Below are 115,343 nucleotides of genomic sequence, written 5' to 3'. Positions count from 1 at the left end.
TGAACCCAGCTCGCGTACCGCTTTAATGGGCGAACAGCCCAACCCTTGGGACCGACTACAGCCCCAGGATGCGATGAGCCGACATCGAGGTGCCAAACCTCCCCGTCGATGTGGACTCTTGGGGGAGATAAGCCTGTTATCCCCGGGGTAGCTTTTATCCGTTGAGCGATGGCCCTTCCATGCGGAACCACCGGATCACTAAGCCCGACTTTCGTCCCTGCTCGACTTGTAGGTCTCGCAGTCAAGCTCCCTTGTGCCTTTACACTCTGCGAATGATTTCCAACCATTCTGAGGGAACCTTTGGGCGCCTCCGTTACCTTTTAGGAGGCGACCGCCCCAGTCAAACTGCCCACCTGACACTGTCTCCCCGCCCGATAAGGGCGGCGGGTTAGAAGGTCAATACAGCCAGGGTAGTATCCCACCGATGCCTCCACCGAAGCTGGCGCTCCGGTTTCCAAGGCTCCTACCTATCCTGTACAAGCTGTACCAACATTCAATATCAGGCTGCAGTAAAGCTCCACGGGGTCTTTCCGTCCTGTCGCGGGTAACCTGCATCTTCACAGGTACTATAATTTCACCGAGTCTCTCGTTGAGACAGTGCCCAGATCGTTGCGCCTTTCGTGCGGGTCGGAACTTACCCGACAAGGAATTTCGCTACCTTAGGACCGTTATAGTTACGGCCGCCGTTTACTGGGGCTTCAATTCGCACCTTCGCTTACGCTAAGCGCTCCTCTTAACCTTCCAGCACCGGGCAGGCGTCAGCCCCTATACTTCGCCTTACGGCTTCGCAGAGACCTGTGTTTTTGCTAAACAGTCGCCTGGGCCTATTCACTGCGGCTCTCTCGGGCTTGCACCCTAACAGAGCACCCCTTCTCCCGAAGTTACGGGGTCATTTTGCCGAGTTCCTTAACGAGAGTTCTCTCGATCACCTTAGGATTCTCTCCTCGCCTACCTGTGTCGGTTTGCGGTACGGGCACCTCTCACCTCGCTAGAGGCTTTTCTTGGCAGTGTGGAATCAGGAACTTCGCTACTATATTTCGCTCGCCATCACAGCTCAGCCTTATGGGAAACGGATTTGCCTATTTCCCAGCCTAACTGCTTGGACGCGGATATCCAATACCGCGCTTACCCTATCCTCCTGCGTCCCCCCATTGCTCAAATGGTGAGGAGGTGGTACAGGAATATCAACCTGTTGTCCATCGCCTACGCCTTTCGGCCTCGGCTTAGGTCCCGACTAACCCTGAGCGGACGAGCCTTCCTCAGGAAACCTTAGGCATTCGGTGGAGGGGATTCTCACCCCTCTTTCGCTACTCATACCGGCATTCTCACTTCTAAGCGCTCCACCAGTCCTTCCGGTCTGGCTTCACAGCCCTTAGAACGCTCTCCTACCACTGTTCGAAGAACAGTCCGCAGCTTCGGTGATACGTTTAGCCCCGGTACATTTTCGGCGCAGAGTCACTCGACCAGTGAGCTATTACGCACTCTTTAAATGGTGGCTGCTTCTAAGCCAACATCCTGGTTGTCTAAGCAACTCCACATCCTTTTCCACTTAACGTATACTTTGGGACCTTAGCTGGCGGTCTGGGCTGTTTCCCTTTCGACTACGGATCTTATCACTCGCAGTCTGACTCCCAAGGATAAGTCATTGGCATTCGGAGTTTGACTGAATTCGGTAACCCGGTAGGGGCCCCTAGTCCAATCAGTGCTCTACCTCCAAGACTCTTACCTTGAGGCTAGCCCTAAAGCTATTTCGGAGAGAACCAGCTATCTCCAGGTTCGATTGGCATTTCACCCCTACCCACACCTCATCCCCGCACTTTTCAACGTGCGTGGGTTCGGGCCTCCATTCAGTGTTACCTGAACTTCACCCTGGACATGGGTAGATCACCTGGTTTCGGGTCTACGACCACGTACTCATGCGCCCTATTCAGACTCGCTTTCGCTGCGGCTCCGCATCTTCTGCTTAACCTTGCACGGGATCGTAACTCGCCGGTTCATTCTACAAAAGGCACGCCATCACCCGTTAACGGGCTCTGACTACTTGTAGGCACACGGTTTCAGGATCTCTTTCACTCCCCTTCCGGGGTGCTTTTCACCTTTCCCTCACGGTACTGGTTCACTATCGGTCACTAGGGAGTATTTAGCCTTGGGAGATGGTCCTCCCGGATTCCGACGGAATTTCACGTGTTCCGCCGTACTCAGGATCCACTCAGGAGAGAACGAAGTTTTGACTACAGGGCTGTTACCTCCTATGGCGGGCCTTTCCAGACCTCTTCATCTACCTCGTTCTTTTGTAACTCCGTACAGAGTGTCCTACAACCCCAAGAGGCAAGCCTCTTGGTTTGGGCTAATCCCGTTTCGCTCGCCGCTACTCAGGGAATCGCATTTGCTTTCTCTTCCTCCGGGTACTTAGATGTTTCAGTTCCCCGGGTCTGCCTTCTCATATCCTATGAATTCAGATATGGATACCACTCCATTACGAGTGGTGGGTTTCCCCATTCGGAAATCTCCGGATCAAAGCTTGCTTACAGCTCCCCGAAGCATATCGGTGTTCGTCCCGTCCTTCATCGGCTCCTAGTGCCAAGGCATCCACCGTGCGCCCTTTCTAACTTAACCGTTAAAAAGAATCACTATGTGATATCTTGTATTACTAATTGAATGTGATGTCTACTGTTATCTAGTTTTCAAAGAACACGTTTCGAAGGAATGATCCTTCAAAACTAAACAAGACAGGGAACGTTCTGTTTATAAGACCCAAGGTCTTATATTCCGTATAATATCCTTAGAAAGGAGGTGATCCAGCCGCACCTTCCGATACGGCTACCTTGTTACGACTTCACCCCAATCATCTGTCCCACCTTCGGCGGCTGGCTCCTAAAAGGTTACCTCACCGACTTCGGGTGTTACAAACTCTCGTGGTGTGACGGGCGGTGTGTACAAGGCCCGGGAACGTATTCACCGCGGCATGCTGATCCGCGATTACTAGCGATTCCAGCTTCACGCAGTCGAGTTGCAGACTGCGATCCGAACTGAGAACAGATTTGTGGGATTGGCTTAACCTCGCGGTTTCGCTGCCCTTTGTTCTGTCCATTGTAGCACGTGTGTAGCCCAGGTCATAAGGGGCATGATGATTTGACGTCATCCCCACCTTCCTCCGGTTTGTCACCGGCAGTCACCTTAGAGTGCCCAACTGAATGCTGGCAACTAAGATCAAGGGTTGCGCTCGTTGCGGGACTTAACCCAACATCTCACGACACGAGCTGACGACAACCATGCACCACCTGTCACTCTGCCCCCGAAGGGGACGTCCTATCTCTAGGATTGTCAGAGGATGTCAAGACCTGGTAAGGTTCTTCGCGTTGCTTCGAATTAAACCACATGCTCCACCGCTTGTGCGGGCCCCCGTCAATTCCTTTGAGTTTCAGTCTTGCGACCGTACTCCCCAGGCGGAGTGCTTAATGCGTTAGCTGCAGCACTAAGGGGCGGAAACCCCCTAACACTTAGCACTCATCGTTTACGGCGTGGACTACCAGGGTATCTAATCCTGTTCGCTCCCCACGCTTTCGCTCCTCAGCGTCAGTTACAGACCAGAGAGTCGCCTTCGCCACTGGTGTTCCTCCACATCTCTACGCATTTCACCGCTACACGTGGAATTCCACTCTCCTCTTCTGCACTCAAGTTCCCCAGTTTCCAATGACCCTCCCCGGTTGAGCCGGGGGCTTTCACATCAGACTTAAGAAACCGCCTGCGAGCCCTTTACGCCCAATAATTCCGGACAACGCTTGCCACCTACGTATTACCGCGGCTGCTGGCACGTAGTTAGCCGTGGCTTTCTGGTTAGGTACCGTCAAGGTACCGCCCTATTCGAACGGTACTTGTTCTTCCCTAACAACAGAGCTTTACGATCCGAAAACCTTCATCACTCACGCGGCGTTGCTCCGTCAGACTTTCGTCCATTGCGGAAGATTCCCTACTGCTGCCTCCCGTAGGAGTCTGGGCCGTGTCTCAGTCCCAGTGTGGCCGATCACCCTCTCAGGTCGGCTACGCATCGTTGCCTTGGTGAGCCATTACCTCACCAACTAGCTAATGCGCCGCGGGTCCATCTGTAAGTGGTAGCCGAAGCCACCTTTTATGTTTGAACCATGCGGTTCAAACAACCATCCGGTATTAGCCCCGGTTTCCCGGAGTTATCCCAGTCTTACAGGCAGGTTACCCACGTGTTACTCACCCGTCCGCCGCTAACATCAGGGAGCAAGCTCCCATCTGTCCGCTCGACTTGCATGTATTAGGCACGCCGCCAGCGTTCGTCCTGAGCCAGGATCAAACTCTCCGATAAATGGATCACAGGTTAAGTTCACCGCATCCTGCGGCGACACCTGTGTGACCTGCGTCGTGCAGGCCCTAGTTTGACTGACTACGCACATCGCTGTGCGATTTTTTAAAAATTGAATTAACAGGTACGTTTTGTCTTGTTTAGTTTTCAAAGATCATTTTCACTTCTTATTGAAGCGACTTTATCAATATAACATTTTGACTTTCTTTTGTCAAATGTTTTTTTGATTTATTTCCCCGCCGCTGTGAGCTTGTTTTCTCAGAAGCGCATCAGCGACGTTTAATAATATAACACGGTCAAGAATCAGAGTCAACATCTTTTTTAAAAGAATATCCTCGGTGATAGACAGCCTGTCCTTTCGTTTCTATTTGACAGACGTTGATAAGTCCCTTTTCTGTCAAGTAATCAAGCATAACCCCAAGATCTTGGGTGAAGTGTTTTAGGTCATGATGTTGAAGAAGCTCACCGAATTGCCAAATGTCTTTTTCTTTCATTACTTCGAAAAGATGCGCCGAACCGATCTCGGCTTTGGAATGGATGAGAAAATCATTTGCTAAGAATAATAATTCAAGTCTTTTTTCCAGGCTCTCATGACTTTCAATCAGCTCGGAATATAATTTGTACACTTGCGGCTCCATCTGGCGCACTTGGCTCCACACCGTGGTTTCAGGATGGAATCCTCTGTCGATTACTTCAATACGTGCTAAATGATGCAGCGCATGAACAACGGCGTTGTAGGCATCTAAAAATTGCTTGGCTTCAAAAAAAGCTTTTCCTTCAACATACCTTCTGATTAATTTGCCGTATTCGAGTCCGATCTTCAGTTTACGTTCGGCAAACGGAAATGTATTCAGCCTGTCAATCAGCTCAGCAATGTATTCATTACGGTCAAACAAAACTCTGCCATTTACAATCCAATCTATGATTCTTCTATTTGTTCCGAGCAAAATCCATTCTTGAATCTGAGAATCTGTTACCACATGCAAAGAAGCTGTTTGATGATCAAATTCATAATGCTTTATAAAAACTGGCTCATCAGCATCCTTTACAATCACCAGCAAAGCTGCATCAAAGTTATCTGTTAAGGAAGATGTTTTGTTTCTTCTCTCAATCATAATGACAGCCAATGTATTGGGGTGACTTGCTCTTTCTTGGTAAATTGGACGGAGAAGATTTTCCATCACTATTCCTCCAATGCAATTGTTCAAATTTTTTTATTCTCTATTTGATTCAATTCTATGGTTAAAACGAAATTCCTTTTTTCTAAACACATTGAACTATTATAAACAATTTCACAGTAACTCTCCATATATAAATTCCAGTTCAACCGAAAACATGAAGAAAATCCCATCGGGTTTGTGCTATAGTTAAATCAGAGGGGGATGGACATGGCGAAATACTCCAGCAAAATTAATAAAATCAGAACATTTGCGTTAAGTTTGGTTTTCGTTGGGTTTATCATTATGTACATCGGGATCTTTTTTAAAGAGTCAGTTTTGCTATCTAGTTTGTTTATGATACTTGGACTTTTATCCATTGGTCTCAGCACGGTTGTTTACTTTTGGATCGGAATGCTTTCGACCAAAGCGGTTCGCGTCATTTGTCCGGGCTGTGAAAAAGAGACAAAGGTTTTAGGAAGAGTCGATATGTGCATGCATTGCCGAGAGCCGCTGACTTTAGATAAGGGATTAGAAGGAAAAGAATTTGATGAGTCTTATAATAAAAAGAAAATGTCGAAATAAAATAAGCTGACCGTTTCGTGCGGTCAGCTTATTTTTAATGATTTTCTTTTTTCGAACACTCTTGGCAGACGCCGTAAATTTCTAAACGGTGGTGGCTTACCTTGAAGCCCGTGACGTGGGCAGCGAGCTGCTCCACTTCATCAAGGCCCGGGTAGTGGAAGTCCACAATTTTACCGCAGTTTTCGCAAATCGCGTGATAGTGATCAGATGTCACAAAATCGAATCTGCTGGAAGCATCACCGTATGTGAGCTCTTTTACCAAACCTGATTCTCGGAACACACGCAAATTGTTATATACCGTCGCTACGCTCATGTTAGGAAATTTCCCTTCCAGAGCTTTATATATATCGTCCGCTGTTGGATGAGCCATAGAGTTAACGAGATATTCCAGAATCGCATGACGTTGAGGAGTAATGCGAACTCCGGTTTCCTTCAACGTTTCTAAGGCTTCTTTTAGTTCATGTGCAGCCATCCGTCATGCACCTCTCTTCTAAAAAAAATTCTTACATTGTAATGTTTATAATTAGTGTAACTCTTTCTACGATAATTTGTCAATTGATATCAGGGTAAAAGTAAGCATAGGCTCATAGAGATTTACTTTTCCGACATATCTTTGAGGGTTTGAAGCGCTTCGGCTACATGGTCCTTTACTTTTACTTTTCTCCATTCTTTAATGAGCCGGCCTTCTTTATCAATTAAAAAAGTGGAACGCTCGATTCCCATATACTCTTTTCCGAAGTTTTTCTTCAGCTTCCACACATCAAATGCTTCCGCCAGCTTATGCTCGTCATCAACAAGAAGCAGAAATGGAAGGTTATGCTTCTCTTTAAATTTTCCGTGTTTTTCCTGGCTGTCCGGGCTGACGCCGATAATGACGGCATCCAGTTCGGCGAAGCTTTCGTGACTGTCCCGAAAATCGCATGCTTCAGTTGTACATCCCGGTGTCATGTCTTTTGGATAAAAATAAAGCACGATGTACTTTCCTTTATAATCCGATAATTTTACTGTTTCCCCATGATCGCCTTTTAACTCAAGATCAGGCGCTTTTTGTCCGATTTCTATAGTCATTACGTTACCTCCGGATGTTTTTTTATTAAGCGTATCCAATTCTTGTCCAGATTACAACCATCTCAGCTGAATCTGAAGCCCGAAGCCATTGTTCTTGTTCGGAAGCATGCTACAATAGAAAGGACGCATGGAGATATAGGAGGTTTTTATTCTTGCATACAAAATCAATTGAACTTCACAATGAGGCATTACAGCACATTGTCGGCGGTGTAAACAGCCCGTCTAGATCATATAAAGCAGTCGGCGGCGGTTCTCCTGTTGCAATGGAGAAAGCAAGCGGCGCTTATTTTTGGGATGTGGACGGCAACAAATACATCGATTATTTAGCGGCGTACGGTCCGATTATTACAGGACATGCCCACCCGCATATTACAGAAGCGATTAAAAAAGCGGCAGAGAACGGTGTATTGTATGGAACACCAACGAAACACGAGGTTACATTTGCAAAAATGCTCAAAGAAGCCATTCCCGCTATGGACAAAGTAAGATTCGTCAATTCGGGTACAGAAGCCGTTATGACGACCATCCGCGTGGCTCGCGCATATACAGGCCGGACAAAAATCATTAAATTTGCGGGCTGCTATCACGGGCATTCGGACCTTGTGCTTGTCGCCGCAGGCTCCGGCCCGTCTACTCTCGGCACACCAGACTCAGCCGGTGTACCGAAAAGCATTGCAAACGAAGTGATCACAGTACCATTTAATGATATCGATAGCTATAAAGCGGCTCTTGATAAATGGGGCAGTGAAATCGCGGCGGTTCTCGTTGAACCGATTGTCGGCAACTTCGGTATCGTCGAGCCGAAAGAGGGCTTCTTAGAAAAAGTAAATGAATTGACACATAATGCAGGCGCTCTCGTTATTTACGATGAAGTCATTACGGCTTTCCGCTTTATGTATGGCGGCGCGCAGGATCTCTTACAGGTGAAACCAGATTTAACAGCACTCGGGAAAATTATCGGCGGCGGACTTCCGATTGGCGCCTATGGCGGCAAACAAGAAATCATGGAGCAGGTAGCTCCGCTAGGGCCTGCTTATCAGGCAGGAACAATGGCAGGGAACCCCGCTTCCATCCTATCAGGCATCGCTTGTCTGGAAGTGCTCAAAGAAAAAGGCGTGTATGAAAAGCTTGATCACCTTGGCGCTATGCTTGAGGAAGGTATTTTGAAGCACGCAGAAACACACGGCATCACCATTACGGTCAACCGGTTAAAAGGTGCGCTCACGGTATACTTCTCTGATGAGAAAGTGGAAAATTACGAGCAGGCTGAACGGAGTGACGGAGAAACATTCGCTACGTTTTTCAAGCTGATGCTGGAACGCGGAATTAATTTAGCACCTTCTAAATATGAAGCTTGGTTTATTACCACAGCACATACAGAGCAGGATATTAAAGACACGCTTGCAGCGGTCGAGGATGCTTTTAAACATCTTAAAAACTAGAATCAGATACCTTGAACAGGAGCTTTGGGCTCCTGTTTTTTTATGGATTCAAACAGTGTGTAAGATTTTGGTCTTTTTCTAGAAAAATAGCTTGAATATTTGTATCGATCCCTGTATATTACTTAATTGTTTAGCAAATAAACTAACCGGGAATTTTAAGGATTAGCCCCTTTGCTATGTCACACAATTTACTATAGAAAGGAATGCACGCACAAACCAATGAAACTTGGTGCCCGCATTTTCAAAACCGGGATTGCGATTACACTTGCTCTTTATTTGGCTTCGTGGATCGGGCTTCCCGCGCCGATTTTCGCTGGGATTGCAGCGATATTTGCGATCCAGCCGTCGATTTACCGCTCTTTTCTCATTATTATTGATCAGGTTCAGGCAAATATTATCGGAGCTGTGATTGCCACAGTGTTCGGCCTTATTTTTGGACCCAGCCCGATTATGATCGGGTTAACAGCAGTTATTGTTATTACAATCATGCTGAAACTTAAAATTGAACATACAATTTCGATTGCTCTTGTAACAGTTATTGCGATATTAGAATCCGCCGGTGACGACTTTTTAATGTTCGCGCTGATCAGAACAAGCACAGTCATCTTAGGGGTGCTTTCTTCCTTTATCGTCAACCTTGTGTTTTTGCCTCCTAAGTACGAAACAAAGCTGATTCATAATACCGTCGAAAACACCGAAGAAATTATGAAGTGGATCAGATTGTCCATGCGGCAGTCGACAGAGCATTCGATTTTGAAAGAGGATATTGAAAAACTGAAAGAAAAAATGATCAAGCTTGATCAGACATATCTTCTATATAAAGAAGAAAGAAGTTACTTTAAGAAAACGACTTATGTGAAATCAAGAAAGCTTGTCCTGTTCAGACAGGCCATTATTACTGCAAATCGGGCGCTTGATACATTGAAGAAGCTGCATCGTCTGGAAAACGAGATCTATCATATGCCGGAAGAGTTTCAGGAAACATTGACTGAAGAACTTGATTACCTGCTTTACTGGCACGAACGGATTTTGATGAGGTTTGTCGGAAAAATCAAGCCGCATGATGACGCAGATGAAGAAGGCATTCGATATAAGCAGCTTTTAACAAAGTCATTTTTAAAAAATCAGCAGAATACGGATGATGAGCTTATTGATTACAACATGCTCAATATTATGGCAAGCGCCGTTGAATATCGCGAGCAGCTTGAACATTTGGAAACACTTATCACAAGCTTTCAAACGTATCATCCGAAAGACTGCGAAATAGAAACAGAAGAGTAACCCGGTTAAACAGCCGGGTTTTTTTATATACAAAAAAATCTTATATCCTTCGTTAAAAGGATATAAGATTGATGTTTTAGTTCAAATTTTGAATGGTAAATAAGTGCTTGTACTGGCTCTCATAGTCCATGAGTTCATTATGGGTTCCGATTTCAATGATTGTGCCGTTTTCCATGACAACAATCTTATCCGCATGGGTGATTGTCGATAAACGGTGGGCGACAACAAAAGTTGTTCTATCCTTCGCCAGTTTGTCCATCGCTTCTTGAATGTAATGCTCACTTTCCAAATCCAGAGCTGATGTAGCTTCATCTAAAATGAGGAGCGGCGGATTTTTCAGGAATACCCGCGCAATTGAGATCCGCTGCTTTTGTCCGCCTGAAAGCTTAACGCCACGTTCTCCCACCCGGGTCTCATATCCTTCTGGAAAACTCATGATAAATTCATGGGCATTTGCAGCTTTGGCGGCTTCGATTATCTCTTCAAGTGTGGCATCAGGCTTGCCGATCGCGATATTTTCCCGAATCGTTTCACTAAATAAAAAGGTATCCTGAAGCACCATACCAACCTGGTTGCGAAGGCTTCTTGCTTCATAATCGCGAATATCCGTCCCATCAATCAGCAGTCTGCCGCTTGTTACATCATAAAATCTTGGGATCAGGCTGACGAGCGTTGATTTTCCTCCTCCGCTCATGCCGACGAGAGCTACAGTTTCTCCTCTATTTACTTTTAAGGATACATCATGAAGAATATTTTCTTTGTCCTTCTCATATTGAAACGAAACGTTTTGAAACTCCACTCCTCCGCGAATCTGATCGGCCTTTATCGCATTTGGTTTGTCAGTGAGTTCATAGGGCTCGTCAATAAATTCAAACACCCTGTCCATTGATGCGATTGACTGTGTCAATGTTGTAGAGGAATTGATCAGCCTTCTAACAGGGTTGTACATTCTGTCAATATATCCGACAAACGCGACCATTGTTCCGACTGTCAGCGGTCCATTAATGACAAAATACCCGGCGCACGCTATGACGATGAGCGGCGCCAAATCTGTAATGGTATTAACGACCGCAAAGGTTTTGGCGTTCCAATTCGTGTGGCGGATGGCTTTATCTAAGAAATGCCCGTTTTTCTCATTAAATTGAGCCTGTTCATGATCTTCTATCGCAAAGCTTCTGATGACAGGCATGCCTTGAATGCGTTCGTGCAAATGCCCCTGCACTTGAGCAAGAGCCTGTGAGCGCTCCCTTGTCAGCTTTCGTAAACGGCCGTAAAAATACTTCACTGATATTCCGTATAATGGGAATAATACGATAGAGATCAGCGTTAATTTAACGTCCAGTGTGAGCATGATCGAGATTACAATCAAAATCGTCAGCATATCGAGCCATATATTCATCAGCCCTGTGATAACGAAATCCTTTGTTTGTTCTACATCATTAATCACTCGGGAAATGACTTCTCCTGTTCTTGTATTCGCGTAAAAACGCAGGCTCAGTTTTTGTATATGGTCAAACAGCTTAGCTCTTATGTCATAAAGCACCTTGCTGGCAGTCCACTGGGCAAAATATTGCCGGTAATATTCAACAGGCGGGCGCAAAATTAAAAATAAGGCGAACATGATCGCCATAATCGTGAACAATGACGTTGTTTTGTCACTAGCCGTGCCGCCTCCTTGAATAATGTCGTCAACTACGTACTTCAGAAGCAATGGGAGAGCAAGCGGAATGGAGAATTTTACGATCCCGATTAACACTGTAACGAAAATTTGCTTCTTATAAGGTTTGACGAATTGCATGTAGCGTTTCATAACCCCCACGTTGATTCCCCCTCTCTCTTTATCATGATGTGTGTGAGCCCATGTGAAAAACCTGTTGTACCCCGCAACAGGTTTTTACGTAACCATTATTTTGTGTAGCGCAAATACCGTTCATACCACATATCGACAAACTCGGGCGCAAACGGTCCCTGACGCTGGTGAATCCAATGGAGCAGCGTATTTAAGTAGTCTCTTAAAATACTGTCGATTTCTTTTGGATAATTCATGGCTTTCCGATGATCATCATATTCGTCTTCATCGAGAATATTGTAGGTCATGTCAGGAAAAACCTTAACATCTAAGTCATAATCAATATATTTAATTGCTTCGCCATCATAGGCAAACGGAGAACTGATGTTGCAATAATAATGAACCCCGTCTTCCCTCAGCATCCCGATGACATTAAACCATTGTCTTGCGTGAAAATAACAGATTGCGGGCTCTCTGGTTATCCATGTCCGGCCGTCTGATTCGGTTACCATCGTCCGGTCATTGGCTCCGATGACACACATTTCTGTACTTTTTAAGATTGTTGTCTCATTCCAAATTCTATGAATCAGCCCGTTGTGCTTATAGCTGTGAATTTGAATGGTTTCTCCTTCCTTGGGATAGCCCATATTTCTCCCCTACTTTCTATAAAGCCCTACAGTTAGTATGTCCAAATTTGCTTACCGACAACGTCTTTTACCTATTATAACGTTACAAATTGAAAAATGAAAATAAAAGAGCCATTCCGGCCGGGGAATGGCACATTCCTGCACTACACAAAGGAAGACGGCTTTTCTGAGCTGCGATATGAACGAATGACCTGCTCTGTCTGCTTTTGAAACATATCCTGTATATCGGCAAGGTGTTTCCGTTTTACCGCAATTTCAGCCTGAATCCCACGCAGCCTTGCATCCCTTTCCAAATGCCGGAGTTCCGCCTCAATTTGTTTGCAGCGGTCGAGCTCTGATTGGAGATCGAGAAGCTTATCCATCGTTTTCATCTGTTCACTTACCAGCTTTTCAAATTCCGTCATCGGTTCCTCCTTCAGCCTGATGAAAGTATAAACATTTCCTCCTTTAATCATTTCGATCTCCATAAAGCAAACCCTTTGACTCATTCTGTAGACCTTCCACAAGTTTTGTCGTTTTTCAAACAGAAAAAAGCACTTCCACCCGAAGATGAAGTGCTTTTTTCTGTTTCAGTGATTAGCTGTTTTGTTGTTTGTTTTGTTCAGCAGATTGGTTTTGCTGTCTTACCTGCTGTACGTCAGTTTCACTAGCGAATTCAGTGCCGAATTGACCTTGTTGGCCAGCTGATTGCTGGTTTTGTTTTCTGACTTGCTGAGCGTTTGTTTCGCTAGCAAATTCAGTGCCGAATTGACCTTGACCAGCAGCTGATTGTTGGTTTTGTTTTCTAACTTGTTGAGCGTTTGTTTTGCTGAAGTTATTTGAGTTAGCCATTGTTATCACCTCCACGGTCATTAGAATGTGCAGGTGATCGTATAGCTATTCCTCTTTTTTAAAAATTTTTAAACCAGCAGTGAACGTCCGCCGTCAACGATAATTGTCTGTCCGCGGATCATGTCAGCCTTGGAAGACACTAGAAACTCAACAGTATCAACCATGTCTTTAATTTCGACCATGCGTCCCGCCGGCGTGTTTTGGCGCGCATCCTCAAGCAGATCTTCTCTATTCGGGAAGTGTTTCAGCGCATCTGTGTCGATCGCTCCGCCTGAAACAGCATTGACGATAATTTGTTTTGGTGAAAGCTCAACGGCAAGATAACGGGTTAAAGCCTCTAACGCTGCTTTTGATACACCGACCGTGGTGTAGTTTTCAAGATAGCGGATAGAGCCTAATGAACTAATGCTGACAATATGCCCGCCACCGTTCTTCTCCATTAGCTTGGCAGCTTCCTGAGCGCAGAAAAGCAATGCTTTCGCATTAATGTTCATCGTCCAGTCCCAGTGTGTTTCTTCTAATTCCATGACAGGTCTTAGTACTCCAGATGCGGCATTATTGACAAAAACATCAAGTCTGCCGAACGTTTCATCAATTTGCTGAAACATTTCTTTGATTTTTGCAGGCTGTCCTACGTTTGCTTTTACGACAAGCACTTTAACGCCAAGCTTTTCGATTTCTTCCGCTGTTTCTAATGCTGCTTTTTTGCTGCGTGCATAGTTAATGACGATGTTATAGCCGTTCTCAGCAAGTCTGATCGCGGCCGCTTTTCCGACACCGCGGCTGCTACCTGTTACGAGTGCACATTTATTTTGTTCCATTTTTCCTCATCTCCTTGTAGCGTATAGTTCTTTTATTTCCACAAACAATAATGGCAAGAACTTTAAAGGGGGTCTTCTGTTATGTATGTCGGACGTGATATGAGCGAATTGAACATGGTTTCCAAAAAAGATTGGAAGAACAGTGAACTCGCTTATTTTCATCATGCCTTTCAGCAAATTATGCCTTATTTGAACGAAGAAGGCCAATCAAAATACCGGGAATTAACGCAAGAAATTGAAGCGCGCGGCGGAATGAAGCGCAATGAAGCGGACTACAGCCACGGCACGCGCGTATCTTACGATTAAGAATGGTTTACGGAGCAGCCGAGATGGCGGCTGCTTCTACTGCCATCTTCCAGATTTTTTGATGTGACACCGGGAACGCAAATTGTTCGAGCTCTTCTTTCGTTACTTTTTTCAGCTCGCTGGTATCCGACACTTGTTTTACTTTACCGAAAAACACTGAAATATTCCATACCAGGTGGGTGAAAACATGCTCGACTACACCTTGCAGATCACTGATATCAGCTTGTATGCCATATTCGTTTTCTAAGAAAGCAATGAGCTGTTCACGCTCAGTTTTGATCCCTTTTTGTGTTTCAAGATTAGGGAATTCCCACAGGTTGGCGAGCAAACCTTTAGACGGCCGTTTGTGGATATACACTTGTCCGTCTTCATCAGTCAGTACGATCGCAGCCATGGTTTTGATCCCGGGCTTTTTCTTTTTGCTTTTTACCGGAAGCTCCCGTTCAGTGCCTTCTTCAAATGCTGAGCAATGCTGCTGAACCGGGCATAGCAGGCATGAGGGTGATTTTGGCGTACAGATCAAGGCTCCAAGCTCCATCAAGCCCTGATTAAATTCAGATGGTTTTTCTTTGGAAATAAAAGCTCGTATGGCGTCTTCAAAGATCGTTCTTGTTTTTGGTTTGGCAATATCATCCCAAATAGAAAGAATTCTGGACATGACACGCATCACATTTCCGTCAACCGCGGGAATGGGTTTATTGTAGGCAATGCTGAGCACCGCTCCCTTTGTATAAGGGCCGACGCCTTTTAACCCGCCAAAATCTTTCTCGTCTGGAGGGACAATGCCGCCGTATTCCTGTTTCACTTCTTTTACCGCGCTTTGCAGGTTTCTGACTCGCGAATAATAGCCGAGCCCTTCCCATGCTTTCAGCACCTTTTCTTCATCAGCATCAGCGAGCGCTTCCACTGTCGGGAATTGTTCTACAAACCGGAGAAAGTAAGGAATCACTGTCTCTACTCTCGTTTGCTGCAGCATCACTTCAGATACCCACACCTTATATGGATCTTGGTCCTCTCTCCACGGCAAAACGCGCTGCTCTCGTTCAAACCATGAGATTAAATCATCGCGAAATTGCTGTATGTCTTTTTGTTTTAATTTGTCTTCAAGTACGTTCATATGTGTTTCTCCCCAGTCTTTCGCGCCCCGCTTTTCTTTAGACTGTTTTTTGTTGTACACTAAGGGCACAGTACGATAATATGTTACATTAAATAGTAATAAAGAAAAAGCGGAAACATATGAGAACGATTGAATCAGTTTAAAAATTGGGTATATGAAAATGGGGAATTTCTTACAAAGTGAATGTGCAGGATCATCCTGCAAGGAGGTCACCTATGGATACGGGCACACATGTCGTTATGGGCATCGCACTGGGCGGTATTGCGACGCTTGATCCTGTTGTCGGATCAGATCCGGCAATGGCTCACGCTGTTATGATCGCAACGCTTGCGGGCTCTCAGGCTCCGGATATTGATACTGTGTTAAAGCTTAAAAACAATGCTGTTTATATAAGGAATCACAGAGGATTTACCCATTCAATTCCCGCCGTTTTGTTTTGGTCTGTCATCATCCCGGCGATTCTGTATTTATTTTATCCTCAGGCCGATTTTCTGCACCTGTGGCTGTGGACACTGCTGGCAGTCGTTCTGCATGTCTTTGTTGATATATTCAACGCCTATGGAACACAAGCCATTCGTCCGTTTTCGAAAAAATGGGTTGCGCTCGGGCTGATTAATACGTTTGATCCGTTTATTTTTATCAGCCATCTGGCAGCTATCGCGATTTGGTATGCAGGCGGGAGTCCCGGCATCACGTTTCTCAGCTTATATATCATATTGGCAGGCTACTACTTGGTGCGCCTGATCATGCAGCTGAGAATTAAACGGAAGCTTCATGAGATGATTCATGATGAGATCGAAAGCATTATTATTTCTCCAACGATGAAATTCAGGCAATGGCGAATCGCAGTGACGACAGCACATGCTTTCTATGTAGGAAGAAGCATGGAAGGACATGTCGTGATTCTGGATACATTTAATCGGGTGCCTGTTCCTGAAACCGATGTAATGCATGCGGCAAAGCAGGATGATAACATCGCGGCGTTTCTGTCCTTTTCTCCGGTTTACCGGTGGGAAGTGGATACGTTTAAAGATCATTATGAGGTGAGATTTATCGACCTGCGTTATCGGAGCAAAGGCCATTATCCGTTTGTCGCAATTGTTCACATCGGCCATGATCTCACGATTCGTTCGTCCTATACAGGATGGATATTCAGCGAAGAAAAACTTCAGAAAAAATTAAAGCTCGGCTCTATATAGAGCCGGGCTTTTTACGTCTTATATAAAAAACAGCAAGCAGCAGACTGACGATAGATATGATCGCCGATATTTTGAAGTATGGCGGATAGTAAGTCAGCTCAATGTGATTGTCTCCCTTTTGCGCCTTGAAGCCTATAAAAGCATAATCCGCTTTTTCGATCTTCTGTGTTTTTCCGTTGATCTTCAGCTCCCAGCCTTTTTCATATGGGATGGGAAGCATGATGTACTGGTCTTTTGACAAATGATAGGCAAAGGTCAGTCGATTTTTGTTCCAATTCAGTTTGTCTGCTTTCTCTGTTTTATTTTGCATTACAGCGTTTTTCAGCGTTTTGTAATTTTCTTCATAGAGCGCTATGTTTCTCAGCTCATAGGTTCCTTTCGGAAGATTGATTGAGATATGGCCTGATTTAGGCACTCTTACCGTTATATTATTTACTCCGGTTTTATATATCGATTTGTTCGATTTCCTTGTTGTGACATAATCATTTACCTTTAACGTAAATCCTTTGTCTTTTGCTTTGCTTTTCAAATAAAAGCTGACATAGTAGTCTCCCGGAGCGGATGATGGCTGTTTCGGGGTGATGATCAGCTCTCCTCCGTTTTCTCCAGTTACGGTTAGCAGCCCGTTTTGATACTGGGCTTGTTTTGCGGTGATGTCCGACTTGGTGATCAAATTGGACGGTTTTGGTGTCTGCTCCGTTTTCCCTGATGGATCTTTTAATATAATTCCTTTCAGCATCGCCTGTTCTTTCGCAAGAGCGGGCAATCGGTCCAGCTCACTTTCGCTGTATACGGCATCGGCTGTTTTGACGAATGGAAGCATGTACTGATTCTCATAAACTGCATAATGCTCTGTTTCTAAATGCTTTTTGAAGCCGTACGGGACGCTGGCTTCGTTTGTTTTTTCGGTCATATAATATTTGCCGTAAAGCAGGCTGTATAAATTCGCCCTGTCTCCCAATGACGCGTAACGGCTGACGCTTTCCCTGCCCATATCGATGCTTAAATCATTCCAATAGAAGGCCAGCAGATCTTTGTTTAAAATGCTGGAATACGCGCTGAAGCCATTAAACCCGTAAATGATTGGCGTATTATTGCGGACCCCGTTCATCCAGTCGATTCTCATGAGCGGATCATCGTCTTCCTTCTGTAAACGTCTGATGAGCTCAGATGATTCCCGCCCTCTGTATTCCTCACTTGTAAGATATTCTTTTGTCACACTATCCAAATCGCCGCCTTCTGAGAGCGCGTATTTTTGATAGGAGTTGGCGACAAACAGCGAAGAAAGAATGATTATACCGTACACAGCCATTTTTGCCCGTTTTTTCGCAAAAGCTGCAGCAAACAAGGCTGCGATTGTCATGAGTAAGAGCAATAGAATACTTTCATTCGCAGGCTTCCATATATCGAGCTTATACCTTTGAATATGATACAAGTAAAGAAGCAGGACGACAGCTGCGGCCGGGAGCAGTTCTTTCCGTTTCAATTCAGACAGCTGTGACAAACCAGCCGCAGCTGCTCCCGCAATGGTAAAGGCCAGAACATATTCAAACCGGTTTTGCGGGGCGGAAAAGCCGTTAAAGACGCTTGCCGCATACGGACTGAAATGAAAAAGGATAAACAGCAGGCTCAATCCGGCAAAGAGACGAAACACACGGTTTTTGTAAAAAGAAATAATAAACAAAAACAGCAGAAAAGCGGCCGGCACAATGATGATCCGGCTCGAAAATAAGATATTATCATCGAAATTGAGCCACTCTATTTTCTGGCTGTATGGAGGGCGCAGGTTGTTTAAAAAACCGTATACTACGGGCACAAACGCCGCCGCACTGATGCCAAAAGAAATGAAGCCTGAAACCAGAAATAATCTGATTTGAATCCATCTTTTCTCTTCATGTGGTTCCAAACGGATCAGCCATCTGAACAGCACATAGATTCCGATGAATATAAGGTTTATGTATGCAAAGTAAAAATTATTGATTAACGTCAGCGAACACGCAACGATAAACCACGCCGGACGCCGCTCTCTAATAATTTTTTCTGCGCCGAAAACAAGCAGCGGAAGCCAAACCATTGTATCGGTGAAAAATTCCCAATACGCTTCGTGACGGAAATAAATAATTGAGACGCCGTATAACACGGCTCCCGTGAACGATGCCGCCCTGTGCTTAAGAAGATAATGAAAAACAGAAGCGGACGTAAAGATGATCAAGCTCAATTTGAAAATACTGATAAAAACAGCTGACTCAGCCCAAAAAAGCGTATCCGCTTCTCCGATCAGCTGGACGGCTTGAAGCAGCCAAACAGCGGCGGACACAGCAAGAAAAAGAAAAGACGCAGAAAAATAATAGCCGAGCTGACTGAATGTGCCGCCGCCAAGTCCGAATGAATAATTGTAGAAAAAATTCCCGTGTGTATATTGGTCAAATAATAATTTTTTAAATACGATCATTTGCGCAAGCCCGTCACCCGGACCTGTCATATACCTGCCTTCCGCCCATTCTTTCACAAAAAAAGCGTGTGCCAGAACGGACACCAGCAAACTGGCCGCATAGATCATGATATGTTTTCTTTTCATATAAATTCTCCAGTCTTGCTTTTAAGATAATAGACACGCAAAAAAAGCACTGCCAATGGCGCTTGGTATTTTCAGTGCATTTTTGTCAGACGCCGCATGCTTTTTAATTCGTTCGTTTCAGGCAGGTCTTTGTTCGGGATATTCGCTTCTTTGATCAAATAATGCGGGCGTTTTTTTGTTTCATAATAGATTCGGCCGATATATTCGCCTATAATTCCGAGGCTTAACAGCTGTACTCCGCCGAGAAATAACACTGCTGAGATAATGGTGAAATACCCAGGCACAGAAATACCGTTAGTCAGAATTTTAACGAATGTGGCAATGATATAAATGATGGAAAGCAGCAGGATGAAAATGCCTGTATAAAAACATAATCTCAGCGGCTTATGATTAAATGAAACGACGCCGTCCATTCCGTAGTTAAACAGACTGCTGAACGACCATTTGGAGGTGCCGTTTTTTCGTTCGACATTTTCATAAAATACAATTTTCTGATCAAAGCCAATCCAGCAAAAAAGGCCTTTTGAGAAGCGGTTTCCTTCGCTCAGCTTCAAAAGTGCATTCACAGCTTGGCGGCTTAACAATCTGAAGTCACCGACACCGTCACGCAAATCGACTTCCACCGCTTTATTAATGAACTTGTAATACATAGATGATAAGAGTGAGCGGACAAAGCTGTCCCCTTTTCTGTTCCTTTGGGCAATGACTTGGTCATACCCTTCTTCGTAGCCTTTGATAAATTCCTTCAGCAAATATGTCGGATGCTGCAGATCGGCATCCATGACAATAACCGCCTCGCCCTGAACATGCTCAAAGCCCGCCAAAATTGCGGCTTCTTTTCCAAAGTTTCGAGAAAAAGATATATATTTTACCCGGCTGCACGTCGCTGCCAAGTCTTTGATCTGCTGAAGCGTGTCATCAACACTTCCGTCGTTTATGAAGAATATTTCATAGTCATAATGAATGTTTTTAAATTCCTTTTTTAAAGATTCATGAATGAGTTTAACATTATACCCTTCATTGTAAGACGGGATAATAATCGAGATTAATCCTTGCTTCATTAAGGCACCTTCTTTTTATTATTCTTTTTAAGTATTGCCTTAGGGGAGTTTTACACAAATCTTCAGTAAGGCTATTCCTTTTTTTAAAGTCGTTTAAACCTGTTTTTTGTTACAATTTTATGGTGACATTCATGATTTTTAATGTTATTTTGTCATGTTTAAAACAGACTATGAAAAAAAACACACAGAAAAAGTCTGCCATTATGACAGACGGATGGAGAGAAATTTTAGCTTATTGGTTCTTAAGATATTCCAAAATCAGCTGATTGACGATGGCTGGCTTTTCGTGGTTAATCCAATGGGAAGCTTCATCAACAAAGATGAGATGTCCATTCGGGCAATGCCTTTCCGTCTCTTTCGCAAGCTTTCTGCTCAAAAAGCGGTCTTCCATTCCCCAGATCATTCGGTAAGGTACTGTTTCGTAAGAGGGTTTCTCTGCCAAGCTTCCTTTTCTGAGGGCTCTGTACCAGTTCAGCATAGCTGTCAGCGCGCCCGGCTGTTTCCACGCTTCTTTGTACCTGCTGACATCCTCGGATGTAAAAAGCGCGGGACGGTCGGATAATCCAATCGCTTTGTCTAATGTTTCATAATCATTTTCCCTTAGTGATGCCTCCGGTATATCGGGGAGCTGGAAGTATGCGATATACGAGCTTTTCAGCCATTGCGGCGGATAAAGCGGCGTTACGGTTTTCATGACGTGCGGGTGCGGAATATTGATCGCGATCAGTTTTTCAAGATATTCCGGGCGTGTGGAAGCCAAATGCCATGCAACAGCCCCTCCCCAGTCATGCCCGATGACAATTGCTTTTTCATCAGTGAATTGCGTAATAAGCCCGATGATATCATCTCTTAATGTATCAATCCGATACGAATCAATTCCTTCCGGTTTGTCACTGAGATTGTAGCCCCGCTGATCAGGAGCAATGACCCGGTAACCCGCATCAACAAGCGGTTTGATTTGATTTTTCCAGCCGTACCAAAACTCAGGAAATCCATGGAGCAGGACAATTAACGGGCCATCTTCCCGTCCTGCGGCTGCAACGTGAAGCGTGATTCCGTTCGTATTGACAAACTGGCATTTAACTCCGTCCACTTCTATCTCCTCCTTGACTGTGCGTCATGATTTTCAGCCTTTTCTCCGTCAGCATAAATGTTATGACACAGGCGGCAATCAGCAGGATAAGCTGAAGAATAATCAAGTTTGATCCCAGCAGCAAACCCATTCCCGCAATCACCAAGCCTGACAGGATCATTAATGATGCACTGTAACGGTTCGCTTCATTCCATAATCTTTGATCTAACATTGAGCGTCTCGTTCTGTACCCGTACACACTGTTGATCGATTTGGGAGGAAACAGTTTGATCAGTATGCCCGCAATGATCATAAGCCCTCCGCCGACTAAACCCGTCATATCATCATCTCCTTTCTCATTGTTACGTGCAGAAAGAAGAAATGTTTCATGCATAGGCAAAAAGACAAGCCTCGGCCTGCCTTTTTATCGCATTTGTAAATCCTTTGTGTGAATATAGCCTTTAACTCCGCCATAATCCACGAACGCCCAAGTGAAGTCAAATCCGCCGTTTTCACTGAATCCCCACCCAAGTATTGTCACCTCTGTTCCAGATGAGAGCTGTTTAGCTTTTCCATTTTCGGGCGTCGGTGCATAGAAGGCTGTCTGTTTCGTTGTTTTCGCTTGGCTTGCGGTTTTCATTAAAAAGTGAGTTGAAATATATGCTTTCTTTCCTTTGAAATGAATTTGAGCCCAATCGGCATTTACGAACCTATCGACTTTTACCTTTTGTTCTGATGATACAGTGCCGAGAATATCACCTTCATGATTTGGCTCAGTCCGGACATTCAGTTTTCCTGCTTTTATGATGTAAGTATCGGATGATGGCATGCTGACAGATATGTCGTGAAGGGGCGCAGCTTTTGCTGCGGGAGCGGAATGAAGTGCTGTCAAACCCAGTCCTGCGGCAGCTGTTAAAGCGAGCATTACTTGTTTCTTTTTCATATAAAGCTCCTCCTCGCATTTTGACAAGATATAAGTGGTATTCCCTGATTGACAGGCTGGTGAAACATGTTTTGTTTATGATTTCTTCCTGTTAAGGTAATTTTAAGAAAATGAAAAAACCTGCCGGTCGTTAACGGCAGGTTTTAATGCAAAAGGCCTCTGCTTTGATTTAAGTAATCATTCACGTCGTTACGGGAGCTTTGAAAAAGGTGGAGCTGGCCGCCATAGTTTTCAATCCATTGTGTGACGATTTTTTCAGTCATTTTTTCACCTTGATAGGCGTGTCCGGCTTTTGCGTAGGTTGCTTCGAAATCGCTCCATAACAATTCCACCCACGTTTTTGCCTGTATATAGCTGATCATCTCGTTCTTTTCCAGAAGCAGATTAGTCAGTTTCTCAATGTACATATTCATGTGTGCAGTCTCCTTTCTTCAGGAAAAAAATAACGCTTTATTACGTGGTGTTCTCCATATACTAACCTTACGTCTTCATCTGAAAAGACGCAACTTTTTGATCTCGAACCTAGGGGGATATGACATGGTCCGAAATAAAGAAAAAGGATTTCCTTACGAAAACGAAAACAAATTTCAGGGTGAACCGAGAGCAAAGGACGACTATGCTTCTAAGCGTGCTGACGGATCTATCAATCAGCATCCTCAAGAAAGAATGAGAGCCTCAGGCAAACGGTAAAGAAGAACAGCTGCATACACTGCAGCTGTTTTTACCCTTTATTGACTTGATATTCGTAGACGCTCTTCTTTTCTGATAAGTGTGCGAAGGTAGAAAGCACAAGTCCGCATGCGGTCATAAGCGCACCTCCTGCAAACAGCCAGGAATAAGAGCCTGTTCCGTTTAAAATCATTCCGCCGATCCATGCACCAAGGGCATTGGCAAGGTTAAATGCTGATACGCTGACAGCTGCGGCAATGGTTGTGCCGCCCTCAGATGAGGAAATGACCTTTGTTTGCAGAAGAGGCGGCGTGCCGAATGCGCATGCCCCGAATAGGAACGTTGCCACAATGGCTGCAGCCGGGTAAATGGCGATGTAAGGAAATACAGCCAGAACACCGATTAAACCGATCATTACGCCGATCATCGTCCGAGTCAGCAAAGGCAGCGGTACCTTTCCAGCAAAGAAATTCCCGGCAACGCCTCCCAATCCATACGCAAAGAGAGCACCTGTAATGCCAACCGTGCTGAATCCGGCTGAATGCCTTAAAATGGGTTCGATAAAGGTGTAGGCGATAAAGACACCGGAATAGCCTAAAATGGTAATCGCGAAGGAAAACAGCACTTGTTTGTGTTTAAAAACACCCCACTCATTCATAAGCATTGGGATCACTTTTGGTTTTCTGTTCGGCACGGCAGCCATAAGGCCTAAAAATCCGATGACACCAAGTGCCGTAATGATGGAAAACACCGCTCTCCAATTCAGGACATCTCCGAGATAAGAGCCGAATGGAACACCAAGCATTAGAGCCACTGTCAGTCCGCCGTTCATTGAAGCAGCAGCTGCAGCACGCTTTTCCGGCGGAACCATTTCACTTGCGAATACCATGGCAATCGCGAAGAAAGCGCCGTGAATGGACGCAGATAAAATTCTTGAAATGGCCAATACCGCAAAATTCGGCGCCAGTGCGCTCATCAGGTTGGAAAGGATAAATATCGCCATCAGCCCAAGAAGCACAGGCTTTCTCGGAAGCTTGACGGAAATGATGGTGACGAGCGGCCCTGTCAAACAAACGCTTGCCGCATAAGCCGTGACAAGAAGCCCTGCGGATGAAACCTGTATATGAAAGTCATTGGCAATCGACGTCAAAATACCCATCACCGCGTATTCTGTATAGCCGATTGAAAATGTACAAATCATAAGAACAAATATAATAAATTTTACAGATGGGTTTTTGATACTCAACGTCATCGCCTCCTTTGATTTTAAAAAACAACGAGTTTCATCTTAAAAGATTTTTCAAGTGAATTCAATGATTTTTTCTTTAAGAATTCGTGTAAATGTGCTGCAAACAAAAAGAGGCTGATCATCAGCCTCCTGTTACGCTTTATTCTTTTTCTTGCAATACTGAGATTGGCAGCGCTTCCTCTTGCTGAGGGGAAGAGGTCCTGTATCCCCATGCGAAAACGCCATTTAAATAACTGATGGTAAACTCGTCCTCAGTGTTTTCCACACGATATGTTTCTCCCGGTGAGTAATCTTCCGGGTTCAGCAAATATGCTTTTGCCATCGTAATTTTCCGTTCGAGCACTGCCAGTTCGTTTATGATTCCATGCTGTTCGGCTTTTCTTGCTTTTTCAGAAAGTAATGCGATTTCGGTATTGAGTTCATGCGGTGTCATTTGACTGTATCGTTTCTCCATTTCAGTACTCCTCTTCCTGCAGTAATTGCTCGATTAAATCGAGTGAGAATCCTTTGCGGAATAAAAATTGTTTGACCTTCATGGCGCTTTCATATGAGCCGTCATAGCGGTATTTTCTAAACGCTTTTTCCGCGTGAAGGCGCAGCGCTTCTTTCTCTGTGTCTTCATCATTTTCATATTCAATCTGATCCATCGCCGCGCTGATAACATCAAATGAGAAGCCCTTGCGCTGAAGCTGCAGCTGGGCGCGCTGTTTGAGTTCTTTCGTCGAAAGCTTTTTATCTTTTTTGAGAAGCTTTTCAACATGCTTGACCGCTTCTCTTGTCTGATCTTCAAAGGAAAAGGAACTTAGCGCCTCCTTAATTGTATCGTCATCAATTCCCTTCGCTCTTAGCTCTCTGAACAAAACATCAGGGCCTTTTCCGTTTGTTTTTTTGTGAGTGCTGACATAGGCTGCGGCAAATTCCTGGTCGTTTAAGTACTTGTAATCGTTAAGCCTATGGATGACTTCCGCAATGACGGGGGGCGAGGTTTCTTTTTTCTTTAAGTGGTCCTCGACCTCTTTCGTCGACCGCATTCGATAGGATAAAAAGTCAAGCGCACGGTTGAAGCCTTTCTTCACTTCATCGCCGTATTGAATCTCAATGATGTCAAGATCATCGAGTTCTTTTCCCTTCTTGAGCTCAAATTTCACGAGCACATCCGCGTCCACGCTGAAGGCGTATTTATCATCCAGAAAAATATTGAAGCGTTCCGTATTCTTTTTTTGCGTTGATATTTTTGTAATAAACGGCATCTTAATCTCCCTTCTCAGGCCTGAAACGCGTTTTCTTTTATTAAAATGAGGTAAAGTATATTTATTAGAACGATGAGGAGAGATGTTCATGAATATCGCAATGACGGGCGGAACCGGTTTTCTCGGCCAGCATCTGACAGGCGTTCTTACCCGCCAGGGACACCATGTTTATATTTTATCAAGAAACGCACGGGAAACTGAACAAAAAAATATGACATATGTCCAATGGCTGACGGAAGGAGCCGCCCCGGAGCAGGAACTTCCTCATATTGATGTCTGGATAAACCTTGCGGGAAAATCGATTTTTGGCCGCTGGACAAATAAAACAAAGCAGCACATTCTCTCCAGCCGTATCAATGCGACGCGTGAAGTGCAGCGGCTTATTCAGAAACAGAAGGAGAAGCCGAACACATTGATCCAAGCCAGTGCCGTGGGTATTTACGGCACTAGTCTTGAGAAAACCTTCACAGAGGATTCTGCAACGTCAGATGAGGATTTTCTCAGCCATACTGCACACCTGTGGGAAAAGGAAGGACAGCATATTGAGGCGATGGGCATCAGGACGGTTTATGCGAGATTTGGCGTGATGCTTGGAGAAAAAGGCGCTCTCCCGCTCATGATTCTCCCCTATAAGTTTCTGGCCGGCGGAACGATCGGAACGGGAAGGCAGTGGCTGTCATGGATTCATGTCGAGGATGCGGCCCAGATGATCCGATATGCGGTGGAAAACGTCGGCATCTCAGGCCCAATGAATGTCACCGCGCCCAATCCTGTGGACATGAAGCAATTCGGAAAAACGATTGCACGGGTGAAGCACCGCCCGCACTGGCTCCCCGTCCCGGAATTCTTTTTATCAAAAGCATTGGGTGAAATGAGTCTTTTGATTGTGAAAGGACAGCGCGCTCTTCCGAAAAAAGCGATAACCTCTGGATTTCGTTTTACATATTCGGATCTTGAATTTGCACTCTCACAGCTGATAGCGGACCGAAAGACTGTATAAAAACAGCAGGAAGCGTCAACCTTAAGAATAACATGGTTGAAGGAGGTCCTTTTTATGGAAAAAAAGAGGGAGAAGCACCAGCAAGGCGCCAACCTGAAAAAAATGCAGGAAGTTCTTTATTCAGGCGAATTTAAAAAAGCGGAAAAAGCTGCTAAGCGGAAGTAGGAATACATAGCCCCTTAAAACCAAATACTATATTTGTTTGATATCACTTTTTAGGGGGAATTTGATATGGGCAGAAATCATATCCACAAAAACCGTGATAAAAACAAACAAAAGCTTCCACAAGTTCCCGATGCCTTAAAAAGGGAAACTGACGGCGTTTACGAAGAATATTCAACCGAGCTTGCTGATGCAGATGACCGCGAAGCGCAAGAGCGTGCGAAAGCAGCCGACAACAGAGCGAAAAAGAAATCTCGTTAATGAAAAACCCCTTGTCTCCGTTTGAGACAAGGGGTTTTTTACATTTCAGTGAATCGGTCGCGGATCGGTGTGCGTTTTTTCACTTCCGGCGCCTCGTCAGGATAACCTGTTTGTATGATGGCGGCGAAACGCTCATTATCCTGTAAACCAAAGGCCTGATGGACTTCTTTGTCATAAAGGATTTTTCCGCTTTTCCAAACCATGCCGATTCCTTTTTCCCAAGCGAGAAGCTGAAGATTTTGAATCAACGAGCTTGTTGCCGCAAAATCGTCGTCCCGCGCTCTTTCGTTTTCATCTTCCTGAAACACGACGAGGAGAAATCCCGGAACGCGCCCAAGTGTGTTTTTGAAATTTTGAAGCTTTTCCTCTGTCATATCCGGCTTGGATTTCTTAGAGAACGCTGCAAATGTATTAATGAGGTTCGCTTTACCTGTCTCACTGGAAACGTAAATAAATCTCCATGGCTCTGTCACTCTGTGATTTGGCGCATATTTTGCCGTTTCAAGCATGTCAAGAATGACTGCTGAAGGTACTGGCTCTTGTTTAAACTTTCGAATCGATCTTCTGCTGCGTATGATGTCCCGCAGTACTGAATGCTGATGTATTTGTTCGGTTTGAGGCATACCGTCTCACCTTCCTATGCAATTGAAAATGATTATCATTTCATAATGATAACGGAAAGTGCATCTTTTTGTAAACCATCATCCGTATTAGATTTTAAGAATACGGGTTTCTGAGTAAACGGCTGTTCCTGTCATGTTCACTTTCACATGGCCGCCGGCTTCGTTCATTTCGATCTCCACTTTTCCGTCTTTTCCAATTTCCTGCCCTTGTTCAATGATAAATTTATGCTGCTCGGCATTGCCATAATGTTTCATATAAGCCCCCATCACGCCGGATGCTGTGCCGGTCACGGGGTCTTCAATCGTTCCCGAATACGGGGATGAAAAGTGGCGCCCGTGCAGGTCGCTGTCGGGATGGACGGTTTCAAAGGTAAACGGATGGACTGAAGCTTTTGGCAGATCAACTAACACTTCCGGAAATTGTTTGTTATCTGGCACCATTTTTTTGGAAGCCTCCAATGATTTAAGCGGAACGATGGCTGTCCATATGCCAGTGCTGCCAAACACAATCGGAAGGTCTTCATGAAAATCTTCATCGGTGATACCCAGTGCGTCCGCAAGTTTTTTCCGATCGCCTGTAAATGGTTTGAATTGCGGAGAGGCCTGTTCAAGCGTGATATGAATGCGGCCATCTTTTTCAGAAATCTTCACAGGCAGGATACCCGCTTTCGTTTGGATGCTGTACGTTTTACCGCTCTCCAGCATTCCTTTCTCACATAATGCGTAAAGAGAAGCAACTGTCGCATGACCGCACAAATTCATTTCGTGTCCAGGGGTAAAGTAACGGAGTTCAAGATCGGCCGACTCGCTTTTTCGGATAAAGGAGGTTTCTGAATACCCGGCACGTTCAGCTATGATCTGCATCTCGTCTTCCGTATAATCGTCTCCCTGCAAAACGACGCCTGCGGGGTTTCCTTTGCCGGGACTGCTTGTAAATGCTTCATATTTTAATACCTCTGCTTCTTTCATTCATCTGCCGCCCTTTCTTTATCAATGTCTCTGTCAGTATAGCAAAAATAATTACGAATCTTCAGTCATTATCAAAAAAACCCATTTTCTTTTTTAAGAAAATGGGTGTAACGATCAAGAATTTCTTGTTTTATAGAGCAAATAAATAAAATAAGGTGCGCCGATAGCCGCTGTAAAGACGCCGGCCGGCACTTCCACCGGAGCAAATAAGGTTCTGCCGACGATATCAGCTGTTAAAACGAGCAGAGCTCCAATAAGTGCCGACGCTGGGAGCAGCGCGCCATAAGATGAGCCGACAAGCCGTCTTGCAATATGGGGCGCCATCAGCCCGACAAAACCGATTGTGCCGGCAACTGAAACTGCACAACCAGTAAGAGCCGTACTCAAAAGGAGCAAGAAAAAACGATTTCGCTGCACAGCGCTTCCTGCACCCGCCGCAATATCTTCACCCAGCACCTGTATATTCATATTTTTTAGCGCGACAAAACAAATGAATAAGAGAATGACAGATAAGATAATAGCTATTTTTACATGCTGCCAGTTTGACCCATAAACTGACCCAGTGATATATACATTGGCTTGTGATGCCCGGTAAATCGGGCCTTTGATCATCAACAGGGTAGTCATCGCCTGCGCCGACATTGAAAATCCGATTCCGATAAGCACCAGCCGAAATGTGGAGGCGCCATTTTTGTATGCCAGTAAATAGACGATGAGCCCGACAGCCGATGCGCCGATAAATGCGGCTGCTGGAAGCCATGACAGACTGATCGTAAGTGAACTGCTGCGGTCTGAGAAGAACATCATTAAAAGCACGACCGCTACCGCCGCTCCTCCTGTTATTCCGATAATATCCGGAGATGCGAGAGGGTTTCTGACGAGCCCCTGCAATATCGCGCCTGCCGCTGCCAAGCAGACACCGGCGCATAAAGCCGTCAAAATTCTTGGCATGCGGAACGACATGATCATCAGTTCATCCAGCTTGGAACCTGCACCAAAGAATGTTTTTGCTACATCCCAGGGAGGAATAAACCTTTGTCCAAGACCAGCGCTTATGATGAGTACAGCAGCTGTTAACCCCAGTAAAACCAAAAAGACGATCCACGCTTTCTTTTCAGCCGCAGTAACGCCAAAACGAAGTTTCATAGCTTCGCCCCCCTTCTTGCGATGTACACAAACACAGGCATTCCGATGATGGCGGTCATGACCCCGACAGGAACTTCCTGAGGCATAATGATATATCGCGCACCGATATCCGCGCAAACAAGCAAAATGGCACCCAAAACAGCGGAAAATGGCAGAACCCAGCGATAATCATTACCAACGACAAAGCGGGCAAAATGCGGAATAATGATGCCGATAAAAGAAATCGGCCCGGCAATGGCGACAGCGGACCCTGCAAGCATGACAACACAAAGCGCCATCACAAATTTCAGCAGGCCTGTTTTTTGGCCGAGTCCTTTTGCCACATCTTCTCCCATAACGAGGAGATTAATTTTTTGGCCGAGAAAGAAGCAGATTACCAGCGCTGCCGCTGCATATGGAAACATCGTCATCAACAGATCCAGACTCCGGCCCTGCACAGAGCCAGTCAGCCAAAAAAGCACCTGGGCAAGCTCGAGTTCGTTGACAGACAGCAAGCCCTGTGTCAGAGAAGAAAACATGGCTGCCATGGCAGCTCCCGCCAGCGTCAGTTTAATTGGCGTCAGCCCTTCCCTCCCAAGCGAGCCTGCTGCATAGACGATCGCGGCGGTAAATGCTGCCCCCAGAAACGAGCTCCATACTAATGCCTGAGGTGACTGAATATGCAGAAAAAACGATCCGGCAACAATAAAAAAACCTGCACCGGCGTTAATTCCGAAAATCCCCGGTGACGCAAGCGGATTTTTTGTGAGCGCCTGCATGAGAGCGCCCGCGGCTGCCAGCGAGGCGCCGACGACTGTCGCAACCAAAGCGCGCGGAAGCCTGACATCCTTGATGATGACATGCTCATTTGTTCCGTTGAAGGAAGTAAACGCCTGATAGACCTGTCTCCATGACGTACCTGTATAGCCGTACACGACGCTTGCGCAGACAGCCGCCAGTAAAATGAAAATCAGACATACTAACACAATCCATTTTGAAGATGCCTTTTTGCAGATCATGATCTAATTCTCCTAGTTATTTACTATGTAATGTTTGTTTTTGAGAATAATCCTCAATTAGGGATTGACACTCTTAACACTGCTTATTATGATCTAAATGATAATGAATTTCAATATTGGGAGGAAAAAGATGAAAAAGCATATCAGCATGCTATTCGTATTTTTAATGGCCGTTATAGTACTTTCTGCCTGTAATAGTTCAGAAAGTTCAAGTAACAGCGAGGGGTCAAGCAGCAAAACAAGAACGGTCAAACATGCAATGGGGACATCAGACAACATTCCCGCCAATCCAAAACGGATTGTTGTTTTAACTAATGAAGGAACAGAGGCGCTCTTAGCGCTTGGCATTAAGCCGGTCGGAGCCGTAAAGTCATGGAAGGGCGACCCGTGGTATGACTATCTGAAAGATGACATGAAAGGTGTTAAAAACGTCGGTCTTGAAACGGAACCGAATGTGGAAGCCATCGCAGAATTAAAGCCTGATTTGATTATTGGAAACAAAGTGCGCCAGGAAAAAATTTATGATCAGTTAAATGCGATTGCGCCGACTGTTTTTGCTGAATCTTTGGCCGGGAACTGGAAGGATAACCTGACTCTATACGCCAACGCGGTGAATAAGGCGGACAAAGGCAAGGAAGTCATTGCCGATTTTGATAAACGTGTTTCTGATTTAAAAAACAAGCTGGGCGACCAGACAAACAAAACCGTTTCAGTCGTACGCTTTTTATCCGGTGAATCAAGAATCTATTATACCGATTCATTCTCAGGGATTATTTTAGACCAGCTTGGCTTCAAACGCCCTGAAAAACAAGTAGAACTGTTCAAGAAACAAAAGGACCAATTTACGTTCTCAACCGACAGTAAAGAATCTATTCCTGATATGGATGCTGATGTGCTGTTTTATTTCACTTATAAAGCCGATAATGCAAAAGAAAATGAAAAATGGGCCAATCAGTGGACAAGCAGTTCACTATGGAAAAACCTGAAGGCCGTGAAGTCAGGTAATGCACATGAAGTCGATGACGTCGTATGGACAACCGCAGGCGGAATTAAAGCCGCAAACTACCTGCTTGATGATATTGAAACCTACTTCTTAAAAACGAAATAAAAAAAGACTCCGTCTTATTAGACGGAGTCTTTTTTGCTTTTGCCAATCAGACGTGTAACGAGGAACATGGTGACAGAAAGAGATCTGTTTTTCCGATACGCTAAGTATTTCCCTCGCCACTCCGGTTTATATTTTTCTTTAAAGGCTCTTAGGCCGCTGAAACTGTACATGTATCTGACATTATTAAAAATGACAGCGGCAAACCTTTCGGACCAGAAGGATGTAAAGGCAGTGCCGACATTGGCCAAGGGTGCCATCCCCATATTAAATGACGTGCAGCCCTCTTCCTTTGCCCATAAAAACATACGGATAAACAATGCGTCCATAATGCCATTTGGAGCGTCGCCGCGATAGCGCATCAGATCGACCGATATCTCTCCTTCCTGGTACATCGGCATGACATTTGCGAATGCAACGATCTCTCCTTCTGCATTTTTCATATAGGCGATCGGCGCTTTCTGTAAATAGGAAGGATCAAAAAATCCGAGCGAGAATCCCTTCTCTTTTTTCGAGCCGAGCCATTCGTCTGAGATTTGCTTCAGCTCCTCCAAAAACGCATCAGAAAATGGGGGATGATCCACATGGAAAGTATACTCCTCCCGCTCAAAGCGGTTATTGATTGCCCGAAGGCCGGCTTTTTTCTTCCCAGTCAAGGTAAATGTATTTAAATCTACATATGCTTCCTCGCCCAATTTAAAGAAGTTGTAGCCAAAATCGTGATACAGCGCCATGTCCTCTCGTTCAATTTGATAGAACAAAACACTGAATCCCTTCTGATGCGCTTCGTTTAGAAATTCTTCCAGCACGAGCGGGAATGATTCTCTTTGGCCAGATGGATCGCCAAGCACGACCAGCCTTCTGGCGATTTTCCCAAATAGAAGCAGTGCATTCCCATCGCTGGAAAAATAAAACCGCTTATCTCCAAGAAAACCGAGATGGCTCAGCGCGTTGCCGCCTTTTTCATTAAGAAACGCAGCAAGACGCTCAGGGTCAGCTTGCTCTCCGATCGGTTTCGTTCTCTTATGATAGACCACTGTAAATATCAAGAAGAACAGCGGCACAATGATGATCGCCATGATGGTTGCATGTGTAATATGCGAGGTGCTGTGGACGAAATATTCGTGACGCAGCACCTTCTTCATCCGGTCCCAAATAAAGCCCGCGATCAGATTGTAGTTAAAGAGTGCCACAGTAAACAGCGCCACAGCGAATATCAATTGTCCCAGTGTATAGGATGCCTGTTCGCGGACAAATTGTTTTTTCAATAGCACAAGCAATACGATAATCATCGGCAGTACGAATATCGCGCTGATGTTAAGCCCTTTTAAAAAGCTGAACACAAAGCCGCCGACAAGCGCTGTAATGGCCATCGTGTAGGAACGTTTTGTCCGTTTATAAAGCTCGATCGGCAATATTAGCAGAATGAGTGCTGAGCTTAAGGACAGGCCGTTGAACAGCAAAAGCGCCGGGCGCGGAATGTGCGGTATAACCGTCAGCCTGTCAATCGGCAAGGAAACTGAGGCCAAGACAATCAGACCTGCTACGAACACAATAAGGGAAAGCGAGCCTTGCAAAATTCTCACTAATACCGCACGCTGAACAACAAGCAGAACGTTTGTCGTCTCAATTGCCGGTGCGATGCGCGGGTTCGTTTCGAGCCGCTTCATTGTATTTTCCGTCAGGTCGCCTGCGGCAAAGAACAGTCCCAAGATAAATGGGATAAATGAATAGGCGAGCCTGTACAACACAATAGAAGTAACGATGGCCTCTTGATGATAGCCAAGCTGCTCCATCCCCAGCAAAAATAAAAGGTCAAACGAGCCGAAGCCGCCCGGCACGAGGCTGATCATTCCTCCGATCGCCGCAATGACGAACACCCCGAACACATACCTGATATCTGCATGAATGCCCATAGCGAACAAAGCAAAATAGATGACGGTCCCGGCCATGAGCCATTCAACAACTGAAGCTCCAATATATGCGAAAATCGGATTTTTCACTTTATCCGCATTCTCTTCGTCCCCAGCTTTGCGGTCTTTTATTTTGGACACCGCCAAAGACAGCGGCAATATCAGCGCAAAACCGATAACGACCGCCCATAGCCAAGGCTTTTCATGAATCACTTCATCCACTGGCAGCACTCTCGCAGCGACGAAAATGCTGAAAACAGATAATCCGAGCAGCATAGATGATGTGAGCCAGGCGATTCCTTTCACGAGTGCCTTATGGTCTTTCGTATGCTCCTTATAGAACATCATTCTTAACCCGACTCCGGCTAAACCGCCGAATCCCAACACATTATTAAATGAATTGGCGATCCAGGAAACCCTGAATACTTTTCCGTTTGTGATCGATAGGCGCAGTGAGTATTTCAGGACGTAATCATACAGCGACATGGCCGCAACAGCCAGCAAGCCGATCAACACAAGCATGAATAAGTCCGTTCGTTCCAGTCCGTTGATGACCATGAGCGTACGTTTGAATGACAGATTTGTCAGTTCTTTTTTCGATTGATAAATAACAAATAGCAAAACAGCAATAGGAAAAACGATTTTTAATATTGATAAAGCATTCTTTTTAATCAGCAATGGTCTCTCCAATCATATTCTAGTTCGATCCTCTCCCCCAATAATCTCCAACTCATTATACACTACCGTTATTTTTCGGACAAAGTCCCGCATGCGGTTTCTGCTCACTTTCTTTCAGGAGTGAAAATCGAGTAATATGGTAAGAGGAGTGAATGATGAGGAAGTGATGAAATGGAATATAATTTACACGATACAACAGTATTAAACGAAAACATTCTTTCATCGGAGGAACGGGAAATATGGGTGCTCTATATGAAAGTCTTAACGTCCGCCGGGCTCGGTGATGTGTCCGAGTGGATGAAACTGGATATGAGCATGCCGCAAATGAAGGTGCTGATGCTATTAAACAACCATGGAACATTGAAAGTGAGCGACATTGCTGAAAAAATGGGGGCTTCCCTATCCAATACAACTGGGCTGCTTGACCGGCTTGAAAAATCAGGATTTGTCAAACGCTCACATTCTGAAGAGGACCGCCGCTCTGTAGTTGTTCAGTTGACAGAAAATGCGAAAAAGATTTTCCGGGGTTTGTATGAAAAAGGCCACCTGAAATTGAAGCGTTCATTAGAGCTGCTGTCCCCTGAAGAAAAGCAGGCTGTTTCCGAAGGGCTGTCTATCCTTTCAAGAGCATTAGAGAATGCGAAAAAAGAATAAATCTGTAAGTCTGTCATCCGCAAACTGCGGGAGCAGGCTTTTTTTATTTGACATTTAGTTCATTTAAAATGAATAATATATTTCAAGTGAACTAAAAGGAGTTGACGAAAATGTCTGAAGCATTAACAGAGCAGAAAAGCCAAAAGTGGGCAATCAGCCTGTTTACGATTGGCGTGTTTATGGCTGCTTTAGATAACGGAATTATTTCGGCTGCTTTAACAACGATAAACGAGTCGTTTGCCGTTTCTCCTTCCTGGGGATCATGGGGCATCACCCTTTATACGCTCGGTCTTAGCGTCAGTGTGCCAATCGTCGGAAAGCTTTCCGACCGCTACGGCAGAAAAAAACTCTTTCTCATTGAGGTTTGCCTGTTCGGACTTGGTTCTTTGCTTGTTGCTTTGAGCCAAAGCTTCCCGCTCTTTCTGATATCGCGGCTGATTCAGGCGCTTGGAGGCGGCGGGATTTTCATCATCGGCAGCTCTCACATTCTCGCGACCCTCCCAAAGGAAAAACAAGGGAAGGCGCTTGGGCTGCTTGGCGCAATGAACGGGATGGCCGCTGTGCTCGGGCCAAATATCGGAAGCTTTCTGCTTGATTGGACCGGGTCTTGGCATTGGCTGTTTTTGATTAATTTGCCGATTGCCGTGCTATTGGTTGTTTTCGGCGCATGTTTTATCGCGGAAACAAAAGCACCTGAGGCTAAGCGCCTCGATGCGGCCGGAATCTTCCTTTTGTCCCTGTCGATTTTAGCTGTGATGTACGGCATGACCAATCTTGACGGGGCAAATCTCTTACACAGCTTGGGGAATCCGGAGGTTTATGGATGTATTATTTTTGGCATACTCTGTTTTGCAGCGCTTATCTCGTATGAAAAGAGAGTTGAAATGCGAGGAGGCGATCCCATTTTGGCGTATTCTCTGCTGCGAAACCATATGTTTCAGCGCACGCTTATCATCGGTTTGTTATCCGGGGGGCTCTTGGCGGCAGTCATTTTTATCCCGTCATATGTCGAGCAGTATTTGGGTGTCCCTGCCGCAAAAGCAGGCTATTGGATGACACCGCTTGCGTTGGCTTCCGGAATCGGCGCTTGGCTTGGCGGAGCGCTTACCGACAAAAAAGGTCCTGTAAAAACCGTTATTCTTTCGGGAATCATCTCATGTGCGGGGTTTGCTTTATTTCCGCTCTGGGTCACGGAAAAATGGGAGTTTGTGATCGCAAGTGTGGCAGCTGGGATCGGTTTTGGCTTTCTGTTAGGCGCTCCGCTGAACGTCCTTGTATCAGAAGCGGCAAAAACAAATAAGGGTACGGCTCTTGGCACGCTTTCATTAGTAAGGCAAATTGGACTGACCTTGGCGCCTACTCTTTATGCAGGTTTTATCACATCCGGGTTTGACCAAATAGGTGATGAGATTAACAGCCGCTTATCGCACAGCGGATATTCAGAAAAGGCGATGCAGATGATTCCGGAGATCGACAGTTCTGATGTTTCTTCTTTACAAGAACAAATCGAACGCATTCCCGTTCCTGAAGTCAAAACCGCGATAAGCGACGCCATTCATGCGAGTGTCGCCAGCGGCTATGATCATTTATATGCAGCGGCTGCTGTGGTCTCACTTCTGGTGATTGCTGCTATCAGTATTCCGGCTTTCCGCCGGCAAAAGCGTTAAGACCACCCCATCCGTCTGGAAAGCTCCGTAATATGAGCGATATGGTGATGTGAGTGCCAGACATACAGGCCGAGCGCGTTCTCCAGGGTAATGATCTCCTTTGTATCAGGGTGATAAAATCCGCGCTTAAATTGCTGATCCGTCAGGGTGCGGAGCAGAGCCGTCCATCTTCCGTGAAGCTCCTGCAAAAGCGCGAGTGAGCCGCTCGGATCTGCCGTTTTCGAGTCTTTTAGCTCCGACCATGCTTTTTCATCATACGGACGGATAGCCGGTGTCTCTTCCGTCAAGCTCAATTTAAAACGAATATAGCTGTTCATATGACTGTCAGCCAGATGATGAATAACTTGCCGAACGGTCCATCCACCGTCCCGGTACGGTGTGTCAAGCTGGCTGTCCGTCATGCCCTCTACAGCTTGCTTCAATTTTGCCGGCACTTCTTCAAGTACTTGAATCCATTTATCTTTTTGCTCCTTCGATATGGATTCCCTCGGCTTGTATTCTCCTATTGGGTAGCTTAGATTGACTGATGTCATGAATGTTCTCCCTTCTATTCACTCTTCTCCTTTATTTTACAAGAAAAAGATTGTGTATGCTGTATGATTTAATACACAACAAGCGGCAGGAGCCCTCCTGCCGCTTGTTTTTCACCCTGCGTGATCACGCACTTCGACTGTTACCTTCTTCTGTTTTGGCTGATAAATTTTCCCCACAAATAAATACCCGTATTTGAATTTATTCAGTGCCCACGAGGTCAGAATCGGGCCGGCTGTACACACGGCAAACAGCAGGAGAACAGCCGGTACGGCAGGAATTTCGGGCATATTCAAAAGCAACACGTAGCCTATAATCATAAAATAGGCATGAAGCAGATAAATCGAAAAGGAATAGTTGCTGATAAACATCATGATTTTCGGCACATGCTTCATTTTGGAAAACAAGTGAAAACACAGGAAAATCATGCTTGTTGAATACAGCATGATATCAGGCCGCTTCGAGCTGATCATGCCGATTTCACCGACATAAGAAACAGTGACAACCAGCGCCCCAGAAGCAATTGCGGCGCCGTACACCACCCAGCGGTATTGGTTCAGCAGCGCTAAAAAACGCTTGTATTCTTTTCCGCAATAGTAGGCTAGACAAAAGTAGAAAAGCCAGCCTGCGAACGGAACCCAGAAGAACGGAAATGCCCCGCCCTCTTCAGAAGCAGGAGCCGGGCTGGCTGCGGAGAAATAGCCTAAATAAGCGGCTGTCACCACAAATGAGATAGACAGCACCCATTTCGGCGATGTTTTTTTCAAGTACTCATGAAACATCATATGCAGCATGTAAAATTGAAAGATGACGAGAATGAAGTATCCGATAAAGTTTCCTAAGAATACGTTCGCCAGATATTTTTGCACAAACGCGAGAAAGGTTACCTCTCCCCCCATCGCACTGGTCATCAGCAGCGCATCGATGGCCGCGATAAATAAAAAAGGAACAAAAATCACTTTTCCCCGCTTCTTTAAAAAACCGTCAGGCACCCCATCAGGATAAGAACGGGCCAGTAAAAATTCAGAGATGAAAATAAAAGCGGGCGTGCTGAACATCAGGAGTGTGCGGAAAGAATCAACAGTGTGAGAAATATCTGCAAGAGCTTCTGCCTGAAGCATCAGGACCATTGAAATGATATGGAGCAAGACGACACTTAAGCACGAAACGCAGCGGATCATAAAAATTTCTTTAATTTGCATAACAGCGCTCCTTTTATTTCAAATTGATAGAAATCGATGGTTGTACCTTAACATGTCCGCTCTATTTGAAAAAGTGCCTGATGTCATAAATTGACGTATGCATGATAGACTAAGGTCATAAGACCCTATGGCTTTCTCAGACGAAAAAACCCACTGTAACGGAGACAGCAGGTTGTTTTTTGAAGATATTAATTTGTATTGAGGCCTCCGCCATTCAGCCCTTCTTTGATATAGCCGTTCACTTGGCTATTAGAAAGCAAGCCAATATGACCGATGCCATAAAGCTGGATGTTTCGCGCTCCTTGTAACCGAGACAAGCTATTGATGACAATTTGATCATTGAGACTGTAAATAGATGTATAGAGGATCTTTTGATTAGGGTCTGTGCCCGGCAGCGCGGTTGATGACACTAAACCATTAGCCCCTCCAAGCGTTACGACATTTTGAATCTTATTGCCCCCGCCTAAATATTTAATATAGTACAGCGTATTGGCGCCTCCCATACTATGAGCCACAATATCTACTTTTTTTGCCCCAGTCTCTTTTAAAACACGGTCAACATATGAAGCAAGCTGCGGGCCGTTATTTAGGTTGTTTCCTGTTTTATCATAAAAATCAATTGCGTACAGTTTGTTGCTTTGCCAGCCTTGAGAAATTAAGTAGTTTTTAATAGCGAAAAAGTTGTATGATGCACCACTTATTCCATGAACAAGAACGACAGGATTATGTACTGACTCAGCTTTTGCGCCAGACGGCGGAGCGGCTAAAACAGATAGAATCAGCGATAAACAAATAATGAATGCCATAAGTACTTTTTTCACGTTTATTCCCCCAAAAAATTTTCATACCACCAATTTCCTATTATATATAAAAAATCAATATCGTTACTATTTTTTCTGAAAATTAAATTTAAATCTCTTTTATATTGACGGAGATAAATCGGATACCTTCTGACAAACCTTTTATCTTCATTTCCAAAGAGCCCGGTTGTGTTCCCTTCCTCCCTTTTCTATAATAAGGGGAATAGGCAGTTAGAATCACAGTTGAGCACCGGCTCATCTGTTTTGCGAAACAGCCAGACACGGAGGATAGCATGAGAGTATTAAAATACGCCATATTAGGGCTTTTGCGAAAAGGCGAATTGAGTGGATACGATATTACGAGTTATTTTAAAGAGGAGCTCGGCCAGTTTTGGAGCGCCAAGCACAGCCAGATTTACCCTGAGCTCAAAAAGCTGACGGATGAAGGATTTATCACGTTCCGGACAACGATTCAGGGCACAAAGCTGGAGAAAAAGATGTACACCCTGACAGACAGCGGAAAGCAGGAGCTGCATGACTGGCTGATCCGCCACCAGCCGATACCCGAGACGGTGAAGGATGAATTTATGCTGAAGGCTTATTTCATTTCTTGTCTATCGCGCCAGGAGGCTTCTGATTTGTTCAAAGACCAGCTGCAAAAACGCCAGGCCAAGCTTTCTGACTTACAGGGAAGCTATGAAAAGCTTATGGCTTCAGCAGAGCCGATGTCATTTTCTTCACCGGACTTCGGCCACTATCTTGTGCTAACGAAAGCGCTGGAGCGGGAGAAAAATTACGTTTCTTGGCTGGAATCAATTTTAGCTATGATAGATAAGGATTAACCGCAGTTCAGGCTGCACCCATACGAATGTACCCACATGCAAAAAAACATCTGCCTAAACGGCAGATGTTTTTTAGGCTCGGAGCGCTTTCAGCCCCGCTGCGAAAGTGATCGCAGCAAATGCAAGCAAAATGCCGCAGATTCCGAGAATATCTGTGACGCGGGCACCGTTAGCGATAATCTCTGTCAACCCGCTCATCGCCCACTTTTGCGGAAGAAATTCAGCGATGGATTGCATAAATTTCGGTTCAATGTCGATCGGCCAATACATCCCGCTCACCATACATGTTGCGATGACAAACAAGTTGCCGAACGCAAGCTGCTGTTCTGGCGTTCTGACGTTGGCCGCAATCATCAATCCAATGCCGACAACGGTCAATAGAAAAAGTGACACTAATACAATAACTGCAGCCGGATTCCCCCAGTTGATGCCAAACAGCCAATGGGTGGAAAGAAGCAATATGCCAAATTGAATCCAGCCAATGACAAAGAAGGACAGCACATACCCAGCACCGATTTCGGCTCGGCTGACAGAGGCTGTAAGCAATCTGGACCATACGCCGTTTTTCCTTGCTTCTAAAATAGTTCCAGCCGCTCCCATCATGGTCAGCATGACAAACAGGATGGAAAACCCTGCTGCTCTGGAGGCTGTGTCACTTGCTTCCGCACCCTCTTTTTTATCACTGAGCGTCTGTCGTGTTACAGCCGGAACTATATCTTCATGTTTTTTGGCGAAAACCGTTTTATACGCCGCCTTCCAGTTCTCTCCCGCTGTCTGAGATGCCGTTTTTGCCGCGGTCACCTGAATATTGAGCGTTGCCAATGCGCTTTCTGCATATTGTTTGACCATCGGCGCTTCCGACAGCTCAGGGCCGTGACGGAAAATCAGCTCAGGATGTTTGCCTTTTTCCAGCTGTGTCTGGAACGAGCGGGAAATGACGATGATCCCGGCAATTTTCTTTTGTTTCAGCTTTTCTGACGCTTTGCTTTCAGACATGTTTTCGAATACATACATATCATCGTGTGCCTTCAGCTGCCGAATATAATGCTGTGAGAGAATCGTATCGTCCTGATCAACGATTGCAAGCCGCACCTTATCATCATTGCCGCTGAGCATACTCCCAAATACAAAGGTAAGCAAAAGCGGGGCAGCAAACATGATCAAATAGTTCTGTGGCTTCTTAAAAATGAGAGAAAGCTCAATGCCGCAAATGGCTAGAATTTTTTTCACCTTTTGTACCTCCTTATCTTGTATGAAGCCGTCTGATACCAATTACAAGTGAACAAAAGCCGATCGCCGCAAAAAGAAGCACAGGCTTTTGAAGGTCAGCCCAGCCTCCCTCTTCCATTAAAGAAAGAAAGCCGTCAAGCGCCCAGCGATTTGGCACCGCTTTGGATACAGACTGCAAGACGTCCGGAAATTGGTACAGCGGCAGCATGGACCCGCCGAGAACCGCAAGCAATTGAATGCCGAAGCCGCCTATCGCATCTGCAGTTTTCATATCGCTGATGCACGACGCAAGCAGCATTGAAATACCAGATACAGCTGCGGCGTAAGAAAGCCCGAGTACACTCACGAACAGCAGATTACCGCCCCAGTCCACACCAAATACGTTGATTGTGACGATCAGAAATATGAAAAATTGTATGATGGCAAACAGATACGTCCCAAGCCATTTTCCGAAGAGAATGACGGATTTTTGCGCAGGCGTCATCAGCATTCTGGCAAGCGTCTCCGTATCCTTTTCCTGTAAAAATGATTTCGCCCCGACTGTGATATGAAACAGCATAAACATGCAAAGCATTGCCGCCGAATAGTATTGAAAACTGGTAACGGCTTTGCTGCCGACAGATTTTTCCGCAATAGTCAGCTTGTCACCTGTTTCTTTTTCTAGCGTCTTTGCCAGCTTTTCTGCAAACTGTGCAGGGTCAAGTTTTCCTTGCTTTACAGCTTCCGTTTTACTGATGTAGTCCATTGAGCCTGACGCGGCTTCCTTTACCGCTTTATATTGCTCTATAAATGAGCTTGCAGCTGTTTCAATGATGGAACTTTTCAATGTTTGATCAGGAGCGGCATTAACAACAGCTGAGGTTTTGCCGGCTTCCCAATGGTTCGGGATAACGATGCCTACATCGATTTTCTTTTCATCAATCAGTTTTTTCATCTTGTCTTTGCTGCCGACTTTTGTGACCTTTATCGACTTCATTTTTTTGAGAACATCTTTTGTAAACATGTTTGCTGTATCTGACTGGTCTGATTGAATGTAGCCGACTTTGATATCATCAATCCGGCTGCCTCCGTCAACAACTGATCCGAGCGCTGCGCCTAAAATACAGGTTAGGATGAGCGGCATTAGGATAAGCATCATAAACCCTTTTCTGTCCGTGATTCTGATTTTCACATCTTTCCATGCGATCCATATGCTTTTTTTCATTGCCGTCCCTCCTCAATCCCGCAACGTGCGGCCGGTCAGATTCAGAAACAGGCGCTCCAGATTCGGTTCCTGCACCTGAAGGGACAGCAGGTTTATATGATGAGCAGCAGCTTCAGCAAGCAGACTGGTGACGACTTTCTCATGATGAGCCGCAGAAATGTCGATTTTGAGCTCTGACTCCTGGACTGTTACATCATTCACATGGGCCAGAGATCGGATCGCCAAAAGAAAGGCTTCATTGATCCCGCTGACCGTGAGCTGAATGATGGTATCGCCTCCAAGGCGGCTGCACAAATCAGTTTTTGTGCCAATCGCAATCATTTCCCCCTGATCAATTATCCCGATCCGGTCGCATAAAAACTCAACTTCTTCCATGTAATGACTCGTATAGATCACTGTCATGCCCGTTTCGTTGAGCTGTTTGACCGTTTCTAAAATGTGATTTCTCGATTGAGGGTCAATACCGACAGTCGGTTCATCCATAATCAGCAGCTCGGGCTTATGCATTAAAGCCGCACCGATGTTGATTCTTCGTTTCATCCCCCCGGAGAATGTTTCAATCTTATCTTTAGCCCGCTCAGTCAGACCGACATATTCAAGGACCTCAGCCGCTCTTTTTTTGGCCTCACCGTGCGTAAGTCCGTACATTTTCCCCCAAAACATAAGATTCTCATGAGCCGTCAGCGTCGGATATAATGCAATTTCCTGCGGAACAATGCCGATTTTTTGTTTCGCTTTGGCCGTTTCTTTTCCGATAACATAGCCGCCCACCGTGATGTTCCCGCTGTCATGCGGCACAAGGCCGGAAATCATCGAGATGGTTGTGGACTTCCCCGCACCGTTTGGCCCGAGCAGACCGAACGACTCCCCCTTTTGAAGGGAAAAAGAAATGCCTTTCACGATTGTTTTTTTTCCATATGCCTTTTTGATGTTTTCTGCTTGCAGCAAGTCGTTTCACTCCTTTTTTTGATCCATTGCCATTGTAGAAGAAAGAAAGGCGTGCGGCATGTAGCGGCAGATAGAACATAGGGCATGAAAAAAAGGCCTGTAAAAGGCCTTTTCAGAGAAGCGTATATGCAAAACGTCATATGTCAAAAGACAGATATACCATATCTGACCGAGTAAATGGCGGCTTGGGTTCTGTCCCTGACAGCCAGCTTGCTGATGATATTTGAAACGTGGTTTTTGACTGTGCCTTCTGTAATGAAAAGCTTTTCGGCAATTTCTTTGTTATTCAGCCCGTACCCCAGCTCAGCCAGAACTTCAATTTCGCGCTCGGTCAGGTCGAGCAGCTCGTTAGGTTTTTCTATCTCATTTATTCCTTTCAGCTGTTTTTCACGCTTCCATTCATTCAGCATTTGGGCAGTCAATTCCGGCGGAAGCACCATTCCGCCAGAATGAACTGTCATCACTGCTTTTACAATCGTATCTGCCGACATATCCTTCAGCAGATACCCGCTTGCTCCTTCTTCAAGCGCTTCAGCAATCAGCGCTGAATCCTTAAAGGTTGTCAACATCAAAACCTTTACGCCGGGCAGCGAGCTTGTGATTAATTTTGTTCCCTCCACCCCGTTGGAAACCGGCATGCGGATGTCCATTAACACGATATCCGGCTCCAGCTCTTTCGCCTTTTCGAAGGCTTCCTGTCCGTTTCGCGCCGTTGCGATCACATCGAGCTCTTCTCGGAGCTGGAGCAGGGATGCCAGCCCTTCTCTGACGATATCCTGATCGTCGGTAATGATGATCTTAATCATGATAAACTCTCCTTTTGCTGCACGGGCCTGAAGCTCCATTTTTTATTGACAAGTGAAAATTCTGCATTCACAGTAAATCCTTGATCCTGTTCACTTTCAAAGCGGATCATTCCGCCATGTTCCGCTGCCCGCTTTTTCATATTCAAGAGACCAAAACCAAGTGCTGCCTCGGGATTGCCTTTGCCGTCATCCTTAATGACAAGGCTGATGCTGTCCGTTGTGCAGGCAAGCTGTATCGAACAAGCTGCGGCGCCGCCGTGCCGTTTGGCATTGGTCAGTGCTTCCTGCACCGTTCTGATCAGGGTCGGATGGAGAGACAGCGGGATGATTGCAGGATCACCGCTGACCGCAAATTCTGTTGTGACTCCTGCATTTTTGCAAAAGTCCTCTGTCAGCTGTTTCAGCGATTCGATTAGCGAAGGATCGTTTTCAGTTTGCAAAGTGCGTACTGATAAGCGGACATCATCAAGCGCTTCACGGGCAAGTGTTTCACAGACACCTACTGTCTCATCCGCTTTTTGGCTGTCTCTTTTTTGCCATTCACGCAAAAGCTGCAGCTGGACGAGAAGGGCCGTCATTTTATGCCCCACTGTATCATGGATTTCCCGCGCCATTCTGTTCCGCTCGTAAATGGCAGTCAGCTCTTCAACCTGCTTCGCATATAAATGGAGCTCCTGATGTGCAGCAGACAACGCCAGATGGGACTCCGTCAGTTCCTGAAACTGCTGTTTTGCCGTATCCTGCGCATCCAACAGCTTGCGGATTAATTTGCCCACGACACCGCAGAAGACAACGAATGTCATGCTAGTCAAATGATCAATGACAAATTCATTGCCGAACATCGCATATGTACGGATGAGGACGGTCAAAAATAAAATAGAGGAAAGACATAAGACAGACCATGCTGTTCTTTTAGGAAACCCCCGCAGAAAAAAGGCGACCGCAACCGGACAAAGCATAATAATGAACAAACCTGTGCCGGGAAAGATAAATCCGAACGAAAAGCCGATTGCAATATCAATCAGGCAGAACCAGATGGCATTTGTCTCTTTTGTCAGCAAAACATGATTGGCTGCATACATGGCAGCACCTGCTGCTATAAATACATATCCAAACCAGTTATCCTCTTTCACAATGGACAGATACATTAAACAGCTCACCATCAAGGTGAACATTCTCGTAAAAAAAAGAGCTTTCACGCTCATCACTCCCGATACCCAATTCCCTTCTTATCATACCTGCCTCAGGGCATTTTTGACAGGAGTTTCTGGAAAATAAAAACCGCATATGAACTTTATGTCATATGCGGCGCATTCCCTCATTTATTTAAATTCAACCCAAACTGACCCTTGGTTTGCCGAGCGCACGCAGTTCTCAATCCAGCGAATGCCCTCGATCCCTGCATCAATGTCAGGATAAACCAAGTTGTTCAAGATTTCTTCATCTTCACGGTTTTTGGCGTCTATCGCAATGGCAAATTTAAGATAAATATTGGCCCATGCTTCGGACAGCCCTTCGCTGTGTAAGGCGCCCAGTCGTTCATCGGCGTTGCAAACATCATCTAAATACGGCATGCCGCGAACGAGTGTCTGGCCCGGCTCTCCCTGCACTTCATACGTCAGTTCATTTGGCTTGCTGTCCCACCACTCAATGCTTGCCTTTGAGCCGACAATCCGGATTCTATGGCCATCCATACATCCGGCATTGATTGACGATGTCCACATCGTTCCGACCGCTCCATTTTCATAATGCATCAGCACATGGGCATTATCCTCTAGCGGTGCGCGGCTGCCGACGAAGCTCTGTCGGTCACACAGCAGCTCCTTAATTTTCATCTTTGGCATAATAAGCTGTGACATATAATACGTGTGGGTAGATAAATCGCCCAGCACAAAGCTTGGCCCGGCGATCGCAGGGTCGACACGCCATTTCTGTGCAGCGCTTATCTTTTCACCTTCATCTGTTGCACAAAAACCGTGTGTGTACTGCAAGTCAACCACCCGAATATCGCCGATCATTCCTTGTTCAATCATCGCACGCATTTGAAGAAGCATTTGATTGCCTGAAAAACCGTACGTCACGCCGACAATTTTCCCTTTTTTCTCTGCGAGCGCTTTGATTTCATAACCCTCTGCTGAAGTGAAGAACAGCGGTTTTTCACAGATGACATGCAGTCCTGCTTCAAGCGCCGCCTTACAAATCTCATAATGAGTGCCGTTCGGAGTGGCAATCGATACTACCTCTATGCCATCCTGTCTTTTCGCTTCCTCGGCAAACATGGTTTGATAGTTGGGATAACAGCGTTCCGCATCCACTCCAAGGTTCATCCCGAAGTCTTTTCCTCTTTCGGCATCGATATCAAAAGCGCCGGCAGTTAATTGAAAAGCAGTATTGTCTCTCAGCGCTCCAGTACGATGTTTATACCCAACCTGGCTAAGCCGTCCGCCGCCTACCATTGCCCAGCGCAGCGGCTTGGAGATGATTCTTTCTCCATTTATCATCATGAAAACCTCCTATTGGCTGATGGTTTGTTTTAATGCTTCTACAGAAGTGCGGATGCCCGCTTCAGGTGACATCGTCAGATCCTCCATTTCTAAAGAAACCTCATCATCATATCCCATCATTTTTACAACTGAAAAAAATTCCTTCCACCACTGTAAATCCTGTCCGCAGCCGACAGCTACGTAATTCCACGCCCGGTTTGCAGGATCTGTCACTTCTTTTGTTTCTAAAAGTCCGTTGACCGCTGATAAATATCTTTCAATTCTGACATCTTTCCCGTGGACATGGTGAATGGCTGAGCCGAGCTCCCTTGCTGCGATGATCGGGTCTGCGCCCATCCATAATAAATGGCTCGGGTCAAGATTCAAACCGACCAGCGGGCCGACCGCTTTTCTGAGCCGAAAGAGAGTCTCAGGGTTATAGACTAATTGAGAGCTGAAGTTCTCAAGCGCTATTTTTTCTACGCCGCAGGCCCCCGCTTTTTTGACAAGCTTCTTCCAATATGGAATCGCAACGTCTTCCCATTGATAGTTGAGGATATCTTTTAAAACGGGAGGCCAGCTTACTGTGTATGTGATCCAGTTCGGCACTTTGTCGTCCGGGCTGCCGGCTGGCAAACCGCTCATCATGATCACTTTTTTGACGCCTAATAGTCTAGCCAGCTCCATCGTTTTGTCAGTTATGTCTCTGTGCGATTTGCCCAATTCACCCGGATCTAAAGGGTTCCCCGAGCAGTTTAATGCGCAAAGTGTCATGTTCCGCTTTTCCAGCGCTTGTGAAAATTCTTTTCTTTTTTCGCTGCTTTGCAGCAGTTCATCAAGATTCAAGTGCGGTGCCGGCGACCAGCCCCCGGTTGTCATTTCAAGTGTATCGATCCCAAGCTTTGCGGCAAAATCGAGCATGTCTTCAAAAGGCAAATGCCCTAGGCTGTCTGTTACATAAGATAGTTTCATCGATAGATTCCTCCTGGTATCTCAGGTTACGATAAGTGAGTTGTTTGATTTTGGATTTCCTGATCAGCGCGGCGGCCATACTGGCGAAAGGAATGCTCAAGCTGTTCAAGTGACCGCCCTTTTGTCTCAGGCACATATTTTTTCACAAATAGAATCGCTAGGATATTCATAGCGACAAAGATAAAAAATGTCGCCGACATCCCAATATGATTGAGCAAAATGGGAAAGGTGAATCCAATGAGAAAGTTAGCTGTCCACAAGCAGAAGGTGCTGATCCCCATGCCAAGCCCCCGCACATGCATAGGAAAGATTTCCGAGAGCATCAGCCACGTCACCGTAGAAATGGCAGTCTGCTGAAACGCAAGAAACAAAATGGTCAAACTCAGCACAACATACGGCAGGGCGGGTGTTCCTTCAAGGACAATGGATAAAATCCCGATCAGCAGAAGGGCTGTCATCGTGCCAATCTGTCCGATGATCAGCATGGGCCGGCGACGGACTTTGCCGAGAAGCCATATCCCAAAAATGACCGCAATAACTGAAATAACACCGTTTGCAATATTGCCGATTAATGCAGCTTCTGTTTGAAAACCGGCTTCTCTCAGAATTTCTGTCCCATAGTACATAATCGAATTGACACCGGTAATTTGCTGTACGATGGCGATTCCAATCCCAATGAATAGAATGCGCCTTATCCACGGCTCTTGAAAATCATGAAAGCCGGCCTTTTTTGCTGTGCCCTCAATCGCATGTTTGATTTCTTTTATTTCCTGCTGTGCCTGACTGTCTTCACGGATTTGCCGAAGCACCCGCAGGGCGTCACCCATTCTGCCTTTAGCTGCCAGCCAGCGCGGGCTTTCAGGCACGATGAGCATTCCGAACCATAACACAACAGCCGGAAGTGTCGCGATGACCAGCATATACCGCCATACATTTGAGCTCTCCCCCATTGTGCTGCCAATAATGGCGTTAAAGGTGTATGCCAGAAGCTGGCCAATTACGATCATCAGTTCATTTTGTGTCACGATTCGTCCCCTGCGTTCTGCCGGCGAAATTTCCGCTAAAAAGGTTGGAACCGTTACAGAAGCGCAGCCAACCGCCAGTCCAAGCAGAAAACGAAAGGCAATCATCACGGACGCGTTTGGTGAAAAGGTACAGCCAAGTGTGGCTGCGATGAAGAGTAAGGCTAAATAAAGGATCGTTTTTCGGCGGCCGTGCCGATCGGACAGACGTCCTCCAAACATCGCCCCGAAGGCTGCCCCGAGAAGCAGGGAACTCGCAACCAGTCCTTCTGTAACAGGTGTAAGATTCAGCTGACCTGCAGTTGCCATAAAAGGAAGTGCCCCATTAATGACACCCGTATCATAACCGAACAACAGGCCGCCGAATGTAGATACCAATGTAATCGTTCGTAAAAGCCCTTTATGAGCTAAGCTTTCTTTTCCTATTACAGCCTCTTTCTTTTTTGTACTCACGGCTTTCTTCCCCTTCTTTCAAGAATGGCAGAGCACCCGACACCAAGCATAAGCCAATGCATCCCTCCTTCAGCAATACCCCTTGTTGTAACCGCTTTCTAAAAAGATTATAAGACAACGAGATTTCTCGCGTCTTTATCATATGAAGACATTGTTTTGTCATTTCAGGACATCTTATTCGTGCGGCTTGGCCTGTTCGATTTTTTGAAAAGGTTTATTGATTTGAAATGCAGTCATTTTTGAGTCTTTATAAAGGGAGCGGAAAAGCCCTGGAGAGCTGCCGATTTTAGCGGAAAAGACGCGAGTGAAATAATGTACTGAGAAACCGATTTCTTCCGCTATTTCTTTAATCGACAAATTCGTTGATTTCAGCAGTTCGGCAGCTTTGTTTATTTTTTCATTTTGGACAAATTCTGAGTAGCTGACGCCCAGTTCTGCTGCAAATAAACGTGATAAATGCCTCCCTGAGATATGAAAGTGGCTAGCGACATCCGTCAGCTTTAACGGCTGTGACAGATTGTCTTTTATGTGCAGTTTCACCTCTGTCAGCAAAGCAGAAGATGTGTGAATGGGCTGCTTTTGTTTCGGGCGTTGGGCGTACGGGAGAAAGGTTTGGATTAATGACAGGATCAATGCATGCGACAAATGAGATAGGATCTCTTTGTCAAAAGCATTGACAGGTTGCGCTGCTTGCAGCATTAACGTTTTCCAAAGCAGGCCCGGCGGTTCGCCATCTTTCAATTGCATTGTGATAAAGGGGCTTTGTTTCACTTCTTCCATCACTTTGATCCATTCGGCGCTTGACTGATCCTCGCTCAGCTCGAAAGCGACGTAAAAAAGGAACAGCCCTGTTTCACTTTTGATTTGGTGCAAATGCTCCGGCTTTGACAAAAAAATCGTCTGTTCACGAAGCGGATATGTACGATCGCCTTCAAGGTAATATCCTTCACCTCTTACCACGTAACAAATTTCATAAAAGGAATGCTTATGAAGCAGTGTGTTATAGTGGTTCGTCATCGCTCCCCAGTAGTGGACGTAAAATGAAACATCCTTTTGCTCTAAGCGATGCACATATTGATTTAATGCTATTTTGCCCGTCACAAGGTGGTTGAGTTCCATGTAAACGCCTCCTAACAAGTTGGTTCTCTCATCATAACAAGGCGGACAAAAATAAAAAATCCCCCTGCCGTTATTTCGGCAAGGGGATTGCAGTTAAATCACAAATGTAATATAGGCGCCGGAAACAGGGTCTTTCACACGAAAGCTGTTTTCCGTCTCTTCAATCGAATACCCGGCATGTTTGACTCGGTTTGCCACCAAATCCAGCTCCTCTTGGTGAGGCAGGACAACAGTGTAATAATCTAGTCCGCTGGCATTTGTCGGTTTAGGCGGCGCATTTCTTCCCGCCCAAATGTTTAAGCCGATATGATGGTGGTACCCCCCGGCTGAAACGAAGAGGGCGGACATGCCCGCATAGTTTCCGACAATGTCAAAGCCCAGTACATCTGTATAAAACGCCTTTGCTTCTTTCAAATCACTGACATGCAGATGAATGTGTCCGATGATTGTATCGTTCGGAAGCGATGTTTTCCGCTCATCTCCTGCCTCTTCCAGAAGGCCCTCAATGTCAACAGCGGTTGTCGTCATGACATAGTTTCCTTCCCGATCACGCTGCCACGTGCTGCGGGGGCGGTCAACGTACATTTCAATGCCGTTTCCGTCAGGATCAGACAGGTAGAGCGCTTCGCTGACAGCATGGTCTCCATGTCCGATAGCAATGCCGTGTTCAATCAGGCGGGCGAGCGCGATCCCAAGTTCTTTCCTGTCCGGAAGAAGAATCGCAAAGTGATAAAGGCCTGTCACAGACCGTTCAGGCAAGACGACAGCGCTCGGATTTTCTTCAAGAATAAGCAGTACGCGTTTCCCGTCAGCCGTTAATTCAGCTTGGCGATCCGTCTTTTTTAAGACTTGAAAACCGATGACGTTACAGTAGAACTGAAGCGAACGCTCCAGACTGCGAATTGTGAGTTTGGCATAGCCAATGTGTGTATCCTCATGAATGCTGGTCATGCTGCATGCCTCTTTTCTTATGCTGAAACGTTTTCGTTCTTTTTTCCTTTAAACACAAATGGGTCCAGCGCCAGGAATCGACTTCCAGTAAGCGCCAGGTGAATGGATGTCAAAAGCAGAAGGTAATCAAATTCTGCATTGCCCATGAATGGCGCTTTCAGCTTAACAGTGATGATGGCGCCGATCAGTGTAAGAGCGAACAGTACACCGACAATACGTGTAGCCAATCCGAAGAAGACAAGCACTCCGCCAATGAGTTCAATCGCTGCGATGACATACGCCATAAAGCTTGGAAGGCCTATGCTGCCGAAAAATTGGATGGTGCCCTCCATTCCCTGAAACTTTGATAAACCGTGAACAAAAAAGATAATACCTGTAATAACTCTTAAAAGTAATGTGCCAATTTCAAATGATTTATTCATTTTATCCTCCTTGATAAATGTTATCACTTACTTAATGTAAGCTAGTATATATACATAACTTGTTTACGTCAAGTAATTTCGTTACATTTTACGAAAATGAAATAAAAGTACTATAAATCTGTAACAAAAAAGACCTCTGTGCAGGACAAAGGTCTATTTCTCAAATTGGCTTTCATATAAGTCACTGTAAAATCCTTTTTGCCGAATCAGCTCGTCATGGCTGCCTTTTTCAATCATTTCACCGTCTTTTAGCACCACAATCTGGTCCGCTCTTTGAATGGTGTTCAGCCTGTGTGCAATGATGACACTTGTTCTTCCTTCCATTAAACGGGCGAGCGCTTCTTGAATGTTGACTTCTGTTACGGTATCAATGTTGCTTGTCGCTTCATCCAAAATGAGAAGAACCGGATCGGCAAGCACCGCCCGCGCTATAGAAATCAACTGCTTCTGTCCTTGACTGATGCCCGAACCGTTTTGCGTCAGCACGGTGTCATACCCTTTTGGCAGCCTTTCAATAAAGCTATGGGCATTCGCTGTTTTTGCAGCGGCTTCGACTTCCTGATCAGAAGCATCGAGCCTGCCATAGCGAATGTTTTCTCTGATCGTTCCCTGAAATAAGAAAGAATCCTGAAGAACAAACCCCATGTTTTTTCTCAGGCTTGCTCTAGTAAGGGTTTTAATATCTGTACCGTCGATTAAAATTTTTCCTTCGTTAGGCTCGTAAAAACGGGCGAGAAGATTAGTGACGGTTGTCTTCCCCGCCCCCGTCGGTCCGACAAACGCGATGGACTGCCCTGCAGGCACGGTAAACTGTAAATGCTTCAGTGTCTGCTGCCCTTTATCGTAACCGAAGGACACATCCCGGAATTCAATGCTGCCTGTTTGGATGGGCTGATGCACGGCGTTCTTTTCATCCTCGCGCTCTTCTTTTTCATCAAGCACGTCAAACACCCGTTCAGCGCCGGCGATTGCGGACAGCATCGTATTAAACTGGTTGGCCAGATCGTTTAAAGGGCGTGTAAATTGTCTTGAATACTCGGCAAAGACGACGATGGAGCCGATCGAGATCCAGCCTTTCAGCGCAAACAAACCGCCGATTGCCGCTATCATTGTAAAGCTTAAGTTATTCAAAGAGTTCATGACCTTCGGGATAAACCCGGAAATCGTCTGCGCCCAAAAGCCCGACGTCTTGAGTGCAGCGTTTTTTTCGAGGAATTCAGCAGTAATCTGCTTCTCACGTGAATATGCTTTGATGACCTTTGCGCCTGAAACAGATTCCTCAATATACCCATTCAGATCACCAAGGTTTTTCTGCTGTTCTTTAAACAGCTTTCCCGTTCGGTTGGTGATCCATTTCAGGCTCGCTGCCATCACCGGAATAATGGTCAGCGTAATCAATGTAAGGAGCGGGCTCATGTACAGCATCACCGCAATCGTCCCGGCAAAGGTGATCACGCTTGACAAAATTTGAATGACTGACGTGTTTAAGGTAGAACTGACATTTTCGATGTCATTCGTCACCCGGCTCATCAGCTCGCCGTGCCGCTGTTTATCAAAAAATGGAATCGGCAGCTCATGCAGATGGGTGAACAATTCGCTTCTCATTCTGAAAACCGTGCCCTGCGAGATCGTAATCATCCAATAGTTTTGAAACCAAAGCGACAGGGACTGAATGATATAGATAGCGAGCAGAAGAAGCAAAACAGGAATCAAGCCGCTGACCGTTTTCCCGACGATAAAATGGTCGATGGCCTTTCCGATCACAAAGGGACCAAGGAGTCCGAATATGGCGCTGATGACAACCATTAGCATGACAAGTATGAGCAGTCCTTTTCTTTCAGCCAAGTAAGACCAGATTCGTCTCAGTGTGCCCTTTGTATCCTTTGCTTTCGCCCGCTTTTTCGCGCCTTCTTTTTTGTCAATTGGCAGTTTGGGATATTGGAAAGGCTTGCGGATGTCTTTTAGCATGACTCGCTCCCCTCCCTTCCGAATTGTGACTCGTAAATGCGCTTGTATAACTGAGATTCAGAAAGCAGCTCACTGTGAGTGCCTTTTTCAATCAGTTCGCCGTCCTCAAGTAGCAAAATCTGATCAGCTTTCATCGCCGTGGTTATTTTTTGTGTAATGATCAAAGTTGTGCAATGGTATGTGCTGATTGCTTCAAGCAGCTTCGCCTCCGTTTGCAGATCAAGCGCGCTTGTGCTGTCATCTAATAGAAGGATAGCCGGTTTTCGAATCAGCGCCCGCGCAATGGAAATCCGCTGCTTTTGGCCGCCGGACAGGTTGACGCCTCTTTGCCCCAAAACAGTGTCATATCCATTTGGGAGCTTCAAAATCGTTTCATGAATTTGCGCATGTTTTGCCGCATCCATTATTTCATCTAGTGAAGCATTTTCTTTGCCCCAAGCGATGTTTTCTTTGATTGTGCCGGAAAACAAGAGGACTTCCTGCGGTACATATCCAATTTGCCTGCGCAGCCCTTCAGCCGGAATATCTTGAACCGGCTTTTCATCTATGTAAATGCGGCCTGAATCCGGCTGATAAAGCCGCGGAATGAGCTGAAAAAGCGTGGACTTGCCCGAGCCCGTCGCACCGAGAATCGCGATCGTTTCTCTTGGCTTTGCGGAAAATGAGACATTCCTGAGCGCTTCTCTGTCCATTTCAGGATAGCGAAAGGATACATGCTGAAACTCAATCCGTCCTGACAAACGATCAGATATGGTGCCTTCCTCCCGCTCGTCGCCTTCTGTTTCAAGCACCTCACCGATTCTATCCCCTGAAGCCTTCGCCCGGGTGAAAATCATAATCAAAAACGGAAACATCGAAAGCGCGCCTGTAATTCGTGTTGCGTAGTTAATTATCGCAACAACATCGCCAACCTGAGTGCTTCCGCTCGTAATACTGTAGGACCCCGCCCACAAAATCAAAAGGATGCAGAGATTCATCAAAAGCATCAGTACAGGCATCGTGAATTCCACAAGCTGAAAGGCCGAAACCGTTTTTTCCATCAGCCTTGTGTTGGCTTTGATAAATCGTTTGACTTCGTGGCTGCCGCGAAGCAGCGCTTTGATCAGCTTGATTGCGATTAAATTTTCCTGCATGATGGTGTTCACTTGATCCAGCCTTTTCTGCACTGAGCGGAACAGTGCCCCGCCTTTCCTTAATACCCACAGCAAAAACAAGATCAGGATCGGAATGGTCACAAGCAGAAAAAAGCCGAGTTTCACATTAACGGCAAGCGACAGCACAATGCCGCCTGCAATCATTAAGGGAGCCCGCAGCATAAACCGCAAACTCATAAAAATCATATTTTGAACCTGTGTGACGTCGTTTGTCAGCCTTGTAATATAAGAAGAGGACGAAAACTGTCCAAATGTGGAATAGGAGAAGGACTGGATTTTTTGAAAAAGCCCTTTTCTCGTATCATAGGAAAAGCTTTGGCTGACATGGGCGGCATAAAAGGAATTCAGCATCCCCGCCGCAAAGGATAACACGGTCAGCCCGATCATGACCGCGCCCCATATCCATACATGCCGCAGATCTTGCTTCAATATCCCATCGTCGATGATTTTTGCAATCAATAAAGGCTGCATCAGTTCAACTGCAAGCTCCGTCAACATAAGAATCAGCGCAATTCCCGCCAGCAATGAATATGGTTTTAAAAACGACAAAGCCTTTTGCATGTAAAAGCCTCCAAACCCCTTTTAGCAATATGTACTTTTTATTTTAATTGTTTATAAGGCTTGATGAAAGAATTTTACTGTCATGAAGTGTTATGAAAGCATAGAAAAGCACTGAATTTATCGATAACCAAAATCACTTTATCTTTTATTCGAGAGCTATTCACTGCTGATCTGCGTTCATTAAAAAATATCAAAGATTTTACTCTACTAAAGTTGAGGCGCTGGATAGACTTAGATAAATTAGGAAGATTGCTGGAACCGTAGGAATAATGAAAAAGATAAATTTTAAAACGAAGACCTTTTTGCGAGGAATATAATCTCATAAAAATGCGGTGAAAAATTTCTATAATCTAATTAAAACTCTAAATAGAGTGCATTGTTAAGCACTCTATTTAGAATCTGTACATTTTAATGTTACCGAATAAAAACTAAAACCACTCCATATCCCTTACTTTTGTCGAACTCTTTGATGACTCTCATGACCTGCCACCTTTGTTTAGGAGATACCGTTTTTGTAGCAATTCCGTTGTTATGCGCTTGAATAAAGTCTCCGGCTGCTACTGTGCTGTCGCACCTTACATAAACCTGTCCTACAAGGCCCACAACATTCCATTCATCCCTCTCTTCCCTAGAGGCATAGTTCTTATCTGGCTTATAATCAGGGTTTTCCATAGGCGCCATGACGATTTGGCCATTGGCACCTTTCTGTTTTTCATAAATATACCCGCCAAAATCATTCTTCAGGTATCTTCCAGACCAATGGAAGCTTGACTCACCAAGTATCACACCAGCTGTTTCAGAAATAACTCCAAGCATAAATTCACCTTTTTTTGCAGGTCTAATTTTATCACCCTCCAAAGTAACTAGGGTTCCTGCCGGAATTTTTTCACCGCTTAGGCTCTCAAAATATTCAGCGTAATCCGAGAACGTTTGGGAACTTTTTATGCTTCCTGAAGCCTTAATCGTTCCATCTTTTGCATGAAATTCTATCTTTCTGTTTGATGAGGATGGTGTGCTCCCACTTGCCCATCCTAGAGCAACAGAGTCTGAGTTCGGATTGATCGTATTATATGAGGCTATCACAGAAGATTGAGCAGCCCCAGTTGCTCTGCTTCGAACAGATCCAGCTACAAAATTATTATTTCCAGTAGCGTGGGAATCACGAGAGCCAATAATCCCGCTTCCTTTATGTTTAAACAAAAAGTACGGCGTCACGACGCCGCCAATCTTAAAATCTGTTTCATAGCCTGAAAAGTCACAATTAGAAACATTAAGATCAGGGTCAACAGAAAAAATCCCAACTGTACCACTGTTATTTTTAGGCGATCTTTGCCCCCATACATTACTAACTACAGACTCGTACATACCGCTCCCAAAAACAACACCCTTTTCGGCTGAATCGATCAATGTTACACCATCAATCATTACCTTGCCGACAGAATTGTCGCCACCTACAATATAAAGATCGTTATCAGCAGTTTTAAATCCTCGAATCGTTATATTCTTTAAATTGATTAGACGCCCTTTATAATACACGCTTACGACTGAATTTCCCTTATAGTTAATGGAGGAATCATCGCATATAGCATGAAAATTAACCACATTGACGCCATCGTAACCTGAAATTTGCAATGCATTCGGCCCTGCCCCTTTGTACAGATCACTCGGCTTAGGGTTATATGCGATACAGTTAGCCAGCTGAACGTCATGAGCTGATGCTGATTGAGGATCACTTGCTGTGTGGTGTCCTATATGCCGAATGCAAAAACTAATTGCATTTTCATAGGCACGGCAGTTCACAAGTTGAACTCTTTTTGCAGCCGGAGCATAATCATGAGCTTTAATTTCAAATCCTCGAACTCCTCCAATTGCGATGCAGCTATCAACCATTACATCCTGAGAGCCATCATCGATTTCAAAACAGTTTGTATTTGAAGACCCATCATTTAACCCCATCGGATGGTAAGAAAGACAATGACTGAAAGTCGTATGCTTTCCAAAGTGACATGTGAAATTATCATCGCCAGAGCCTGTTGCTTCGCAATATGAGAAGGTTACAAAGTTGCAGCCACCAGGCTGATAAAAGGTAGGATCATCATTTTCTCCGTGTCTGTTATAATTAGGGCTTGTAGCATCAAACCCGTGAAGGCCGGCATTTTTTGCAAAAACATGCTCTACAAAAGAGTAATCCACATTTGCAAAAAGCAAGCAGCTTGAAGTGGGCCCCTTAGGGATCTTCCATCCAGCAGGACGCTTATCTTTATTCCAGTCCAGTGTCAAATGTCCAATGTAGATATTTTCATTACCATTTGTATGATCACTATTGGTGAGTACAGAGTGACCAACTGGCGTATCGTCTAATAACTTAATGATGGTCCTTTTTTTACCCGCTCCAACCAGCATTGTATTCGAAGGAACGAGCAAGCCAGATACCCTAAATACGCCTGCAGGGACTTTTATGAGATAACCGCCTTCGGCCATCGCATCATGAAATGCTTGCGTATCATCTGTGACCCCGTCTCCTTTAGCTCCATAATCCATTACGTTTCGTTCATCAAGGTACTCAAATCTGTTCTCATACATTTTGAGTCTTTCATTTAAGTTTTCAAAAGTTGTTATTCCATTACTTAATGCAATCCCAATTTTACTATCAATCGTTTCGAAATTCTCGGCAAGCTTGGAATCAATTTCAATACTTTCAGTGCTTTCAGGTTTGTAAAGACCTAAAAACGTTGTATAATTTTCCATTTTCACTCCCCCTATTGGTTTCAGTTTTTAAGAAACATAACATCCCTTGCACTTATAAGTGGCAAACGTATGACAAACAAAAAAGCGCTGTCTTTAAACAGCGCAAGATAAAATAATTTTGACTATTCATTCAGTAATTTTTCCACACGCTCCCGCATCTGCGGCACGCTTAATCCGATAATTACCTGAAACGCCTTCCCGTTCCTGACAACGCCGTGTGCGCCAAGCGCGCGGAATACGCTGTCGGGTTCAACCTTTGTTTCATCCTTGACACTGACTCTGAGGCGGGTGGCGCAGTTTGTGACTTCAGTGATGTTGTCTTTTCCGCCCAGCGCTTCAATATACAGAAAAGCGGTGTCATCAGCCGTTTCAGCAGCGGAGGCCGTTTCATCCTTGTTTTTTCGTTCTCTGTATTCCTTTTTCGAATATAGCTTTGTTTCCTGCTGTTCATCCTTTTCCCGTCCTGGTGTAGCGATATTGAATTTGAGGATTAAAAATCTGAAGACGAAAAAATAAATTGCTGTAAACGAGAGCCCGATCAAAATTTGATACACATATGTCATACCGTGGCTGCCAAAGAGCGGAATCCAGTTCAAGGTTACCGCCTCAATCAGTCCGCCTCCCATATTTCCGACGACGCCGGCCATATACATAACTGTCGACATTGTGGCGGCAAGCACGGCGTGAACCGCAAATAAGAAAGGTGAAATGAATAAGAACGTAAACTCAATCGGCTCTGTAATACCGGCGACAATCGCTGTCAGTGTGACAGGAATCAGCAGCCCTGCGACGAGTTTTTTCTTTTCCTTTTTGGCTGTCACATAAAAAGCCAGGGCGATACCCGGAATACCGAAGATTTTCGAGTTGCCGTGAAGCGCGAATCCGCCTTGCGGAAAGAGCTCCTTCAGCGGTTTGGCGCTTTGCGAATATTCGCCAAGATGCTGTGCCCAATACGTGACGATCCCGCCTTCCGCTACAGCCGGGCCATAAATAAACGGCGTGTAAATAAAGTGATGAAGGCCGGTCGGAATTAAAATCCGTTCCAAAAATGTGTATATCCAAACGCCCACCGCCCCAGAAGCAACCAGGAAGCTTTGAAGCGAGCCGATTCCCGATTGAACCATCGGCCAAATATAAGACACAGCCAAGGCAATCGGGATCATAATAAAGAAGGAAATCATCACGATATATGTTGAGCCTTGAAAGATGCCGAGAAAATCGGGCAGTTTTTTATCAAAATAGCGATTATGCAAAAAGACGACAATCGAAGAAATAAAGATGGCTCCGATGATGTTGGTATCGAGCGTTTTTATGCCCGCAATCATCGTTAACCCGCTCGTTCCGCCGACCTCTTGATTCATGTCGACGCCAAATGCTCCTCCCCATACCGTCAATATCGCGCTGACAAAATAGTTGAATGTCAGGTAGACAGTAAGCGCTTCCAAACAAGCGCGTGCCTGAGCTTTCTTCGCCAAAGCAACCGGGATGCCAATGGCGAATAAGAGCGGCATTTGGTTAAAAACAGTCCAGCCGCCCTGCTCAATGATATACCAGCACTGATACCAAAAACCGTCAGGATCGGCGAGCGGTCCCATGAGGGTTTTATTTTTAAAGAGCGTGCTGATACCGACGATAATGCCGGCGAACGCGAATAATAAAACAGGCACAAACATCGCGCTTCCAAAGCGCTGAATTTTTTGCATCATACCAGAACCCCCTGCTACTCATTGTCATTTTTTTCTGCCTCTTTGTAATCAACATATGCGCGGAACAATGCTTCGCCAACGAGAAAAAACGGTGCAAAAGCGACAATTTCCGTTTTATCGCTTAATGTCACAGGTTTGCTTGTCGCATAAAGATTATGCGGAGTCAGCTGGGCGAGGACATTGTTTTTTAAATTCGTAATGGAAATAAAGGGAATACCCTTTGCAGAAAGCATTCTTGCCTGAGGAATCAGCTCCGGTGTTTCTCCGGAAAGAGAAATGATGATAAACAGATCGTTTACTTTAAAATCATCGCGCATCAAATTAAATTCATTTGTATCTTCAATTAAAATAAGATAGCGATGGCGCGGAATAAACATTCTTTGCAGGTCGCGAGCGCATATCTTTTGCGCATTTCCAGAACCGTAGACGAAAATGCGGTCCGCTTCATCAATTAGCTGGCACATGTCCGTCATGTCCTTTGTCCGTAAGAACTTCAAATTTGCTTCAATATCATCAAGCAGCTTTTGAAAACTCATACTCTCGCCTTCTTCCGGCTGATCTTCCCACTTTAAAAAGACGCGAAATTCACTGTAACCGCTGAAACCGAGCTTTTGGGCAAGCCGTAAAATTGAGGAACGCGATACACTGCAAGCTTTGGCCAGCGCGTCGATTCCAAGGTGATAGCATGTGTGCTTATGATTCAATATATATTTTAAAATATGAAAATCGTTGTCATTCAATTTGCTGTAGTGCTGATTGATCAGTTCTTCGAGCTGCATATCAGATCCCCCCATTTTCTTTCTATTATATACAATTACAGATTCGAAAATGGGGGAATTTCAGTTATGATATACGGGTCGGGCTTTGATCAAGCTCAGGCCAGAAGCCTTTGTTGGCCTCCATTAAATCCTCGAGAATGAGTCTTGCCACACGCGCGTTCGGCACTGTTTTTGACAGGATTAGCGCCTGCCACAGCTTTTGGAACGATTTCTCCGCCCATGCTTCAACAGTCAGCTTCTCAACGGATACCTGCTGCTCCATAAGCCCTTTTTGGAATTGCGGAATGGTGCCGACGGTAATCGGTTCAGGCCCATTTGAGCCGACAATGCATGGAACCTCGACCATCGCAGTCGGGTCAAAGTTCGCAATTGCGCCGTTATTTTCAACGATCAACAGCATTCTTTCACCTGTGTTGTAGGCAATCGCCCGGGCAAGATCAACGATATATGATGCGTGGTCATCGATTTTGATTTCGCTGTTTTCTGTGGACTGCTCACGTGTAATCATGTCACATTGGCTGAAAATAAAAGCTTCGCGCCCTTCCATCACTTCATTTGCCCGCGTATGATTCGGATTTGATTTTTTCACCATATCATCCGGGAACAAATAATATTGCAAATACGTATTCGGCAGTGTATCAGGATCTGCGGCCTGCACGTCACGCGCTTTGGCGAATGTGTCATTCCAGCTCGCTTCCACCGCTTCAGCCTCTGTTTTCGGAATATAGCCGTATTGAGATACATGCTCCTTCAGCTTCGGCATTAAATCGTTGCCCTCTTGATCCTGAATTGATGTCCACCAGCCGAAGTGATTTAATCCGTAATAGCGGACCTTCATTTCTTTTCTTGAGGATAAGCCAAGAATTTGCGCCATCCGGTCTTCGATCCCAACCGGCATATCACAGATATTGAGAATTTTAGAATTCGGTCTAAGGCGTCTCGTAGCTTCAGCCACAATTGCCGCCGGATTGGAATAATTGAGCATCCACGCATCAGGCGAGTATTTTTCCATGTAATCTAATATTTCAAGCACACCGCCGATCGAACGCATACCGTATGCGATCCCGCCCGGCCCGCACGTCTCCTGGCCGACAACTCCGTACTTTAACGGAATTTGCTCATCAAGCGCACGCATCGCGTATTTCCCTACTCTGATGTGCGCCATAACAAAATCGACATCTGTAAAAGCTTCTTCCGGGTCAGTCGTCGCTGCAAATTCAATATCCGGCGCTTTTTCTCTGATAAAAACGTCACAGGCGCCTGCAATTCGATCCTGTCTCTCCTTATCATTATCATACAGCTTCAGCTTTCTGATCGGAAACTCCTCCAAATGGTCCAAGAGCATGAGTACGATTCCTGGAGTGAAAGTGCTCCCTCCGCCCGCTATTACGATTGAGAATGATTTTTTCTTCATATGACGACCTCCTTGATAACGTTTACAATTCCATTTATACCATGAGATAGCCCGTCCCGTAACACGTTTGGCGCACTTAGGTCATTTGATCAACTTTAGTGTTTTTTCCCATAGAGCGGGAAATTTCTCATTTGCAGGGAATCCTTACAATAGGTAAAAACAACTGATCTAATAGGCCTATTCATGCTTAACACCTCCATTAATTTAAAACCAACATAACAAAGAAATCATTATATAATCTATATTTCCTATTTATCCATTACATACCATCATGTAACATTAGGAAAGTCTCCCTTTTGTTTTTAATAACGGTTCAAAAGAATTACATATTATGTGACAATGAGGTGTTTACAGTTGTTTGGTGAAATGTTGGGATTATCCTTTGTAAAAACACAACTAAGTTTAAAAAAGGAGAATTTAGAAGATCTCAAAGCTTGCAAAACTAACTTGACAAATATCCAGCAAGAATTTTTGGAGTCAAAAAATAAAATAACTGAGCCATCTCTGTCCTCGGATACATGGCAGGGAAGTTTAGCAAATAAATTCGAACTTATTCGAGACGAGATAAACTCAGAATATCAAGATTTAAAAGGTAAACAATTAGATGAGGTTATAACTAAAATTGAAGACAAAATTAATACATTAATTGATGATATAGATGGGTTGAAAAATCAGATCACTTCTATTGAAAAAGAAATAGAAAAACAAAAAAATAAAAATTCACACTGATAAGGAAGAGTTTGTATGGGCAATGAAATAAAATTTGATTTACCTGAAGTTGAAAAAGCAATTACAAAATTAAAAAATGCAACTGAAGTTATTAAAGTATCTATTCCTACTAATTTAACAGACCACAATAACCTTGATGTCACAAAGAAACTGAATGCGCTGAATAACAAATTAAATAAACTGGCTGAGAAATATGCTTCTTCCTTAAACAAACAAATCTCACAAACAGAACAATTAGTTAGGTCTATGCAAGAAACAGATGAAGTGCTTTCCAAATCAATAACTAATAAATAATGTAAAGAAGGAAGGAACGTTGTTTGAAAACTCTTGATGTACATTCATTTCTCATCTCTATAGACAAGACCATAAAACAATTAGATAAACAAGCTGAGAAATTAACAGATGTAATTAAAAGTACACAAGGAATTGCATCATTAGATGATTCCCTTAAAGGAGAGGGCGGAACTGCGATTCGAACATTTTTTAGTGAATGCCACACTCCCTTTCTTCTTTTTTATTCTTGTGTAATCAGTGATTATAAAGAAGTATTAAATAAAATAAAGAGTGCATTATATTCATTTGAACCAACAAACACAGGTTTTATTTCGCAAAGTTTTTTAGAGAATGATTTGAATAATGGGTTAACAGCTACTAAGAGATCAATAACATCTCTAACAGATAAAGCAAATGAGGAGATTGAAAAAGTTAAACACATTGTAAGTCTCAAAGATTTGAATGACGAAAATTTTGTCGAAAAAATAAAAAAGGCTGAAAGTAATATAGACGAAACATTGGAACATCTATATACCTTTGATCGTGAAAACACTAGTTCTCTAGATTCAATCGATCAAGATATCACCACAATGGAAGATTATTTAAAACAACTTGATGCAAAATACGGTGGTCCTCGAATTGAAATTAATAATTATATAAGTGGCTCAGTACTAAAACCCGAATTTAGCAACGATTCACTGAAAAGTAATAATAGTTATACCGCTTTTAACAATGCACAACTAGATAAAGACTCCCCGATGTGTAAAATGTTAGATAAAATTAATGCTAAAGATGAGCAAGAAATTATCGAATTTTTCGGTATTTCAAATTCAGATGATCCTTCGATAGGAACTAAGAACATCGGTTCAAAGAGCGAAGCAGATCATGGTATTAATAAAAATAAAAGTGATGATGAAGGCATTACTCAAAAAATATATAACACTTTTGATGCCATTAACAATTTAAAGTATGCTAAGAATAAAGAAATTAACGGAGCTATTTATAAAGGTTTCGGTAATGGATATGCCAATATAGATATAAGCAATCAAAAAGTAAATTTTAAAGCTGGCGCAAGTCTCATAGATACAAATAGTGCATATAAGGAAGAAAAGTTAGAATCTAAAGAATTATTCTTTAGAATGGCTGAAGGTAATATAGAAGTGTCATTACCATATTTACAAAGTTTTACGGACTCTTTTTTATCTGGTGAGATGATTGGCGGTGCAGCAGAAGCTAATATAATTAATGCAAACTTTGACCATAAAAAATCTCCAGCCTTATTTAAGGTTAAAATTGGTCATGGTGAAACAAAAGCTGGCATTGAAAATTACTCGGTTGGTATAGGAGCATCAGCAAGTATTGCTGATGCAGAGCTTACCATACATCCATTTAATTGGTTCGGCTATGAACCACTTGAAGAGTGGTTTGGAATTGAATATGATCCCTATTTTGGGGTAACTGCATCTATTGGCAGCGTCGGGGTAGAAGTGAAGACAGGTCTTGAAAATGAACTTTATGCTGCAGAAGGTATTGGTTTAGGGATAAAATTTGGAGCAGAAAAAGATGACTAGGAGGTATATAAATGAGTGAAAAAAATGGGTTTTTACCAAAAAAAATTAATGAAGCACTATTAATAGGTTCTATTTTTCCAGTTCCTTTCGGTATCTTTAGTTTATTCATGCTATATTGGTTAATTGATAGTGAAACCCCTCAGGAAGTAATATATTTAATTACTTTTATTATTTCAGTATTCACTTTTCTTATACCTTTATGCTTACATATTTTCAGAAAAAAATTCTGGTTAAAAAAACATCCACACCTGCTTAAGAAAAAAAATTAATATAGAAAGAGTGAGAAATTAATGTCTAATACATTGCTGCCTATCGGTAGTGTGGTAAAAATTTTAAATGTACGAAAAACTGTAATGATTTATGGGAGAAATCAGCTTCAAACTTCTTCACAAAAAAAGTACGATTATGTTTCAGTTCCTTATCCAGAAGGTAATATCAATGAAAATTATAATTTGTTCTTCAATCACGATATGATAGAAGAAGTTCTTTTTGAGGGATATCAAACACAAGAAGAAAAAGCTTTTCAAGAAACTTTTAAAGGCTAATAAAATGGACTATTTAATAGTACGATTTTGGAAAAAGTATAAAAAACCATTCATTTTACTATATTATCTGTTTTTCATGATTTGTATGACATTAATTACTTTTATGCTTCCTGGCATCCAAATCGGTATAAGGATCGTTTTACTTTTTTTATTGTATTTGATCACTACTGTAACAATCTATACAGGTTATAAAGTTACCAATAAGATGCTTTTAAAAGAACAAGGAGATAGACAATGAAAAACACTTGGAATACATATAAGAAAAAAATCTTTTTAATTCTCTATTTGCTTCCTATGATTGGCATGACACTCGGGATCTCAGCAGTCCCCGACATGACATTAAAACAAAAATTGATTTTACTGGTAATTATGTATGTGATGAGTGGCTTGTTTATATTCTTTGTTTATTTAGCAATAAATAAGATTATAAAATCTATTTTTAATGATTAGTAAGCAATACGCAATTTGTTTAGAGCCTATTTTAGGCTCTTTTTTATATACGGTTACCTCGAAAACATTCGTCTCCCAAACGTAGATACTCCTAATATTAAGTTGACTCCCTCTTGCAGATTCTTTTTTTTACCTTTTTTGTAATCTTAAAGTCTCACCAACTGTGAATTTTAAGTGAATATACGCCCTTCCAATTCTTATGAAAAGGTTCTTTTGTACGATTCGGATACATGCCGAATTATTTATAATCATTTATATAAAACATCCAATTGTGCGTGAATTTAGAAAAGGCAGGGGACAAAAGTTGGACTCATATAAAGTCATTGAGCTGGCAAACAAGTACAGTGCGGCCGCAGAAGAGGTCAGAAGCTCCAAAATGCTGCTTGAATCCCGGTTATCTGCATTGGGAGATGCTTGGCAGGGCAAATCAAGAGATTCGTTTGACCAGGATTTCGAGGAAACGAAAGCCGCCTACGATCAATTCGAACAGGAGCTGCTTGAAACAAGCCAAGAGCTGAAGGCTGCCGCTGTCAAAATAGAAGAACGAAAAGCTGAAATTGCCAGAATGGAAGAACTGGAGCGTAAAGCAAGAGAGGAAAGACATAAACTCGGGAGGTGAACGGTGTGTCAGGAAACATTGCAGTTGATCCGGATAAGCTCGAACAGCTTGCAAATGATGTAGTCACTGAATTAACTGATATGGAAAACAAATATAAGGACCTGCATGTGGAGCTGGGGCAGATGATTTTGCAATGCGATCCCCGCTACAGCAGCTGTTTTTCTGGAGTGGGCGATGCGTGGAGCTCAGGAAAGGCGCTCGTCACTAAGCTGAGTGACAATGAGATTTTCATCAGAAAAACGGGCGATAAATTTGTGGAACAAGATGATATTTTGCGAAAGCTCTACAATGCCTACGACAAATACGGTACGATGACAAGCTTAACCGCTCTTATGCTGACGCAGGGAAAATATTACGGATTAGGGCTTACGAAATTTGTGAAACAGCCAAGCGGCTTGCATACAGCCCAGCACTCAAAACTGCTCTTGGATATTTCCAGGGCCGTTGACAGCTCACGTTATCAAAAAGCGGCAAGAGTGCTTTTGAATCCTAAATATTTGTTGAAAAAGACAAACCGTCCATTTTCAGATTTGGTACATAAAAAGTTTACAAAATACTTCCCTCAGGACACGGTGGATTTTTCAAACAGCGTCAGAAGCTACACAAAAGGATTTCTTAATGAAGCCGGCGTACGCTCCACTTTGAAGGATGTGGGAAAAACGGGCTTGAGATTCGCGAAAGGAAATGCCATTACCGCCACACTGATTACCGGTGCGACCGAAACATTCGGAGCAGGCGTGAAAATTGCTGAAAATTATGCAAAATACCAAGACAAACCCGAAGTTCTCAAGCGTGAAAACGCCAAGGCTGTCGGAAATGCTGTGAATAATACGATTTTTGTTGCCGGCGGTGCCACAGCTGGTGCTGTTGTGGGCGGTGCCGTAGGAAGTGTGTTAGGTCCTGTCGGCACAGTAATCGGAGGCACAATTGGTTCGGCAGTAGGAGGGTTTGTTGGGGAAAAAATCGCAAAATTCACATCAGTCTATGCTGAAAAAGCAGCGATAAAACTTAAAGAACCGATCCATGCTGTCGTTGATACAGCCAAAAAAGGACTGGAATCAGCCGGCAAAGTCGTCAAATCAGTGAATGACGGCATAGATGCGGCGAATAAAACGATACATAAAGGGATAGACAGTGCGAAAAAAGGAATAGAAAAAGCAAAGAAAACAGCGGATTCGCTCATACACGGCGCAACCCATTTCCTTAAAGGGAAATTTTCATTTGGATAGGAGAATAAACAATGAAGCAGTTTACAATCAGCATAGAAGAACTCTTGTTTTGTTTTTACAGCGAAGGGTTTTTCGAACAGGGAATGGCCTTAAAACAAGCCTATTTTCCCGAAATAGAAGATGAACAGCTCGGCGCCTTATTTGAAGCCGCGTGCCGCTCACTCTTAGCCAAAGATGCGGCGGAATATCGGAATCATCAATATCGGCTAAAGGACGAATACTGTCCGTTTATCCATGTGTTAAACGACGCCGACTATACAGTTAAGCTGTCCAAATTTGATGAACAAGGTAAAGAACAGAATATATCCTGCCATGTTTCAAAGTTTGGTACTTACTCTCATGAATTGCTGTTTGATGAACAGGTGCATAGAATCAAAAAAATGGATTCAACTAATGGATTACTCTCTAAAACATCCGAGTTTTTAAATATAATAGATGCAGAAGATCACAAAGAATCACTGATCTCTCTGACATCAACTGAATTTGAATTGCTTTTGGAGGGCGCTTCAGACACTCCCACACATCTCAAGGAGTTTCTAGATAAGCATGATCACCAAGAGGACGTTACCCGTTTTGTAAATGATCTGGCTTTGCGAAAAGGAAAAATGGATACGCTGATGCGGCTGGTTTATGACAAAGACAACTCCCCGGAAGTGGCTGACATGGCTTTCGTTCTGCCTGGCAGCCATCATACTTGGCTGGTAACAGGTATTACCCAAAATGAATTTTCTATCGTAACAGCAAATAAAGATGTGATAAAAGGAATACTTTTTTGCTAAAGAGCGATAAAGGAGAATAGCAATTGAAAAACAATGAAGTAATTAAGGTCAAAAGCAGACTGTTTTTTAGAATATGGCTGTTCCTCGCTACAGGGGGCGCCTTTATTGTGGGAGTCTGGCTGGTGTCTGAAGCTCTCACGTTTGAATCTAAATATGCCCTGCTTTATTTGGGCGGCGGATTACTGGCGATGATTTATGGATTGATCACATTCTTTATGGCTTTTCCTGCCTTCACAAGCCGTGGAAATGTCATTTTCAGCATAAAGACCGGACCTAATGGCGAGATCTTTTCGAGAAAGCGCAGCGTACTGTTTTCCGAGGTGAAGCGGCTTTATATGGGACGCCATCAATACAGTTTGAAAGGGATCTTTTTTGAGGATATTATCATCGAGAAAACAGACGGCAAAATCGTTCGAATCCCGACCTGGAACATCATCGCGAATCCGCTGTTTTTCGAAGCGGTTGAACGCTATATCCTTCCCCATTTGAATGAAGAGGCTCAAAACAATTGGATCAGCCAATTTACAGAGGTTCAGCGAAAAGCGTATTTGAAGGAATTTGAGAATCATCCGAAGCTTTAAAAGCTCTCCTCCTCTATAATGAAAGATAAATGCAAATTGAGGAGTGCTCATGATGCTGATTACCATTCTTTTATTTCTCGCGGCAGGGCTTGCCGAAATTGGCGGCGGATATCTGGTTTGGCTATGGCTGAGAGAGGCAAAGCCAGCCGGCTACGGAATCGCCGGGGCGCTGATCCTCATTGTATACGGCATTCTTCCGACGTTTCAGTCCTTCCCATCTTTCGGCCGTGTATACGCCGCTTATGGCGGAGTATTCATCGTGCTTGCGGTCCTGTGGGGATGGCTTGTTGACCGGAAAACACCTGATCTGTATGACTGGATCGGCGCATTCATTTGTCTCATCGGTGTCTGTGTTATTTTATTTGCGCCGCGCGGATAACAAAATGGCCTGCTTATGAAGCGGGCCATTTTTGTTTAATCCTCTTTTAAGCTGTTCAGCTGCACTTCATGCTCCTCTTGCGGTTCGTCAAGCGGATAAATTCTTGCTGTTCCAGTTTCTTCATTTACGTGCTGAATGTAAATAGGAACGCCGTTGTATGTTACTTTTTTCATATCGGGAGATTCTACAATTTTTTTCGCCCTTTGAATATTCATCGTAAACACCCTCCTTCAATACATAACGTTTCCATTTCCTGAAGGAAGTATGCTTTATGATTCAGCGGACAAGTTGAATTTTTTCAGGCGTTTGTAGAAAGTGCTACGGGGGATCCCGCTGATTTTGGCAGCTTGAGAGACGTTTCCTTTTGCAGATTCAAGCGCTTTGATCATCATATCCTTTTGGATTTGCTCACGAAAAGTAAGCACGCCGGCAGCAGCCGGCTTTTTTTCTGCAGAGCTGGTCGGCAATCCAGCGGCTTCCAGTAAAGCGGGAAGCGATTCATCTCTCAGCCGGCCGTCCGGAAATCTGATAGAAAGACGTTCAAACACATTAAACAGCTCGCGGATATTCCCCGGCCACTTCCATTGCTTCAGCACATTACAAAAATCAGAAGGAAGTTCGCCTGGCCAATGATTCTTCTGTTTGTAGTACTCAAAGAGGTCCGGGATATCCTCGGTGCGATCGCGTAATGGAGGGAGTTCAATTGGATAGACATGAAGACGGTAAAACAAGTCCTCTCTGATTTTTCCGTTTTCGGCAAGCTCGCGTAAATCACAATGTGTGGCGGCAATAACTCTGATATCAACCGGAATTTCTTTCGTCCCGCCGATTGGCGTTATCTTGCGTTCCTGAAGCACCCGTAAAAGCGCAACCTGCATCGAGTGGGAAATTTCTCCGATTTCATCTAAAAATAATGTGCCTTGATTCGCTTTTTGAAAGGCGCCTTTATAGCCATTTCGTTTCGCTCCCGTAAAAGCGCCCTCTGCATATCCGAACAGTTCGCTTTCAATCAAATCAGACGGAATCGCTCCGCAATTGACAGCAACAAACGGACCGTGACGTCTCTCACTGTTCTCATGAAGAGCGCGAGCCGCGACTTCCTTTCCCGTACCAGTTTCGCCCGACAAACAGACCGTTGCATCTGCCGCAGCTGCACGTTCAAGGTTCATCAGCATCGCTTGCGATCGGCCGCTTTTCCCGATCACTCCATTGAATCGGAACACCTTCTTTTTCTTTTGTTCCGAAAGATAAAAACAAGTGCCGCTATCTCCTATGGTGACAGCTTTTTCGATTGAGTAGCCCCGTTCTTTCAACTCATACAGGTGCCGGCCCTGCCAATCAGGCATTGAGGTTCGAATCGGTATGCTCGCACTGATGATGTGCTGCTTGTTATTGCATAGCACCATCGGCACACTGGATGCAGCCCTCTCTCCAAAACGGCTGATCAGCTCGAGCTCTTTCTCACGGCTTTTAGCTGCGAGTTCCCGTTCAGCTGCATAGGCGATCGCAGTGGCAATACCGAGCATATGAGGATGAGCGCCTGCCGCCGGACACGATATGTCAATCACACCCGCAAGGCTGCCATCCTCATGGTGAATCGGAGCGGATGAACAGTTCCAAAGATGGGAAGCAATGGAGTAATGCTCTGATCCTTGTATCGCAACCGGCTCGCTGATGTGGAGCGCCGTGCCAATCGCATTTGTTCCGACAGCCGTTTCCGTCCAGCATGCCCCTTCGACAAAGTTGATGCGTTTGGCTTCATAGAGCGCGCGGGGATGGCCGTCCAATGCCAGAACAACACCGTCTGAATCAATTAGCAGCGCCATCATTTCCATTTCTTTTATGGCAGGCAGCAGTTTTTCGAGGTAAGGCTTTGCGGTCGTCAAGAAGAATGAATGTTTTTTTGACTGCTGATCCAGCTCCGTTTGCTGTAAAACCTTCGGGCCTTTTTCTAAATAAGGATTGACCTCAGCTTTTTTGCAGCGATGCCATGACTCTGCAATCCGTTTTCTTAATCGGGCTTCGTCAAGCACACCGTCTTTCACAAAACGTTTCCAGGTTTGCAAATCGTTTGGGACCGAATTCATTTCCTTGATCGCTCCTCCCTTACACGCCGTTTTCATCTATTGTAGGGGAAAAATAAAGCGCTTTCAACAATAAAAAAGCAGGCGCCTTATATCCATGCGCCTGCTTTTCCTTTATTATGCATGTACCGCAAGGCCTATCGTGCTTAACAGCGCCTCATGCAATGTTTCCGATAAAGTCGGATGGGCGGCGATAAAATGCTCCGCCATATCTGCCGTCATCTCACCATTCATGATCGCTGCCGCTTGGCCGATGAGCTCGGTTACATCCGGGCCAATCATCGAGACACCCACGATTTCGCCGAATTCCGGTTCAGCCATGATTTTGACCTTTCCTTCCGCTTGCTGTTTAATGAGCGCCTTGCCGTTTGCGGAAAATGAAAATTCGCCGATCTTCACATCCCCGTATATGCTTCTTGCCTGTCGTTCTGTCATTCCGATACACGCGATTTCCGGGGACGTATAGATGCAGCGCGGCACATGTTTCTCATTGATTTTGACATCCCTTCCGGAAGCATGAGAAGCAGCGATGATGCCCTCATGGAAAGCGGCATGCGCGAGCTGAATGCCCCCTATAGCATCTCCGCACGCGTAAATATGAGGCACGTTCGTCTGCATGTGCCCATTCACCGGAATGCCCTTTGGAGAAAAATCAACTCCGGCCTGTTCCAGCTGTAACCCGTCAAGACGGGGTTTTCTGCCGATCGCCACCAGCACATAATCGGCCTTCGTTTTAAACTCTCGCTGACCGCTTTTCCATATTGCCGTTTTGGCCGTTTGATCCACCCGCCCTAATCTGGATGAAGTATGCACTTCGACACCGTCTTCCTCAAGTTTCTCCTGAAAGAGACGGGCAATATCTTCATCTTCAGCCGGGATCAGCTGGTCCGCTGTTTCAATGATGGTCACCTGCGATCCCAATCTGGCGAACAGCCCTGCATACTCACACCCGATGACACCGCCGCCGACAATGACTAGTGAAGACGGAATCTCGGAAAGAGAAAGCGCGTCTTTGCTGTCGAGGATCCATTCGCCGTCAAATGGGGCAAAAGGCAGCTCGATTGGCTCTGACCCGGAGGCAATCAATACTTGGTCCGCCTCTCTGATTTCTTTTCCGTTTTCTCCTTCGATCAAGAGCTTTCTTTCAGAAAGAAAGGAGGCTGTTCCCTTTACAACCTGTATTTGATTTTTCTTCATTAGGTACTGAACGCCTTGGACAAGCTGACTGACAACCTGTTGTTTTCGGCTTTGCATTTTACTCCAATCGACTGATATCGCACCTGCCGGAAGTTCGATTCCAAAGCTGTCGGCATGCTTGATTTTATCAAGAACGTTTGCGCTTTCTAACAAAGACTTTGTCGGGATGCAGCCTTCATTCAGGCAGGTCCCCCCAAGCTTGCCTTTGTCAATGAGCAGCACGTTTCTGCCCTGCTGTGCCGCGGAAACCGCAGCCGCATAGCCTGCAGGTCCGCCGCCGATAATGGCTAATGTCATGTCGTTTTCACCTGCTTTTCCTATAAAATTAATGCTGCGGGTTCTTCCAAATATGTTTTCATCGCCTTCAGGAATGCAGCGGCTGGGGCGCCGTCACACGCTCTGTGATCAAATGTCAGGCTGAGCGGCAGGATCGTGCTTCTGACGATCTCCTCCCCTTGATACACCGGCGTGTCATAGCTTGCTCCGATGCCGAGAATGCCTGTTTCCGGCGGATTTAGTATCGGTGTGAAATGCTCAACTCCAAACGCGCCAAGGTTTGTAATGGAGAAGGTAGAGCCTTGCAGTTCTTCGCTTCCCGCACGTCCCTCGCGTGCTTTTTTGGCATTTTCTGAGATTGATTGAGCCAGTTCAATCAGCGATAGCTTTTCAGCATGGCGGATGACAGGCACCACTAAGCCGTTTTCCAAGGCTACAGCCATACCAAGGTGTACATGGGGATGTGTGATGATGCGCTCATTTTGATAAAAGCTGTTCAGCACAGGGTGAGCTTGCAGAGCGAGAACGGCGGCTCTTGAGACAAAATGAGTGATCGTCAGTTTTGTGCCGTATCTCTCTTCCGCAGTTGATGAAAGCTGTTTTTGAAGAGTGGCAAGCTTAGTGATATCAGCCTTCATCGTGATCGTCAGCTGCGCGCTGTTTGCCAGGCTTTCCTGCATTCGGGCAGCGATGACCTTTCTCATGCCTGTCACCGGGATTTCCTGCGCTTTCTGTTCCGAACCAGGCTTTGCCTGATCTTTTTTCTGTTCAGCAAGAGCCTTTGTTACGTCATCCTTCACGATTCGTCCGCCTGGTCCAGTTCCTTTCAGTTGTTTTAGGTCTAATCCTGCTTTTTCTGCTATTTTCCTGGCGACTGGAGATATTTTCATTCGATCTTTTTTGGAGGCTGCGGGTTTGTTTTCTTGTTTGACGGGCTGAACGGCTTGCGGCATATTGTCTTCAGCAACAGGCGCCCCCGCCTCTTCCTGCACCGACTCATTGGCGTCCCCGATATAGCAGATCGCTGTGCCGGGCGGAACCTCTTCTCCCTCTTTCACTTTGATATCGATCAGCGTTCCTTTTTCAGGCGCTTCGATCTCCATTTCAATTTTCTCCGATTGAATGCTGGCAATGCTTTCTCCCTTTTCAACCGGGTCGCCTACTTTTTTATTCCATATCGATACTTCCCCTTGTTTCATGGCCATTCCCAATTTTGGCATCACTACTTTTACCGCCATTTGTGTCCCCCCTTTAATTCATTGCCGGCTCGCCAAGCAATTCAAGCGTGACGCTGACAATTTTATCTGGTGTCGGCAAATATTGATCTTCAAGCACTGGTGAAAACGGAACCGGTGTATGCGGCGCTGTAATCCGTTTAATCGGCGCATCAAGCAAATCAAAGCCCTTGTCAGCGACAATCGCAGCAATATCCGTGGCAATGCTGCATCGCGGATTGGCTTCATCAATGATGATCAGCCGATTTGTTTTTTCTAACGATGTGAAAATCGCATCCTCATCCAGAGGGGACAGACTGCGCGGATCAAGGACCTCGGCTTCGATGCCCCTCTCTGAAAGCTGTGCAGCCGCTTCAAGCGCAGTATTGACCTGCTTGCCGACTGCAAAGAGCGTAACATCATTGCCTTCGCGTTTGATATCCGCTTTTCCGAGGGGAATTGTATAATAATCTTCCGGCACCTCGCCCTTCATGTTGTAGGACGTTTTGTCTTCAAAGAAGAACACCGGATCATTATCTTCTATTGCTGCAAGCAGAAGACCTTTGGCATCATACGGATTGGATGGAACAACCGTCTTCAGTCCAGGAATGCTCGTGAAAAGGCCATAAAGCGCTTGTGAATGCTGGGCAGCGGCCCGGAACCCTGCTCCGTATGTGGTGCGGACGGTAATCGGCACTTGCGCTTTTCCGCCGAACATATAACGGAATTTCGCCCCTTGGTTGATCACCTGGTCAAAGCACGTGCCGATAAAATCGTTAAACATTAGCTCGGCAATCGGTCTCAAACCGGTTGATGCCGCAGCCATAGCCGCACCCATGTAGCCCGCCTCAGAAATCGGTGTGTCCAGCACTCTTGTGCGCCCGAATTCCTGTACGAGTCCCTTTGTGACCCCTAATACACCGCCCCATGCTTCATCATCCTGCAAATGATCGACCGCCGCTCCCCCGGCGACATCCTCACCGATCAAAAGCACATTTTCGTCTCTTCTCATCGCAAGCTTCATTGCTTCATTGATCGCGTCTGACATGCTTATGACTCTCGCCATCTCTTACATTCCTCCTTTTTCATATGACACGTACACATCTGTCAGCAGCTCCGAATCTTTTGGATATGGACTGTCTTCGCTGAACGAGACGGCTTTTTCAATCGATTCGCTGACACGCTGTTCAATGTCTGACAGCTTATTAGCATCTGTTTCTTTTAAAAGGTAGTTTTTAAAACCTTGAATGGCATCCTTTTCTTCAAGGTGCTCAACTCTTTCATCCTTCGTTTTATAGGTCTGGGCATCCCCTTCGAAATGGCCGTAGTTTCTGTAGGTCATACATTCAATCAAAGACGGGCCTCCGCCGTTTCTTGCTCTTGCTATCGCTTCCTCGGCTGCCTGGTAAACTGCTAAAATATCTTTTCCGTCAACTGTCACCCCCGGCATGTTATAAGCAGCTGCCCGATCGGCGATTGAATCACAAGCTGATGCGTACTCAAATGGGGTGGCTTCGCCATAGCCGTTGTTTTCGGCGACAAACACGACAGGAAGGTTCCATACAGCCGCTAAATTCAGCCCTTCGTGAAAGGTGCCTTGGTTATTTGCCCCGTCCCCGAAAAAGCAAACGCTTACATTTTTAGTCTGTTTATATTTAGCCGTGAGCGCTGATCCGCATGCGAGCGTAAAGCCGCCCCCGACGATTCCATTTGCGCCTAACATGCCTTTATCAAGATCCGCAATGTGCATAGAACCGCCCTTGCCTTTGCACAATCCGGTCGCTTTCCCGAAAATTTCCGCCATCATGCCGTCCAAATCACAGCCTTTGGCGATACAATGTCCATGTCCCCTGTGGGTGCTTGTAATGCTGTCGCCATCATGTAAATGAGCGCACACCCCTACAGCCACGGCTTCCTCACCGGCATATAAATGAACGAATCCGGGAAGCACTCCCTGGGCGAACAGGTCATGCACTTTGTCTTCAAAGCCCCTGATCTCCAGCATCTTTTGGTACATCCACAGCGCTTTTTCCTCAGTTAATGACAAGCCTTCACGTTTTAACAATTCCATTTTGTGCGCCTCCTTCTATTTAGGGTTCACAATTATAAAAGCAAGAAGTGTGCCAGTATTTGAAGCCCGTCAAATCAGCTTTTTCATTTTTACACTGGAGACAGTTTGAGACGGGTGTCTCGTTTTGTCTCAAACTGATCCATTTGTCTCGTTTTACAGCATACAAAAAAGACCGGGCATCACCCGGTCTTTGACAATGATCGACGTATTTATTTCCTTGGAAATGATGTCAACTTCCTAGTTCCTCTGCATCGTTTGATTGAATAGCTGCTTTTGAAAGAAAATCAATTGAATATTTGACATATCCTATACCGCCGTCCCCGTCCTTCTGCATACAGTCTATCGTGCCGTTTGAGTATGTATATCCCTTTTCATTAAGCGTTTTTCTGACCGTTTCCGCCATCTTTGCGGCATCTGTTTTTGATAACCCGCTGGCGTCTAACTGAATCGTCATGCTCATAGGCGCTTTTTCAGCCAGCTGTTTGTTCCATTTTGTATCTAACGTGAACTGTCCATTTTCGATACTCAAAGCAGCATCAGCTTTTATAAGTCGAGGAACCGCTTTTTTCAGATCTGCTTCGATTGCCTTCGTTGCTTCTTCATTTACATGTTTTGCTACTGATTCGGTATACGCTTCTTCAATCCCATCGCACGTTACTTTAGGATGTAGAAATCCCTTCGTACACATTGGGTAGCGATGAGATTGGGAGGTTGCTTCGAATACATATTCAGAGGTTTTAGCGTTATATACCCCATTCGTGATCTTGATTTCTTTCTTCGGATAGGTTTGTTTCACATAAGAGACTAGCTTCTGCTCTGCAGCATTTTTCGAAAATGGATCACCAAACCATACATGATAGATATATAGTCCGCATCCGAATAACGCAATGGCAAGCAAGCCAAACACAAGTTTTTTCATGTTCCCACTCTTTTCTTCATATGTACGTGCTACAGTTCATGCTTTTCTTCAACAGCCCGGTTAAGCGCTTGAAGCATATAGCCAATGCCTTTGTACGATGACAGCGGCCAGCTGATATGCTGATGCTCACCGACGACGGCGTTGAGAACGTTTCGATATTTTTTCCCGCCAAGCATGACTAGCTCTTCAATATCAGAAAAGCCCTTTTCGTAAAATTGGCGGCCCAGCTCCTCCGCTGTCATGATTTCCGGATGACCGGTGCCAAAAGTGACATCGTAATTTCCCGAAACGAGATCATCAGGGCGGAGGAACCCGTGCTTCGCAGACAAAATCACCCACTCATCGAAAAATGCTTTCGCATACCGTTCGCACGCCTGATGAAACGGGCTGAGATAAGCGTCCTCTGCTCTTACCGGCCCGGCATCAGGCTGGACATCCCAGATTTTTTTCTTGCCGCAGGGGATGATGCATAGCCGTTTCATTTTCCTCTCCCCCTTTATAAGATATCTCCACTAAATATACCATTATTTTCTTACAATAAATTAGAGAAAAGACAGGCTGAGTAAAAGCTGCGTACAAAAAAGACCCGGATTTACCGAAAATCCAGGTTTATTTTAGTCAAGAATGGTGTAAAAATCCCTTTATTTTGTTAGCCTTTTTTGAATCAAGCACTGCTGTTATTCTACCCCATCAAGATACTTTCTCTCAAAGTCGTCGAGCAATGCACGCACTTCATCTGTTGACTTTGTGTTCATGCATTGATTTCTTAATTCACTTGCCCCTCGGAACCCGCGGAGATAAATTTTAAAAAAGCGAGGAAGAGGCTTGTACGGACGGGCTTCTAATGCTGAATATTTATCATGAAGATCCAGATGCAGCCTTAAGAGATCAAGCAATTCCTTGCTGCTATGCTCTTTCGGCTCCTTTTCAAAGGCAAATGGATTTGTAAAAATACCGCGCCCTATCATAATTCCATCGACGCCGTATTGTTCAGCAAGTTTTAAGCCAGTTTGGCGGTCAGGGATATCACCATTGATCGTCAAAAGTGTATCTGGTGCCACCTCGTCACGAAGTTTCTTAATCTCCGGGATGAGCTCCCAATGCGCATCTACTTTGCTCATTTCTGCCCTAGTACGCAGATGAATAGAAAGATTCGCAATATCCTGTTTCAAAATGTGTGTCAGCCACTCGCGCCATTCATCCACATCCGTGTATCCAAGTCTTGTCTTCACGCTTACAGGCAATCCCCCTGCTTTTGCAGCTTGTATTAATTCTGCCGCAACTGTAGGACGGCAAATAAGGCCGCTTCCCTTTCCATTCCCCGCAACATTAGGCACAGGACAGCCCATATTGATATCTAGTCCTTTAAATCCTAACTCTGCCATGCCAATACTCATTTTACGAAAGTTTTCAGGCTTATCTCCCCATATATGGGCTACCATTGGCTGTTCATCCTCTGTAAAAGTTAAACGGCCGCGTACGCTATCCTTCCCATCCGGATGGCAATAGCTCTCTGAGTTTGTGAACTCTGTAAAAAACACATCCGGTCTGCCTGCTTCACTTACTACATGCCGGAAAACAACATCTGTCACATCTTCCATTGGTGCCAGTACAAAAAATGGCCGTGGTAATTCACGCCAGAAATTTTCTGTCATAACAAAAATCAAATCCTTTCATTAGGGGATACGGCTATACCTGTATCTCAATATAAAAAAACTGACCATGCTTTCTTTTTACACTTATCGCATGCGAAAGCATTTCTTATCAATCTATAGTAAATTTTGAACATTTCACGTGGGATGATTATCTACACCATATATTGTGGTTAACACTGGCGCTGACCTTCGTCTTTCTTAGTGGCCTTACTTTTGAACTTTTTGGATAAAAAGAATTCCAACCTAAATAGAATATCATATGAGTTCTCCATATTACCAACGCAAAATAATTGCCCTGTTATTGAAGATAAGATATTTAACACTACACCATATCCGTATCTCTATATCATATTTGCGGAAAAACTAATAGAGATAAAGCAAATTGAGTTGGGGGTGGTATAACTGAGTACTCAAGAGAATAAAAAAAACTCTACTTAAGCTGCTACCACTTATGAATCACATGGAGTAAAGAGGATGAGAAGAGAAAATAAATCCTTATTTAAAAGAATTCAAGAACTTCAATCTGAATCATTTGGGATTTGCTCATGATTTAGAAAATAACCAACGCAGCAAGTGGCAACCTACTATATATTTGTATAGGGTTATAATTCGGTAATCCTGATCCAGAACCAATAAAATAGACTGCTGACTAAATGTCGCAGTCTTCACTCATAAGATAATTAAGAAAGTGTTCATTTTCTTTCATCATTAAATAAGGCATCAGAAGTTATTGCTTTAATTTCGAATATCCTTTGTTATCCCTGTAATTATTTGTATAATAGTGAAAACTCCCAAGAAAACAGTAATAATATTAAACCATGGATTATCATAGAATGAAAGATATGTTTGAAAGAAATCTAGTTCAACTATGTTTGCTGGGAATCCATTCATTTCTCTATACTTAGGACCCCATCCCGTTAATTCTACAAAATTAAAATAAAGCTGAGATACTAAAAATGCCAAAAATGTTTGAAACCAACTTCTTTTATATAACGGTCGTTTTTTATATACTTTATCCATTTAGTTATCCATTTCCTTCTCTGCAATACTTTTTAGCTAGTATAACCATTGTTGGTATTACTGTAATAGTTTTTATCGTCTCGGCACTATTATTTTAGTGCTCATACGTTATTCATTTTAAAATGGGGTTGGCCATCATTTTCACCTCTTTCGTTTATTACAATGTTTCAACTTTTTACATCGAATGACTCTTGAAATGATATACGCCATACCTTTCCTTATATTCCTATAATCAATATTTCACACGTAATAACTGCAAGTCAATATATAATTTTACAAATTATGAAAAATATATCTATGATTTTACATCATTTTACTCATGTATTTTAATCATACTGGAAGGAAATTTTTCCGGTTAAATAACGCTTTTTTTCACCCGCTTTTCAACACGTTTTTTCAATTCTTTTCGCCAGTTAAAATAAAGATCTCCGAGAAAAGAAGGAAGATAAAATTGGGGAAAGACAGTTAGGACAAGGGCTGCGCACGAAAAAGACCCGGAAATCGGAATTGTTTATTTTACCGAAATCCAGGTCTTATTAGGAAAACTATTTTATGACTGGGAAATGTTCTTTTTAGTTAGACGATTTCAATACAAGTCTCGCCACTGCTTCAACATGCGCCGTCTGCGGAAACATATCGACAGGCTGAATATAGTCCACGCGATAGTCCTTCGACAGCGTCTGCAAATCCTTTGCAAGCGTGGATGGATTGCAGGAAACGTAGACAAAGCGTTTCGGTTTGACTTTTTTGATCGTGTCCAGGAACGTGCTGTCACAGCCGGTTCTTGGCGGGTCTACGATGACGACGTCCGGGCGGAAGCCTTCTTTCGTCCATTTCGGGAGCCAGTGCTCGGCTGTTCCTGTTACGTATGTGGCATTTGCCATGCCGTGTTTTTTGGCGTTTTTCTTGGCATCGTCAATTGATTCCTTGATGACGTCCATGCCGCGGACTTCCTTCGCTCCGTCCGCAACCCACATGCCGATAGTGCCGACGCCGCAATACGCATCAACGACTTTTTCTTTTCCGGTCAGCTGCGCCGCTTTTTTCACTTCATCATACAGCTTGACGGTCTGTTCCGGATTGAGCTGGAAGAAAGCGCGGGCGCTCAATTCAAAAGATACGTCGCCGAGCACTTCTTGAATCACTGTTTTTCCGGCGAGCTGTTTTGTTTTCTCACCAAAAATCACTGAGGTTTTCGCCCCGTTTACATTCTGAATAATGGATTTGACCTCTGGCAATCGCTTTTGAATCGCTTTGACGATTTCTTCCTTGTGCGGAAGCGTTTCTTTTGCGGTTACAAGCACGACCTGCACTTCGCCTGTTTCAAAGCCGACTCTCGTCACGATCGTGCGAACGTCGCCTTTTCGTTTTCTTTCATTATAAACAGACACATTGAAGTCCTCTAAAATGCGGCGGACGATGCCTGTTGTTTTGTTCGTTGCCGGATGCTGAACGATACAGTCTTTAATCGGCACGATATCATGAGAATCAAGGCCGTATAAGCCGGCGATGATGCTGCCGCTTTGCGAGCGCCCAATCTGGAATTGACTTTTATTGCGGTAATTCCACGGGTTGTCCATGCCGATCGTTTCTTTGATTTCCATGTTTTCAACTTTAAACTTCGTATGGCGTTCAAGAGACTGAATGACGATATCGCGTTTTTCCCGAAGCTGCTGGCTGTATGCAAGGTGCTGAAGCTGACAGCCGCCGCATTGCTCATAAACAGGGCAAGGCGGTGCCACCCGGTGCTCAGATGCCTTGCGGATTTTCTTAATGCGGCCCTCCGAAAACTTCGGCTGGACCTTTGTGGCCTGCACAACAACTTCTTCGCCAGGAAGCGCACCGGGCACGAAGACGACTTTTTTCTTAAAATAGCCGACACCTTCTCCGTTAATGCCGAGACGCTTAATCGTCAGCGGAAAAGTTTGTCCGACCTTCAGTTCGACGGGCGCCTGTTTCTTTTGTTGGTTCACGTTGTTCTCTCCGTTTCTATATGAAGCTTTCTGCGGATGGCAGAAAGTGAAATGGTTTTTTCACATCTTTCTAGTATAACACGTTTGCAGGATTTCCTTCATTGTCAGACGAATTATTCTATACTCCTCCACAAATACAAAGACGCATAGCTTAAATAAGGCTCCCACTCCTTGCTCATCGCCAGCATGACATCCTTTGCCGGCTTATCGTCCAGCTGAAAGTGGCGTTTGATGGCATTCTGGAGGCCGATATCGGCAAGCGGGAATAAATTGGGACGGCCAAGTCCGAACATGAGGACGTTTTGCACGGTCCACGGGCCGATACCCCTGATTTTGATCAGTTTCTTCATAATGTCTTCATCCGCCATATGCGGCAGCTCTGACAAGCTGAGTGTGCCTTCTGCGATCATCCTTGATGTATCAATGGTGTATTCCGCTTTTCTCATGCTGAATTGCAGATCACGCAGATCCTGATAATCGAGTTCCGCAATCGTTTCCGGCTTTGGATAGCACCACACGCCATCCTTCTGCTCGCCAAACGCATGAACAAACCGTTCTGTTAGCGTGTAAGCGAAGGAAAGATTGAGCTGCTGGTGGATAATGCATTTCATCATGCAGTTGTACACGCTGTAGTCCAGAACAAGCGGCGTCCCGGCATGCTCTTCAAAAATGGCGGACAGGCTCGTTTTTGAAAAATGATCCAGAACGTGCTGCAAATGATTTTCCCATTGAAAAATCCGCTTGATTTCCTTCATCATTTCTCCCTGATCCGTTTCCCCGCTGACGAGGAACTCAGGCTCGCCCGCATGTCCTAACGCCTGTACCTTTACAATACATACGTCCCCCGCTTGATTTCTGATTGGCACACGGACTTCCCTCGCCTCTCGATCAACAGCATTGAGGGGGTCTAAAGACAGCCTGTCCAGCACGCGGTCAAAATGATACGGAGGCGTGACAGATACTTTTTCCTTCCACATGAGATCCACCCTTTTTCCGTTTTTGTTCAGTATAACATGCCACTGGAATTAGGCAGAGAGTACCGTATACTTTTCTCATAAAGACCGCATGATATAATGGCAGGTGGAGGGTTGTTTATGATCAACATTACCGCAATCACAACAGAGCATCAGCTGCTGAAAAATATACCGATCGAACGAGTGGAACAGCCTGATATTGCATGGTACTGGGTTGATTTTTACGGCCCGGAGGATACGGAAACGGCGTTATTGAGAGATTTTTTTCATTTTCACCCGCTTGCCATTGAGGATTGCTTCCAGCATATGCAGCGGCCGAAGCTTGACCATTATGACGGCTATCGTTTTTACGTGATTCATGCGCTGAATAAGGAAACACTTGAAATGGAGGAAGTCGATATCTTTCAAGGCGAAAAATTTGTCGTCACCTTTCATTTACACGAAACGCCAGGTATCGCTAAAGTCCGGGAGCGTTTGTATGCTTCACCGGACATATTGAAAAAAGGGCCCGGGCATATTTCTTATATGATCATGGATCAGCTTGTTGATGAATATTTTCCTCTCGTGTATAAAATTGAAGACCGGCTGAATGAAATTGAAGAAAGCCGTCCCCACAAAACGTATGGAACGCTGATGAACGAGGTGTTTGATCTCAGAACAGACCTATTGCATTTGAGACGGACGATTATCCCGATGCGTGATTTGCTCTACCGGATTTTAAGCCTTGACCATGTGAAAGAGCAGCGGGAAACGAAAGCCTATTTCAGCGACATATATGATCATTTGTTAAAGTTGTCTGAAATTGTGGAATCCAACCGTGACATGACGTCTGACTTGCGTGACAGCTACGTGACGCTAAACTCAAACCGGATGAATGCGATTATGATGACACTGACGATCGTATCAACCATTTTTATCCCGCTCACCTTTATTGCCGGTGTATACGGTATGAACTTCGACTTTATGCCGGAACTGCATTGGAAATACGGATATTTCGCTGTACTTGGCCTGATGGCCGCGCTTGTGATTGGAATGCTGATTTGGTTTGTACATAAAGGATGGTTCAATATTTTTAAATGAGGACAGCGAGCAGCTGTTCTTTTTTGTTGTAAGCCGATCGCTATGCATATTCTGTTCATATTGTTTATAATGGAAAAAATATTCAGGGAGTGATCAGATTGAAAATTGCTGTCATCGGACTCGGCAATATGGGACAGCCCATTGCCCGAAATGTTCTTCAAGCAGGCTACGAATTGACTGTCTATAACCGGACGAAACAAAAGACAGAAGACCTTGTCACAGAAGGCGCACAGGCAGCTGATACGCCGCGGCTGGCGGCAAAGTCCGCTGATATTGTCATTACTATGCTTGCAGATGATGATTCTGTCAGCGCCGTGACATTCGGAGAAGACGGGCTGCTTGAAGGATTAGCAGAGAACGGCATTCACATCTCGATGAGCACAATCAGTGTTGAGTTCTCAGAAAAGCTCGCAGCAGCTCATGCAGAGAAAGGACAATTTTTTCTCGCCGCTCCTGTTCTTGGCAGACCGGATGCCGCAGCCAAAGCCGCGCTCCGTATCATAACAGCCGGACCGGCGGAAGCAAAGCAAGCTGCCAAGCCTCTGCTCGACAGCCTGAGCCAGCAGGTATTTGACGTCGGCGAAGAAAGCAAGACGGCAAATGCAGCCAAAATCAGCATCAATTTCTTGCTTGTGTCCATGCTGGAGGCGTTATCTGAATCCTTTTTAATGATGGAGAAATACGGCTTAGAACAAAAACAATTTTTAGAAATCGCCAGCGCGCTCTTTGGTTCTCCAGTCTATCAAAATTACGGAACCATTATGGCCGAGCAGAAATTTGAGCCGGCCGGCTTCAAAATGTCTTTAGGGCTGAAGGATACCAACCTGGCACTCGCCGCCGCAAAACGGGTTTCTGCAAATCTTCCTCTTGCCGAGCTGGCCAAGAGCCATTTTGAAAGCGGGATTGAACAGGGCTTCGGAGATCTGGACTGGGCCGCACTGATTAAATGTATAAAATAAAGAAAAGCCTCTCCATTTCAGGAGAGGCTCTTCTCATTACAAGGACGGCATCTTCATTTCTTTCTCAAACATCAGATCATCAATGCTTTTAAAAGTGTAGCCCTGTTTTTTCAGATCTGTAATCGCGTCATCCAGTGCTTCAGCATTGTCCCTTGATACGGTGTGCAGCAGGTAAATGGCTCCCGGGTGCGCCTGCTTGATCATATGATCGTAGGCATATTTCTTCCCCTTTTGGTTGTTGATTTTCCAATCAACAAAAGCGACCGACCAGAAAACGGTTTGATAGCCGAGGCGTTTCGTTTCTTTCAGTACGTACTCACTGAACACGCCACGCGGCGGACGCAAGTACAGATTGTCCTGCTTTCCCGTAATTTTATAAACCTCTTCGTTGACTGAATCTAGTTCATCCTGAATCTGATCAGCTGTTTTTGTCGTTAAATCCGGATGGTGAAAGGAATGGTTGCCGATAATATGGCCCTCATCTGACATACGTTTGATCAGCTGAGGCTGGTCCTTTACGAAATGCCCGGTGACAAAAAACGTTCCTGTTACGCGATGTTTTTTTAAGACATCAAGCACTTTTGGCGTATAGCCATTTTCATATCCGTTATCAAACGTTAAGTAAATCGTTTTTTCCTTTGTATTCCCTAAATAAAACGCGTCATATTTTTCAATTAAACTGTTCAGCTGCTTCCCGGCATCTGGCGGCTGATGATTGACACTTCGTTTAAAGCCCCAATTAATCGGCTCATTCGGCACCGCTTCCGCCTGTGCTGCACCTCCGGCAAGCAATACGGCGGCGCAGCATATTGAACACATCCACTTCATGGCCAGCGCTCCTTCTGCATTTTTTCTTATTTTACAGATAGGGGCTTTGTTTTATACTGTTGCTTTATGCCAATAAAAAAACCGCGGCGGGCGCGCGGTTTTATTCCCAATCTTTTTTAAAACGTTCGTATTTGGCTTCCAGGTCATCAAGCATGCTGATGAGCCTGTCTATATCTTCAACGTCGGTTGCTTCAGGGTCTAATGAATCGATGACGTTCATAAACATGTCAAGTCTGTTCTTTAAATAATCAATCTGCTGATCTTTATTGTTTACGGCGTTCCCCATTCTGTTCCTCCATTCATTTTTTATTATGGTAGCTCATTTTTTGCCGTTTTTCAATCGCCGCGCTACTTGCGATCTTGGCAAATCAGGTCTAAAATTAACTGTTGGCAGCGTTAGTATGCCCATTTATAAAGGAGTTAGATAGTCATGACACAAAACACGAAGCTGCGTCCGATTACGCCCGAGTTTGACCCTTGGGAAGCCTATATGGATGTTGACCAATACGGAGACATGCAGCTGACAAACGTTGAATTCACAACGACGACACTGTGCAATATGAGATGCGAGCATTGTGCTGTAGGCTATACATTGCAGCCTAAAGACCCGAATGCTCTGCCAATAGATCTTCTGTTAAAACGGCTGGAGGAAATCCCGCGCCTCAGATCCATCAGCATCACAGGCGGAGAGCCGATGCTTTCGTTGAAATCAGTAAAAGAATATGTTGTTCCTTTATTGAAATATGCCCATGAACGGGGTGTGCGGACACAAATTAATTCAAATCTGACCCTCGACATCGAGCGGTACGAATGGATCATTCCGTATCTCGATGTGCTACATATTTCTCATAACTGGGGTACAGTTGAAGATTTTGCTGAAATCGGCTTTGCCATGATGGACAGAAAACCGACCTTCGAACAGCGCGCGCGCTATTTTGAAAAAATGATCGAAAACAGCCGCACGCTCGTGGATGCCGGAGTAATGGTATCTGCGGAAACGATGCTGAACAAACGAACTCTTCCGCATATTGAGCATATTCACCGCCAAATCACAGAAGATATGAAATGTCAGCGTCACGAGGTCCACCCAATGTATCCAAGCGATTTCGCAAGCGCTCTTGAATCCCTCAGCCTGAAAGAGATGAGACAGGCCATTCACCGCTTGCTGGATATTCGTGATGAAAATACGTGGATGCTGTTCGGAACGCTGCCGTTTTATGCCTGCAGTCCGGACGAAGACGACCAAAAGCTGCTTCGCCGGCTTCGCGCGGCGAAAAACGTCACAGTGCGAAATGACCCTGACGGCCGATCCCGCCTGAATGTGAACATTTTCGACGGAAACATTATCGTGACCGATTTCGGTGATACCCCGCCGCTTGGCAACATTCAGACGGACAGCCTCCCTTCCGCCTATGAAAAGTGGAGAGAGACCAAGCTTGCGAAGGAACTAAGTTGCCACTGCCCGAATGTCCGGTGCCTCGGACCGAATGTTCTTGTCAAAAACAGTTATTATCAGGATACAGACTTCACAAAACGTCAAGCCAGGAGTTAGATGCGGATGAAAGAAACACTTACGGAGATTTTTCAAAATAAAATCGTCGATATTCTCCTCGTTGCCGTTATCCTTTGGATCGGTGTCTTTATCATCAACCGGCTGGTACAGCTATTTTTTAAACGGACGGATTTTATTGAAGAAAAAAAGGAAAAAACGATTGAAAGCCTTGTCCGTTCTGTCACCCAGTATACGGCGACAATTGGTTTTATCTTTTACGTTATTTCTTTATTTGTGCATGATTTCGGCAAGATATTGGCCGGGGCGGGCGTAGCAGGTATCGTGATCGGTTTTGGCGCCCAATCGCTGATCAAAGATGTGCTGGCTGGTGTGTTCTTAATATATGAACGCCAGCTGCACAAAGGCGATTATGTCACCGTCAACAACTTGTTCAACGGGACAGTGGAGGAAATCGGCCTCCGCTCGCTGCAAATCCGGGAATGGAGCGGGAAGCTGCTCACCATCAGCAACGGCGAGGTCAGACAAATAGAGAACTATAATATTGATTTTATGCGGATTACCGAATCCTTTCTTATCAGCTTTAAAGAAGATCCGGACCGCGTGTACAGCGTGTTGGAAGAGGCATGTGACATGCTGAATGAAGAGCTTCGTGATTCATTGAAGCGGGATGAATTCGGCAATCCGACAGAACCATTTCAAATCCACGGCATCACCGCATTGAATAAAATCAATCGCGGCGTCGAATTTACGGTTAAAGGCATGGTGAAAGATGATGATTATTTCAGTGCCAGCCTTGCAGTAAGACGGGTTCTCGTTCGCCAGCTCTACCAAAACAATGTGCAAATGCTTGAGGAAGCGGTCCGAATTGAGAGAACCCAATAAACAAAAAAACTGATTCCGAGTTGGAATCAGTTTTTTATTTATCTTGGCAGTGAGGAAAGCTGAAAACCAAACGTGACATGATCTTGAACTGGAATCCACGCGCCGATTCCCTGTGACGTGACATTTTTCACGACGAGTTTTCGTTTATTTCCTTTCAGCACTAAGTACACTTCTCCGTAAGTCACTTTTCCTTTTTCATTCACAGCCGGTGCATATGCATGTAAATAACCGATTTTTTTAGGAGCGACTTTATAAATCTGATCCCGTTTTGTGCCAGCCCCAATGACCGTCTCAAATGCAAGCGGAAGGTTCGTTTTCTTCATTGCTTTTTGCATCATCATGCTTTTGACATCTTCAGCATTTGGAACTTTAGCTGTGAGGCCGCCCTTCACTCTGTACTGCTGTTCCTGGGCATAATGCATTTCAGCCGTTTCTTTCCCGCCGCGGTTATCCGCACGGTTTGTATTGATTTTTTTATATTCCCAGTTTGCGACTGTTTCATTTGATTCATAGCCGAGCGCCCATTTCCCGAGAAATATTGTCGCCCGGTACCCTACTGCAAGCGGTGTGCCGGATATGTTGGATTCATTCAGCATTTTGATGAGATGCGGATTTTCAATCTTCACCTCAGAATGATCGAGCAATTCCTTTGCCAGCTTGCTCGGCTGAAGCATTGGCTGATCCTGTGAAGCATTCGGATACGTGTTTTCCTTTGAAATGCTTGCGACAGAATTAGGAACCTTAAACTGCTTTTTCGCGTGGATGGGCTGAACGCCGAAAAAACTAAAGAATAACAACACGATAAGTGTGGAATGAAATAGCTTTTTCATCATATCACTCTTTCTATGGCATTTTCCCTTAGTCTTTTCATCCCGCTTTGTTGTTATCCATCATTTTTTCAGGTTAAAGAAGGAAAAAGCCGATCGCCATAATGACATATGCAGCAAGCAGTGTCGCCCCTTCAAACCAGTTGGAATCCCCGTCATTCGAAATCGCGATCATCAAGAGAACCGCTGATACCATCGCGACGAGCTCCGGCAATGTAAATACAAGCGGCATGCTTGTCGGAAAAAAGATAGAACAGATGACGAGAACCGGTGCGACAAACATAGCGATCTGCAGCGTAGAGCCGACTGCAATTTCAACCGCAATGTCCATTTTATTTTTGAAGGCCATAATAATCGCTGACGCGTGCTCCGCCGCATTTCCTACAATCGCCACGATGATGACCCCGATAAACAGCTCGCTCCACCCGAACTGTTCAGCAACCGAGTGAAAGGTATGGACCAGGTTTTCGGATATGTATGCAACCACAATCGTTGCCGCAAACAAGACAATCGTCGCAACCTTCCCTGACCATTCCGGCTCTTCCTCTTCTTCAGACTGAGCGGCATTATTCGGCTGATAAACGCCCCGATGCGTGACAAGTTTAAAGTACAGCGCCGCCACATACAACAGAATCATAATGATGCTGATGCCGATGCTTAAATTGAGCTTGCTGGCGTTTCCCATACCAACAGAGAATACCTCCGGAATCACAAAGGCGACAATGATGGCAAAAATCAGAAGCCCGGAGTTATGGCGGGCATCATGGATATTAAATTCCTGCCGCTTATATTTTAAACCGCCGACAAAAAACGATAGGCCCGCTACCAGCAACAGGTTCCCCAGCACTGAACCGGTTAAAGAGGCAAGCACGATTCCTGTCAGGCCTTCTTTTAATGCAAAAAGGGAAATAATCAGCTCCACCGCATTCCCGAAGGTGGCATTCAACAAACCGCCGATACGCGGTCCTGCAATGATGGACAGTGATTCTGTCGCCCTCCCCATATAGCTTGCAAGCGCGATAATCGTCACGCAATAAACTGCAAATAGAACCGCGGAAGGCCAATGCATCAAACTGCCAATCACAGAAAGCGGAACACCGGCCGCCACTAAAATAAAAAAGATACGATTCATGGTGAAATAGCTCCTTTTTTATGACTTGTTTTATTTTTATTCTTCACAAAAACCTTCATGATTACACGAGGGCAAATGTATAGCGTGATATAGGCTTTTTTCAGGTTGCCTGCTTTTGGAAAACATTGTACGATCAACATAGATTCCACATAAGGAGAACTGACACGATGTCACGATTTCATTTCTTTATCCTTGTCTTGCTCGTATCCATTTCCGGGTTTTCACAAGGCATGCTGCTGCCTGTCATTTCAATCATTTTTGAAACAAATGGAGAATCCGCTGCTATCAACGGCCTGCACGCGACCGGGCTGTATATCGGTGTGCTTTTGGCTTCGCCGTTTATGGAAGCGCCGCTCAGAAAGCTCGGGTTCAAGCCGCTGATCGTCATGGGCGGAAGCATTGTCATTTTAAGCTTATTCGGATTTACTTGGCTTCAGTCAGTTTGGGTTTGGTTCCTGCTTCGCCTGTTCATTGGGATCGGCGACCACATGCTTCACTTTTCTACGCAAACGTGGGTGACCTCCATGTCATCAAAACAAAATCGCGGAAGAAATCTGTCTATTTATGGGCTTTCCTTCGGCCTTGGCTTTGCCGCAGGCCCGTTCATGGTGCCGCTTGTCAAGCTGAGTCCGTCGCTTCCTTTTATCGTGTCCGGCTGCATCAGTCTGTTTGCGTGGCTTTTTGTTTTCTTTCTACAAAATGCATACCCGGAAACCAGTCCTCATGAAACCAAATCAGACAATAGTTTCAGGCGATTTTATCAGGCCATGCTGTTTGGATGGGTTGCCTTTATGCCTACATTTGGCTACGGCTTTCTGGAAACGGCGCTGAACGGAAGCTTTCCGGTGTACGCGCTCCGTTTGGGGATATCAGTAGACGCAGTAGCGATCATCCTTCCCGCATTTGCGATTGGAAGCATTATTTTTCAGTTTCCGCTCGGCATCCTCAGCGATAAATACGGCAGGCGGAATGTGCTGATGGTGATTTTACTGACTGGGGCTCTTTGCTTTTTCATCGCCGGTGTATTTCCTTCGCCCTACGTGATCGGCGGCTGCTTTTTTATTGCAGGAATGGCAGTCGGATCAACCTTTACACTTGGCATCAGCTATATGACAGACCTTCTTCCGCCTCACCTCCTGCCGGCGGGGAACCTGCTTTGCGGCATTACATTCAGTCTCGGCAGCATCCTCGGCCCGGTTGCCGGCGGCTGGTATATGCAGACATTTGAAAGCGCAAACTTGTTCTACTTCATTACTCTCACGCTTAGCGCTGTGTGGCTGGCCCTTGTGCTGGGCAAACCGAAAAGCTGGTCACCGGCTGAAACCTATTCTTCATCTTCTTAATCAAAAAGCCTCCCGACATCATGTCAGGAGGCTTTTATGCTAATGGTAGCCGTTTTGTCCGTTGGCGCTTCCGCTTGTTTTATTGCTCGATTTGCTTTTCGAATTTTGTTTGTTATGGCTTCCGCCTTTTTTCGTATGCTTGGTCATCACGATATCCCCCCGACTTCTTTTTGAACCGAAGTTCGTTTATAGGGTGCGCTAATGGTAGGGATTTTCATCAGGAAGCTTTTTACGTTTATGTAAAAGAGCGTTGATTTCTCCGCCTAGGATAATTAAAATGCCGCTCAAGTAAAACCAAATCATCAGAACGATGATTCCCCCGATGCTCCCGTAAGTGGCGCTATAGTTCGCAAACGTGCTGACGTAAAACGAAAACAGTGTGCTGACAATAATCCAGCCGATGGTCGCAAAGACCGCACCCGGCATGACAAACCGGAGAGACAGCTTTTTGTTCGGCGCAATCACATACAGCGCGGAAAAAACAATCAAAAGCACAAGCGGGCTGACACCCCAGCGAATGGCGGCCCAGACGGATAAAAACAGATCCGACGCGCCGACAAAGTCAGAAGCGAGCCTTCCAATCTCCCGGCCAAATACCGGCAGAAGCAAAGCCACTAAAATCGTAAATACCATGGCAATCGTCAAAAAAATCGAGGTTAGACGAACAATGATAAAAGAGCGGTTTTCTTCCACATCATACGCGTGGTTCAGCGACCGGACGATCGCGTTCATTCCATTAGACGCAGACCATAATGCGGCGATAATCCCGAATGACAGCAAACCGCCATTTCGATTATTTAAGGTTTGATGGGTAATGGATTCAACGAGAGACATCGCACTGGCGGGAGCATATTGTTCTATGACTCCTAAAACATCATCGGTAGAAAGCGGAAGATACGCGGTGAGCGTCAGCATAAAAATCAAAAACGGAAACAGTGACAATAGAAAAAAATACGCCAGCTCCGCTGATTTACTTTGTCCTTCATGAAGGGTGTATCTGCTGAAAAGCTCTTTCAAAAAACTCATGTCGTCTCACCTCGCATGTTTGATCATTTTTTTGAAAAATGCTCTTTCGTTTCTTGCACGAGTTCCATCACTTGCGGCGTTGTTTTCTTCAGCTCTTTCACCTGCTGGTTCACAAAGTCGACTTCCTTTGAAAGCGTTTGGGCGAGCTTTTTGGCCTCATCCACTTTTGTGATAACAGTGTTTTTTAACAGCTCCGGATTGCTTTTATACAGTGAAAGTTTATGCTTGCATGTCAGCCATCTCATGCCGCACGCCTGTCTTGTCGGCTTATGGAGCAGTGATAACGCCGCACCTGCCGCAGCTCCGAGAAATATCCCTTTCAGCATTAAACGTTCGTTGTTCATGCAAATTCTCCTTTCACTCACAATTGTTTTTCTTTTTGAATAGACGCAAGCAGATGCTCACAGCCCGATTTGATTAATTGGCAGACTTCTTCAAAATTCCCTGTGTAGTAAGGATCGGGAACGTCGGCAAGATCTGAATCTTCAACATAGTCCAAAAGCCTTTTGATATGTGAGGTGTTTTTAAATCCCGCCATGCTTCTGAGACTTCCGATATTTTCTGCATCCATTGCAATGATGTAATCAAAATCGGCAAGATCCTGTTCGCTGACTTGACGCGCCAGCATGCCATCAAAACTGATTCCTTCTCTGCGCAATATCTCCTGCGTTCCCTCATGCGGCGGATTGCCGATGTGCCAGCCGCCGATTCCCGCTGAGTCCGCCTTGATTTTCTCCTCTAATCCTTTTTTGGCTGCAAGGTCCCGAAAAATCGCTTCCGCCATCGGAGACCGGCAAATGTTTCCTAAACAAACAAATAACACGCTTATCATGTTGTCCAACCTCCCTATTCTTTGCCCCTATTTCTCTAAAAAGAAACCTTCATGAATATCTTAGTAGGATGTTCATTTTCTTTTCAACTGATGTCTTCACTTTTTTGGAATTAAAAGCCTGCTTTTAGAATAGGGTTTTTTTCTGATGGAATTCTGTTAGAATAAAACATACCTATATTGCGCATAGAAAGGATGGAACCATTTGTCCAGCCCAAATACAGAAACATTAACTCAAATGATTGAAGAGATTTCCCAAAAGCTGAACATGCTGAACGTCGGCGTAATCAAAGCGGAGGATTTCAGTGATGAGAAGATTGAAGACCTCACGTACCTTCACAGCATGGTGATGAAAAAAGAATCATTCAGCCCAAGTGAAATGCAGGCGATTGCTCAAGAATTAGCCTCGCTTCGTAAATAATGGAGACTGGCCGGAAACTCGGCGAGTCTTTTTTATCATTTCCCCAAACCAAAACAGCAAAGTGTTCGAATAAGATTTGAAGGAGTACAAGCATGCAAACGACATCTATCAAAACAGCATCCGGAATGTATATCAACTACTTCTTTCTGGGGATGGTCAACATCATTCTCGCATCCAATATGTCTTCATTAACAAAACAGTGGAATACCGATCCGACCGGCATCAGTTATGTCATTGCCGCTATCGGGTTTGGCAAACTGCTGACATACGGCATTTCCGGAGTTCTATCAGATAAAATCGGCAGAAAGCCGCTTGTTGTCGCTTCTGCGGGAATTATGGCCGTCTTTTTAGTCGGTATTCCTTTATCACCGAGCTATGAGCTGGCGTTTGTGTTCGCCTTATTAGCCGGAGTCGCAAATTCAGCGATGGATGCCGGAACATATCCGGCCCTAACCGAGCTCTTTCCGTCTGCTTCCGGTTCGGCGAATGTCTTGGTCAAAGCCTTTATGTCTGTCGGGGCCGCACTTTTGCCGCTTTTGATCACATTTTTATCAGACCACAGCATGTTTTACGGATTTGCTTTTTATCTGCCGGCAGCGGTCTATCTCCTGAATATTATTTATTTATCAACGCTTTCGTTTCCTAAAAAACATAAGAAACCAACTAATAGCGGCCAACAGGAATCTCCCGTTTTCTTGTCTGAACCCGTTTTTCAGAAAGAAGGCACCGCACTGATTATCATCGGTTTTACATCCACGGCTTTATTTACGGTTTCTCAAATCTGGCTCCCGAGCTACGCGCAAAAGGCAGCCGGTTTAGCTGAATCAGCATCTGTACAATTGCTGAGCTATTATAGTATAGGATCTCTGGCATCTGTTTTATTATTAGCCGTTTTGCTGAACAGATGGGTCAAACCTGTCTTCATAACGCTCTTATATCCTATTATTACTTTATGTACGCTCGCAGTCATGCTGACCGTTCATATCCCAGTTGTGCTGGACATCACTGCCTTTTTCTTAGGCTTTTCAACTGCGGGTGTGTTTCAAATTACCATTACGTTAATGACAGAGCTTTTCTGGAAGCGAAAAGGAACCGTTACCGGAATTGTAGCGACCGCTTCAAGCCTTGCATCGATTCTGCTGCCGATTGCAACAGGGCTTATCGCAAAAGCGGGGGGCATCGCCCATATTTTCATATTCGACTTCGGCATTGCGGTCATCGGAACGGCTGCAGCTGCTTTCTTGTATTACAGGTACAAGAAACTGACAGGTCCCCAAGCCTAAGCAACAAAAAACGGACGCCCAAGAGCGTCCGTTTTTCTTATTTCTCAAGCAATGCCAAAGATTCGCGGTTAAATGCCGGAATGTCGTCCGGTGTTCGGCTTGTAACCAGTTGATCCTGGCAAACAACCACTTCCTTGTCCACAACGTCGGCACCGGCGTTTTCCATGTCAACACGAATGGACGTATAGCCTGTCGCTTTTCGGCCGTCGAGCGCTTTCGCATTGATTAAAAGCTGCGGGCCGTGGCAAATGGCGAATACCGGTTTTTTGTCAGTCATAAACGCTTTTGTAAATTGGACGAAACGATCGTCAGCGCGAAGCTGGTCTGGTGAAAATCCTCCGGGAATCAAAAGCGCATCAAAGTCTGAAGGGTTTACGTCGTCAATGGACGCGTCAACCGTCACTTCCGCTTTTCCCTGCTTGCCTTTTACTGTTTTTCCTTTTTCTTTTTCGATGACAGTCAGTTCATGTCCCGCTTCTTTAAAGGCTTTCGCAGGCTCAGTGTACTCGCTGTCCTCAAAATAATCTGTTAAAACAACTGCAATTTTTTTCCCCATGATTCATAACCTCCCGCTTTATATGTCTACATAAAACACTCTACCCCAGCCACACTAAAATAAACATTCCGCGATTGTGGCAAACGATAAGCATAAATACCCAGTATTTGTCGCTTGATACTGATACATAATACTCATTTTTCTCCCTTTTACAATAATCATAAAGAAACACCTACAAATAGTTACAAAATATTCTTACAATAGGAGCTGTAACACAAATTTCGTTGAAAGGTGGAGAACTGGTGAGAATACAGAAAAGACGAACACACGTCAGAAACATTCTCCGTATTCTTTTGCCCCCAATTATGATACTTAGCCTAATCCTCCCAACACCACCCATTCATGCAGAAGAAAGCGCGGCTCCTCAGGTGCATCTGAATATTTTGGCTACGACTGATATTCATGCCAACATGATGGATTACGATTACTACAGCGACAAAGAAACGGCGGATTTCGGTCTGGCGAGAACAGCGCAATTGATCCAAAAGCACCGCGAGCAAAACCCTAACACCCTGCTTGTGGATAACGGCGACTTGATTCAAGGGAATCCGCTGGGTGAATACGCGGTGAAATATCAAAAAGACGACATTATCTCCGGCACGAAAACCCATCCGATTATCAGCGTCATGAATGCGCTGAAATACGACGCCGGAACGCTTGGCAATCATGAATTCAACTACGGGCTCGACTTTCTCGACGGCACAATCAAAGGAGCCGATTTCCCGATTGTAAATGCCAACGTCAAAACAACTAGCGGCGAAAACCGTTATACGCCGTATGTGATTAATGAAAAAACCCTCATTGATGAAAACGGTAATGAGCAGAAAGTAAAAGTCGGTTACATAGGCTTTGTCCCGCCGCAAATCATGACATGGGACAAAAAAAATCTCGAGAGGCAGGTTCAGGTGCAGGATATCGTAGAATCCGCCAATGAAACGATCCCGAAAATGAAGGCGGAAGGCGCAGATGTCATTATTGCCCTCGCCCACACCGGCATTGAAAAGCAGTCACAATCATCAGGTGCAGAAAACGCCGTATTTGACCTTGCCACCAAAACGAAAGGCATTGACGCGATTATCTCGGGCCATCAGCACGGACTCTTTCCTTCCGCCGAGTATGCGGGTGTTGCTCAGTTCGATGTGGAAAAGGGAACAATTAACGGCATTCCTGTCGTCATGCCAAGCAGCTGGGGCAAATATTTAGGCGTGATTGACCTCAAGCTTGAAAAGGCGGACGGCTCATGGAAGGTAGCAGATTCCAAAGGAAGTATTGAATCTATTGCTGGCAACGTCACATCAAGAAACGAAACCGTTACAAACACCATTCAGCAAACACACCAAAACACACTGGAGTATGTCCGAAAGCCAGTCGGCAAAACCGAAGCAGATATTAACAGCTTCTTTGCACAGGTCAAAGATGATCCTTCCATTCAGATCGTGACTGACGCGCAAAAATGGTATGCCGAAAAAGAAATGAAGGATACCGAGTACAAGGACCTGCCGATTTTATCCGCTGGAGCGCCGTTTAAAGCAGGCGGCAGAAACGGAGCCAATTACTATACAAACATTCCAGCCGGAGATCTTGCGATTAAAAATGTCGGTGACTTGTATCTTTACGATAATACTGTTCAAATCGTCAAGCTGACAGGCAGCGAGGTCAAGGACTGGCTGGAGATGTCAGCAGGCCAATTCAATCAAATTGATCCAGCCAAAGGCGGCGATCAGGCCTTGCTGAACGAGAATTTCCGCTCATATAATTTTGACGTGATTGACGGTGTCACATATCAGGTCGATGTGACAAAACCGGCTAAATACAATGAGAACGGAAAAGTGATCAATGCGGATTCATCCCGGATCATCAACCTTTCCTATGAAGGCAAGCCGATCAGCCCAAGCCAGGAATTTCTCGTGGTCACCAATAACTATCGTGCGTCAGGAGGCGGCGGTTTCCCTCATCTGACGAGTGATAAAATTGTCCACGGCTCTGCGGTTGAAAACAGGCAGGTGCTGATGGATTACATTATTGAACAAAAAACAGTCAATCCAAAGGCAGACAACAACTGGTCAATCGCGCCTGTTTCCGGCACGAATGTGACGTTTGAATCCTCGCTTTTGGCCAAGCCATTTGCCGATAAAGCAGACGACGTCGCTTATGTAGGCAAGTCTGCGAATGAAGGCTATGGTGTGTATAAGCTGCAATTCGATGATGATTCAAATCCAGACCCTCCTAAAGAAGGACTGTGGGATCTGACCGTCATGCACACCAATGATACGCACGCACATCTCGATGATGCAGCGAGACGAATGACGAAAATCAACGAAGTACGCAGCGAAACAAATCACAACATTCTCCTTGATGCGGGAGATGTGTTTTCCGGCGATCTGTATTTTACAAAATGGAACGGTTTGGCCGATCTGAAAATGATGAACATGATGGGCTATGACGCCATGACCTTCGGGAACCATGAATTTGATAAAGGCCCGACAGTGCTTTCTGATTTTCTAAGCGGAAACAGCGCAACCGTTGATCCAGCGAACCGCTATCACTTTGAAGCGCCGGAATTTCCGATTGTCAGCGCAAACGTAGATGTGTCAAATGAGCCCAAGCTGAAATCATTTGTCAAAAAGCCGCAAACCTTTACGGCAGGTGAAAAGAAGGAGGCCGGCATCCATCCTTACATTCTGTTAGACGTTGACGGAGAGAAAGTCGCCGTATTCGGCCTGACAACAGAAGATACAGCCACCACATCAAGCCCGGGCAAAAGCATCGTATTCAATGATGCCTTTGAAACAGCACAAAACACCGTCAAAGCGATTCAGGAAGAAGAAAAGGTAAATAAAATTATTGCTTTAACCCATATCGGTCATAACCGTGATCTTGAGCTAGCCAAAAAAGTAAAAGGCATTGACTTGATCATCGGCGGACACACTCACACCCTCGTTGACAAAATGGAGGTCGTAAACAACGAAGAACCGACGATCGTGGCGCAGGCAAAAGAATACGGCCAATTCTTGGGGCGCGTTGATGTCGCGTTTGATGAAAATGGCGTTGTGCAAACAGACAAATCAAATCTGAGCGTGCTGCCAATTGATGAGCATACAGAAGAAAATGCAGAAGCCAAACAAAAGCTCGATCAGTTCAAAAATGAATTAGAGGACGTGAAAAATGAAAAAGTCGGCTACACGGATGTGGCGCTTGACGGCCAGCGTGAGCATGTGCGCACGAAGGAAACAAATCTTGGAAACTTCATTGCGGACGGTATGCTGGCAAAAGCGAAAGAAGCAGCCGGCGCCAGAATAGCGATAACAAATGGCGGCGGCATCAGAGCCGGCATTGACAAAGGTGATATCACACTCGGCGAGGTGCTCAACGTGATGCCGTTCGGCAATACGCTTTACGTGGCCGATTTAACCGGAAAACAAATTAAAGAAGCCCTTGAACAAGGCCTAAGCAATGTGGAAAATGGCGGCGGCGCTTTCCCTCAGGTGGCCGGAATCGAATATACCTTTACATTAAACAACGAACCTGGACACCGTGTGTTAGAAGTGAAAATTGAATCGCCTAACGGAGACAAAGTTGCTATAAATACGGATGATACCTACCGCGTGGCAACAAATAATTTTGTCGGTGCCGGAGGAGACGGATATTCTGTCTTTACAGAAGCCTCCCATGGTGAAGACCTTGGCTACGTTGATTATGAGATTTTCACCGAACAGCTGAAAAAACTAGGAAACAAGGTCTCTCCTAAAGTTGAAGGACGGATCAAAGAAGTATTCCTGCCGACAAAGCAGAAGGACGGCAGCTGGACACTTGATGAAGACAAATTTGCGATTTATGCTAAAAATGCCAACACGCCATTTGTCTATTATGGAATACATGAAGGATCTCAAGAGAAGCCTATCAATCTTAAAGTGAAAAAAGATCAGGTCAAACTTTTGAAAGAAAGAGAGTCAGATCCTTCATTGACGATGTTCAACTACTGGTACAGCATGAAGATGCCAATGGCGAACCTTAAAACCGCAGACACTGCAATCGGAATCAAGTCTACGGGAGAATTGGATGTGTCACTGTCAGATGTATATGACTTTACAGTGAAGCAAAAAGGAAAAGAAATAAAATCATTCAAGGAGCCCGTACAGCTTTCGCTTCGCATGTTTGATATTGAAGAAGCCCATAACCCTGCCATTTATCACGTCGATAGAAAAAAGAAAGCTTTCACAAAGACAGGTCACGGATCAGTCGATGATGATATGGTGACAGGATATACAAACCACTTCAGCGAATACACGATCTTAAATTCCGGTTCAAACAACAAACCGCCGGCATTCCCGTCCGACCAACCGACAGGCGGTGATGACGGCAATCATGGCGGAGGCTCCGACAAACCAGGCGGAAAACAGCCAACTGACGGAAACGGAGGAAATGATACGCCTCCCGGCACTCAACCGACTAACGGCTCTGGTGGAAACGGTTCGGGCGGATCAGGAACAGACGGTCCGGCTGGCGGCCTGCTTCCGGACACAGCCACATCCATGTACTCGATCCTGTTGGCCGGATTTCTGATCAGCGCACTCGGAACGGCAATGTACTTACATCAGAGGAGAAAACAGAATAGAGCGAATCAGGCATAAAAAAAGAGCTGCTCGCTTAGCGAGCAGCTTTCTTTATTTAAACCCACTTCACAACATCTTCAACAGCAGATCTTGTTTTCGGGCGAGGGTCTCTCACTCGATAGCCGAATGCCACCATCACAGAAATATCAAAGCTTCCGTTTTCCAGAAGGCCTTCTTCTTCAAGAATACGGTGGATGTGATCGTACTGGAAGCCTTCGATTGGGCAGGAATCAACACCGATTTGCGCAGCGGCAGTCATCATGTTGCCAAGCGCGATATAGGTTTGTTTTGATGCCCAGTCAAACAATGTTCTGTCACTTTCAAGCAAATGCAAATCGTTTTTCTGGAATTCTTCTGTTTTGCTTAAATAGCCTTCGTACACGTCTTGAGGCATTTGTTTTACTTCTTTTAAATGACGTTTGATGTAGTCCGCATTATATTTGATATCCTTCGCTGTACGCGCAAGAATCAGGACGAAATGGCTTGCGGTCGGCAGCTGCTTTTGCGCGCCCCATGTGTATTCACGAAGCTTCTCGCGGAAATCCGGATTTTGGACGACGACAAATTTCCAAGGCTCAAGGCCGAGTGAGCTCGGAGACAGTCTTCCTGTTTCTAAAATAAATTCAAAATCGCTGTCTGACACTTTTTTATTCGGGTCAAATTCCTTAGTCGCATGCCTGAAATTGTATGCATCCAGAATTTGTTTCTTTAGATCTGCCATGTAAAACACCTCTCCTTTAGGTTACTCTCATCTCTATTGTAGCCATTATGATAAAAAGTAAAAGTACGCACATTTTTGTTGGATAGTATCAATTTTGATACCAAACAAAAAAGCGCGCTGCCGCAGGCAGGCGCCTCTCTCATTTCCCCCGCCGCGCAAAATCAACAAATCGGAATTTGTCGAGACGGTGTCTGCTTTCCGTATATTGAAACAAACTGGTATCCTCCAAAAAGACGTAGTTTCTCACCACGACCATATGGTCATAGCCGCGTAAATCGAGCAGCTCTCTGTCCTCGTCCGTACACGGCTCGGCGACAATTTCTTTTTGGGCGTAACTGATCGAAAGACCGAGCTCTCCTTCTATATACTCATATATGGAGTTTTCACAAATTTCTTTCGTCAGGTGAGGGACATGCTTTCTGAAAAAGTAATCCTTGTCCAAAATCACATGTTCCCCGTCAATCTTTCTAGACCTGATGACTTCCCAGATGTCGTCATCCAGATTGGCCCGGAGCTGTTTTTGGATCAGCTCTGACGGAGGCTCCAGCCCGAATTTGTGTACAGTTGTTTTCGTTTCTTTGCCAAGCGTTTGCGCGAGCTCCTTGAAGCTGACAAGGCCCGAAACGGGAAACTGCATTTTTTCACGGTTGAGCACGACGGAGCCTTTTCCCCTGATTTTCTGGATATAACCGTTTTGCGCGAGCATATGAAGCGCCTTTCGGACCGTTTCTCTTGATGTACCGTACTGTGCGGTCAACTCATGTTCAGACGGAAGAATCTCCTCCGCTTTCCATCGGCCGCCTTCAATTTGCTGTGCGATGTCTTTATAAATTGTGATGAATTTATTCACCTTCATTATGGACCACCCAGCTTAGTTTAACACGGTTTCGTTAAACGATAAACAATGGACTCATACGGGCGAAGCGTCATGTTCTGAAGCCCTTCCCTTGCTTCATCGTTCGTCAACAGCACCTCTGCCTTCCATTCGTCAGGCGCTAAAGAGTCCGGCAGTGTAAAGGCCGCCTCTGTCCCGTAAAAATTATTGATCACGAGCAGCTTTTCATTGCTGCCGTGTCTGAGATACGCAAAAATGTTCGGGTCATCCTTTGCGATTAACTCATACGTTCCCTCTGTCACAATGTCATACATTTTGCGAATCTGAATCAATTTTTGATAATGGTAAAACACCGAATTTTGATCCCTCAGCGCCGCTTCAGCATTGATTTCCCGGTAATTTCCTGCAACCGGTATCCATGGTGTGCCCGTTGTAAAACCGCCATTCTCCGTAGCATCCCACTGAACGGGGGTTCTGGAATTGTCACGGGATTTCGCCTGCAAAATGGCTGTGATCTCTTGATCAGCCATTCCTTTTTCCTTAAAGGCGTGATACATGTTCAGCGATTCGACATCCCGATAGGAACTGATGTCATTAAACTTCGGATTCGTCATCCCCAGCTCCTCGCCCTGATAAATATAAGGCGTGCCCTGCATCATATGAATGGCCGTAGCAAGCATTTTCGCCGATTTCACCCTATATGCGCCATCATCTCCATATCTTGATACAACGCGCGGCTGATCATGATTGCACCAGAACAGAGCGTTCCATCCCCCTCCTGCGTGCATCCCCGTTTGCCAGTCGGATAGGATCTCCTTCAGCTTCAAAAAGTCAAACGGCGCCAAGGCCCATTTTTCGCCGTTGGGATAGTCAACCTTGAGATGATGGAAGCTGAATGTCATATCAAGTTCTTTATTGTCAGGATTCGTATACCGGATACAGTGGTCTACGGTTGTTGAAGACATTTCACCGACCGTCATGCTGTCGTAATGCGAAAACACCTTTTCGTTCATTTCATGCAGAAATTCGTGCACCCGCGGCCCGTCAGTGTAAAAAGAGCGGCCATCGCCGCCGTCCTCCGCATCCGGAAAGCGCTGATCTTTAGAAATCAGGTTGATGACATCAAGCCTGAAGCCGTCTATTCCCTTTTCAAACCAAAAATACATCATGTCATAGACATGCTTTCTGACCTCTTCATTTTCCCAATTCAAATCAGCCTGCGTCACGTCAAACAGATGCAAATAGTATTGGCCCGACGCTTCGTCAAGCTCCCATGCCGAGCCGCCGAATTTCGATTCCCAGTTCGTCGGAAGAGAACCGTTTTCCTCCGGGTCTTTCCATATATAAAAATCACGATACGGGCTGTCTATTGAAGAGATCGCCTCGCGAAACCATTTGTGCTCTGTTGACGTATGATTGACAACAAGATCCATGACGATTTTCAGGTCTCTTTTATGTGCTTCGGACACTAGCCGCTCAAAATCCTCCATCGTTCCGTATTCAGGATAAATCGAGTAATAATCACGAATATCGTACCCATTATCATGCTGAGGAGAATCATAAATCGGCGTCAGCCAAAGCACATCCACCTGAAGTGTTTTTAAGTAATCCAGCTTTTCAATAATGCCGTTCAAATCGCCGACACCGTTTCCCGTCGTATCGTTAAAGCTTTTCGGATAAATTTGATAAACCACAGCTTTTTTCCACCATGGCGTTTGTTCTGTTTTCATCTGTCTCCACCACCATATTTAAATTGAAAATGGGAAAAGGGAACGTTCAACACGTCCCGCTCCCCATTTGTTATTTATGTTTGAATCTCGCATACGCGTATGTTCCGGCAAACGGCACGATCAATACAATAGCCATCCCGATTGCAAACGCGCCCCAGTACTGGCTCATGATTGAGAAAATCCCCGGCACGCCGCCGACACCAACGGAGCTTGCCAGCACACCTTGAGAAGAAATATACATTCCGGCCAGGCCAGAGCTGACCATTGCAATGATAAACGGGAATCTGTATCGCAGATTCACCCCAAAGATGGCAGGCTCTGTAATGCCAAGATAAGCAGAAATCCCTGATGTGAGGGAGAGGCCTTTTTGTTTCTCATCCTTCACGATAAACATCATGGCCAGAGCCGCCGAACCTTGTGCGATATTAGAAAGCGCCAGCATCGGCCATAAAAAGGTGCCGCCGAGCTTTGAACCGATGAGCTGCAGGTCGACTGCAAGAAACGTGTGATGCATACCGGTAATCACGAGCGCTGAGTAGAAACCGCCATATAACAGACCGCCCAGTGCGGCAAAAGAACCAAACACCGAGATAAGCCCTGAAGTCAGTACATTACCGATCGCAAATGTAATCGGGCCGATAATGATAAAAGAGGCAAATCCCGTTAAGAGAAGCGTAATTGGTGCGACAACGAGCAGCTGTATGCCCTCAGGTGTGCGTTTTGTTAAAAATACCTCAATCTTCGCCAGCATATAAGAAGCAAGCAAAATTGGGAGCACCTGGCCCTGATAGCCGACTTTCTGCACCTCTAGGCCGAATAGATTCCATACCGGGATCTCTCCGCTTTGTTCTGCCGCGCCATATCCCCACGCATTCAGCAAATCAGGATGCACGAGCATAACCCCGAGCACAATGCCGAGAAGCGGATTGCCGCCGAACCGCTTGACGGCAGACCATCCGATTAACGCAGGCAAAAACGTAAAGGCCGTGCCTGCAATCAGGTTAATCATATTAGCAAGATCCGCCCACTGCGGATAAACCTGCACAATCGATTTTGTGCTGAAGAAAATGCCTTCCGCCGTTAAAATGTTATTGATCCCCATTAAAAGACCCGCCGTGACAATCGCAGGCAATATTGGAATAAAAATATCCGCAAGCGTTTTCACAGCACGCTGCAAAGGATTCATATTTTTTTCTGAGGCCTTCTTCACTTCATCCTTTGTTGACTCGCCAATCCCCGTTTCCTTAACCAGTTCAGCATATACTTTATTGACAGTTCCCTGGCCGATTACGACCTGAAACTGTCCGTTTGTCGAGAATGATCCCTTTACCACATCAATTTGATCAAGCATCTCTTGGTCAACCTTGCTTTCATCTATTAAAGCAAAACGCAAACGTGTAACACAATGAGTTGCCGCTGCAATATTTTCAGCACCGCCGACTGCTTCGACAATCTGACGTGCCGATTTGTTCAGTTCCCCCATGCCAACCCCTCCGTATCCGTTTTTATAACTTGTATATACAACTTATAATCATATTGTATTCCTGTATATACAGGTAGTCAACACTTTTTTATAGCGCTTTCATCCTAGTCTGGAATATATGAAACAGACAAGGTTACCCTAAAAGTCACAAGCACTTATTGAATATGACATTAAAAAGCAGGGTGAGCCTCTATGAATAAACGCGACAAAGCGCTTCAGCTCATCAAAGAGCTTGAAGACAATCAGGACAGACCGATCTCTCCCAATTTGAAGGAAAACCTCGAAAATCTGACCTTATTAACAGAAGGCTGCTCAGACATCGTATTTAGACAATTTGACTTTGGAAACGGGCTGTGCGGATTTATTGTTTATGAAGAAACTTTGAAAAGTTAATAACAGAATCGACCATCAAAGGATCGAGAGAGGGCTTCACTGAAAGCCTCAGGGTATAATGTTCAGGGCGGCGTCTGCCCGCTAGCCGATTTCTTTCCCCGCCAAACAGCTGAGGCTCTCCGTGAAAAGGGAGTGCGCCTGCCGAAAACCGTTGGTCAGACGGTCGGCATCCTCGGCGCTCTTGTTATTGGGACAGTACTGATGCGGAAATTGGGTCTGCCCCATGGTGATGATTGTATCTTGGATCGTACAGGCCTGATCATCACGGCCTTTTGGATTTCCGTCATTATAGTGAAGTATCGTGGTACAGCCTATCGCTCTTACACTCAAAAAACGACCCGAAAGCCATGTATACACCAACCGGCAGCTTTTGGTTCTTCTTACATACAAATCAGCTTCGACTTTAACAGAATCAAACCAATCATTAATGTAGTGATTTCTATTTTGCTGCCTTTACTCATTTATTTGATCATAAAAAGCAAAGCGTTGTTCGGCGCCAAAGCAAAGCACTAGGAATTTTTAGCTTCTTTTGTTTGATAAACAGGATTCTGTTTTGTTTTTCTTATATCTTTCAGGTAGTACTGTTCAGATGTAAAGAATTCGGTGTACAGCGCTTTTACCTTTCTGCTCAATAACAACAGCGCAATCACATTTGGAACGAGAATAAAAGCCAATGCTAAGTCCAAAAAGCCCCAAATGGCTTTTGCTCCGCCTGCGGCACCTATGATAATAGCCGCTAAATATACGAATTTAATCACGTGTCCTGCCAGCCGCCCGAACAGAAATTCAGCTTGCTTTACGCCGTAAAAAATGACAACCATAATGGTTGATACGACAAAGAAGACTAGGGAAACCGAAACGAAGTACCCTCCGCCAGAACCGAAATAATGCTGAAATGCAGCCGTCGTCAGTGCTGCCGGGTCAATTGAGGCGTTCTTCCCTGTCCAGACACCAGATGCAAGAACGACAAAAGCGGTGGTCGTGCAGATGATCAAGGTGTCAATGACAATGCCGATCACAGACCAAAACCCTTGCCGCACAGGATGATCAGTCATTGCTGCCGCATGTGCAATCGGGGCTGTTCCCATTCCGGCTTCATTAGAATAAAGCCCGCGGGCAAATCCCCAGCGAACGGTTTCCGCCAACGCAGCACCTGCGAACCCTCCAACTGCTGAAGAAGAGGTAAACGCATTTGAAAAAACGAGAGAGAAAAACGCCGGCACTGATGATAGATTCATGAGAACAATCAGGAGACCGGCACCTGCGTATGCCCCTGCCATAAGAGGCACGACAAACTCTGTTACTTTTCCGATCCGCTTTACCCCTCCTATCACCACTAACCCAATCAAAAATGCAATTCCGATTCCTGCGTATATTTTATTGAAAGAAAACGTCTCGGCAAGCGAGACTGAAACCGAATTTCCCTGAACCATAATGCTCGGGATCAGCTCCACAATCAGCGCAACAGAGAAGAATACGCCGAGCCATTTCATGCGCAGCCCTTTTGTTATGTAATACATCGGTCCCCCGACGTATTCACCCTGCTCATTTTTTTCTCTGTAATGAACAGCAAGAACACTTTCAGAAAACTTAATCGCCATGGCAAATAAGGCAATAAGCCACATCCAAAAAACCGCTCCTGGTCCTCCAAACATAATAGCGGCGGGCACACCGACAATGTTCGCTGCACCGATCGTTGAACTGAGGGCTGAGGTCAATGCCTGAAGCGGTGTGACTGTGCCCTCTCCCTTCGGCTTTTTTCCTACGCTGCCGATTGTCTGTTTGAAAATGTATAAAGGATAGCGAAATTGAAAACCTTTCAGCAAAATAGTGAAATACAACCCCGTCCCCGTCAGCAGGATGATTAGCGGCGGACCCCACAGCCAATCAGATATAAGCTCTATCCATACTAATAGTCGTTCCATCCCATCACCCTTTTTTCGTTTATGGGTCATTTCCCATAGATGGAAAAACATAAACCTTTTGACATAGAACTTGGAACATAAAAAGGATGGCTTTTATCAATCGCCTCCCTGCAGATCAGACAAATCAGCTGGAAGAAGGTCTGTTTCGTCCAAGCCGGTCATATACTTTATTCTTATAAAAAGCGGATGCTGGCTTTGAAAACATGCCTTTTTTGTCGACAAGCTTATCAAGCAGCAATTGCTTTTCAGATTTTTTCCTGATTAATTGCTCGCGTTCTTTTTCGTCATAGCACTTTTCTATTAAATGGTCGATGGTCATAAGCTCTTTTTTGAGCGCGCCCTCGTCCTCTGCCATTCCCGCGTTTTTCAAAATACGATAGCCCATGCGCAGCGATTCCGGCAAGTGTGCCGCGTCATCCTTCGGCAGCGGCTTCCCCATTCCCGGGAGGTTTTGAAAGTCCCCGTCTTTGATGGCGCGCTTAATTTTATCTTCAGACACAATATGGGAAAAATCCATCATTTCACCTCTTTTTATCTATACCTTATATTTTATCATACAATTCCCAATGTACCATTTTATTCCTTTATTTCTAGAAAGATACCTTGTTTTACATTTGGTAATATCAAAGCGAAACGTTGATTCGACGGCGTTTTTCGCCACTTTCTGCATCATACGATTTTCACTTTTCTAATCTGCTGATTCGTGTTATATTGGATACGTTCGTTTTTTCTATCGTTTCGCTCGAACTGGATCGGAAAAAAGGAGTGTAACAATGAAAACATTTATAAAAGAAAGAGGACTGGCCTTCTTCTTAATCGCGGTCGTCCTGTTATGGATCAAGACGTATGTCGGTTATGTCCTGAACTTCAACTTAGGAATAGACAACACGATACAAAAAATATTGCTTTTTGTGAATCCTCTTAGCTCAAGCTTGTTCTTTCTTGGCTTTGGACTCTTGTTCAAGAAAAAATTACAGCAGACAGCCATTATAGTGATTCATTTTTTAATGTCTTTTTTACTGTACGCCAACATTGTGTACTACAGATTTTTCAATGATTTTATTACAATTCCGGTCATTATGCAGGCTAAAACAAACGGCGGCCAACTCGGAGACAGCGCATTTTCGCTGATGAGACCGACTGACGCCTTTTACTTTATCGATACGATCATCCTGATCATCTTGGCGATCAAAGTAAACAAGCCTGCCGAAACGTCAAGCAAAAAATCGTTCCGAATTATTTTTGCGTCTTCAATTCTTGTGTTCTTGATCAACCTGGCAGTTGCGGAATCAGACCGTCCTGAATTGCTGACAAGATCATTCGACCGGAACTATCTTGTGAAATACTTGGGAACATACAATTTCACGATTTATGACGCTGTACAGAATATCAAGTCCAACAGCCAGCGCGCGCTTGCCGATTCCAGCGACGTGACGGAAGTGGAAAACTACATGAAAGCCAATTACGATGTGCCGAATAACGTGTATTTCGGCAAAGCGGAAGGAAAAAACGTCATTTACGTTTCACTTGAATCTTTGCAGTCATTTATCATCGACTATAAAATTGACGGCAAAGAAGTGACACCGTTCTTAAATAAACTGGCACATGATAACGAAACGTTCTACTTTGATAACTTTTTCCACCAAACGGGACAAGGTAAAACATCTGATGCTGAATTTATGATGGAAAACTCTCTGTACCCGCTGGCTCAAGGTTCAGTTTTCGTAAACAAAGCGCAAAACACGCTGCAATCCGTTCCGGCGATTCTGAAGTCTAAGAATTACACATCTGCTACTTTCCACGGGAACACGCAGACGTTCTGGAACCGTAACGAAATGTACAAAGCGGAAGGCATTGATAAATTCTTTGATTCTGCTTACTATGACATGAACGAAGAAAACACGAAAAACTACGGCATGAAAGACAAACCGTTCTTCAAAGAATCAATGCCGCTGCTGGAAAGCCTGCCGCAGCCGTTCTATACGAAGTTCATTACCCTGTCTAACCACTTCCCATTCGGAATGGATGAGGGGGATACAGACTTCCCGGCTGGAGACTTTGGTGACTCTGTCGTCGATAACTACTTCCAGTCAGCCCATTACCTTGATCAGTCCATTGAACAATTCTTCAATGATCTGAAAAAAGACGGGTTATATGATAAATCGATTATTGTGATGTACGGAGACCACTACGGCATCTCTGAAAACCACAATAAAGCGATGGCGAAAGTGCTTGGCAAGGATGAAATCACTGATTACGACAACGCCCAGCTTCAACGGGTGCCGCTCTTTATCCACGCTGCCGGCGTGAAGGGCGAGAAAGTTCATAAATATGCCGGAGACGTTGATGTGGCTCCTACCATTCTGCATCTGCTCGGAGTGGATACGAAGGACTATCTGATGTCCGGTTCTGATATTTTATCGAAAGAACACCGTGAAGTGATTCCGTTCCGAAACGGAGACTTTATTTCACCGAAGTACACGAAAATATCCGGTAAGTATTACGACACGAAAACCGGAAAAGAACTCGATGAATCTGAAGTCGACAAGTCAGAAGACTCACTCGTCAAGAAGGAACTTGAAATGTCCGATAAAATCATAAACGGAGACCTGCTGCGGTTCTACGAGCCGAAAGGTTTTAAGAAGGTGAATCCTTCTGATTATGATTACACAAAACATGACGAAGATTCTTCCGAAACGTCAAAGGATAACGAAGATAAATAAGAAAAAGCGGAGAGGGCAACCTCTCCGCTTTTTTTATTTGACAGCAGCCCTCAATTCTTCCGCCGCAAATTCCACATTCGGGCCAATAATGACTTGAACCGATTGCCCCCCTGATTTGACAACCCCTTTTGCGCCTGCTTTCTTTAGCAGCGCTTCATCCACCAAAGCGGTATCCTTCACAGTCAGTCGCAGCCTTGTGGCGCAATGATCAATGGTTTGAAGGTTTTCTTTTCCGCCGAGCCCTTTCAGCATGATGTTTTCATTTACATCCTGGACAGTATTTTCATCCAGCACTTCATCCACATCATCGTCTTCCCGTCCAGGCGTTTTTAAATTCAAAGCCTTAATCAGTACATAAAACACGATAAAGTATACTGCCGCATAGCATATACCTACCAAAAGCAGAAGCAGCGGTTTTTCTGCGATTCCATAGCTGAGCACATAATCGATAGCTCCGGCTGAAAAAGAGAAGCCTGAACGGATGCCGAGCCAGTTGACGATAAATAAAGATAACCCGGTTAAGACCGCGTGAACAGCGTATAAAAGCGGAGATAAAAACATAAATGCAAACTCAATCGGCTCCGTAATCCCTGTGATAAACGCTGTTAAAGCAAATCCAATCATCATTCCAGCCGTCGCTTTCCGTTTAGACGGCTTCGCAGTCACAATCATAGCCAGACACGCCGCCGGAAGACCGAACATCATGATTGGGAAGAATCCGGTCATGTATGTGCCCGCAGTCGGATCTTTCGCGAAAAAGCGCGCCAGATCCCCTGTCACTCCGTTATATTCTCCGAATTGGAACCAGAAAATATTGTTCAGCACATGGTGAAGGCCAAGCGGAATTAACAGCCTGTTGAATAGGCCGAATATGCCTGCCCCGATGCCGCCGAGCCCGAGCATCCACTCTCCAAACGAGTTGATACACGATTGAATCGGCGGCCAGACGACTCCGAATATGCCCGCTAAAATGATCGTAATAATGGCTGTTAAAATCGGCACAAGCCGTCTGCCACTGAAGAACCCGAGATATTCAGGCAGCTTGGTATCCTTGAAACGGTTATAGGTGTAACCGGCAATTAAACCGGCAATAATTCCCCCAAACACCGCCATGTTATTTGTTTTATCAATTGTCTTTGTTGCCGCGTCAAGCATCAGATACGATATCGCCCCTGATAAACCCGCGGCCCCATTGCTGTCTTTTGAAATGCCGATGGCAATACCGATCGCAAAAATAAGCGGCAGATGATCAAAAACCGCCGTCCCCGCCTGATAGACAAACGGGATATTAAATACATCCTCTCTGCCAAGCGCAAGGATAATTCCAACCGCAGGCAGAACCGCAATCGGGAGCATAAATGACTTCCCGAGTTTTTGTAAAAATGAAAGCATACCCATCCCCCTCATACCCTTTTTTTTCAAATATACCATATAAGATATCTAGTGATCTATACCAATTTTCCCGGGGGTATTTCTTTTTTCCCAGGTCCGTGTGTTTCCTATTTTTAAGACAGTTGTGGTAAGCTTAATCTAGATTATTTAAAAAGAAAGCGGGAATGACAGATGATTGTAACAAACGATCAAGAATTAGAAGGCCTGAAAAAAATCGGAAGAATCGTCGCGCTTGCGCGTGAAGAAATGAAGCGGAAGGCAGAGCCCGGCATGAGCACAAAAGACCTTGACCTTATCGGAAAAGCTGTGCTTGATGAGCACGGCGCCGTTTCAGCTCCTGAGAAGGAATACGATTTTCCAGGTGTGACATGCATCAGCGTAAATGATGAAGTGGCTCACGGCATACCAAGCACATCCAAAATTTTAAAAGCAGGGGACCTTGTCAACATCGACATCTCCGCTGAATTTGGCGGCTTCTATTCCGACACAGGCATCTCATTTGTGCTCGGTGAAGGAGAAGAACGCCTTCATAAGCTTTGCCAATGCGCGGAAAACGCATTTCAAAAGGGGCTTCAGCAGGCAAAAGCGGGCAAGCGCCAAAACCAGATCGGAAGAGCCGTTTATCATGAAGCACGCTCTCAAGGCTTTACCGTCATCAAAACCCTGACCGGCCACGGAATCGGCCGAAGCCTGCATGAAGCGCCGAACCACATCATGAACTATTATGATCCGTTTGATAACGCACTGTTCAAAAATGGCACAGTCATCGCGCTTGAACCGTTTATTTCAACGAATGCAGAAACGATTGTTGAAGCTGGAGACGGCTGGACGTTCAAGACGCCGGATAAAAGCATGGTTGCCCAAGTTGAACACACGATCGTCATCACAAAAGATGAACCGATTATCCTGACGAAACTGTAAAACACATTCCGGGCTTCCGGCAGGTTTAACCTCCTCCAATAGCAGGTAAAACATCATTATTCTGCACGAGGAGGTCTTGCAATGAACAGAGATCAAGAAAAAATCCAAATTGAAAACGAAATGAACGCGATGCATGGCACAATAAAAGAAGACATTTTAAAAGACTTTGAGGAATTTAAAGGCTACCTGAAAAAACAAGTCAACCGAGGCAAAAAGCTGGGATTGGATGACGGCAAGCTTGTAAAAAGCGCTGCGATCCTGGGAGACTACCTCGCAAAGCATGAAGAGCCGCAAAACGGTGAAGAAATGCTGCTGCAAGAGCTTTGGAGCGTTGCAGACGAAGATGAGAAAGAACATTTGGCACAGCTTCTGGTCAAATTGGTTGATAAACAATAAAACATGAGCCGGGCGATATGCGCCCGGCTTTCTTGATATTGTCACAGCCCGGCTCTTTCAGATATGCTACACTACTATTATGTCTGTGAAAGGAGCCTTTATCTGCATGTGGTTTATTATTTTCGGCATCATTTTTTTCATTGAAGGCATCATTATGACCGTTTACGGCGTTAAGAAAAAAAACGGGATGCTCACATATATCGGCATTGTTTTCGCCATTATGACATTTGGCGTTGTTATGATCAAACTAACCGGCCATTAAATCATATTCGGCTTTTGCTCCGCATATACATACAGAAGAACATTCGTACATCTAGTGCGAAAGGCTCAGTTTTCCCCGCATCTCTTTTCAGCATCTTTTTATAGATGTTACAATGCCAATCGTTTCGAAATCAGATAGGGAAAGGAGTTTTCTGACATGCATTACGGCAGTAAAGGCTGGTATGTGGCAGAACTAAAAAAGCAGGGGATCACGCACCATGAGGGAAGAAAGCTTCAAAGCTATAAAACCTATTTTCTTGCCAACCTGCTTGAAACAAAGAAAAAACAATCTTAAATATGGCAAAGCCGCGCACGTTGATATGCGCGGCTTTTTTCTATTCAACCTGCAGCAGCCTGTCCTTTTTTTTCATAAAGGACGCTCTCCAGCTTTCCGATAGTGCAGCCTCACTTAAAATCAGTTCTATGGCGGTGAGATTTTTTGCATCATGGTAGTTGATGCGGTTCGCTAACTGGACGGATATGCCTTTCTCTCCTCTGGACAGCAATTCAAGGTTCGCGCCGGGAGACACCCTGCCCTCCTCCAGCACGCGAAAATAAAACCCTGTATAGCCGGTTTGCTGGACCTTCAGCACCATTTCTTTTACACCAAACTTTTTCGCCAGCTTTACACACGGCTGGCGCGGCTGGCTGACCTGAACAACAGCTTCATCAAGTCTGAACACATCCCCGATGCAAACATTCTCCTCAGTCAGGCCCGCGACCGTCAGATTTTCTCCAAATGCGGCATTTGACAGCGGTCTTGAGAGGAACTCTTCCCAAAACGGATAATGCTCCGCCGGGTAGACACAGACAGCCTTATCAGGTCCGCCATGGTTGACAAGGTCCGCCTGTCCGTCTCCTTCAAAATTCTCCCGATACAGCATGACGGCTGATTCAGCCGGCCGCTTCATGATGCCGGTTTCGATTTTCTTTCCGTCATATTCAAGCGTCTGCGGTTTTCCCAGATTAAGAGAAAGAACTGAATAGCGCTCTGGTTTCATACAAACACATCCCCTTTACAGGTTGTAAAATGATTGATTATCATAAAAAGAAAAGGTGGTTTTTACATGCTTCAATACCGAATCATTGTAGACGGCCGGGTTCAAGGTGTGGGCTTTCGCTATTTTGTTCAAATGGAAGCTGATAAGCGAAAACTGGCCGGCTGGGTCAAAAACCGTGATGACGGGCGTGTCGAGATTTTGGCAGAGGGTCCGGAAAACGCCCTGCAATCGTTTGTTGAGGCTGTAAAGAACGGAAGCCCTTTCTCAAAGGTTACCGACATCTCTGTGACTGAATCCCGCAGCCTTGAAGGCCATCATCGATTTTCTATTGTTTACTCATAAGGCTTATCTTGATAAAAATAGTTCGGCTTAACGATTGAGTTATCATAGGAGCGGTGGAAGATATGAGTGGCAGCGGGTGAAATTGGCGGAATCAGCCACGTCCAGTCCCCCGTCAGCTTTCTGCCCGCTTCTTCCTCCTGTTCTTCAAACCGTTTAAACTGGCTTGCCGCTGTATGATGGTCAACGATGCTGACACCCTGCTTTTTATACGAGTGCAGCACAGCCTTATTCAATTCAACTAGCGCTTGATCCTTCCATAAATCCGTATTGTAATCAGCGGCGATGCCGATCACGGACGCTACTTTTTTCAGCTTGTCGTACCGCTTTTCATCTGCGAGGTTTCTCGCTCCGATCTCCGTGCCCATATACCAGCCGTTAAATGGCGCGGCATTATAATGAATGCCCCCGACCTCAAGCTTCATATCAGAAATAATAGGCACGCCGTACCACTTCAGCTCCAAATCAGAAAACGCCTCGATGTCGGGATGTGTGATTGGAACCTCGATCACAAGTGAACGCGGCAGCTCATACCAGACAGGCTGTTCGTCCCCTTTCATGCGAAAAATGAGCGGCAGCAGGTCAAAATCCGTTCGCTCTCCCCGCCAGCCGAGCTCTTCGCAGGCTGCTGTCAGGGAACAGGAAGCCGGGTCGCCGATTCTTTCTCCGTCTGACTCATATCCAGCGTACCGGATCAGCTGATGATTCCAGATCTCGACTTGCTTTTCACCCTTCTCTTCCGGAGGGAAAATCGTAATGGTCGGTCTGATTTTCCCGTTATTGGTGGCGGTTTCAATATGGTGAAAGAGGGCGTCACGCACTTCCTCCTTCGTCCGGACGTCTCGTCTGTCGATAACATTCAGTGAATTCCAGAACAATCTGCCGATGCAGCGGTTGCTGTTTCTCCAAGCCATTTTCGCTCCGTGCTCTAGCTCTTCCTTCGTATGTACATAGCTTCCGGTCAGGTCAATTTCACTTTTAATGTCCTCGAGACGGTCTTTCACTTCCTCCTCCTTTCCTAATTCCTGATAGCATGCGGCAATAAACGCTTTCGCTTCGTTCCAGAGTATTTCTTTTTCTTCCAACAAACTCTCCCCTTCACATCACTTCATGCTTTTCATTGTATCGTTTTTAAGCGGCAAGACAAATGATTTTTCTGCAACTTCCTGGAAAACAATAAAAAACACCCGCGTGGTGCGGGTGTCAAATAGACGATAACCGATTTGCCAATTCAGTTAAGTCACTTCGAAAGTTTTTGCCGGTCATCGGTATGCCGTGCCCTGTCAATAACGCTTCCGGTTCAAGACCGGCCAGCTTTAGAATGGACTCCGCGGCCGTCTCTGTGTCAGGCGTGAAATAAGCCGGCGGACCGTGAAGCTCCTGTTTTTGTATCAAGACGTCAGCCATTTTCTCCTGTTCCACTGTAATAACAGCATCACCTGCTACAAGCACGCGTCCGTCATCGCGGAATAACGAAATATGGCCCGGCGTGTGTCCTGGTGTC

112 protein-coding genes, 2 rRNA genes and 3 pseudogenes (2 of these 117 only partly in view) are annotated in these 115,343 nt (G+C 45.0%); 41 read left to right on the top strand and 76 right to left on the bottom strand.

The window, feature by feature from the left end; genetic code table 11:
- The 3 genes from MKY50_RS04750 to MKY50_RS04740 form a co-directional block, all read right to left on the bottom strand.
- Positions 1–2,616: ribosomal RNA gene (locus MKY50_RS04750) — 23S ribosomal RNA — on the bottom strand; it reaches 312 nt to the left of the window's first position.
- Positions 2,617–2,786: 170 nt separating this feature from the next.
- Positions 2,787–4,336: ribosomal RNA gene (locus MKY50_RS04745) — 16S ribosomal RNA — on the bottom strand.
- The 16S and 23S rRNA genes sit together here, the layout of an rRNA operon.
- Positions 4,337–4,629: 293 nt before the next feature.
- The gene (locus MKY50_RS04740; RefSeq protein ID WP_076458535.1) at positions 4,630–5,514 is read right to left on the bottom strand and encodes a nucleotidyltransferase-like protein; all 885 of its coding nucleotides are present in this window, start codon (positions 5,512–5,514) and stop codon (positions 4,630–4,632) included.
- A gap of 207 nt (positions 5,515–5,721) precedes the next feature.
- Between MKY50_RS04740 and MKY50_RS04735 the strand changes: the two genes are divergently transcribed.
- Complete coding sequence (locus tag MKY50_RS04735) at positions 5,722–6,075, top strand: YgzB family protein (RefSeq protein WP_014113119.1); 354 nt, start codon at positions 5,722–5,724, stop codon at positions 6,073–6,075.
- Between the two features lie 34 nt (positions 6,076–6,109).
- On the opposite strand, the gene perR is transcribed toward MKY50_RS04735, so the two are convergent.
- Together perR and bcp are read right to left on the bottom strand one after the other, a co-directional pair.
- A complete protein-coding gene (gene perR / locus MKY50_RS04730; protein ID WP_003223285.1) occupies positions 6,110–6,547 on the bottom strand; it encodes a peroxide-responsive transcriptional repressor PerR in 438 nt (145 codons plus the stop codon).
- 122 nt (positions 6,548–6,669) lie between these two features.
- Positions 6,670–7,143, bottom strand: coding sequence for a thioredoxin-dependent thiol peroxidase (gene bcp, locus MKY50_RS04725; protein ID WP_003233532.1), 474 nt, complete (start codon positions 7,141–7,143; stop codon positions 6,670–6,672).
- A 152-nt stretch (positions 7,144–7,295) separates the two neighbouring features.
- On the opposite strand from bcp, the gene MKY50_RS04720 reads away from it, so the two are divergent.
- Entirely contained in the window at positions 7,296–8,585 is a 1,290-nt protein-coding gene (locus MKY50_RS04720) for a glutamate-1-semialdehyde 2,1-aminomutase (protein WP_015715541.1), read from the top strand.
- Positions 8,586–8,804: 219 nt separating this feature from the next.
- Positions 8,805–9,866: an aromatic acid exporter family protein gene (locus tag MKY50_RS04715; RefSeq protein WP_341116237.1), complete on the top strand. Its 1,062-nt coding sequence runs from the start codon at positions 8,805–8,807 to the stop codon at positions 9,864–9,866.
- Positions 9,867–9,942: 76 nt separating this feature from the next.
- On the opposite strand, the gene MKY50_RS04710 is transcribed toward MKY50_RS04715, so the two are convergent.
- The 5 genes from MKY50_RS04710 to fabL form a co-directional block, all read right to left on the bottom strand.
- A complete protein-coding gene (locus MKY50_RS04710) occupies positions 9,943–11,685 on the bottom strand; it encodes an ABC transporter ATP-binding protein (protein ID WP_341116236.1) in 1,743 nt (580 codons plus the stop codon).
- A gap of 86 nt (positions 11,686–11,771) precedes the next feature.
- Positions 11,772–12,302 (bottom strand): nucleoside tri-diphosphate phosphatase, encoded by a 531-nt coding sequence (ntdP, locus tag MKY50_RS04705; RefSeq protein WP_003223272.1) that lies wholly within the window; start codon positions 12,300–12,302, stop codon positions 11,772–11,774.
- A gap of 143 nt (positions 12,303–12,445) precedes the next feature.
- On the bottom strand, positions 12,446–12,706 hold the full coding sequence (locus MKY50_RS04700; protein WP_003242708.1) for a YgaB family protein: 261 nt from the start codon (positions 12,704–12,706) through the stop codon (positions 12,446–12,448).
- A 172-nt stretch (positions 12,707–12,878) separates the two neighbouring features.
- Positions 12,879–13,133 carry a gamma type acid-soluble spore protein SspE gene (gene sspE / locus MKY50_RS04695; protein ID WP_014476214.1) on the bottom strand — a complete coding sequence of 85 codons (255 nt, stop codon included), beginning with the start codon at positions 13,131–13,133 and terminating at the stop codon, positions 12,879–12,881.
- A gap of 68 nt (positions 13,134–13,201) precedes the next feature.
- A complete protein-coding gene (gene fabL, locus MKY50_RS04690) occupies positions 13,202–13,954 on the bottom strand; it encodes an enoyl-[acyl-carrier-protein] reductase FabL (protein ID WP_003223262.1) in 753 nt (250 codons plus the stop codon).
- 81 nt (positions 13,955–14,035) lie between these two features.
- Between fabL and MKY50_RS04685 the strand changes: the two genes are divergently transcribed.
- On the top strand, positions 14,036–14,260 hold the full coding sequence (locus tag MKY50_RS04685) for a hypothetical protein (RefSeq protein ID WP_003233542.1): 225 nt from the start codon (positions 14,036–14,038) through the stop codon (positions 14,258–14,260).
- 7 nt (positions 14,261–14,267) lie between these two features.
- On the opposite strand, the gene mutY is transcribed toward MKY50_RS04685, so the two are convergent.
- Positions 14,268–15,377 (bottom strand): A/G-specific adenine glycosylase, encoded by a 1,110-nt coding sequence (gene mutY / locus MKY50_RS04680; RefSeq protein ID WP_015252513.1) that lies wholly within the window; start codon positions 15,375–15,377, stop codon positions 14,268–14,270.
- Between the two features lie 215 nt (positions 15,378–15,592).
- Between mutY and MKY50_RS04675 the strand changes: the two genes are divergently transcribed.
- Positions 15,593–16,576 (top strand): metal-dependent hydrolase, encoded by a 984-nt coding sequence (locus tag MKY50_RS04675; RefSeq protein WP_014476212.1) that lies wholly within the window; start codon positions 15,593–15,595, stop codon positions 16,574–16,576.
- On the opposite strand, the gene MKY50_RS04670 is transcribed toward MKY50_RS04675, so the two are convergent.
- From MKY50_RS04670 to MKY50_RS04645, 6 genes are all read right to left on the bottom strand, one after another.
- On the bottom strand, positions 16,569–19,154 hold the full coding sequence (locus tag MKY50_RS04670; RefSeq protein WP_341116234.1) for a YfhO family protein: 2,586 nt from the start codon (positions 19,152–19,154) through the stop codon (positions 16,569–16,571). The two genes, MKY50_RS04675 and MKY50_RS04670, sit on opposite strands and share 8 nt — an antisense overlap.
- 71 nt (positions 19,155–19,225) lie before the next feature.
- Positions 19,226–20,215 (bottom strand): glycosyltransferase family 2 protein, encoded by a 990-nt coding sequence (locus MKY50_RS04665; protein WP_003244113.1) that lies wholly within the window; start codon positions 20,213–20,215, stop codon positions 19,226–19,228.
- A gap of 232 nt (positions 20,216–20,447) precedes the next feature.
- Entirely contained in the window at positions 20,448–21,308 is an 861-nt protein-coding gene (gene ephM / locus MKY50_RS04660; protein WP_076458543.1) for an epoxide hydrolase EphM, read from the bottom strand.
- Complete coding sequence (gene spdL, locus MKY50_RS04655; RefSeq protein WP_167408000.1) at positions 21,295–21,627, bottom strand: SdpC immunity protein SpdL; 333 nt, start codon at positions 21,625–21,627, stop codon at positions 21,295–21,297. Before spdL ends, ephM begins: the two co-directional genes overlap by 14 nt.
- An 84-nt stretch (positions 21,628–21,711) precedes the next feature.
- On the bottom strand, positions 21,712–22,230 hold the full coding sequence (locus MKY50_RS04650; RefSeq protein WP_014479218.1) for an SH3 domain-containing protein: 519 nt from the start codon (positions 22,228–22,230) through the stop codon (positions 21,712–21,714).
- A 143-nt stretch (positions 22,231–22,373) separates the two neighbouring features.
- Positions 22,374–22,643 carry a YfhJ family protein gene (locus MKY50_RS04645; protein ID WP_003243789.1) on the bottom strand — a complete coding sequence of 90 codons (270 nt, stop codon included), beginning with the start codon at positions 22,641–22,643 and terminating at the stop codon, positions 22,374–22,376.
- A gap of 124 nt (positions 22,644–22,767) precedes the next feature.
- On the opposite strand from MKY50_RS04645, the gene MKY50_RS04640 reads away from it, so the two are divergent.
- Positions 22,768–22,920: a small, acid-soluble spore protein K gene (locus MKY50_RS04640; protein ID WP_003223241.1), complete on the top strand. Its 153-nt coding sequence runs from the start codon at positions 22,768–22,770 to the stop codon at positions 22,918–22,920.
- Between the two features lie 31 nt (positions 22,921–22,951).
- Here the strand turns inward: MKY50_RS04640 and MKY50_RS04635 are convergent, their stop codons facing one another.
- The 3 genes from MKY50_RS04635 to recX form a co-directional block, all read right to left on the bottom strand.
- On the bottom strand, positions 22,952–24,145 hold the full coding sequence (locus MKY50_RS04635) for an MFS transporter (RefSeq protein WP_003243500.1): 1,194 nt from the start codon (positions 24,143–24,145) through the stop codon (positions 22,952–22,954).
- A 142-nt stretch (positions 24,146–24,287) separates the two neighbouring features.
- Positions 24,288–24,602 (bottom strand): YfhH family protein, encoded by a 315-nt coding sequence (locus tag MKY50_RS04630; protein ID WP_003244592.1) that lies wholly within the window; start codon positions 24,600–24,602, stop codon positions 24,288–24,290.
- Position 24,603: 1 nt separating this feature from the next.
- Positions 24,604–25,398 carry a recombination regulator RecX gene (recX, locus tag MKY50_RS04625; protein WP_003243354.1) on the bottom strand — a complete coding sequence of 265 codons (795 nt, stop codon included), beginning with the start codon at positions 25,396–25,398 and terminating at the stop codon, positions 24,604–24,606.
- An 88-nt stretch (positions 25,399–25,486) separates the two neighbouring features.
- Here recX and MKY50_RS04620 point away from each other — a divergent pair, with 88 nt between their 5' ends.
- The 3 genes from MKY50_RS04620 to MKY50_RS04610 all read left to right on the top strand — a co-directional run bounded on the left by MKY50_RS04620 (position 25,487) and on the right by MKY50_RS04610 (position 26,821).
- Positions 25,487–26,398, top strand: a complete 912-nt coding sequence (locus MKY50_RS04620) for a TIGR01777 family oxidoreductase (RefSeq protein WP_167407989.1) — start codon at positions 25,487–25,489, stop codon at positions 26,396–26,398.
- Between the two features lie 54 nt (positions 26,399–26,452).
- Entirely contained in the window at positions 26,453–26,563 is a 111-nt protein-coding gene (locus MKY50_RS04615) for a YfhE family protein (protein WP_003223230.1), read from the top strand.
- Positions 26,564–26,629: 66 nt separating this feature from the next.
- Positions 26,630–26,821: a YfhD family protein gene (locus MKY50_RS04610; protein WP_003233561.1), complete on the top strand. Its 192-nt coding sequence runs from the start codon at positions 26,630–26,632 to the stop codon at positions 26,819–26,821.
- Between the two features lie 38 nt (positions 26,822–26,859).
- On the opposite strand, the gene MKY50_RS04605 is transcribed toward MKY50_RS04610, so the two are convergent.
- The 4 genes from MKY50_RS04605 to MKY50_RS04590 form a co-directional block, all read right to left on the bottom strand.
- Entirely contained in the window at positions 26,860–27,444 is a 585-nt protein-coding gene (locus MKY50_RS04605) for a nitroreductase family protein (RefSeq protein ID WP_003243940.1), read from the bottom strand.
- Between the two features lie 87 nt (positions 27,445–27,531).
- A complete protein-coding gene (locus MKY50_RS04600) occupies positions 27,532–28,413 on the bottom strand; it encodes a PhzF family phenazine biosynthesis protein (RefSeq protein ID WP_003242763.1) in 882 nt (293 codons plus the stop codon).
- Between the two features lie 114 nt (positions 28,414–28,527).
- Positions 28,528–29,559 (bottom strand): FecCD family ABC transporter permease, encoded by a 1,032-nt coding sequence (locus MKY50_RS04595; protein ID WP_003243057.1) that lies wholly within the window; start codon positions 29,557–29,559, stop codon positions 28,528–28,530.
- Positions 29,556–30,557 (bottom strand): FecCD family ABC transporter permease, encoded by a 1,002-nt coding sequence (locus MKY50_RS04590; protein WP_003233570.1) that lies wholly within the window; start codon positions 30,555–30,557, stop codon positions 29,556–29,558. The genes MKY50_RS04595 and MKY50_RS04590 overlap by 4 nt, the downstream gene beginning before the upstream one ends.
- 130 nt (positions 30,558–30,687) lie before the next feature.
- Between MKY50_RS04590 and MKY50_RS04585 the strand changes: the two genes are divergently transcribed.
- Entirely contained in the window at positions 30,688–31,665 is a 978-nt protein-coding gene (locus MKY50_RS04585) for an ABC transporter substrate-binding protein (protein WP_285300132.1), read from the top strand.
- 17 nt (positions 31,666–31,682) lie between these two features.
- On the opposite strand, the gene mprF is transcribed toward MKY50_RS04585, so the two are convergent.
- On the bottom strand, positions 31,683–34,253 hold the full coding sequence (gene mprF, locus MKY50_RS04580; protein ID WP_003233575.1) for a bifunctional lysylphosphatidylglycerol flippase/synthetase MprF: 2,571 nt from the start codon (positions 34,251–34,253) through the stop codon (positions 31,683–31,685).
- A 171-nt stretch (positions 34,254–34,424) separates the two neighbouring features.
- Here mprF and MKY50_RS04575 point away from each other — a divergent pair, with 171 nt between their 5' ends.
- Together MKY50_RS04575 and MKY50_RS04570 are read left to right on the top strand one after the other, a co-directional pair.
- Entirely contained in the window at positions 34,425–34,907 is a 483-nt protein-coding gene (locus MKY50_RS04575) for a MarR family transcriptional regulator (RefSeq protein WP_015252522.1), read from the top strand.
- Between the two features lie 110 nt (positions 34,908–35,017).
- The gene (locus MKY50_RS04570) at positions 35,018–36,574 is read left to right on the top strand and encodes an MFS transporter (RefSeq protein ID WP_340958011.1); all 1,557 of its coding nucleotides are present in this window, start codon (positions 35,018–35,020) and stop codon (positions 36,572–36,574) included.
- Here the strand turns inward: MKY50_RS04570 and bstA are convergent.
- From bstA to estB, 3 genes are all read right to left on the bottom strand, one after another.
- Positions 36,571–37,107, bottom strand: coding sequence for a bacillithiol transferase BstA (gene bstA, locus MKY50_RS04565; RefSeq protein WP_003233581.1), 537 nt, complete (start codon positions 37,105–37,107; stop codon positions 36,571–36,573). The two genes, MKY50_RS04570 and bstA, sit on opposite strands and share 4 nt — an antisense overlap.
- A gap of 111 nt (positions 37,108–37,218) precedes the next feature.
- Positions 37,219–38,307, bottom strand: coding sequence for an acyltransferase family protein (locus tag MKY50_RS04560; RefSeq protein ID WP_341116231.1), 1,089 nt, complete (start codon positions 38,305–38,307; stop codon positions 37,219–37,221).
- A 188-nt stretch (positions 38,308–38,495) separates the two neighbouring features.
- Positions 38,496–39,128, bottom strand: coding sequence for an esterase EstB (gene estB / locus MKY50_RS04555; RefSeq protein ID WP_003243184.1), 633 nt, complete (start codon positions 39,126–39,128; stop codon positions 38,496–38,498).
- Between the two features lie 272 nt (positions 39,129–39,400).
- Between estB and padR the strand changes: the two genes are divergently transcribed.
- Positions 39,401–39,949 carry a transcriptional regulator PadR gene (gene padR / locus MKY50_RS04550; protein WP_003233588.1) on the top strand — a complete coding sequence of 183 codons (549 nt, stop codon included), beginning with the start codon at positions 39,401–39,403 and terminating at the stop codon, positions 39,947–39,949.
- A gap of 72 nt (positions 39,950–40,021) precedes the next feature.
- Here the strand turns inward: padR and lnrN are convergent, their stop codons facing one another.
- From lnrN to glvA, 17 genes are all read right to left on the bottom strand, one after another.
- The gene (gene lnrN / locus MKY50_RS04545; RefSeq protein WP_003243650.1) at positions 40,022–41,179 is read right to left on the bottom strand and encodes a linearmycin resistance permease LnrN; all 1,158 of its coding nucleotides are present in this window, start codon (positions 41,177–41,179) and stop codon (positions 40,022–40,024) included.
- A gap of 13 nt (positions 41,180–41,192) precedes the next feature.
- Complete coding sequence (gene lnrM / locus MKY50_RS04540; protein WP_341116230.1) at positions 41,193–42,383, bottom strand: linearmycin resistance permease LnrM; 1,191 nt, start codon at positions 42,381–42,383, stop codon at positions 41,193–41,195.
- A gap of 12 nt (positions 42,384–42,395) precedes the next feature.
- Entirely contained in the window at positions 42,396–43,331 is a 936-nt protein-coding gene (lnrL, locus tag MKY50_RS04535; RefSeq protein ID WP_033883282.1) for a linearmycin resistance ATP-binding protein LnrL, read from the bottom strand.
- Between the two features lie 143 nt (positions 43,332–43,474).
- Complete coding sequence (lnrK, locus tag MKY50_RS04530; RefSeq protein ID WP_101172078.1) at positions 43,475–44,137, bottom strand: two-component system response regulator LnrK; 663 nt, start codon at positions 44,135–44,137, stop codon at positions 43,475–43,477.
- Positions 44,134–45,336, bottom strand: a complete 1,203-nt coding sequence (lnrJ, locus tag MKY50_RS04525; protein WP_327839291.1) for a two-component system sensor histidine kinase LnrJ — start codon at positions 45,334–45,336, stop codon at positions 44,134–44,136. The genes lnrK and lnrJ overlap by 4 nt, the downstream gene beginning before the upstream one ends.
- A 123-nt stretch (positions 45,337–45,459) precedes the next feature.
- Positions 45,460–46,641 carry a Gfo/Idh/MocA family protein gene (locus MKY50_RS04520; RefSeq protein ID WP_341116229.1) on the bottom strand — a complete coding sequence of 394 codons (1,182 nt, stop codon included), beginning with the start codon at positions 46,639–46,641 and terminating at the stop codon, positions 45,460–45,462.
- 9 nt (positions 46,642–46,650) lie between these two features.
- Positions 46,651–47,592, bottom strand: a complete 942-nt coding sequence (locus MKY50_RS04515; RefSeq protein ID WP_341116228.1) for a sugar phosphate isomerase/epimerase family protein — start codon at positions 47,590–47,592, stop codon at positions 46,651–46,653.
- Positions 47,593–47,618: 26 nt separating this feature from the next.
- Complete coding sequence (locus tag MKY50_RS04510) at positions 47,619–49,067, bottom strand: sugar porter family MFS transporter (protein ID WP_251233488.1); 1,449 nt, start codon at positions 49,065–49,067, stop codon at positions 47,619–47,621.
- A 174-nt stretch (positions 49,068–49,241) separates the two neighbouring features.
- Positions 49,242–50,186 (bottom strand): AraC family transcriptional regulator, encoded by a 945-nt coding sequence (locus MKY50_RS04505; protein ID WP_003243004.1) that lies wholly within the window; start codon positions 50,184–50,186, stop codon positions 49,242–49,244.
- Positions 50,187–50,279: 93 nt separating this feature from the next.
- Complete coding sequence (gene catE / locus MKY50_RS04500; RefSeq protein ID WP_341116226.1) at positions 50,280–51,137, bottom strand: catechol 2,3-dioxygenase; 858 nt, start codon at positions 51,135–51,137, stop codon at positions 50,280–50,282.
- Between the two features lie 17 nt (positions 51,138–51,154).
- The gene (gene catD / locus MKY50_RS04495) at positions 51,155–51,559 is read right to left on the bottom strand and encodes a DoxX family oxidoreductase CatD (protein ID WP_015252533.1); all 405 of its coding nucleotides are present in this window, start codon (positions 51,557–51,559) and stop codon (positions 51,155–51,157) included.
- 153 nt (positions 51,560–51,712) lie between these two features.
- Positions 51,713–53,527 carry an ABC transporter ATP-binding protein gene (locus MKY50_RS04490; RefSeq protein ID WP_326227361.1) on the bottom strand — a complete coding sequence of 605 codons (1,815 nt, stop codon included), beginning with the start codon at positions 53,525–53,527 and terminating at the stop codon, positions 51,713–51,715.
- A complete protein-coding gene (locus MKY50_RS04485) occupies positions 53,521–55,242 on the bottom strand; it encodes an ABC transporter ATP-binding protein (protein ID WP_029726857.1) in 1,722 nt (573 codons plus the stop codon). Before MKY50_RS04485 ends, MKY50_RS04490 begins: the two co-directional genes overlap by 7 nt.
- Positions 55,243–55,656: 414 nt before the next feature.
- Positions 55,657–57,990: a peptidase G2 autoproteolytic cleavage domain-containing protein gene (locus tag MKY50_RS04480; RefSeq protein ID WP_341116224.1), complete on the bottom strand. Its 2,334-nt coding sequence runs from the start codon at positions 57,988–57,990 to the stop codon at positions 55,657–55,659.
- 122 nt (positions 57,991–58,112) lie between these two features.
- The gene (gene malP / locus MKY50_RS04475) at positions 58,113–59,696 is read right to left on the bottom strand and encodes a PTS maltose transporter subunit IIBC (protein WP_042978116.1); all 1,584 of its coding nucleotides are present in this window, start codon (positions 59,694–59,696) and stop codon (positions 58,113–58,115) included.
- Between the two features lie 14 nt (positions 59,697–59,710).
- The gene (gene glvR, locus MKY50_RS04470) at positions 59,711–60,475 is read right to left on the bottom strand and encodes a MurR/RpiR family transcriptional regulator GlvR (protein WP_014479189.1); all 765 of its coding nucleotides are present in this window, start codon (positions 60,473–60,475) and stop codon (positions 59,711–59,713) included.
- 64 nt (positions 60,476–60,539) lie between these two features.
- Positions 60,540–61,889 (bottom strand): maltose-6'-phosphate glucosidase, encoded by a 1,350-nt coding sequence (gene glvA, locus MKY50_RS04465; protein WP_017696475.1) that lies wholly within the window; start codon positions 61,887–61,889, stop codon positions 60,540–60,542.
- A 354-nt stretch (positions 61,890–62,243) separates the two neighbouring features.
- On the opposite strand from glvA, the gene MKY50_RS04460 reads away from it, so the two are divergent.
- The 11 genes from MKY50_RS04460 (at position 62,244) to MKY50_RS04410 (ending at position 69,044) form a co-directional block, all read left to right on the top strand.
- Complete coding sequence (locus MKY50_RS04460; protein WP_050809178.1) at positions 62,244–62,618, top strand: YwqH-like family protein; 375 nt, start codon at positions 62,244–62,246, stop codon at positions 62,616–62,618.
- A 15-nt stretch (positions 62,619–62,633) separates the two neighbouring features.
- Positions 62,634–62,912, top strand: a complete 279-nt coding sequence (locus MKY50_RS04455; protein WP_014476178.1) for a DUF5344 family protein — start codon at positions 62,634–62,636, stop codon at positions 62,910–62,912.
- A gap of 23 nt (positions 62,913–62,935) precedes the next feature.
- Complete coding sequence (locus MKY50_RS04450) at positions 62,936–64,462, top strand: ribonuclease YeeF family protein (protein ID WP_052476591.1); 1,527 nt, start codon at positions 62,936–62,938, stop codon at positions 64,460–64,462.
- An 11-nt stretch (positions 64,463–64,473) separates the two neighbouring features.
- A complete protein-coding gene (locus tag MKY50_RS04445; RefSeq protein ID WP_032726631.1) occupies positions 64,474–64,731 on the top strand; it encodes a hypothetical protein in 258 nt (85 codons plus the stop codon).
- A gap of 21 nt (positions 64,732–64,752) precedes the next feature.
- A complete protein-coding gene (locus MKY50_RS04440; protein WP_014476176.1) occupies positions 64,753–65,007 on the top strand; it encodes a DUF4176 domain-containing protein in 255 nt (84 codons plus the stop codon).
- Between the two features lie 234 nt (positions 65,008–65,241).
- Positions 65,242–65,457, top strand: coding sequence for a hypothetical protein (locus MKY50_RS04435; RefSeq protein ID WP_032726633.1), 216 nt, complete (start codon positions 65,242–65,244; stop codon positions 65,455–65,457).
- A gap of 304 nt (positions 65,458–65,761) precedes the next feature.
- Positions 65,762–66,076 (top strand): WXG100 family type VII secretion target, encoded by a 315-nt coding sequence (locus tag MKY50_RS04430; protein WP_014476174.1) that lies wholly within the window; start codon positions 65,762–65,764, stop codon positions 66,074–66,076.
- Between the two features lie 5 nt (positions 66,077–66,081).
- Positions 66,082–67,305, top strand: a complete 1,224-nt coding sequence (locus tag MKY50_RS04425; protein ID WP_015715519.1) for a hypothetical protein — start codon at positions 66,082–66,084, stop codon at positions 67,303–67,305.
- Between the two features lie 11 nt (positions 67,306–67,316).
- The gene (locus MKY50_RS04420) at positions 67,317–68,084 is read left to right on the top strand and encodes a hypothetical protein (RefSeq protein ID WP_015252540.1); all 768 of its coding nucleotides are present in this window, start codon (positions 67,317–67,319) and stop codon (positions 68,082–68,084) included.
- Between the two features lie 23 nt (positions 68,085–68,107).
- Positions 68,108–68,665 (top strand): YfjD family protein, encoded by a 558-nt coding sequence (locus tag MKY50_RS04415; RefSeq protein ID WP_049140604.1) that lies wholly within the window; start codon positions 68,108–68,110, stop codon positions 68,663–68,665.
- A gap of 49 nt (positions 68,666–68,714) precedes the next feature.
- Positions 68,715–69,044: a YnfA family protein gene (locus tag MKY50_RS04410; RefSeq protein WP_010886445.1), complete on the top strand. Its 330-nt coding sequence runs from the start codon at positions 68,715–68,717 to the stop codon at positions 69,042–69,044.
- 35 nt (positions 69,045–69,079) lie between these two features.
- Here the strand turns inward: MKY50_RS04410 and MKY50_RS04405 are convergent, their stop codons facing one another.
- The 12 genes from MKY50_RS04405 to MKY50_RS04350 all read right to left on the bottom strand — a co-directional run bounded on the left by MKY50_RS04405 (position 69,080) and on the right by MKY50_RS04350 (position 82,430).
- Complete coding sequence (locus MKY50_RS04405) at positions 69,080–69,259, bottom strand: small acid-soluble spore protein H (RefSeq protein WP_116316390.1); 180 nt, start codon at positions 69,257–69,259, stop codon at positions 69,080–69,082.
- Between the two features lie 54 nt (positions 69,260–69,313).
- Positions 69,314–71,131, bottom strand: coding sequence for an acetoin dehydrogenase operon transcriptional activator AcoR (gene acoR / locus MKY50_RS04400; RefSeq protein ID WP_341117286.1), 1,818 nt, complete (start codon positions 71,129–71,131; stop codon positions 69,314–69,316).
- A gap of 114 nt (positions 71,132–71,245) precedes the next feature.
- Positions 71,246–72,622 (bottom strand): acetoin dehydrogenase complex dihydrolipoyl dehydrogenase, encoded by a 1,377-nt coding sequence (gene acoL / locus MKY50_RS04395; protein WP_032723005.1) that lies wholly within the window; start codon positions 72,620–72,622, stop codon positions 71,246–71,248.
- 20 nt (positions 72,623–72,642) lie between these two features.
- Positions 72,643–73,839 (bottom strand): acetoin dehydrogenase complex dihydrolipoyllysine-residue acetyltransferase, encoded by a 1,197-nt coding sequence (acoC, locus tag MKY50_RS04390; protein WP_134156926.1) that lies wholly within the window; start codon positions 73,837–73,839, stop codon positions 72,643–72,645.
- 13 nt (positions 73,840–73,852) lie between these two features.
- Complete coding sequence (acoB, locus tag MKY50_RS04385) at positions 73,853–74,881, bottom strand: acetoin:2,6-dichlorophenolindophenol oxidoreductase subunit beta (protein WP_024572068.1); 1,029 nt, start codon at positions 74,879–74,881, stop codon at positions 73,853–73,855.
- Positions 74,882–74,884: 3 nt separating this feature from the next.
- Entirely contained in the window at positions 74,885–75,886 is a 1,002-nt protein-coding gene (gene acoA / locus MKY50_RS04380; RefSeq protein ID WP_341116223.1) for an acetoin:2,6-dichlorophenolindophenol oxidoreductase subunit alpha, read from the bottom strand.
- A 229-nt stretch (positions 75,887–76,115) separates the two neighbouring features.
- On the bottom strand, positions 76,116–76,805 hold the full coding sequence (locus MKY50_RS04375; protein ID WP_069322455.1) for a YfjL-like protein: 690 nt from the start codon (positions 76,803–76,805) through the stop codon (positions 76,116–76,118).
- 29 nt (positions 76,806–76,834) lie between these two features.
- The gene (locus MKY50_RS04370) at positions 76,835–77,287 is read right to left on the bottom strand and encodes a DUF6884 domain-containing protein (protein WP_341116222.1); all 453 of its coding nucleotides are present in this window, start codon (positions 77,285–77,287) and stop codon (positions 76,835–76,837) included.
- A gap of 195 nt (positions 77,288–77,482) precedes the next feature.
- Positions 77,483–78,460 (bottom strand): tRNA dihydrouridine synthase, encoded by a 978-nt coding sequence (locus tag MKY50_RS04365; protein WP_341116221.1) that lies wholly within the window; start codon positions 78,458–78,460, stop codon positions 77,483–77,485.
- 735 nt (positions 78,461–79,195) lie between these two features.
- The gene (locus MKY50_RS04360) at positions 79,196–79,480 is read right to left on the bottom strand and encodes a YfzA family protein (RefSeq protein ID WP_021481197.1); all 285 of its coding nucleotides are present in this window, start codon (positions 79,478–79,480) and stop codon (positions 79,196–79,198) included.
- A gap of 572 nt (positions 79,481–80,052) precedes the next feature.
- Positions 80,053–81,453 (bottom strand): 23S rRNA (uracil(1939)-C(5))-methyltransferase RlmD, encoded by a 1,401-nt coding sequence (gene rlmD / locus MKY50_RS04355; protein ID WP_003233644.1) that lies wholly within the window; start codon positions 81,451–81,453, stop codon positions 80,053–80,055.
- Positions 81,454–81,566: 113 nt separating this feature from the next.
- Entirely contained in the window at positions 81,567–82,430 is an 864-nt protein-coding gene (locus tag MKY50_RS04350) for a DNA-3-methyladenine glycosylase family protein (protein ID WP_003233646.1), read from the bottom strand.
- Positions 82,431–82,547: 117 nt separating this feature from the next.
- Here MKY50_RS04350 and corA point away from each other — a divergent pair, with 117 nt between their 5' ends.
- Both corA and MKY50_RS04340 read left to right on the top strand, forming a co-directional pair.
- Complete coding sequence (gene corA / locus MKY50_RS04345; protein WP_029317480.1) at positions 82,548–83,507, top strand: magnesium/cobalt transporter CorA; 960 nt, start codon at positions 82,548–82,550, stop codon at positions 83,505–83,507.
- 98 nt (positions 83,508–83,605) lie between these two features.
- Positions 83,606–84,466 (top strand): NAD(P)-dependent oxidoreductase, encoded by an 861-nt coding sequence (locus tag MKY50_RS04340; protein ID WP_341116220.1) that lies wholly within the window; start codon positions 83,606–83,608, stop codon positions 84,464–84,466.
- A gap of 36 nt (positions 84,467–84,502) precedes the next feature.
- On the opposite strand, the gene pdaA is transcribed toward MKY50_RS04340, so the two are convergent.
- Both pdaA and MKY50_RS04330 read right to left on the bottom strand, forming a co-directional pair.
- Positions 84,503–85,294, bottom strand: a complete 792-nt coding sequence (pdaA, locus tag MKY50_RS04335; protein ID WP_014479173.1) for a delta-lactam-biosynthetic de-N-acetylase — start codon at positions 85,292–85,294, stop codon at positions 84,503–84,505.
- Positions 85,295–85,394: 100 nt separating this feature from the next.
- Positions 85,395–85,580, bottom strand: a complete 186-nt coding sequence (locus tag MKY50_RS04330) for an SE1561 family protein (protein ID WP_003223132.1) — start codon at positions 85,578–85,580, stop codon at positions 85,395–85,397.
- A 144-nt stretch (positions 85,581–85,724) separates the two neighbouring features.
- Between MKY50_RS04330 and yfkAB the strand changes: the two genes are divergently transcribed.
- Both yfkAB and mscC read left to right on the top strand, forming a co-directional pair.
- The gene (gene yfkAB, locus MKY50_RS04325) at positions 85,725–86,846 is read left to right on the top strand and encodes a radical SAM/CxCxxxxC motif protein YfkAB (RefSeq protein ID WP_003233655.1); all 1,122 of its coding nucleotides are present in this window, start codon (positions 85,725–85,727) and stop codon (positions 86,844–86,846) included.
- The gene (gene mscC / locus MKY50_RS04320) at positions 86,847–87,689 is read left to right on the top strand and encodes a mechanosensitive ion channel protein MscC (RefSeq protein ID WP_010886444.1); all 843 of its coding nucleotides are present in this window, start codon (positions 86,847–86,849) and stop codon (positions 87,687–87,689) included.
- A gap of 38 nt (positions 87,690–87,727) precedes the next feature.
- Here the strand turns inward: mscC and MKY50_RS04315 are convergent, their stop codons facing one another.
- On the bottom strand, positions 87,728–88,522 hold the full coding sequence (locus MKY50_RS04315; RefSeq protein WP_003233657.1) for a YfkD famly protein: 795 nt from the start codon (positions 88,520–88,522) through the stop codon (positions 87,728–87,730).
- 70 nt (positions 88,523–88,592) lie between these two features.
- Positions 88,593–89,648 carry a calcium/proton exchanger gene (gene cax / locus MKY50_RS04310; protein WP_003233658.1) on the bottom strand — a complete coding sequence of 352 codons (1,056 nt, stop codon included), beginning with the start codon at positions 89,646–89,648 and terminating at the stop codon, positions 88,593–88,595.
- A 167-nt stretch (positions 89,649–89,815) separates the two neighbouring features.
- On the opposite strand from cax, the gene MKY50_RS04305 reads away from it, so the two are divergent.
- The gene (locus tag MKY50_RS04305; protein ID WP_163138475.1) at positions 89,816–90,991 is read left to right on the top strand and encodes an MFS transporter; all 1,176 of its coding nucleotides are present in this window, start codon (positions 89,816–89,818) and stop codon (positions 90,989–90,991) included.
- A gap of 198 nt (positions 90,992–91,189) precedes the next feature.
- On the opposite strand, the gene MKY50_RS04300 is transcribed toward MKY50_RS04305, so the two are convergent.
- Genes MKY50_RS04300 through yfkJ form a run of 3 tightly spaced genes read right to left on the bottom strand, consistent with a single transcriptional unit; the run spans position 91,190 to position 92,849 of the window.
- On the bottom strand, positions 91,190–92,017 hold the full coding sequence (locus MKY50_RS04300) for a YihY family inner membrane protein (protein ID WP_003242564.1): 828 nt from the start codon (positions 92,015–92,017) through the stop codon (positions 91,190–91,192).
- Between the two features lie 23 nt (positions 92,018–92,040).
- A complete protein-coding gene (locus MKY50_RS04295; RefSeq protein ID WP_003233665.1) occupies positions 92,041–92,361 on the bottom strand; it encodes a hypothetical protein in 321 nt (106 codons plus the stop codon).
- 17 nt (positions 92,362–92,378) lie between these two features.
- Positions 92,379–92,849, bottom strand: a complete 471-nt coding sequence (gene yfkJ, locus MKY50_RS04290; RefSeq protein WP_019712686.1) for a protein-tyrosine-phosphatase — start codon at positions 92,847–92,849, stop codon at positions 92,379–92,381.
- Positions 92,850–93,051: 202 nt separating this feature from the next.
- Here yfkJ and MKY50_RS04285 point away from each other — a divergent pair, with 202 nt between their 5' ends.
- Both MKY50_RS04285 and MKY50_RS04280 read left to right on the top strand, forming a co-directional pair.
- Complete coding sequence (locus MKY50_RS04285) at positions 93,052–93,267, top strand: DUF1128 domain-containing protein (protein ID WP_010330293.1); 216 nt, start codon at positions 93,052–93,054, stop codon at positions 93,265–93,267.
- A gap of 92 nt (positions 93,268–93,359) precedes the next feature.
- Complete coding sequence (locus MKY50_RS04280; protein ID WP_160244135.1) at positions 93,360–94,550, top strand: MFS transporter; 1,191 nt, start codon at positions 93,360–93,362, stop codon at positions 94,548–94,550.
- A gap of 37 nt (positions 94,551–94,587) precedes the next feature.
- On the opposite strand, the gene yfkM is transcribed toward MKY50_RS04280, so the two are convergent.
- The gene (yfkM, locus tag MKY50_RS04275) at positions 94,588–95,106 is read right to left on the bottom strand and encodes a general stress protein 18 (RefSeq protein WP_043940070.1); all 519 of its coding nucleotides are present in this window, start codon (positions 95,104–95,106) and stop codon (positions 94,588–94,590) included.
- Positions 95,107–95,348: 242 nt separating this feature from the next.
- Between yfkM and MKY50_RS04270 the strand changes: the two genes are divergently transcribed.
- Positions 95,349–99,737 (top strand): multifunctional 2',3'-cyclic-nucleotide 2'-phosphodiesterase/3'-nucleotidase/5'-nucleotidase, encoded by a 4,389-nt coding sequence (locus MKY50_RS04270; protein ID WP_341116219.1) that lies wholly within the window; start codon positions 95,349–95,351, stop codon positions 99,735–99,737.
- A 37-nt stretch (positions 99,738–99,774) separates the two neighbouring features.
- Here the strand turns inward: MKY50_RS04270 and MKY50_RS04265 are convergent, their stop codons facing one another.
- From MKY50_RS04265 to treP, 4 genes are all read right to left on the bottom strand, one after another.
- Positions 99,775–100,440 (bottom strand): NAD(P)H-dependent oxidoreductase, encoded by a 666-nt coding sequence (locus MKY50_RS04265; protein WP_029726870.1) that lies wholly within the window; start codon positions 100,438–100,440, stop codon positions 99,775–99,777.
- Positions 100,441–100,579: 139 nt separating this feature from the next.
- Positions 100,580–101,296, bottom strand: coding sequence for a trehalose operon repressor (gene treR / locus MKY50_RS04260; RefSeq protein WP_003233679.1), 717 nt, complete (start codon positions 101,294–101,296; stop codon positions 100,580–100,582).
- Between the two features lie 20 nt (positions 101,297–101,316).
- Complete coding sequence (gene treC, locus MKY50_RS04255) at positions 101,317–103,005, bottom strand: alpha,alpha-phosphotrehalase (RefSeq protein WP_341116218.1); 1,689 nt, start codon at positions 103,003–103,005, stop codon at positions 101,317–101,319.
- A 70-nt stretch (positions 103,006–103,075) separates the two neighbouring features.
- Entirely contained in the window at positions 103,076–104,488 is a 1,413-nt protein-coding gene (gene treP, locus MKY50_RS04250) for a PTS system trehalose-specific EIIBC component (RefSeq protein WP_003233682.1), read from the bottom strand.
- A gap of 192 nt (positions 104,489–104,680) precedes the next feature.
- Here treP and MKY50_RS04245 point away from each other — a divergent pair.
- The 3 pseudogenes from MKY50_RS04245 to MKY50_RS04240 all read left to right on the top strand — a co-directional run.
- Positions 104,681–104,866: pseudogene (locus MKY50_RS04245) on the top strand (spore germination protein); the annotation flags it as partial.
- Positions 104,867–104,992: 126 nt separating this feature from the next.
- Positions 104,993–105,073 (top strand): annotated as a pseudogene (locus MKY50_RS21715) (spore germination protein); the annotation flags it as partial.
- Positions 105,074–105,121: 48 nt separating this feature from the next.
- Positions 105,122–105,394 (top strand): annotated as a pseudogene (locus MKY50_RS04240) (endospore germination permease); the annotation flags it as partial.
- Here the strand turns inward: MKY50_RS04240 and MKY50_RS04235 are convergent.
- The 3 genes from MKY50_RS04235 to MKY50_RS04225 all read right to left on the bottom strand — a co-directional run bounded on the left by MKY50_RS04235 (position 105,391) and on the right by MKY50_RS04225 (position 107,479).
- Complete coding sequence (locus tag MKY50_RS04235) at positions 105,391–106,806, bottom strand: alanine/glycine:cation symporter family protein (RefSeq protein WP_341117285.1); 1,416 nt, start codon at positions 106,804–106,806, stop codon at positions 105,391–105,393. The pseudogene MKY50_RS04240 and the gene MKY50_RS04235 sit on opposite strands and share 4 nt — an antisense overlap.
- A gap of 124 nt (positions 106,807–106,930) precedes the next feature.
- Positions 106,931–107,323: a DnaJ family domain-containing protein gene (locus tag MKY50_RS04230; RefSeq protein ID WP_003233692.1), complete on the bottom strand. Its 393-nt coding sequence runs from the start codon at positions 107,321–107,323 to the stop codon at positions 106,931–106,933.
- A gap of 18 nt (positions 107,324–107,341) precedes the next feature.
- Positions 107,342–107,479 carry a hypothetical protein gene (locus MKY50_RS04225; protein ID WP_335388912.1) on the bottom strand — a complete coding sequence of 46 codons (138 nt, stop codon included), beginning with the start codon at positions 107,477–107,479 and terminating at the stop codon, positions 107,342–107,344.
- 100 nt (positions 107,480–107,579) lie between these two features.
- Between MKY50_RS04225 and ltaS the strand changes: the two genes are divergently transcribed.
- Positions 107,580–109,529, top strand: a complete 1,950-nt coding sequence (ltaS, locus tag MKY50_RS04220) for a lipoteichoic acid synthase (protein ID WP_003233694.1) — start codon at positions 107,580–107,582, stop codon at positions 109,527–109,529.
- Positions 109,530–109,562: 33 nt separating this feature from the next.
- Here the strand turns inward: ltaS and nagE are convergent, their stop codons facing one another.
- Positions 109,563–110,921, bottom strand: coding sequence for an N-acetylglucosamine-specific PTS transporter subunit IIBC (gene nagE / locus MKY50_RS04215; RefSeq protein WP_029317493.1), 1,359 nt, complete (start codon positions 110,919–110,921; stop codon positions 109,563–109,565).
- Between the two features lie 171 nt (positions 110,922–111,092).
- On the opposite strand from nagE, the gene map reads away from it, so the two are divergent.
- The 4 genes from map to MKY50_RS04195 all read left to right on the top strand — a co-directional run bounded on the left by map (position 111,093) and on the right by MKY50_RS04195 (position 112,794).
- Entirely contained in the window at positions 111,093–111,842 is a 750-nt protein-coding gene (map, locus tag MKY50_RS04210) for a type I methionyl aminopeptidase (RefSeq protein ID WP_341116216.1), read from the top strand.
- Positions 111,843–111,923: 81 nt separating this feature from the next.
- Entirely contained in the window at positions 111,924–112,238 is a 315-nt protein-coding gene (locus MKY50_RS04205; RefSeq protein WP_003242951.1) for a DUF3243 domain-containing protein, read from the top strand.
- 106 nt (positions 112,239–112,344) lie between these two features.
- Positions 112,345–112,500, top strand: coding sequence for a hypothetical protein (locus tag MKY50_RS04200; protein ID WP_003244572.1), 156 nt, complete (start codon positions 112,345–112,347; stop codon positions 112,498–112,500).
- Positions 112,501–112,656: 156 nt separating this feature from the next.
- The gene (locus tag MKY50_RS04195) at positions 112,657–112,794 is read left to right on the top strand and encodes a YflJ family protein (RefSeq protein ID WP_003239885.1); all 138 of its coding nucleotides are present in this window, start codon (positions 112,657–112,659) and stop codon (positions 112,792–112,794) included.
- Between the two features lie 40 nt (positions 112,795–112,834).
- Here the strand turns inward: MKY50_RS04195 and MKY50_RS04190 are convergent, their stop codons facing one another.
- Complete coding sequence (locus MKY50_RS04190; RefSeq protein WP_341116215.1) at positions 112,835–113,500, bottom strand: MOSC domain-containing protein; 666 nt, start codon at positions 113,498–113,500, stop codon at positions 112,835–112,837.
- 66 nt (positions 113,501–113,566) lie between these two features.
- Between MKY50_RS04190 and MKY50_RS04185 the strand changes: the two genes are divergently transcribed.
- Positions 113,567–113,842, top strand: coding sequence for an acylphosphatase (locus tag MKY50_RS04185; protein ID WP_003243829.1), 276 nt, complete (start codon positions 113,567–113,569; stop codon positions 113,840–113,842).
- On the opposite strand, the gene nosA is transcribed toward MKY50_RS04185, so the two are convergent.
- Both nosA and MKY50_RS04175 read right to left on the bottom strand, forming a co-directional pair.
- Complete coding sequence (gene nosA / locus MKY50_RS04180) at positions 113,833–114,924, bottom strand: nitric oxide synthase (RefSeq protein WP_003233711.1); 1,092 nt, start codon at positions 114,922–114,924, stop codon at positions 113,833–113,835. The two genes, MKY50_RS04185 and nosA, sit on opposite strands and share 10 nt — an antisense overlap.
- Before the next feature lie 118 nt (positions 114,925–115,042).
- Positions 115,043–115,343, bottom strand: the 3' end of a protein-coding gene (locus tag MKY50_RS04175) for an MBL fold metallo-hydrolase (RefSeq protein WP_069322451.1). Its footprint extends 494 nt past the window's final position; only the last 301 of its 795 coding nucleotides appear in the window; its start codon lies beyond the right edge, outside the window — the gene reads right to left on this strand; the stop codon is at positions 115,043–115,045.

This window comes from Bacillus sp. FSL R7-0685, from assembly GCF_038002425.1.
In the GTDB taxonomy this organism is placed as follows: domain Bacteria; phylum Bacillota; class Bacilli; order Bacillales; family Bacillaceae; genus Bacillus; species Bacillus subtilis.
This window is presented reverse-complemented; position numbering and strand designations above follow the sequence as displayed.

Coding starts and splice junctions, on each gene's coding strand:
- MKY50_RS04590 (WP_003233570.1), bottom strand. CDS start 30,557: ATGATCTGCAAAAAGGCATCTTCAAAATGGATTGTGTTAGTATGTCTG.
- MKY50_RS04360 (WP_021481197.1), bottom strand. CDS start 79,480: ATGGATAAAGTATATAAAAAACGACCGTTATATAAAAGAAGTTGGTTT.
- acoL (WP_032723005.1), bottom strand. CDS start 72,622: ATGACATTAGCCATTATCGGCGGCGGACCTGCAGGCTATGCGGCTGCG.
- MKY50_RS04480 (WP_341116224.1), bottom strand. CDS start 57,990: ATGGAAAATTATACAACGTTTTTAGGTCTTTACAAACCTGAAAGCACT.
- sspE (WP_014476214.1), bottom strand. CDS start 13,133: ATGGCTAACTCAAATAACTTCAGCAAAACAAACGCTCAACAAGTTAGA.
- MKY50_RS04485 (WP_029726857.1), bottom strand. CDS start 55,242: ATGCAAAAGGCTTTGTCGTTTTTAAAACCATATTCATTGCTGGCGGGA.
- MKY50_RS04630 (WP_003244592.1), bottom strand. CDS start 24,602: ATGGAGAAACGATACAGTCAAATGACACCGCATGAACTCAATACCGAA.
- MKY50_RS04205 (WP_003242951.1), top strand. CDS start 111,924: ATGAACAGAGATCAAGAAAAAATCCAAATTGAAAACGAAATGAACGCG.
- mutY (WP_015252513.1), bottom strand. CDS start 15,377: ATGAACGTACTTGAAGACAAATTAAAACAAAAAGACATACAGCAATTT.
- MKY50_RS04315 (WP_003233657.1), bottom strand. CDS start 88,522: ATGATGAAAAAGCTATTTCATTCCACACTTATCGTGTTGTTATTCTTT.
- glvR (WP_014479189.1), bottom strand. CDS start 60,475: ATGCAGCTCGAAGAACTGATCAATCAGCACTACAGCAAATTGAATGAC.
- MKY50_RS04305 (WP_163138475.1), top strand. CDS start 89,816: ATGTCACGATTTCATTTCTTTATCCTTGTCTTGCTCGTATCCATTTCC.
- perR (WP_003223285.1), bottom strand. CDS start 6,547: ATGGCTGCACATGAACTAAAAGAAGCCTTAGAAACGTTGAAGGAAACC.
- treP (WP_003233682.1), bottom strand. CDS start 104,488: ATGGGGGAACTGAACAAATCGGCACGTCAGATTGTCGAAGCAGTCGGC.
- ltaS (WP_003233694.1), top strand. CDS start 107,580: ATGAAAACATTTATAAAAGAAAGAGGACTGGCCTTCTTCTTAATCGCG.
- pdaA (WP_014479173.1), bottom strand. CDS start 85,294: ATGAAGTGGATGTGTTCAATATGCTGCGCCGCCGTATTGCTTGCCGGA.
- spdL (WP_167408000.1), bottom strand. CDS start 21,627: ATGACGGGTTTAGTCGGCGGAGGGCTTATGATCATTGCGGGCATACTG.
- ntdP (WP_003223272.1), bottom strand. CDS start 12,302: ATGGGCTATCCCAAGGAAGGAGAAACCATTCAAATTCACAGCTATAAG.
- MKY50_RS04490 (WP_326227361.1), bottom strand. CDS start 53,527: ATGCTAAAAGACATCCGCAAGCCTTTCCAATATCCCAAACTGCCAATT.
- MKY50_RS04300 (WP_003242564.1), bottom strand. CDS start 92,017: ATGAGTTTTTTGAAAGAGCTTTTCAGCAGATACACCCTTCATGAAGGA.
- MKY50_RS04185 (WP_003243829.1), top strand. CDS start 113,567: ATGCTTCAATACCGAATCATTGTAGACGGCCGGGTTCAAGGTGTGGGC.
- MKY50_RS04435 (WP_032726633.1), top strand. CDS start 65,242: ATGAAAAACACTTGGAATACATATAAGAAAAAAATCTTTTTAATTCTC.
- MKY50_RS04365 (WP_341116221.1), bottom strand. CDS start 78,460: ATGACAGAAAATTTCTGGCGTGAATTACCACGGCCATTTTTTGTACTG.
- MKY50_RS04740 (WP_076458535.1), bottom strand. CDS start 5,514: ATGGAAAATCTTCTCCGTCCAATTTACCAAGAAAGAGCAAGTCACCCC.
- MKY50_RS04195 (WP_003239885.1), top strand. CDS start 112,657: ATGCATTACGGCAGTAAAGGCTGGTATGTGGCAGAACTAAAAAAGCAG.
- MKY50_RS04420 (WP_015252540.1), top strand. CDS start 67,317: ATGAAGCAGTTTACAATCAGCATAGAAGAACTCTTGTTTTGTTTTTAC.
- MKY50_RS04225 (WP_335388912.1), bottom strand. CDS start 107,479: ATGATGCAGAAAGTGGCGAAAAACGCCGTCGAATCAACGTTTCGCTTT.
- MKY50_RS04455 (WP_014476178.1), top strand. CDS start 62,634: ATGGGCAATGAAATAAAATTTGATTTACCTGAAGTTGAAAAAGCAATT.
- MKY50_RS04410 (WP_010886445.1), top strand. CDS start 68,715: ATGATGCTGATTACCATTCTTTTATTTCTCGCGGCAGGGCTTGCCGAA.
- treR (WP_003233679.1), bottom strand. CDS start 101,296: ATGAAGGTGAATAAATTCATCACAATTTATAAAGACATCGCACAGCAA.
- acoB (WP_024572068.1), bottom strand. CDS start 74,881: ATGGCGAGAGTCATAAGCATGTCAGACGCGATCAATGAAGCAATGAAG.
- MKY50_RS04595 (WP_003243057.1), bottom strand. CDS start 29,559: ATGAAACTTCGTTTTGGCGTTACTGCGGCTGAAAAGAAAGCGTGGATC.
- lnrM (WP_341116230.1), bottom strand. CDS start 42,383: ATGAAAAAAAGCATATGGATCGCATGGAAAGATGTGAAAATCAGAATC.
- MKY50_RS04645 (WP_003243789.1), bottom strand. CDS start 22,643: ATGAATATGTACATTGAGAAACTGACTAATCTGCTTCTGGAAAAGAAC.
- MKY50_RS04190 (WP_341116215.1), bottom strand. CDS start 113,500: ATGAAACCAGAGCGCTATTCAGTTCTTTCTCTTAATCTGGGAAAACCG.
- MKY50_RS04585 (WP_285300132.1), top strand. CDS start 30,688: ATGAAAAAGCATATCAGCATGCTATTCGTATTTTTAATGGCCGTTATA.
- bcp (WP_003233532.1), bottom strand. CDS start 7,143: ATGACTATAGAAATCGGACAAAAAGCGCCTGATCTTGAGTTAAAAGGC.
- MKY50_RS04230 (WP_003233692.1), bottom strand. CDS start 107,323: ATGGATTTTTCCCATATTGTGTCTGAAGATAAAATTAAGCGCGCCATC.
- cax (WP_003233658.1), bottom strand. CDS start 89,648: ATGAATCGTATCTTTTTTATTTTAGTGGCGGCCGGTGTTCCGCTTTCT.
- mscC (WP_010886444.1), top strand. CDS start 86,847: ATGCGGATGAAAGAAACACTTACGGAGATTTTTCAAAATAAAATCGTC.
- MKY50_RS04615 (WP_003223230.1), top strand. CDS start 26,453: ATGGAAAAAAAGAGGGAGAAGCACCAGCAAGGCGCCAACCTGAAAAAA.
- MKY50_RS04670 (WP_341116234.1), bottom strand. CDS start 19,154: ATGAAAAGAAAACATATCATGATCTATGCGGCCAGTTTGCTGGTGTCC.
- catD (WP_015252533.1), bottom strand. CDS start 51,559: ATGAATAAATCATTTGAAATTGGCACATTACTTTTAAGAGTTATTACA.
- nagE (WP_029317493.1), bottom strand. CDS start 110,921: ATGCTTTCATTTTTACAAAAACTCGGGAAGTCATTTATGCTCCCGATT.
- MKY50_RS04700 (WP_003242708.1), bottom strand. CDS start 12,706: ATGACGGAATTTGAAAAGCTGGTAAGTGAACAGATGAAAACGATGGAT.
- MKY50_RS04265 (WP_029726870.1), bottom strand. CDS start 100,440: ATGGCAGATCTAAAGAAACAAATTCTGGATGCATACAATTTCAGGCAT.
- MKY50_RS04610 (WP_003233561.1), top strand. CDS start 26,630: ATGGGCAGAAATCATATCCACAAAAACCGTGATAAAAACAAACAAAAG.
- yfkJ (WP_019712686.1), bottom strand. CDS start 92,849: ATGATAAGCGTGTTATTTGTTTGTTTAGGAAACATTTGCCGGTCTCCG.
- padR (WP_003233588.1), top strand. CDS start 39,401: ATGAGAGTATTAAAATACGCCATATTAGGGCTTTTGCGAAAAGGCGAA.
- MKY50_RS04715 (WP_341116237.1), top strand. CDS start 8,805: ATGAAACTTGGTGCCCGCATTTTCAAAACCGGGATTGCGATTACACTT.
- MKY50_RS04370 (WP_341116222.1), bottom strand. CDS start 77,287: ATGAAACGGCTATGCATCATCCCCTGCGGCAAGAAAAAAATCTGGGAT.
- MKY50_RS04515 (WP_341116228.1), bottom strand. CDS start 47,592: ATGAAACTATCTTATGTAACAGACAGCCTAGGGCATTTGCCTTTTGAA.
- MKY50_RS04570 (WP_340958011.1), top strand. CDS start 35,018: ATGTCTGAAGCATTAACAGAGCAGAAAAGCCAAAAGTGGGCAATCAGC.
- acoC (WP_134156926.1), bottom strand. CDS start 73,839: ATGGCGGTAAAAGTAGTGATGCCAAAATTGGGAATGGCCATGAAACAA.
- MKY50_RS04280 (WP_160244135.1), top strand. CDS start 93,360: ATGCAAACGACATCTATCAAAACAGCATCCGGAATGTATATCAACTAC.
- MKY50_RS04620 (WP_167407989.1), top strand. CDS start 25,487: ATGAATATCGCAATGACGGGCGGAACCGGTTTTCTCGGCCAGCATCTG.
- MKY50_RS04405 (WP_116316390.1), bottom strand. CDS start 69,259: ATGAATATTCAAAGGGCGAAAAAAATTGTAGAATCTCCCGATATGAAA.
- MKY50_RS04350 (WP_003233646.1), bottom strand. CDS start 82,430: ATGTGGAAGGAAAAAGTATCTGTCACGCCTCCGTATCATTTTGACCGC.
- MKY50_RS04605 (WP_003243940.1), bottom strand. CDS start 27,444: ATGCCTCAAACCGAACAAATACATCAGCATTCAGTACTGCGGGACATC.
- MKY50_RS04665 (WP_003244113.1), bottom strand. CDS start 20,215: ATGAAGCAAGGATTAATCTCGATTATTATCCCGTCTTACAATGAAGGG.
- yfkM (WP_043940070.1), bottom strand. CDS start 95,106: ATGGGGAAAAAAATTGCAGTTGTTTTAACAGATTATTTTGAGGACAGC.
- malP (WP_042978116.1), bottom strand. CDS start 59,696: ATGATGCAAAAAATTCAGCGCTTTGGAAGCGCGATGTTTGTGCCTGTT.
- MKY50_RS04505 (WP_003243004.1), bottom strand. CDS start 50,186: ATGGAACTCAACCACCTTGTGACGGGCAAAATAGCATTAAATCAATAT.
- acoA (WP_341116223.1), bottom strand. CDS start 75,886: ATGGAATTGTTAAAACGTGAAGGCTTGTCATTAACTGAGGAAAAAGCG.
- MKY50_RS04735 (WP_014113119.1), top strand. CDS start 5,722: ATGGCGAAATACTCCAGCAAAATTAATAAAATCAGAACATTTGCGTTA.
- fabL (WP_003223262.1), bottom strand. CDS start 13,954: ATGGAACAAAATAAATGTGCACTCGTAACAGGTAGCAGCCGCGGTGTC.
- glvA (WP_017696475.1), bottom strand. CDS start 61,889: ATGAAGAAAAAATCATTCTCAATCGTAATAGCGGGCGGAGGGAGCACT.
- MKY50_RS04235 (WP_341117285.1), bottom strand. CDS start 106,806: ATGGAACGACTATTAGTATGGATAGAGCTTATATCTGATTGGCTGTGG.
- map (WP_341116216.1), top strand. CDS start 111,093: ATGATTGTAACAAACGATCAAGAATTAGAAGGCCTGAAAAAAATCGGA.
- MKY50_RS04640 (WP_003223241.1), top strand. CDS start 22,768: ATGGTCCGAAATAAAGAAAAAGGATTTCCTTACGAAAACGAAAACAAA.
- catE (WP_341116226.1), bottom strand. CDS start 51,137: ATGACCAGCATTCATGAGGATACACACATTGGCTATGCCAAACTCACA.
- MKY50_RS04600 (WP_003242763.1), bottom strand. CDS start 28,413: ATGAAAGAAGCAGAGGTATTAAAATATGAAGCATTTACAAGCAGTCCC.
- recX (WP_003243354.1), bottom strand. CDS start 25,398: ATGCCGTTTATTACAAAAATATCAACGCAAAAAAAGAATACGGAACGC.
- MKY50_RS04330 (WP_003223132.1), bottom strand. CDS start 85,580: ATGGGGAACGCCGTAAACAATAAAGATCAGCAGATTGATTATTTAAAG.
- MKY50_RS04685 (WP_003233542.1), top strand. CDS start 14,036: ATGTATGTCGGACGTGATATGAGCGAATTGAACATGGTTTCCAAAAAA.
- MKY50_RS04375 (WP_069322455.1), bottom strand. CDS start 76,805: ATGAAAAAACTTGTGTTTGGCTTGCTTGCCATTGCGTTATTCGGATGC.
- MKY50_RS04295 (WP_003233665.1), bottom strand. CDS start 92,361: ATGAACAACGAACGTTTAATGCTGAAAGGGATATTTCTCGGAGCTGCG.
- yfkAB (WP_003233655.1), top strand. CDS start 85,725: ATGACACAAAACACGAAGCTGCGTCCGATTACGCCCGAGTTTGACCCT.
- MKY50_RS04575 (WP_015252522.1), top strand. CDS start 34,425: ATGGAATATAATTTACACGATACAACAGTATTAAACGAAAACATTCTT.
- corA (WP_029317480.1), top strand. CDS start 82,548: ATGATCAACATTACCGCAATCACAACAGAGCATCAGCTGCTGAAAAAT.
- MKY50_RS04520 (WP_341116229.1), bottom strand. CDS start 46,641: ATGATGATAAATGGAGAAAGAATCATCTCCAAGCCGCTGCGCTGGGCA.
- MKY50_RS04440 (WP_014476176.1), top strand. CDS start 64,753: ATGTCTAATACATTGCTGCCTATCGGTAGTGTGGTAAAAATTTTAAAT.
- treC (WP_341116218.1), bottom strand. CDS start 103,005: ATGAAAACAGAACAAACGCCATGGTGGAAAAAAGCTGTGGTTTATCAA.
- MKY50_RS04675 (WP_014476212.1), top strand. CDS start 15,593: ATGGATACGGGCACACATGTCGTTATGGGCATCGCACTGGGCGGTATT.
- bstA (WP_003233581.1), bottom strand. CDS start 37,107: ATGACATCAGTCAATCTAAGCTACCCAATAGGAGAATACAAGCCGAGG.
- acoR (WP_341117286.1), bottom strand. CDS start 71,131: ATGAATTCGGTCCCAAACGATTTGCAAACCTGGAAACGTTTTGTGAAA.
- lnrK (WP_101172078.1), bottom strand. CDS start 44,137: ATGATTAAGATCATCATTACCGACGATCAGGATATCGTCAGAGAAGGG.
- MKY50_RS04445 (WP_032726631.1), top strand. CDS start 64,474: ATGAGTGAAAAAAATGGGTTTTTACCAAAAAAAATTAATGAAGCACTA.
- MKY50_RS04200 (WP_003244572.1), top strand. CDS start 112,345: ATGTGGTTTATTATTTTCGGCATCATTTTTTTCATTGAAGGCATCATT.
- MKY50_RS04650 (WP_014479218.1), bottom strand. CDS start 22,230: ATGAAAAAGAAACAAGTAATGCTCGCTTTAACAGCTGCCGCAGGACTG.
- MKY50_RS04560 (WP_341116231.1), bottom strand. CDS start 38,307: ATGCAAATTAAAGAAATTTTTATGATCCGCTGCGTTTCGTGCTTAAGT.